Here is a 111,507-nt window from a genome sequence, read left to right as displayed (position 1 = left end):
TGGGTTCCGGCAAGCTTGTCCGTCCACCCTGTGCTTCGGCCTCGTGCTGAAAGAACTCCTGCGCCGGGCCAGAGCCCAGAATGCGCTGTGTCATGATCATCAGGTCTTCGCTTTGCGCAACCGACCCGGTCCAACCAGCAGGTGAGACCGAGTGGTCAAAAACATTGACGAACTGCGCGCCCTGAAGACGCTCCAACGGGCTGGGAAAGCTCAACAATGACGCGGCGCAGAACGCAGCCGTATTCAATGCCAACGACCACATGACCGAGTGGACCATGGGGTCCATTCCTTCGATCCCGAAAAGGGCCCTTGGGCGCAGCCAGCCCCACCCGAAGGGACCGTTCTGCAACACCGAGTCGGGCATTATTGCCCCGCCCATCCCCGGTAGTAACAAGGTGTAAATCCACAGCACAAAACCAACCGTCAGCCCCACCAACGCCCCGGTTCGCGTGGCCCCGCGCCAGAACAACCCTCCTACCAGCGCTGGCAGGATCTGGGAAATGCCCGCGAAGGCCACCAGCCCGATCGACGCCAGTGCAGCCCCACCGCCCGACAAGCGGTAGTAATAGTAACCCAGCGCCATGATGACCGCGATGGACACGCGCCGCGCCATCAGCACCACGTTGCGCACATCACCCGAGACCGAACCCGCCCCCCCTTGCGTGCTTAGCCAGATCGGCATGACCAGATGGTTCGACACCATGGTCGACAACGCCATTGCCGTCACGATGACCATAGACGTGGCCGAGGAAAACCCGCCGATAAACGACAGCATCGCCAGCCAGTCGTTCCCCTGCGACAAGGGCACCGTCAGCACGAACAGGTCAGGGTTCGAGCCTTCGGGCATCAAATCCAGCCCCACGACGGCGATGGGCACGACAAACAGGCTCATCAACAGCAGATATAACGGGAAAGCCCAAGCAGCGGTTCTCAGATGCCCCTCATCCGCATTTTCAACGACCATCACCTGAAACATCCGCGGTAAACAGATGAAAGCGGCAGCCGAGAGGAAGATGAAGGTCGTCCAACGTCCGGCATCCACATTCCATTGCCCGATTTCCGAGGCATCGATGCGATCCATCATCGGGCCGATCCCACCCGCAACCCCCCAAACCACGAAGACACCAACCGCAAGCAAGGCGAACAGTTTGACGACCGATTCCAACGCAATGGCGGTGACCACGCCGTGGTGACGCTCATTCGCGTCCAGATTTCGAGTGCCAAATAGGATAGCAAATACCGCCAGGCCCGCAGCTACCCAAAACACACTGGAACCTTCTCGGTAGAGGCCCGAGGGATCAGCCTCTGCAAAGATGGAAAAAGACAGTGTAATGGATTGCAGCTGCAACGCGATGTACGGCGTTCCACCCAAAACGGCCAGAATGGTCACGCAAATGGCCAGCGTGTTGGATTTTCCGTATCGCGAGGAAATCAAGTCTGCGATGGATGTTACCCGCTGGGTGCGTCCGACCCGAACGAGCTTGCGCAGACCCCACCACCAGCTGAGCATCACCAGCGTTGGCCCAAGGTAGATCGTAACAAATTCCAACCCGGACCGCGCAGCATTTCCGACCGCGCCGTAAAAGGTCCAAGCCGTGCAATAAATCGACAGCGACAAGGTATAAATCAGCGGAGACCGCAACCACGCCCCTCGGCCAGCGGCCGCCATCCGGTCAGCGGCAAAAGCCACCCCGAACAACAGAACGACATAGCCGAGGCAAACCAGGATCAGAACGTTTAGTGTGGCCATCAATCCGACTCTGCCTCGGCATCGTCACTTACAACCATTCGTCTGGCTGCAAATCCAAAGATCAGACTGATTATGATCAGCAAAGCCCAGCACGTGAAGATATACAGAACTGCTGAAGACAGCGGCACACCATCATCAGATGAGCCTTGGCTTGGCCAGAGCAGCGGAATGGCAACAAGAGCCGCCCCCAGAATGGGCAAAAGACGCGCGGCATCCATCAACCTGCGGCGGCGATAACTTTGACGCTCGAGAAATAGCGAAGGCCGGACCCCTTGGGGTTTGCGATCTTCGCCCGAGTTCATGACCGCGTTGCCTGCGCGTGCAGGTCTCGCACCGCTGTCAGCACTTCGGCGTTGGAAAACGGTTTGGTCATAAAGCGGCTGACCCCGGCATTTTCAGCCATTTCCCGGTCGCGCGATTGCCCGCGCGCTGTCAGCATCAAAACGGGCAAATGCTGCATGCCCTCAAGCTCGCGCAGGTTGCGCAAAATCTCCATCCCGCTTTTGCCGGGCAGCATAACGTCCAGAATGACCAGATCAGGGTTTGCGCCCTGAATGACTTCTATCGCATCCGACCCTTCTGCGTGCGTTTCAACGTGCCATCCCTCGCGGGTCAGCAAAAATCGAATGGCCTCAGCGATGTTGGGCTCATCCTCAATTAACAGAACCTTACGGCTCATATGTTCCATTCCTCCCCATGACAGGTTCTGTCCGTGAACCTGTCGGCGTCAGCTTAAGCCTTCTGTCAGGAAACTGTCAAAAACCTTCGCTCAAAATCGACGGCTCTCGGCGCGATGCACAGGCGTCATTCGGGCAAACCCGGCAGCTTGGGCCGACCCGGGTCACGGATTGCGCGCTCGGAGCCCCCTCTTCCACCGCTCGGACAAGCATGACTGAATGATAGGCGGGCGCATCGTCATATTCTGAAACCGCCTGCGGCCACGCGTAGGCATAGCAGTCGAACTCGGCCGCCGTTCGCCCCAATTGCACAACGCGTTTGCGGATCGGAACCAATGGTCTGTTCAGAGCCTGAAAGATGGGCCAGAACGGGCAGGCTTCGCCAAAGCGGGGCATGGCGAAGCCAGGCACGGATTTGCTGAACAGGATACTGCCCGACGCGTCACAGACCACCAACCCGGTCGGCCGCCCTAGATATCCTTCGGGCAATGTCGCCAGCCGCCGCAGGACTGTCGGGATATCTACTGAAAACCGTGCCGCCAGAGCCAGCGGATCAGGCTCGGCCTCGGTCAGAGCCTTCTGCACGTCGTCCAGAGGCATGGCTCTGACATCTGCGGCGTAGGTATCCAGATATCCCTTGGTCACAGTCCGCGCTGCTGCCGATTCAATCGCGCTCAGGTCAATGTCCGCACCGCTTCCGCCGGCTTCGATCTGCGGGAAATGGTGGCTGTTGGCCTGAAAAAAAGCCTCAGCATCCTCCGAGGGTACACCGCGACGGTCATCGGCCGCCTCAGAATCATCCAAATATGCCACCAGAGACTTGGAACTGTCAGCTAGCCTTTCAGCATCCTGGTGCAGGTTGCGGTGAAACCGATCGCGCCACTCGGGCTCGATTTCCTGCGTGTCGGCCAGAATCCCTGCCGTTGAACGAATGGCAGCGGCCGTTGACAGCACCTCGTGCATCGACGCGGCAAGATGTGGATCATGCGTCAGTCGGTCGGACAGGGTTTCAACCGTGCGCTCAAGCGAGACGACCCGGCGATGCATCTGCGCCAGAACTCCGGCCCACCCGGGAAACCGACCTGCGAACTCTTCCAGCGCGTCCACTTCGGCCTGTTGTCCAACCGCATCTGCAGCAGCCTCGCGCAGCGCCGAAATCAGCGTCGCCTCAATCCCTTGGGTCAGCAGCGAAGGCTCAACAGACAGCGCATTGGCGATATCCACCAGCAGCTTGCCCCCGATCCGACGGCGATTGTGTTCGATTAGATTCAAATAGGACGCCGAGATCCCAACCTGCCGCGCAAGCTCGGCCTGCCGCAGACCTGAGATTTGGCGTCGCTCGCGAATGCGGCTACCCGTCAGCGTGTCGCGCATGTTACATCACCCAATTCGACCCATTCTTTTCAAAACTCCCATTAAATTTCTAAAGCTTAAAGGCCGATTTTCATAGCCCATTTACAGCATTCACAACTGCGATTGCGGATGGCCCTTACCTTCCACCCCAGCTTTCGGTGCCCAATCTGCCAAATCTGCATCCACCCTCTTCTAATTTTCCCGAATTCCTTGCACGATAGCCAGATGAGCGACCCAGCCTTCGAATATGCCCCCATCGGATTGGTCGAGTTGGAAAACCGCATCATCCGACGCTGCAATCTGCAATTCGCCCGCACCTTTGGCGGCGAGGAGGCAGAGTATCGCAATATGCCCCTGCTGCACCTCTACCCCTCGGTCGCGGACTGGGAGAGGATCGGACAGCGCGGCCTGAAAGCGATGCAGGACACAGGATATTATACCGACGAACGAGTAATGCGCCGTCGCGACGGTGACCTGTTTTGGTGCCGTGCACGCGGACGATCCCTGACACCGGACGACCCGTTTCGCCATGGCATCTGGAGCTTTTCTGATATCTCCGAAGACCGCCCGCTGGTCGAACTGACAACCCGCGAACGCGAAGTTGCCATCATGTCCTGCCGTGGTCTGTCCGCCAAGGAAATCGGCGTCGAGTTGGGGCTGAGCTATCGCACAATCGAGGCTTACCGCGCCCGTCTGCTAGAGAAGTTCGGCGCGCGCAAACTACCTGAACTTGTGGCAAAACTCTCAGGCATGCCCCTTTAATCCGTTTCCCCCCGAAATATTGGGCAAAACCCCCATCTGACATGCCGAGACTGCGCTTTTCATGACCGTCCGCATAGCTTATAACGCTGCGTAATCAGACCAAAGCCCGCGAGAACAGACGGGCCAAAGGGGAACCGTCGAGGACACTCATGACAGATACCAAACACGAAGCGGACGTGGCATTCATCAAGGCACTGGCCGAACTGCTACGCGAAAATGACCTGACCGAACTGGAAGTCATGCGCGAATATGGTGATGACGACAGTTTGAATGTCCGCGTCAGCCGTATGTCGCCGGTCGCGCCCGCCCCTGTTCAGATGGCCGTACCGGCAGCGGCACCAGCACCCGTAGCAGCAGCCGCTGCACCTGTCGAAGCTCCGGCGGCACAGGAAGATCCGGCCAGCCACCCGGGCGCTGTCACCTCGCCCATGGTAGGAACCGTTTATATGCAGCCCGAACCGGGCGCACCTTCCTTCATCAGCGTCGGCGCATCGGTGTCCGAAGGCGACACACTGCTGATTGTCGAAGCGATGAAAACCATGAACCACATTCACGCGCCCAAATCCGGAACCATCAAACGCATTCTGGTCGGTGACGGTGATGCGGTGGAATTCGGCACCCCTCTGGTCATCGTTGAGTAAGGCGGTCCCATGTTCGACAAGATCCTGATTGCCAACCGAGGCGAGATCGCCCTGCGGGTCATCCGCGCTGCCCGCGAGATGGGGATTAAGACGGTCGCCGTCCATTCCACCGCCGATAGCGACGCGATGCATGTGCGCATGGCGGACGAATCGGTCTGCATCGGCCCTCCGCCCAGCCCGCAAAGCTACTTGTCGGTGCCCGCGATCATCTCGGCTTGTGAAATCACTGGGGCACAAGCGATCCACCCCGGCTATGGCTTCCTGTCCGAGAATGCCGAATTCGTGCAGATCGTCGAAGATCACGGCATCACCTTTATCGGCCCCACCGCCGAGCACATCCGTGTCATGGGCGACAAGATCACCGCCAAGGACACGATGAAAGCACTGGGTGTGCCTTGCGTTCCAGGTTCCGACGGCGGCGTGCCCGATCTGGAGGCGGCCAAGAAAATCGGCGAGGAATTTGGTTATCCCGTCATCATCAAAGCCACCGCTGGCGGCGGCGGTCGCGGCATGAAAGTTGCGATGAGCGCGGATGAGATGGAAAGCGCATTTATGACCGCGCGCGCCGAGGGCAAAGCCGCCTTTGGCAATGACGAGGTCTATATCGAGAAATACCTGACCACTCCCCGCCATATTGAGATTCAGGTCTTTGGCGACGGCAAGGGCAAGGCTGTACATCTGGGCGAACGCGACTGCTCACTACAGCGCCGCCACCAGAAGGTGTTTGAAGAGGCACCCGGCCCCAGCATCACCCCGGAAGAGCGCGCCAAGATCGGTAAAATCTGCGCGGACGCCGTGGCCAAGATCAACTATATCGGCGCCGGAACCATCGAGTTCTTGTATGAGAACGGCGAGTTCTACTTCATCGAGATGAACACCCGCCTGCAGGTGGAACACCCGGTGACCGAAGGCATCTTTGGCGTCGATCTGGTGCGCGAACAAATTCTCGTCGCAGCTGGAGAAGCGATGTCGTTTGGTCAGGATGATCTTGTGATCAACGGCCACGCCATCGAGGTCCGGATCAATGCAGAAAAGCTGCCGAACTTCTCACCCTGCCCGGGCAGAATCTCGGCCTTTCATGCCCCCGGCGGTCTGGGTGTGCGGATGGATTCGGCGCTGTATGATGGGTATTCGATTCCACCCTATTACGACTCGCTGATTGCCAAGCTGATCGTACATGGCCGCGACCGGGCCGAGGCGCTGGCACGACTAGATCGCGCATTGGGCGAACTGATCGTGGACGGTATCGATACAACCGTGCCGCTGTTCCATGCATTGCTGCAAGAGCCGGAAATCCACAACGGTGATTACAACATTCATTGGCTGGAACACTGGCTTGCGGCGAATATGGCCCAATAATGTCACGGGACCAGAGGGCGCTTGCGCTCTGGTCCCCAAGTATCGCGCATGAGCCTGACCCCGGAACTATTGCTACACGGCTATTCCATCGGAATTTTCCCGATGGCCGAGCACCGCGATGACCCGGAACTGTTTTGGGTCGATCCCAAGTTTCGTGGCGTTTTTCCGCTAGATGGCTTTCATATCTCGCGCAGCCTTGCACGCCGCATTCGAAAGTCCGGTTATGCTATCAGCATCAACCGAGATTTTGCCGGAGTGGTCGACGGCTGCGCCGATCGGGCAGACACCTGGATCAATGCCGAGTTGCGCCGCCTTTATCAACAACTCCACCTCTCGGGTCGGGCCCATTCACTAGAGGTTTGGGAAGAAGATGTACTGGTCGGCGGCGTCTACGGCGTTTCGCTAGGTGCGGCGTTTTTCGGCGAAAGCATGTTTTCCCGCCGAAAGGATGCCTCGAAAATCGCGCTGGCCTATCTTGTGGACCGCCTGCGCCAAACCGGATTTCGGCTGTTTGATACGCAATTTCTGACCGCTCATCTGGCGTCTCTGGGGGCGATCGAAATTCCGCGCACGCAATATCGGAATACGCTTGAAGAGGCGATCAATGCCAGTGCGGATTTCGAGGCAGCAGTGCCTCAGTCACCGGACGCAGTGATACAGCGCATCACCCAGACGTCATAACGCGCATGGTCCAGCGCGTTCAGCGCGGGCGACGTGGCAATCATCCAGCCGTCAAACAGTTGATCTGTCCCGCCTTTTTCCCAGATCGTCAGGTAGGCAAACGCATCACCGGTCGGGTTGTCCGCTGGATAGCGGCAATCGCCCAAGGCCACATCCAACCCAAAAACCGGCAGTGTCTGACCATTCCGCATTTCAACATCGACGGTCTGACCGCTGACCTTGTCCAGACCACGCAGCATTGCGCCAGGACCGGATTGGGCTTTTTGCTGGGCCGTGGCCCCCGTCGCGACCAGCAACGCTACAATCAGGGCAAATCGCTTCATTCGCTTCCGTCCCCGGCCACAAACTTGACCAGCAGGGAAATCAGACTGACGGCACCTTGCGTATCTTCGACTTGATCGCCCGCTTCAAAGTAGAAAGGCGAACCACCCGGCATAACCTCGACAAAGTTGCCGCCCAACAGCCCTTCGGATGAGATGACAATCGCGCTGTCGTCCGGCACCAGAATTCCGTCAGAGATCGAGAAGGTGGTATCGGCGCGATAGGTTTCGGGATTCAGGTCTACACCGGTTACAGTGCCGATCTTGACACCAGCAAGGCGTACGTCAGTGCCGACGCCTACCCCTTCTAAGGAACGGAAAGAGGCGCCCAGTTCATAGCCGCCACTGCTTTGCGACAGGCCGGTGGATTGGCTGGCGTAAACGCCAAATGCGACGGCACAGGCTAAGACGACCCCACCGACCAGAACTTCGGTTGCATTATAACTCGACATTGCTCGCCTCGTGTTATTCCGGGCTCCAGGCCTCGTAGTCCTTACGCTCGACCGGGTCCGGGCGGCGCAAAGAACCTGCTGGTGCATAAGCCAAAGCAGAGCCTGTCAGATTTTCCTGATGCGGTTTTTCCCAGGATTTGTGTTTCAGCGGTTTGTCCGTCGGCGGCTCATCCCAGGTGCGGTGCAGCCAGCCATGCCAATCGGGGTCAACTCGGCTTGCCTCGGCCTCACCATTGAAAATAACCCAGCGTCTGCTGTCGTCGGCATTGTGATAGAACACGTTGCCTTCGTCGTCTTCACCGACCTTGATACCCTTACGCGATGTGTAAATCTGCGTGTTCAATGTGGATCCGTTCCACCAGGTCACGGCCCGCAAAAGACTGTTTAGGATTCCCATCAGCTGCCTCCGGCATTTCTGTACCCGCAGATATGGACCAAAGGCGGGCTAAGGTCCAGTGTCACAAAAACCGCACCCTCTATTGCGGCAGAGCCGCGGTCACTTCGATTTCGATGCGGTCCTCGGGTGTTATGAGATTGCATTCGATCACCGTCGCTGCCGGTGGGTTGTCACCAAAAGCTTCTACCAACAACGGCCAGCAAAGTTCGAACTCATTCATGTCCGGCAAATAGTAATTGACCCGAACTACGTCCGCAAAACCGACTCCAGCCTCGGCCAGCGCTTTTCCAATCGCCTCCAAGGACGACTTGCACTGCCCTACAATGTCCTCCGGCACGTTGTCACCTTGGGCGCAAGTCCCGGCGACAAAGACGAAACCATTTGCAACCACAGCACGACAATAGCCGATTTTGGCCTCGAATTCTCCGCCAGATGAAATGCGCCTGATTTTCATGCTTCCCTCCAAAAGAAAACGGCGCGGTCAATCCCGCGCCGTCTTGGTAATTCTTGTTGTGCCTTACCCTGCCGAAGCTGATTCCGCGGCATCCGCATAGATGATCAGTGGTTGCTTGTCAGACGACACCGCTTCTTCGTTCACCACCACTTCGGTTACGTTCTTCATGCCCGGAAGTTCGAACATGGTGTCCAGAAGGATATCCTCGAGGATCGAGCGCAGCCCGCGCGCGCCGGTTTTGCGTTCGATGGCCTTCTTGGCGATCGACTTCAGCGCATCATCAGTAAAGGCCAGCTCGGCGTCTTCTAATTCGAACAGGCGCTGGTACTGCTTGACCAGAGCGTTCTTGGGTTTGGTCAGGATTGTGACCAGTGCATCTTCGTCCAGATCCTCCAGCGTTGCCAGAACCGGCAGACGACCAACGAATTCCGGAATCAGGCCGAACCGCAGCAAATCCTCGGGCTCGAGATCCTTGAAAATCTCACCCACGCCACGTTCATCATTGTCCCGCACGTCGGCACCAAAGCCCATGGCCGAGCCTTTGCCGCGTTGCGCGATGATCTTATCCAGACCTGCAAAAGCACCACCGCAGATGAAAAGGATGTTCGTGGTATCCACTTGCAGGAATTCCTGCTGCGGATGTTTGCGCCCGCCCTGCGGCGGTACACTGGCCACGGTGCCTTCCATCAGCTTCAGCAGCGCCTGCTGTACACCCTCGCCCGACACGTCACGCGTGATGGACGGGTTTTCGGATTTGCGGGTGATCTTGTCGACCTCGTCGATATAGACGATGCCGCGCTGCGCGCGTTCGACATTGTATTCGCTGGACTGCAGCAGCTTGAGGATGATGTTTTCAACATCCTCACCCACATACCCGGCTTCGGTCAGTGTGGTTGCGTCTGCCATGGTGAACGGCACATCCAGAATGCGCGCCAGCGTCTGCGCCAGCAGCGTCTTACCGCAGCCGGTCGGACCGATCAGCAGAATGTTGGACTTGGCCAGCTCAATATCGCTGCCTGCCTTTTGCGCGTGGTTCAGACGCTTGTAGTGGTTGTGCACCGCCACCGACAGAACCCGTTTAGCGGTGGCCTGACCGATTACGTAATCGTCCAGCACCTCACAAATGTCTTTGGGTGTTGGAACGCCATCGCTGGATTTCAGGCCGCTGGCCTTCGTCTCTTCGCGGATGATGTCCATACACAGCTCGACGCATTCATCACAGATGAAGACGGTGGGGCCGGCAATCAGCTTGCGCACCTCATGCTGGCTCTTGCCGCAGAAGCTGCAGTAGAGCGTGTTTTTGCCGTCACCGCCTGAATTCGTCGCCATGTTCTACCTTTCGGGCTTCGTCCCTGCGGTCTGTGTGGAACCGCGCATGCCACATGTTGGTGCAGCTTAGGCCACCACCGGGGCGGCTACAATCTCAAAAATGGTCCCCACGCCCAAGACGTGGGGAGATATTCTTAGGCCTCGTCACCATCCATTTTGGCGCGATTTTCGACGATTTCGTCGATGTGACCCCAGTCTTTCGCCTCTTCCGGGCTCATGAAGTTGTCACGATCCAGCGCTTTTTCAACCGCCTTTTTGGTCTGGCCGGTATGACGCACGTATATGTCATAAAGGCGATCCTTCAGTTTTTGCGTCTCGGCCGCGTGAATCATGATGTCGCTGGCCTGGCCCTGATAGCCGCCACTGGGCTGGTGCACCATGATCCGGCTGTTGGGCAGCGAGAAACGCATTCCCTTCTCGCCCCCGGCCAGCAAAACCGACCCCATCGAGGCCGCCTGACCGATCACCAATGTGGAACATTTCGGCTTGATATACTGCATTGTATCGTAAATCGACAAACCGCTGGTGACGACGCCACCGGGAGAGTTGATGTAGATCGAGATTTCTTTGTTCGGATTTTCCGCCTCAAGATGCAGCAATTGCGCGACGATCAGGTGGCTCATCCCGTCGTGGATCGGGCCGTTGATGAAAATGATCCGCTCTTTCAGAAGGCGCGAGAAAATATCATACGCGCGTTCACCCCGGCTGGTCTGCTCGACGACCATGGGAACGAGCGTATTCATATAGGTGTCAACGGGATCGAACATGAGAACCTGCCTGTTTTGCTATGGATCGGGACATTACCCGAAGAAACGTTACCCGAGTCTTAGTGTCGCCACGGGGGGGCTGCAAGGGGGGCACAACAGATCGCGCTCCAACCGCCCACAATAGGGGGATAGTCTGATGTCGAACGCACAGAAACAGCAGCGGTCAAGGCCTGGTTTGACGCGCTTGTTTGTAAGTTCCCCTTTTCGCATCACGTCATTTTGATCCATGCATATGGAAATTCATGCGCAGAACGTGTAGCAATGCGAACCGCTTTAGCGAAACACTCACAAAAGTTCCCCGACACCAGGGCTCAAAAGGAAAACACCAATGGCATTGCCTCAGATTTCACAGAATATGACGTCTGACGATTTCGATCGGATGGCGGGAAATGCGACCCGCGCATCGAATTTCCTCAAGGCGATCAGTCACGAAGGCCGATTGATGATCTTGTGCCATCTGGTCTCTGGCGAAAAATCCGTGACCGAGCTTGAGGATCTTCTTTCCGCGCGGCAGGCGGCTGTCTCGCAGCAGCTGTCCCGCCTTCGTCTGGAAGGCCTTGTGATTCCGCGACGCGAAGGCAAGGCTATTTACTACCGACTTGCTGACGACAGACCGCGCCGTATGCTTGAAGTGGTGTACGAGCTGTTCTGCGGCGACCAAAAGGACTGATTTCGTTTATCTTTCCACCGCACCAGACGCGTTGTTCCAGTCTTTCCGACCCGAACATTCTAACGTTGGTGCGGCCACACCCTGCCTTCGCAATCCATGCGGTCAATTTGGTCTGCAGCTTCGTGTTTCTATGCCCCGTGTCAGCGCGGTAAAATACTGGTTCCAGCAAATAAAAACTGCTAGGCCATGCTTAGAACATCAAATGGAGGTACTGATGATCCGAGCAATTCTGGTAGGGTTGGCACTGTTTTCTCTCGCCGCGTGCGAGACTGCCAAAGGTGCTGGCAAAGATATCGAAAAAGCAGGTGATGCCATTCAAGGCGCGGCAACTGACGTTCAGCAAAATATCTGACGCGGTTCAGGATATTGTGAAAGCACAACTTCTACATACAAGATATGGTTGAAGATTACAGCCAACCAAGTTACACTCCTTGGCACAGGTGCATAGACGCGGCATTGCATATCTGACACTTCGGGGTTCTTGTGCATCCACAAGAACCCCGTTCCCGTTTTGCAGGGGCAGAGTGGCAGCCTGGAAAAACCAGAGAAAAAGAAAAGGCGTCAGGTGCGCAGACGCGGTCCATGCATGTACCCTTGCGGATACTCCTGACGCCTTGCCGGGTCGATGCATCCGAGGGACGCCACGATCCAGTTGCCCAGACCCTGTTACAGGCCACGGCCGCTGCTCGGCATCCTAAGATGCTTTGCAGCACGCATCGACCTTCTGAGAGTCTGATCATCTGACCCGGGTCTGACACCCAATTCAACTGACCATCCACCGGTAAGCCTCTGCATATAAAAGCTAATCCTAAGACTTGCCCTTATTGCCTCGACCCCCTTTGGTCTTTGCGTCCCACCCTGGTTCCTAAGAACCGTTGCGGTAATAGAACTGTTACATCCGGGTCATGTTCCGACAAGAAAATAGCACTGCAGCATGAGAATTAGACGGGGATAAAGTGTTGATATCCGCCGGGAGAAAATTGTGGATAACTCCGGAAATCGAAACGCCGTGCGGTCTTGGCAATGGAAAACGCTGAATTCGACGAAATGACTCGATTTTCCTGACTTTCTGCACCCGCAAAGGCCATTTCGTTGCCGATTGCGGGTATTCACAGCCTCAGAGCATCGAATCAGACGGATCCGCGCTTACCATTGCCTGGCCAGAGATGTTCAGAGAAACTGGGGCCGGACGGCTCTCAGACCACAAGCTAAGCCGCGCTGAAGGTTCGCGAGACCCTAAACCACATATGCCGGGGAACGCCGCAATCCGGCACCGTGTGTTCAGGACCCTGTCGCTTGCAACCAAGATGCCGCCCGACCCGTCCCCCCTGAGGAGACGCTGTATCCGTATTTGAGAAACGTTCCGACCCGACCGAGATTACCTACTACGCGCTGCAACACGGTGCAGCCAGTACCCCCTACGGCCGGCCGGGCCGGAAACGCTTCAGTTCACCTGACGTTCGAGCACAACGCTGTACGTTGTCCCGCGACGCAGGCTACGGAAATCCGCGTAAATCTTGCCGTCCTCATAGCGCGCATCCACCAGCGCATTCACACCCACCTGCGGATCGGCCGAGCTTTCGACGATGCCGATGGTGCCCGACCCATCCAGACTGATGGTGCCGGTGGCGTCAAACACGCGCCAATCTGTGCCAGCATCCGGTCGCCACATGCTGGGCCCCCAGAACAGATTGTCCTGCTGCTGCTGGATATCCAGCACCCACTCTCCCTGATGAAAGCGCGGCGCATCTCCGGTGGCCACCCGAGACGGGGAGACCTTGGTATAAGTGCCCGTCCAGGCACCGCGCAGATCAGGTGTGGTTTCGGCCATCGAAGCCGTGGCAAGGCTGAGGCTTGTCGCCAGAGCGGCTGCTCCGGCAGTCATATATCTGGTCATGGGCTCTCCTCCAAAGTTCAGGGCCGTTGCTGGCCTGTTGTACAGATTGGAAGGGAGTGCGCAGGTTGCAACTTACCTAAGGGAAACTTCACAAACCGGTAATGTTTGCCTTATGCCCAGGCCAGCGCGGTACCGAGGATCACCAGACCGATGCCTGCCGCCTCGCGATACGAAAAGTTTTCGCCGAACAGAAAGAATGAGGCGATGGCGATCAGAACAACCTCGGCCCCCAGAATGCCGGTATAGATGATGCCCAGCCGTTCCTCGCGCAGCGCGGCGAGTTCCAGCGTCGCCCCGGCCAGCAGGGTCGCGACGATCAGCAGGCCAAGGCCCACGCCGGGGAGTTTCCACCAGAACTTCATCGCGATCATGGCCACAGAATAGAGACCCGCCGACCCGAGGGCGATAAGAGGGATCATGGATGTGGACATCTGCGCCTCCTGCTGAGGTTGCCGTGGGGTCAATCTTAGCAGGTGGGAGGGGTTGGGGCTGTGAGGTGGGTCACAACCCTCGGCTAGAACACAATCGCGATGAGTTCGGCCAGTCCGATCAGGCAGAGCAGTGCATTCGACGTCAGGACCAGCCCTTTCAAATTCCGCGCCTTTAGCCCGCGGGCGAAACTGGTCTGCGCAAACTCCTCGGTCATGTCATCCCGCAGGTTTTCAACGTCTTCCAACGCGGTCTTGCCCGCTAGAACGCCATAGGCCGTCACCGCAATCACCAACATAATCAACGGCAGAGCAAGCCCTTCGGGCCCAAACCCGATGATCGCAGCGATAGCGACATAGGCAAAGATCGAGGTGCGCATGATGTCGTAATAGTGGTCGAGACGGTTCATCGAAATCTGAGAACGCAGCTGCGGGTCCATAACTCTTCCCCCTATGAAAACTTGTTTGGAATGAAGGGAGTGTATCACTTTTTGCGGGATATCAGAAGTTTGGAGGTTGGGCTGGACCGAGGGCAGCGCTGGCCCGAGGGGGTGAGGCCCGTCTTGGAAACGGTCCAGTGGACCGTTTCAGGGCCGAACGGGCGGAGCCTCGGGGCGCAAACGCACTGCCCCATAGGTGCGGGTCGGCGCGGCCCGGCGATGCCGCCGGGCGGGTGGATTCGTCGGGGTACGGCTTCGCCTATTCGAGAAGATCATCGTCGCTTCTGTCTTCAAGTTGCCGGGAAGCATTTGTAACGTCGGGAATTTGGCCGACTTCTAAGTCATCGAAGTCCTTAGCAGCAGCGAAAACCTTAAGCCGTTTTTGTCTACCGTCCGGCGCATCCACAGATGTGAACGCGCAAACTGCTTCCATATTTTCGTCAAACTTACCCTTTTCGCGCAGTGCATACGCCCTTGCTGCATCGACAATTACAGTGAGCGAACGCCGATTTGCCTCTGCCAGCAAGTCAAAAGTAAATGCTTGTTCCTGCTCTAAATCGAACAGACGTCCAGTCCTGTTTCTTCCGTCAAAGCTGGTTACCAGAAAGCGTTGTGAACGAGTTTCATCGTTAAAAATGCTTTCGTACATGTATTCTTTACTCTCGGCATCCAACACAATCCGGTTTGCGTCTCCATTGATAAAGATATTGACGTTGGCTGATCCGTGATTGACCACTGAATGCGCCCTACGCACTGACGGTTCGGCGGCTTGAATCAAAGCGCCCAAATCACCTGCATTGATACGGCCATCGCTCTCAGCATCCTCAATTTCGGAAGAACCAATCAATCCGGTTGCTCGCTTAAAGACTGTTTCGATGAGCTTCCACGACGCGTTCGCCAAGCCTGATCCGTATGCCTCCACCAAGTACGGGGCAAACTGAGAAAACTCAAAAACGAACTCGTATGAACCAGGTCGCGTAGTCTTTAAATTAAGTACTAAGTCGAGATCCTTAAAATTCCGGCGTCTAATTTCGCCGTTTTGGGCAAAATAAAGCACCATCATCAAAGCTTGAGAGATTGCATGTGCGCTATCTAAAGCTGTAAAGGCTGGAACATTATGCTCGTCACTTTGGTCCCCGGTTAGAGAAATAACCAACCAACAGGGTTTTCTTCTGTCACAATTGCACCTTTAGGAAATATGGGGAATTGCGCGCCACCCTATAGGTTGCAATATGAGTGTAAAGATCAAAAACAAAAAGATAAAATATGATCTTGAAATGCAGATTATGTTGGTCGACTAGCCCCACAGCGTGGGCACGCTAGTTGGCTACGCCAACCGCTTTCGCCCACCCGCCTTAAAAATGGTCAGCCTTTAGCTGTCCATTTTTAAGGCGCTAATAAACGCCTCCTGCGGGATATCCACCTTCCCGAACTGGCGCATCTTTTTCTTACCCGCCTTCTGCTTGTCCAGCAGTTTGCGTTTCCGCGTGGCGTCGCCTCCGTAGCATTTGGCGGTCACGTCCTTGCGCAGCGCAGATAGGGTCTCGCGGGCGATGACCTTGCCTCCGATGGCGGCCTGGATCGGGATTTTGAACATGTGGCGCGGGATCAGGTCCTTGAGCTTTTCGCACATCGCCCGGCCCCGCATCTCGGCCCGGTCGCGGTGAACCATGGTTGACAACGCATCAACCGGCTCGTCATTCACCAGCACCGACATCTTGACCAGATTGTCCTCGGTATAGCCGGTCATCTGGTAGTCAAACGAGGCATAGCCCTTGGTCACCGATTTCAGGCGGTCGTAAAAGTCAAAGACGACCTCGTTCAGCGGCAGGTCATAGACGACCATGGCGCGGCTGCCCGCATAGGTCAGGTCCATCTGGATGCCGCGACGGTCCTGGCAGAGTTTCAGCACGTCGCCGAGGAATTCATCGGGAACCAAGATGGTCGCCTTGATGCGCGGCTCCTCGATATGGTCGACCTTGGACGGGTCGGGCATGTCGGCGGGGTTGTGCAGCTCGATCATCTCGCCGTCTTTCATGTAGACGTGATAGATCACCGACGGCGCGGTAGTGATGAGTTCGATATCATATTCGCGTTCGATGCGGTCGCGGATGACCTCAAGGTGTAGCAGGCCGAGGAAGCCACAGCGGAAGCCAAAGCCAAGTGCTGCCGAGGTTTCCATTTCAAAGCTGAAGCTGGCGTCGTTGAGGGCCAGCTTGTCGATCGCATCACGCAGGTCCTCGAATTCGGAACTGTCCACGGGGAAGAGGCCACAGAAGACCACCGGCTGCGCGGGTTTGAAGCCTGTCAGAGCCTCTCCGGTCCCGTTGCGGTCATTCGTGATGGTGTCGCCAACGCGAGTGTCGCGGACCTGTTTGATTGATGCGGTGAGAAAGCCGATCTCACCGGGGCCGAGGCTGTCGACCATCTCCATCTCAGGGCGGAACACGCCAACGCGGTCCACATGGTGCAGGGTGTTGTTCGACATGAACTTGACCCGCATGCCCTTTTTCAGCGTGCCGTCCATAATGCGGACCAGAACGATGACGCCGAGATAGGCGTCATACCAACTGTCGACCAGCATGGCCTTGAGCGGCGCGTCCAGATTGCCCTGCGGTGCAGGCAAGTGGTTGACGATAGATTCCAGCGTTTCGTGGATGCCCTGCCCGGTCTTGGCCGAAACCTGAATCGCCTCGGACGCGTCGATGCCGATCACATCCTCGATCTGTTCGGCCACGCGGTCACAGTCGGACGCAGGCAGGTCGATCTTGTTGAGTACCGGCACGATCTCATGATCTGCATCGATGGCTTGGTACACATTCGCCAACGTCTGCGCCTCGACCCCTTGGGTCGAGTCCACAACCAGCAGCGATCCTTCGACCGCGCGCATGGACCGCGAGACCTCATAGGCAAAGTCCACGTGGCCGGGTGTGTCGATCAGGTTTAGCACGTATTGCTCGCCATTGTCGGCGGTATAGTCGATGCGGACGGTGTTGGCCTTGATGGTGATGCCGCGCTCGCGCTCGATATCCATGCTGTCGAGCAGCTGTTCCTTCATGTCACGATCCTTGACCGTTCCGGTCTCTTGGATGAGCCGGTCAGCAAGGGTGGATTTGCCATGGTCGATATGCGCGACGATGGAGAAATTGCGGATATGAGCGAGGTCTGTCATGGGTTGGGGATATGCGTCGGAATTGGGCTGTGGTCAAGGTGGGACGACATGCGGGGAAACCCTTTGTTCCCAAGCTCTCGGCCCAGTCAGACCAAACCGTTTTTGACCAGCGCTGCATTCATCCAATGCGTCTCGCTTTGCACATGGCCCTCACGTACGTATTTAGCAAGGTGTATGGGCATGTCTTCTTCCTTGAAGGCCCCAGTGGTGCGAACGACAAACCCCTCTTGTTTTTCGAGATCGAGACCCGCAATTACATCCTTTGCGATCTGTGCCGAAAACCGCCCGCGATAAAGTTCAGGAACCGCTGTGACCCCAAGTTCGACAAAGCGCGAAAGCGTCGCGTCTCAAGGTTGAACTTCCTCAGCCTTGATCCAAGCAAATCCCAGAAAATATGTCGGCAGCTCTGAATAAGTGATGGAATGACGCGCGAACAAATACTCGCCCACAATTCGTTCACCCTCGGCAAGTAGAGGCGCTATACCGGCTGCAAATGCCTTCATCCAATCTCGCGACGGATGATATCTCGCGTCGAGGCTGCGGGGGTGACAGCCTAGGCTATGGATCGTGGTATTCTCACCGTCCATCTTTTCAGTGAACACCACTTCGTCAGCCATCTCTAACACGGCAACGCTAGACATGATTTTGTCATCACTCGTGGCGCCAGGAGATTGCGGCAAGTGAAATGTGCGTCCGTATTTCTTAAGCATAGTGGTCTCATGAGGGGTTTCTAAGCAAAGTCGGGTTAGACAACGCGACATTCGCAAACCGTGCAATCACTTTTTCTCAACGTTTGATTGATCCCCTTCCCCGTTTGATTCATACTCCTGCGAAGACCGAGAGGGGCATAAGACCCCTCCGGGCAGGCAAACATGAGGCATGAGCATGAAAAAGTTCCTCTTAATCGCATTCTGTGCCACGTCGCTGACAGCGGTGGCTCCGGTAGTGGACGCAGCACAGATCAAACGCGCCTGTTTGGCGTCGGATCGCTCAGCTGCGACGCGGGATCGGTGCAGTTGCATTCAACGGGTGGCCAACCAGGCGTTGACCCGCAGCGATCAGAAGACCGTTGCCAAGTGGTTCCGCGACCCGCATCAGGCGCAAGAGCTCAAGATGTCGAAGACCCAGCGCGACGATGCGCTGTGGGACCGGTATCGGAACTTCGGTCAGATGGCGCAGGCGATCTGCAACTAGGCTGATCAATCCTTGACCTGACCTGAACTGCGCCCCAGAAAGGCGCAGCGAAAGGGATATCTGATGGTTATGAAAGGGCTGACCCTGCGCGGCCTCGAAGTATTCGAGGCGCTGGCGCGGACGGGATCGGTGGCGCAGGCTGCCGAAATCACGGGGCTCAGCCAGCCGTCGGTGTCCCAGCAATTGCGCAATCTGGAAAAGGCAGTGGGCACCGATCTGGTGGATCACACACGGCGCCCGATGCGCCTGACCCAGGCAGGGCGCAGCTTTCTGGCCCGCGCGCAGGCGGTTCTGGCCGAGTTGCAAATCGCCCAAAGCGAGCTGACCGTGATGGATTTGGGTCACCTTGCAACCCTGTCCATCGGCCTGATTGACGATTTCGACAATGACCTGACCCCGCGACTGGCCACTCTGTTGGCCGAAAGTCTGACGCGGTCAAAGTTCAAACTGATCACACTGCCTAGCCTCGACCTGTTCGAAGAACTTGAGGCGCAGCGCCTGCAGCTTGTGGTGTCAGCCCATAGCGGCGAGGTGCTGGAAGGCGTGGTCGAATACCCATTGGTTCGCGATCCCTTCATTCTGGTGACGCCCAAAGGGGCCGAAAACGCCATGCAGGATCTGCCCTTCCTGCGCTATGCCCGCGAGCAGTTGATCAGCCGCCAGATTGAGGCCCATCTGGCGCGCCAGCAGCTGGAATTTGAAGAACGGTTCGAAATCGGTTCTCATCTGGCGCTGATGGCGATGGTCGCGCGCGGCCTCGGCTGGGCGATTACGACGCCGCTGGGCTATATGCGGGCGGCGAGATTCCATGACGGTCTTGAGGCGCACCCTGCCCCGATCGGAGACGTTTCGCGGACGATTTCCTTGTTCACCCGCACCGACTGGTCAGGTCAGGTTCCGCAAGAGGTCGCAGGCATGATGCGCCGCCTAATGGGCAGCCAGATTGTTGACCCGGCCCTTGCGCAATTGCCATGGCTGAACACTCGCCTAAAGTTGATGAGCTAGCCGCGTAGATGCGCGTCGAGACCTTCGACCGCTGCCTCGATTAGATCCAATGCTCCATCGAAGTCACGTGTATAGTATGGGTCCGGGACGTGGTCTGTGCCGATATGTGGCACAAAATCCGTCAGCAGACGCACCGGGGTTTCGTTCCCGGCTGGTCGCAGTGCCTCGATATTCGCGATGTTGTCGGCATCCATCCCGATGATCAGATCGAACCTGTCGAAATCCCTGGCCGTGAATTGCCGCGCCCGTAAATCATCCAGTTTAATGCCGCGCGACTGAGCTGCCTTTTGCATCGGCCCATAAGGTGGGTCACCGATGTGCCAGCCCGACGTCCCCGCACTATCGGTAGTATGATGCGGCGCGCGGGTGCGAAAGACACCTTCGGCGGCGGGAGAACGGCAGATATTGCCCAGACAGACGAACAAGATACGGTGGGTCATGAACCACTGTGTAACGCGAAGGGCCAAGATGGAAAAGATCGTCATTCTGACAGGGGCCGGGATTTCCGCCGAAAGCGGTTTGGGCACGTTCCGCGACGAGGGCGGTTTGTGGGCGCAGCATCGAATTGAGGACGTCGCCACGCCCGAGGGGTTCGCGCGTGATCCCGCGCTGGTGCACGAGTTTTATAATGCCCGCCGCGCACAGGCCGCCGAGGCGCAACCTAACGCGGCCCACGATGCACTTGCCCGACTACAGCGGGACTGGCCCGGCGAGGTTGTGATCGTCACACAAAACGTCGACAGCCTGCACGAGGCCGGTGGCGCGCAAGGCGTGATCCACATGCACGGAACGCTGGCCGGGGCGCTTTGCGCGGCCTGTGGCCACCGCTGGGCGGCACCGCCCGAGATGGCCGTGGGCGAGCCCTGCCCTGCCTGCGCAGCCCCCACCGCGCGCCCGGATGTGGTGTGGTTTGGTGAGATGCCTTATCACATGGACGCCATCTATGATCATCTGGCAGACGCAAGTATCTTCGCCGCCATTGGCACTTCGGGTCAGGTCTATCCCGCCGCGGCCTTCGTGCACGAGGCCATGATGTCCGGGGCAAGAACTGTCGAACTGAATCTCGAGCCGTCGACCGGCGCATCCAGTTTCGACGATGTCATACTGGGCCCCGCAACAGAAACCATTCCGCGCTGGGTCGATCAGATCCTGAACGCGCAATAGGGCGAAACCCGCAGACAAGTGGCGAATTTCCTTGCTATACTAGTGCCCTAACAACCCGAGAGGTCCCCATGACAGACCCCAAAAACCAACAAGGTGAAATCCTTGACGATGACAGGCTCGATACGCGTGGCGCCCTTGGTGATCAGCTAACGAACCTGTGGTGGACATTCTTGCTGCGCGGAATTCTGGCCGGGGCGCTTGGGATCGCAGCGCTATTCTGGCCGACGGGCAGCATCTCATTGCTGATCCGTCTGGTGGGCGTTCTGCTGGTCCTTGATGGCGGCCTGACACTGCTGGGGTTTGGCCGGCGTGGCCTGATTGGCGGTTTCGGCATCGGGGCACTTCTGATCGGACTGATCCTGCTGATCTGGCCGGAAGGCGTCGCGCGCCTCGCGTTCTTTTTGCTCGGCGCCTGGGCTTTGATTGTCGGGATAGGCTCGCTGATGGCGTGGCGGCAATTGCCCGATGCACATCCTGATGCATCCACCATGCGCAACTCCGGCATTGTCGCGCTGTTGATCGGCCTTGTTTTGTTGTTCTGGCCGGGCAGTGGCATGGTGGCGCTGGGCTGGGCGATTGCTTTCTCGGCGCTGGCCTTTGCCGCAGTAATGCTCTGGCTGGCCATGCGCTTCAAGCGCGCCCATGACCGCCTGGCGATGCGGGTGGTCAACCGCTGAACCTTTTCCACAACGACAAAAGGCCGGGAATATCCCGGCCTGACGCATGGATGACGGCCGCAGCGCGGCCCGAATTCAGGCGCAGCTCTAGTTCGAATGCGAACCGTGACCGCCGGTGTCCTTACGCTCCAAATCCACCGGAATTTCGATCTCGACTTCGCCTGCTGTCTCGAAGATCAGCGTAACGGGAACCATTGCATCCTGCTCAAACGGGGCTGTCAGGCCCATGAACATCACGTGGTCGGCACCGCGCTTCAGCATGTGCGTTTCACCCGCCGGGATGGCAATGCCCTCTTCGACATGGGTCATTTTGGCAACGCCATTTTCGTCGACAATATGGGTGTGCAGCTCGACCCGAGCCGCAGCGTCGGATTCCACGCCGATCAAACGGTCATCGGTCGCGCCGGTGTTCTGGATCATCATGAAGGCCGCGCCAGCTTTGGCCGTTTTACCCGATGATCGGGCATAAGCGTCATCGACGGTGATCGTGTCCTGCGCAAAAGCAGCCGTAGCAATAGTTGCGGCGGCAAGGGTGGTCAGCAGTCTGGATGTGAGGGACATAGCGCCTCTCCTGTAGTTTGGTGTTTGATAAGAATTGATAATGAATCAAACACTTGCAGGAGGTGCCCGGGCTGGTTGAAACGGTATAGGCAGAGCGATCAGATTCTCCGCGATACGCGATGGCATGGGTCGATCGGTGTCCGGGGCAACTGGCAGGGACGGTTCCGCAATGCTCACCGCGCCCAACAGGTTCAACGCATAATCCGGACAGAAGTGCGGGGCCTTTGTCGGCTGCCCTTCGGCATCCATATAGACCACGACCGGACCAGATCCGGTACACAGCACCATATGCCCCACCGCCCGGTCCACACCGCGCGATGCAGCAACGCCCTGCCCGGTCAAAACGACCAGCAGCGACAGCACAAACGGCAGAACTTTGTTCAGAACGGGTTTCATCCTGTCCCCGATATAGGCCAGAGACAAAACGGGCTTCAAGCGCAATCAGACACGCTTGAAGCCCAGGGCCGGGAGGACAATGTCAGCGATCCGGTTCCGGGCGCTTGACGGACCCTTTTGTCAGGCTCGTATGCAGCCGATTCACCCGACGCTGCATCCGCAGACATGCCCCAAACGTTTTGCCGAAAAAGTCGGCCAGTAGGGAGAAAGAAGGTAATGATTTGAACGACATGAGGTTGAACTCCGCCAGATGAATATGCCTAAACATAATACGGGTAGAGCAAACGGTATGTGAACAATTTCACCCAACGCGGAAATTTAATTCCAAATTGAGAACAGCACTCTGCACAAAACGAAAAAACCCTGCACCAAAAGGTACAGGGCCTGAATTCTCGCAGGAAAAAGGTCTTAGGCCGAAGCTTGCGCCTTGGCGATTTCCTTTTTCACTTTCAATGCGTTGTTGGACAGCTCATCGTCCTTGGCTTTCGCCAGGAACGCGTCCAGACCACCACGGTGGTCCACCGAACGCAGGGCAGCCGCCGAGATGCGCAGCTTGACGCCACGGCCCAGCGTTTCCGACTGCAGCGTAACGTCGTTCAGGTTGGGCAGAAAACGACGACGAGTTCTGTTTTTGGCATGGCTGACATTGTTGCCAGTCATCGGGCCTTTTCCGGTCAGTTCGCAACGGCGCGACATGGTTTCTTCCTTTGTTTCTGGAGGCCAGGCATTACACCCTCGGCCAAATCACAAGGGGCACAACCCGAAGTCGCGCCCGAAAACTGGTTGGATGCATGTAGTGGGAATCACAGACGGGGTCAAGCCATATGCCAAGGATTCACAGCACCAAGTTTTCATTTAATTCTCCCAGCCGTTTCAGGGCGTGATTTTCCAATTCAGGACGACCTGTTTTTGCCGCTGCGGCCGCCAGACGCGCCCAGTACCGGGGGCTTTTTAGTCGCGCAGCACGATGCACACGGACCATTCTTTCCGGTGACAACCGCTGACGAAGCAGCATTTTCTGTAGCCTGCCATATCCACCGGTTTGCCTTATAACTTTTGTCGCAGGATGACCAGTGAAGCAAAGCCTTACGATATTCATTGTGGGAAAGGCGTCTTGGACCATGCGGGCATTCAATAAATCGGCACGGTTGAACGGATCAATCAGAATGAGGCCGCGCACAGGATAAGAGCGACTCGGCAGCGCCCCAAGATCAGGATCGAAGTCTGTCGCCCACTTTTTGAAACGCGGGTCAAATGGCACGTGATGTTCAGAAATTGAGAACTGCGGTGAAACAGCAAGAAGATATTTCAAGTTTAGCTCTCGCGCCAAGCGGAGACCGGCGTAACCACGCATTAAAAAGCCCATCGCCGCGACGTGTTCCATTCCCTGGGTCAGCCGCGACAGGCAGGCCTCAAGTTCAGGTGTTTCAGAGTTTACATACCAATCATTCAGCCGAGCCTGCACATGCAAATGCGCATATCCCGCCTGTATGAAGGTTGCCGCTGGCCGCGGTTCCGGAAACCGCCCCGGATCAGACACCCGGTGGCGAAAGGTGACATACAAGCGAGGCTGACCTAGATTGAAAAGCGTGGCACGCAGTCGATTTCCATCAAAAATCCGACATTGCTACATTCTTCAACTGCGCTTTTTTTGACCAGTATCGCCTGCCTGATCGGGCTATTTCATTCAATCACGTATTCAGGGCGGGTTCTACATAACTGCTTTTTTGGGGATTTAAACATCCGAGGGGCGTTCCCCTATACGTTATAGCCCTGCAGCAGTGGTTTTTCATTCTTTAGGTGCCGAGCCACGAGGCGCGCTTGTTGGGGGCCTTTAGGGATGTACCGGGCCGGGTTGGGATTGTGGTTCACATCCGCCAATTCCGGAAAGATATCGAATATTTCACGTCGGGCTTCCAGGCTAAGGGTCATGAGCGCCTCAGGCCCGGTAAACAGGCTTTCGCTTGGGGCGTTTTCGGCAAAGATAACCTCGTGACGGTCAAAAAGCAGGTGGTAATATTCGACGCTGTCCACCGTAGCATCAACGAATATCCCTGGCAGCGCGGTCAGTTTTATCGCCGGAATCAGAACTTCGGGCTCGCCAAACATTCGTTCTGCGATTTTCGACTGCACCAGCATTCTGTGCTGCCGTGATACCAACAGATCCCGTTTGGGCAACCCATTGCCCAAGGCGCCTGCCAATATGCGGACGGGGCGACGTTTCGGGTCGCCCGCCAATGCCACCGAGTCAAATTTACGGCGCCCGATCCAGCGGATCGGTTGCATCCCGTTGCCCCGCGTTGGGATCATATCCCCCTGTCGGAGATCCTGAATAAGGACCGGACCACGTTGTGCCTGAATTACTGTATCGCGGGTAAAGCACAAAAACCCTGTGCCGGATTCAAACCCGCTATAGTTGACCACGATCCCTGAGGGCAATTCGAAGCTGCCGCTGGAAAGCGAATAGGATTGCCCGACAACAACGGTGAACGTTCCGAAATTTGCGTCGGTTACAACTGTGCCCACCGGAAGGTTCAGCGCGTCCTGCCCGCCGCCGCCCTGAACATCCCCGGTGACTTGGGTTCGGATAAAGTTCAGGGTGTCATTGCCCTGCCCCAAACGGATATTGCCGACGCCTACGTCAAAAACCGTGACGGTATCCGCATCGCGACCCGCATTGATCTGCCCATCGATCTGGGCGTTGAACACGGTGATTTCATCGTTTCCGGCGTTGCCGCGTACACTCCCGGAAATAGTACTGCTTACAATCGTGATCTCATCGTCACCGCCACGGGCGCGAATATCATCAATGGGCGTGCCCTGGGGCGTACCGTTCAGCGTACCTTCGTCGCCGGTGACTTCGATATCGTCGTCACCATTTGTCCCACGGATATTGGGCATGCACGGCTATCTCCGACGCGTTCATTTGTTGACTTGCGCACCATCGAGACTATCGACTTCCCCTCGAAGCAGCACAATCAAAAATTGTATCTTTGCCCATAATACATGATTTTGGCGCACCCTCCACCTCTGACGCTAAAAGGCGTCTAGTGTGTTGCTAGGATACTAAGCATTCGTTCCGCAGCCGCCGTCGGGCTAAGATTGCCTGCGCCAACATCGGATCCAAGGCGATCCATTTCTGCGCGGGCGGTCGGCGTATCCAACCGAGATAGCAGCGCGTATCGCACTTCTTGATCGAACCAGAACCGCGCCTGCGCCGCGCGGTTGCCATCCCAATGGCCGTTTTCACGCCGCCAGCCTGACAGAGTGGTCATTTCGTCCCAGGCTTGGTCAAGCCCATGTTCCTCGACCGCGGAAACAGTCATCGCCTTGGGAAAACCCTCGGGGTCCTGCGGGCGTTTTCGCAGCAGGCGCAAAGCCCCCGCGTAGTCAGCACAGGTGCGGGTGGCCGTGGCTTTCAGATCTCCATCCGCCTTGTTCACAAGGATCATGTCGGCCATTTCCATGATTCCGCGTTTAACCCCCTGCAACTCATCCCCGCCCGCAGGCGCAAGCAACAGAAGGAACAGATCCGACATTTCGGAAACGACGGTCTCGGACTGCCCGACTCCTACAGTTTCAATCAGCACCACGTCGAACCCTGCCGCCTCGCACAGGGCAATCGCCTCGCGGGTGCGGCGGGCCACGCCGCCCAAATGGGATTGGCTGGGGGACGGACGGATAAAGGCGTTCTTCTCACGACTCAACCGCTCCATCCGGGTTTTGTCACCCAGAATAGAACCACCTGAACGGGTCGAACTGGGGTCGACAGCCAGGACCGCAACGCGGAGGCCCTGCTCGATCAGCATCATGCCAAAGCTTTCGATAAAGGTGGATTTGCCCACCCCCGGAGTACCGGACAACCCAACGCGCAGGGATTGCCGCCCGGCTTTGGCCACATGCGCCAGCAATTCAGACGCCTGTGCCCGATGATCCGCGCGACCACTTTCGACCAGAGTGATTGCCCGGGCCAGCGCACGCCGGTCTCCGTTCAAAATCTTATCACCTAGGCTGTCCATATCCATTCCGACCCCGATCTTTTGCGGCACGACTACTTGCCGCCCCAACGGGTGGTTTGTCCAGACCGGACCGCGCAGGAAACCTGCCTAAAACCCGCATTTTGCACCTATGTGTTGCTGTTGATCCTCTTTGACCGGACCGCCGCTGGCTCTATGCCGCAGCGGCGCGATCATCGTCATTGGGAAACAGCGGAACTGGACGTTGCGCCGTGGTTGGCTGATAAAGCGCCAATGACAACACGCCTGCCCATCGATGACGCCATCCCCGAATTGCTTAACGCCCTGAAGGCCAATGGCCGGGCCGTTTTGCAAGCCCCTCCGGGCGCGGGCAAGACAACGCGGGTACCTCTGGCGATGCTTGAGGCCGGGTTGTGCAATGGCAAGATCATTATGCTCGAACCCCGCAGGCTTGCTGCGCGGGCCGCGGCAGAGCGGATGGCGGAAACTTTGGGGCAACGTGCGGGTGAAACCGTCGGTTACCGCGTGCGCGGCGATGCGAAAACCTCAAAGACAACCCGCATCGAAGTGGTGACCGAAGGCATTCTGACCCGAATGCTGCAATCTGAACCGGATCTGCCAGGCGTCGGCGCGGTGATTTTTGACGAGTTCCACGAACGATCTTTGAACGCGGACCTGGGACTTGCCCTGTGCCTTGAGGTTACGGGCGCACTACGCGACGACCTGATCCTGCTGGCGATGTCCGCAACCCTGGACGCCGAACCCGTCGGCCAACTGATGGACGCGCCGGTGGTGACATCCGAAGGACGCAGTTACTCGGTTGAATCCCGTTGGCTGGACCGGCCATTGGGCGCGCAGGCAAGACGGTTGGATGCTCTGATTGATCTGGTCGTCCAGGCCGAGCATGAAACCGAGGGCGGCATGCTCGTGTTTCTGCCCGGCGAGGGCGAAATTCGCAGAGCCGAAGCCGCATTACCCAAACGATTGCCTGGCGATTGCGCAATTAAACCTCTGTTCGGCGCAATGCCCTTTGCCGCCCAACGTGCGGCGATTGCCCCGGCAGAAACTGGGCGAAAGGTGGTTCTTGCGACCTCAATCGCCGAGACCTCGCTGACCATTCCCGACATTCGTGTGGTCGTGGACATGGGCCAGGCGCGCCGGGCGCGGTTCGATCCGGGTTCTGGCATGTCGCGTCTGGTCACGGAACGGGTGACGCGGGCCGAAGCAACCCAACGCGCAGGTCGTGCAGGGCGCGTGGCCGAGGGCGTGTGTTACCGGCTGTGGTCCAAGGGGGAAGAAGGCGCGCTGGCCGCCTACCCCCCTGCCGAAATCGAAGCCGCCGACCTGACGGGCCTTGCGCTGGAACTGGCACTTTGGGGGGCCGAACCGGATGACCTGGCCTTTTTGACACCACCACCCGAAGGAACGATGGCCGAGGCCCGCACATTGCTGAACATGCTGGGTGCGTTGGATGTCAAAGGGCGGATCACCGACCACGGACGGGCCTTGGCTGCCCTGCCCCTGCATCCTCGGCTGGGGCATATGCTGGTGACGGCCGGGACAAGCGCCGCTCCGCTGGCGGCGCTGATGGCAGAACGCGATCCACTGAAAGGTGCCCCGGTAGATCTGCTGCTGCGACTCGAGGCATTGCGCGATACCCGCGCCTTTCAACGCAACCGGGTGTGGCAGATCAACATGGGCGCGCTGGAACGGATCAGAGCCGAGAGCAAGCGGCTGAAAACACGAAGCAACGAGACAGACCTGAGCCCTGCCGCGATGGCCGCCTTGGCCTATCCCGACCGAATTGGACAACGTCGCAAAGGCGATGTGCCACGTTACGTTCTGTCCGGCGGCAAGGGCGTCGTGCTGGACAACGGTGACACATTGGCGGCCGCGCCCTATCTTGTGGTGACAGATACGGACGGAAACCCGCGCGAGGCCAAGGTGCGCATGGCCGCACAAATCTCAGAGCGTGAAATCCGGGACCTGTTCGCGGATCAGATCGAATGGGTAGACAGCTGCGCGTGGTCGAAACGCGAACGCCGGGTCATTGCGCGCACGCAGGAACGCCTTGGCGCGATCACTCTGGATGACCGTATCTGGAAGGACGCGCCGGACGAGGCCATCGCCCGCGCCATGCTGGACGGAGTGCGTGATCTGGGGTTACGACTGGAAGGCGCCTCTGCGCGATTGGCCGCGCGGGTGGAATTGGTGCGCGCCGAAGGGATCGACCTGCCGGACTTTTCAATGGATGGGTTAATGGAAACGCTGGACGACTGGCTGCTGCCCATATTGTCAGGTCAGCGCAGTGCAGACGACTGGAAAAAGTTTGACCTGCTGCCTGCCCTGCGTGCCCGGCTGGATTGGGCCCAAACGCAGGAATTGGACCGTCGCGCGCCGGGATCGTTTGAAACACCGCTGGGCCGCAAGGTGCCGATTGATTATGGCGGAGCGGTGCCCGAGATTTCGGTCCGCCTGCAGGAATTGTTCGGTGTCACCCGGCATCCGGTTATCGGGGGCGAGTCGCTCAAGATCACTCTGCTGTCCCCTGCGCGGCGACCAATCCAGATCACGCGCGATCTGCCCGGATTTTGGGCCGGATCTTACGCGGATGTGCGCAAGGACATGCGGGCGCAATATCCAAAACACCCCTGGCCCGAGGATCCGACCCAGGCCGATCCAACCTTGCGGGCCAAGCGGCGGACCTGACGTTCGTTTGCTTCAGAAAATGCGTTCGTTCAATAGATGCATTGAAGCCTCGGTTTATAGTTGTTATGTCACTTTTCCTTGAACCTAAGAAAAGTACTGGCACTTAATCGATGGCATCTTGGCTGAACAATATCTGGGAAGAAGTTGGCAAACCCTTCTTCCAGCGCCCTCACAGGGTCCAGTTTGCAGCCTTGTGCGTACGCGGGACCGGCGACGACAAGCAAGTCCTGTTGATCACCAGCCGTGGCACAGGCCGTTGGGTCATCCCAAAGGGATGGCCGATTGACGGCATGGACGGGGCCGAGACTGCCAAAGAAGAAGCATGGGAAGAAGCCGGGGTGAAAGTGAAACACCTTGGCCGCAAGGCCGTCGGACATTTCACCTATGACAAGATCCTGGATGACGGCACAGCCCAGCCCGTACGCACCAATGTGTATCGCATAGATGTCAAAGATCTGGCCGAGGAATTCCCCGAAGTCAGCGAGCGTGAACGGTGCTGGTTTTCGCCGCATGAGGCCGCAGAGCTGGTGCAAGAGCCAGAACTGCGCGAAATGCTGCGTCAAATGTAACGCTTTCGCAACAAACTTCTGTGAGGCCGGTTGCAACGTGACCGGGCAACCGTTAACCGCGCCGGTTAAACCGTATCACCCACAGAAAACCGATGTCGAACACGAACGAAAAAAACCGCTGGCAGGCTCTGGACAGCGATCTGCACCGAATTTCGCGCCTTGAGCATGCAAACGTGCACGTGGCACGACCGCTTCTTGCACCAGGTATAGCGCTGGCATTCATTGTCATGGCGGGGCTTATCGCGGCAATTCTGTTCGGTCGGGCCGATGGCGGGCTGATCGTCATCGCGGCCGCCGGTTTTGGGGCCTATATGGCAATCAACATCGGTGCCAACGACGTTGCGAACAACATGGGCCCTGCGGTTGGCGCGAACGCACTGACCATGGGCGGGGCAATCGCCATCGCGGCCGTCGCGGAAAGCGCGGGGGCTCTGCTGGCGGGCGGCGACGTCGTCTCGACCATCTCCAAGGGCATTATCGACCCAGCTTCGGTCCAGAACAGTAATGTCTTTATCTGGGCGATGATGGCGGCGCTGATCTCATCAGCGCTGTGGGTCAATCTGGCCACATGGGTCGGCGCGCCTGTTTCCACCACACACTCGGTCGTGGGCGGTGTGATGGGCGCTGGCATTGCTGCAGCGGGTCTCAGCGCGGTTAGCTGGGGCACAATGAGCGCGATTGCAGCTAGCTGGGTGATCTCTCCGGTTTTGGGCGGCGCGATTGCTGCGGGATTTCTGGCGCTGATCAAGGCCAAAATTCAATATCAGGACGACAAGATCGCCGCGGCCCGCCGCTGGGTACCCATTCTTGTGGCCGTGATGGCTGGTGCATTTGCCACCTATTTGTCGGTGAAAGGCTTGAAGCGGATCGTGAAAATCGATCTGGAAATTGCGCTTTTGATTGGTCTGACCTCAGGCTTTCTTGCCTGGGCCGTGACTGTGCCATGGGTTCGGCGCAAATCCGAAGGACTTGAGAACCGAACCAAATCGCTGAAAACACTGTTTGGATTGCCTCTGGTGATCTCGGCCGGGTTCCTGAGCTTCGCCCATGGCGCCAATGACGTTGCCAATGCAGTTGGCCCACTGGCGGCAATCGTGCATGCCGCCGAGTTCGGTGATTTCGCCTCAAAAGTCACGATCCCGACATGGGTGATGGTGATCGGAGCCTTTGGCATTTCGTTTGGCCTGTTCCTGTTTGGCCCCAAACTGATCCGGATGGTGGGCAGCCAGATCACTAAGCTAAATCCGATGCGCGCATTCTGCGTCGCCTTGTCGGCAGCCATCACGGTGATTGTCGCAAGTTGGCTTGGGCTACCGGTCAGTTCGACCCACATTGCAGTCGGCGCAGTGTTCGGCGTTGGGTTTTACCGGGAATGGAATCAGGATCGCCGGCGCAAGAAAAGCAATGATCGCCGTCCGCCCGAGCAGCGCATTGCTCGCGAAGAGCAGCGGCGGCGCAAACTGGTTCGGCGGTCGCATTTCATGACCATTGTGGCCGCATGGGTAATCACGGTCCCGGCGGCGGCGACAATGTCGGCGGTGATCTTCTGGATCCTGACTGCGTTCACCTGAACGCGGTCGGATCACTGGATAATCTGATCGGGTGACAAGCTCTCGTCCAGCTTCTGTTCAATCAATTCCTGAACCCTTGCGCAGATCGGCGTACGCCGCCCATGTTGCGCACCCAGTCGGACAATCTCGCCTTGCAGGCTGCCGATTTCCGTAACGCGCCCCGCCATGAGATCATAGGCCATCGACGTTCGCGCGCTGGGGTCGATGGTCAGCATCCGCGCGGCGATCCGGGAAAACAATGGCGTTGGAAGACGTAGGATATGTGGTGTAACCCAAGCAGGCAACGGGGTCGTCGACGTGACAGGATGACCAGCGGCCTTTAGCACGCCCAAAGCCTCGGACATCTGATCGGCCATCAAACAGCGCCATTTGCGGTCCAGCAGTTGATCCTTCAATGTCAGCCCCGACAACGCATTCAGCGCATTGTTCAGATTGATGACCAGCTTGCCCCATTGCACGGCTTCGATCTCGTCACTTTCGATCACTGGCAGATTGGTTGAACTGAGTGCCTGCCCCAAGTCACCCGGGCCGGATTGGATCACGATTTCGCCGGACGTCGCGCGGTGGAAAGTAGCAGGTTCGGGCGGCACAACATTGAAGGGCACCATTCCTGCGCGAACATCATGATCCGGCAATACTGCCTGCAGAACGCGGGCGTTTTCCATTCCGTTCTGCCACGACAGAACCGGCGCAGACGTTGGCGCGAATTGCGCAATCTGACCTGCCATACCCGCCGTGGCCGCCGTTTTGACAGTAACGATCACCAACTCAGCATCTATCAGGCAATCAGGGTTTTCCGACGTCGTTAGATTTTCGGCCGCCACATAAAGATGCAGGCCGGAAAAATCGGTAACGGTCAGGCCATTCTCGCGGATCGGGTTCAGAATGCGAGGACGGCCCAACAGGGTTACCGAGTGTCCGGCATCAGTCAGGAAAGCCCCGCAATAGCATCCAATGCTGCCGGCACCTGCGATAACGATCTTCATTGCGCCCCTCCCATTGAGACGAGGATTGCCGGTATCGCGGGTTCGGACAAGGCCCCCTGACGCTTGGTCAACGCGCCCGTCTTGGCTTAGTGCGCTCCAAGTCTTCTGAGATCGGAATAAACTCCTGATCGTCGCCGGGCGGTAGATGGAAGGCACCATTGGCCCAATCGGCGGCTTTCCATTCGCGCGTCGCGTTTTCAATCTTTTCCCTCGACGACGACACGAAGTTCCACCAAATGTACCGTTCTTCGTTTAACGTCGCACCGCCCAACAACATCAATCGCGCGCCAAGTGGACCGGCCTTAACCGACAGGTGGTCGCCCGGGCGGAACACCATCATGCGACCTTCCTCGAACATGTCACCAGCAATCTCGACCGAACCCTGAGTGACGTAGACGCCACGATCTTCATGATCGTCGGGCAGTGGAAAGGCGGCGCCGGGTTCAAGCTGCACGTCCAGATAGAAGGTATCCGACAGCATCGTCACCGGGCTGGTTTCGCCATATGCCGAACCAAGGATCAACCGGGCACTGACACCGTTGTCTTGGATATGCGGTAATGCGCCCTGTTTGTGGTGTTCGAAATCGGGAGGCATATCTTCATGCGCCTCGGGCAGCGCGATCCAGGTCTGGATGCCAAACAGGCTGTGCCGCTTGCCGCGCGTTTCTTCGCTGGTGCGTTCCGAATGGGTCACGCCGCGCCCAGCCACCATCCAATTGACCTCACCGGGATAGATCATCTGATGGGTGCCCAAACTGTCGCGATGTTCGAACTCACCCTGATACAGATAGGTCACCGTACCCAAGCCAATATGAGGGTGCGGCCGCACGTCGATGCCACCATCTGTGATGAACTCGGCGGGTCCCATCTGATCGAAAAAGATGAACGGGCCGACCAGTTGCCGTTTGACCGAAGGCAGCGCACGCCGCACTTCGAACCCGCCCAAATCGCGGGCACGGGGAATAATCAGCGTTTCCAGAGGCGAATCCTCAGGGTGTTGGGTGGGGTTCCAACTCATGACTGCTCTCCTGTGATCGGTCCGTTCAGTTCACTGATACAGAGTAGGATTGATAAACCAGCCATTCAATTTGCAGGAATGCACAGAACTGGTGCGAGCCCGGTCCTTAATTCAGACAAGACCCAGCCCGCGCGGCCAAAGCTGCGGGAAAAACGCCCCATCAATTCGATCACCTTCGCGATATCCTTCGGCTTCGAACTGCGCCCGTTCATCCTTGGCCCAATCCCCCCGATACCGAATCCTGCCATCCGGAGCGGTCATCCGCAGCGTAAACCGGCGCACCGTTTCCGTTGGGGTGACTGATGACAGCCCACCGTGCAAGGTGCGCATGTCGAAGAAGATGCAGTCGCCCAGATTCATATCCCATTGCAAAAGATCGAATGCTCCCGGATCGGCATTGACGTCAGGCGGCGGGTGATAGGTCAACCCTGCTACCTCGGTGGGTTCGTAGCTGGGATGCCCGTCGGCGAACCTGACCCGCATGAACAGCTTGTCCCACAGATGCGAGCCTTTGACGAAGGCGATACCGTTTTCTTTGGTAACCGGCTCAAGCGGCAACCACAGGACGCACATCGTGCCTTCGAAGTCGAAATAGGACAGGTCCTGATGAAACGGTGGACGCGAAGTTGATCCAGCCTCGCGCAGGAACCAGTTGTCCATGACAAGATTGATCGATGGTGCACCCAGCAACTGTGCGGCAAGCGGAGCACAAGGTGAGTTGTGAACGAATTGCGTGAATTGCGGGATTTTATTCCAAGCCCAGTAGTCCTCGAAATAGGCAGGTGCGCGAGGGTCCTTGGTATGGCGGGTGAAATTATCGGTTGGGCGGGCCAAATCCGCGTCGATGCCGTCTCGCAAAAGTGCCAGCCAATCCTCTGAGAACCTGGAGCGCAGCACAACCGCACCGTCGCGCTTGAACGCCTTGATTTCTTCGTCTGAGACAACGTCTTCGACAATCATAGTGCAGGACTCCCCGAACTGACGGATTTCAGGATGGCACCTGTGCGGGGGCACGGTCAAAGGAATTCACAATTTGTCACCCCCGCCGCGCGACCCCTCGGAAACTGAAACAATCGTGCTATCTTTCCGCTGAAAGGATGCCCGGCATTGTCGAGGCGTGGTGAAACACTTGAAAAGAGAGGTTTGCATGCCTGGTCTTACGTTCTCTCGTCGTTCTTTGGTTTTGGCGTCTGGGGCTGTTCTGGCAACGGGTGCGGCAGGCTTTTTGGTGCCCGCGCGCGCAAGTGGCGTGGCCCCCACCGCATCCATGCGCGGAGGGTCCAACAATTACCGTCCCGGCGCGCCCATCGTTGACCGGATTGGCGGCGGCGGGTTCTGGATGACCGGAACAGTGCGACGCGCCGGGGACGGTGCCCCCCTGCCCGGTCAACGCATCCAGATCTGGGCGCATACGACAGAAGGCCACGAGCGCGACCCGCAGAGCCACGGCGCAACTCTGACCGATGCCAATGGTGAGTTCCGACTGGAGATGCCGCAGATCGTACCCGCCTTCGGCCAACCACACGGCCATCTAGCTTATGACAGTGGTGAATTCGAAACGGTTTTCCTGCGCCCAATCATGGGTAGCTCCAAGGACAAAACCTTGGCCGCGCATTTCGTTCTGCAGCCTGCCTAACCACAGTGCGTCGAAGCCTAGTAATCTGGACCTTTGTGATCCTTGCCATGGCCGTACCGATTATCGCGGCCGCAGCCAGCCCTCTGCTGGCATGGCGTGAACCGATCTACATCACGGCCGGATTTGCCGGTGTTATTTCAATGTGTCTGCTGTTGTTGCAGCCGCTACTTGCGGGCCGTTTGTTGCCGGGACTGACCCCGGTTGCCAGCCGCCATTGGCATAGGTGGTGTGGGCTGGCATTAGTTGCAGCCATTCTGATCCATGTCGGTGGTTTGTGGGTCACCAGCCCGCCCGACGTTATTGACGCTCTGTTATTTGTTTCACCGACACCGTTTTCGGCTTGGGGTGTGATTGCGATGTGGGCCGCGTTCGGAGCCGCGTTTCTGGGTCTTTTTCGCAAGCGCCTTGGCTTAAGGTTTCGTGTCTGGAGGTTGGGTCATGCGAGCCTTGCGATTATCACCATTATTGGCAGCGTCGTACATGCCCTGATGATTGAAGGTACCATGGAGGTCATGACCAAGTGGGTATTGTGCAGTCTGGTCGTGTTGGCGAGCGTCGCGACGCTCGCCAAATTGCGGATTTGGCATATCAGGCGACCCACCTGAACAACACAGGGCCTGTGCCAACCCGACACTGGCTATGGTCCGGCGAGCCGTTTCGCGTAGGAAGCGCGGTTCATCTGAACGTCTTGCACTGTGATACTGCCAACCTCGGGCAAGGCCGCCGACAAAACCTTGAGAATGTCGGCGTTAAGCTCAGAGCGCGTCGCCTCGTCACGACCCTGCATCAGCAGAAGCGTGGCATGGACAAAGCTTTGGGGATCAGTGCCGATACGGTAGTATTCTACCGGAATGGCGCGGATTTTTATCGTTTCAGCGTCGAATTCACGATGTTCAGCCAGCAAGGCAAATAGCTGATCGCAAATTGCCTGAACATCATGGACCTGCTCTATGCCTTTCGAAAACTCCAGCGTGACATGAGGCATGGTGGGCTCCGTTCAGACGCCCAGACACCAGCGCATCACGGCCTTTTGCGCGTGCAGGCGGTTTTCGGCCTCATCGAAGATGACCGAGTTGGGGCCGTCCATCACTTCGGATGTCGCTTCTTCTTCGCGGTGGGCAGGCAAGCAGTGCATGAACAGCGCGTCCGATTTTGCATGTGACATCAGCTCGGCGTTGACCTGATAGGGGCGCAGCATGTTGTGGCGACGTTCCTTGGCGGACTGGGAATCGTGCATTGAAACCCAGGTATCGGCGACCACCAGATCGGCACCCTCAACCGCTTTATACGGGTCTCGTTCGACCACGATTTTCGAGCCCTTTTGACGGGCAAGCCCCATAAACTCTTCTTCCGGATCAAGCTGGGCCGGGCCGGTGAAAGTGAAATCAAACCCGAACTGACCCGCAGCATGTAGGAACGAGGCGCAAACATTGTTGCCGTCGCCGGTCCAGACTACTTTCTTGCCCGCAATCGGACCGCGGTGTTCCTCAAACGTCAGCACATCCGCCATGATCTGGCAGGGATGGGTGCGGTCAGTCAGGCCGTTAATGACTGGCACGTCCGAGTATTCAGACATCTCGGTCAGAATGGTCTCATCGAAGGTCCGGATCATGATCATGTCGACATAGCGCGACAGGACGCGGGCGGTGTCAGCGATGGTTTCACCGTGGCCCAACTGCATGTCTTTGCCCGACAGCACCATGGTCTGCCCCCCCATCTGACGCACGCCTACGTCAAATGACACGCGCGTTCTGGTAGACGGTTTTTCGAAGATCAGCGCGACCATACGGTCTTTCAGAGGCTGTTCGTCATCAAGTGCTGCCTTTGCGCGACCCAGGCGCGCCTGTTTCATAGCGCCCGCCTGATCAATCATGGTCCGCAGATCGCCCGCGTCGGTTTTATGGATATCGAGGAAATGGTTCATTTCAGTTCACTTTTCATTCGGGTGTGTCTTAGGCCGAGGCCATTGACTCTTCGACCTGCGCAGCGGCTTTGTCGAGGCGGATCAGGGCTTGTGCGATATCGTCTTCTGTCAATGTCAGGGGCGGAAGCAGGCGGATCACGTTATCGGCAGCGGGGACGGTAATGACCTCATTGTCATAACCGGCGTTGACCATGTCGATATTGGGCGCTTTGCACTTCAGGCCCAGCATCAGTCCTGTTCCGCGCACTTCTTCGAAAACCTCCGGGTGCTCGGCGATTAGCCCTTCGAGCTTCTGGCGCAGCATCCCGGCCTTGCGGTTGACGCCCTCTAGGAATGCAGGCGTTGCCACCTGATCAATGACGGCGCAACCCACGGCACAGCCCAGCGGGTTGCCACCATAGGTAGAGCCATGCGTGCCTGCCGTCATACCGCTGGCGGCGTCTTCCGTGGCCAGAACAGCACCCAGAGGGAAGCCGCCGCCGATGCCTTTGGCGACCATCATGATGTCCGGGGTAATTCCAGCCCATTCATGGGCGAACAGCTTGCCGGTACGACCTACGCCACATTGCACCTCATCGAGGATCAAAAGCAGGCCGTTGTCATCGCAAATCTGGCGCAAGGCTTTGAGCTCCGCGTCAGGGACGGGACGGATGCCGCCCTCGCCCTGCACGGGTTCGATCATGATCGCGGCGGTTTTATCGGTGATCGCATTGGTGACGCCATCGAGGTCGCCAAACGTGACATGAACAAAGCCCGGCAGCAGTGGACCGAAGCCCTTGGTCATCTTCTCAGACCCGGCAGCGGCAATACCAGCCGACGACCGGCCGTGGAACGAGCCATCAAAGGTGATGATCTCGACCCGTTCAGGCTGATCCTTGTCATAGAAGTACTTACGGGCCATTTTCACGGCCAGTTCGCAAGACTCAGTGCCCGAGTTTGTGAAGAACACGGTATCGGCAAAGGTGTGCTCGACCAGTTTGTCGGCCAGCGCCTGCTGCTGCGGGATGTGGTAGAGGTTTGAAACATGCCACAGCGCGTGCGCCTGTTCGGTCAGGGCATTGACCAGTGCGGGGTGGGCATGGCCCAGCGCATTCACCGCGATCCCCGCGCCCAGGTCCAGAAAACGTCGGCCATCCGCCTCGGTCAGCCAGGCGCCTTCACCCTTCACGAAAGTCAGGGGCGCGCGGTTATAGGTCGGCAGAACGGACGGGATCATGGGATCATCCTTTTCAGGTAGTTTGAGCCTTGTGAGTGATACACTCGGCCTGTGTTCGTCAACTGATTTGGTGGAAATTGCGCCGATTTGAACAGCGCAAATAGATCAAAGAGGCCGGTTACGCGGCGAAGCGTCGGCGTCGGAGTCGCAGGATATGTGCGTTTTTGATCATGAAAAGCCGTATAGCTGTGCGACCGTCCCCTGAAAACCCTGAAATTGACAACCAGTGAAAATACTTGGCGCGACGCATTTGCCGCTTGCCATTTGACATGCGCTGACGCACCGCTGACATATGTTTGTCGCCAAAGCCCACAATCCGCCTCTTGCGGCCGTGCTGATCACCGCCGCCAGTGCGTTGCTGGCCGGGACCACCCTGCTGGCCAAAGCCTTGGGAACGGACACGTTGGGTCCCGCGCTGCATCCAATGCAGATCAGCCATGGGCGGTTTCTGTTTGCCTTTATCGTGATCGTCACCGCCGTCGGCGTGATGCGGCCGCGCCTGCAGCGTCCGCATTGGGGCCTGCATATTGGGCGTACAAGTTTCGGCTGGGTCGGCATTACGCTGATGTTCGCCTCGGTCGCATTCATCCCGATCGCGGATGCGACGGCGATTTCATTTCTGAACCCGGTCTTTGCAATGGTGTTGGCAATCCCGCTGCTGAAAGAAGGCGTCGGCCCTTGGCGGTGGCTGGCGGCAGCGGTGGCGCTGGCTGGGGCGTTGATACTGTTGCGCCCGACACCCGATAGCTTTCAACCTGCCGCTCTTCTGGCACTGACCGCAGCCGCAGTCATCGGGATGGAGTTGATATTCATTAAGAAACTCTCGGGTCGTGAAATCCCAATCCAGATCCTGCTAATCAACAACGCAATGGGCCTGACGATTGCCTCTGTCGCGGTGAGCTTTGTTTTTCAGATGCCCACCTCAGAACAATGGGCGGCGCTGGCGGGTATTGGCGCGCTGATGGCCTGCGCACAGGCGTGTTTTGTGAACGGTATGGCGCGGGCGGACGCCTCATTTGTTGCCCCGATCAGCTATGCGACGCTAATTTTCGCCGCTTTCTACGATTTCGCGATATTCGGCGTGATTCCGGACGGGATCAGCATGATCGGCTCAGCCATAATTCTGACCGGCGGACTTATTCTTGTCTGGCGTGAAGCGCGGGCGCGGCAAGCCTGAAACTCCAAAAACTTTTCCTGACATGGCCCGGGGGCGACCTGTATGTCGCAAACCCGGAAGAACGCGGATTGATCCGGCGCAATGTGGTCTCAGTTGATTTGAGAGTTTACCCATGCACGAACGCCGTATCCCCGAATGGGTGCGCCATGCCCCAGCACCGTCAGTCCGCGACTTTGGTATCCTTGCCGGGTTCGAGGCGATTGTCCGCGGCATTCTGATATCGGTCTTTCCACTAGCCATGTATCGGGCGCTGGGTGATGCGTCTTCGGTATCGTTCCTGTATTTTCTGGTCGGCGTTATCTCGTTGATTGCGGGGCTGATGGTGCCGTTCCTGATCCGCTTCATACCGCGCAGATGGGCGTACACCGCCGGTTGCCTCATGTTCATCGGCGGTGCCCTTCTGGCGATTGAGGGCAGCCCGGCGGCGGTGGTCGGTGCGCTTGCCCTGAACACGGTCGCGACAGTGGTCACGTTCATTTGCTTCAATGCTTATGTCCTAGATTACATCAGCAAAATCGAGCTGGGCAAATGCGAGACCAGCCGCATGTTTTACAGCGCCCTCGGCTGGGCAGGCGGCCCGATGGCCGGCGTCTTATTGCTGGAGGTATGGCCCCCTGCCCCGTTTGTCATCAGCGCGGTGGCAGGTGCAGTCATGCTGATCCAGTTCTGGCGCATGCGGTTGGGCAATGGCAAGTTGATCACCAAGGCGCGGGGCACCGCGAAAAACCCGCTGGCCTTTCTGCCGCGCTTCTTTGCGCAACCCCGTCTGGTCGCGGGATATCTTTTCGCCATGATCCGATCCTGCGGCTGGTGGATCTACGTGGTGTATCTACCCATTTTCGCCATTCAAAACGGGCTGGGTGAGCAACTAGGCGGCATCCTTCTGTCCACCACCAACGCGATGCTGTTCGCGGCTCCGCTGATTCTGCGCTGGGTGCAGGGGCGTTCGATTCGCACAGCAGTCCGCGTGGGTTTTGCTGCCTGCGGAACCTGCTTTGTCACCGCTGGAGCCATCGCGGGTTGGCCGGTTGCGGCGGTTGTGGCGTTGGTTCTTGGGTCCATCTGGCTAATCGTTCTGGACATTTGCGCCGGTCTGCCTTTCCTCATGGCAGTGAAACCATCCGAACGCACCGAGATGTCAGCTATCTACTCCAGTTACCGCGACGTTTCCGGCATTCTGACACCCGGAGTTGCATCACTGGTCCTTCTGATCTCACCGGTCGCCGGGGTATTCGCAGTCGGAGGCTTGGCCTTGTTCGGGGCCTGGGCCGTGGCCGCAAACCTGCACCCCCGATTGGGAAAGCCCAGATTGACTTTTCAACCCGGTTCACTGGCCGAGACAAGTTAAGCCTTAAGGCGATACCCCGTTCGCAGCATCTGCCAGGTCAGCGCACCGACCAACAGCGTGGCACCGGTGCATACTGCTATTCCCAACCAAGGTGAGCTGTCGGACACACCGATCATCCCGTACCGCAGGCCGTCAATAAGATAGAAAACCGGATTCACATGACTTAGGCGGTTCAAAACCGGAGGCAGCGCCTGGACCGAGTAAAACGTACCCGACAGGAAAGCCAATGGTGTCACGATGAAGTTCGTGATGGCCGCCATCTGATCAAACTTGTTGGCAAAAATACCGGCAAACAGGCCCAAGGCCCCCATGAATGCGCCACCCAGAACTACGAAAATCAGGGCAAACAACGGGTTTTGCGGGTTAATTCCCAAAACCAGCGCAAGTGCGACTGCAACCACACATGCGATCAGAACACCACGCGCGACCCCACCTGCCAGATAGCCCAGCAGTATCTCAAGCGGGGACAAAGGTGGCATCAACGTATCGACGATGTTTCCCTGCACTTTGGCGATCACCATCGAGGATGAGGTGTTGGCGAACGCATTCTGGATCACGGTCATCATCATGATGCCCGGCGCCAGAAAGGTCAGGAACGGCACCCCCATCACATCCGGACGCCCTGGACCGATAGCGATATTGAAGATCAGCAGGAACAGCCCAGCCGTCACAAGCGGCGCCAACAGGGTTTGAGTCCAGACCGCTAGAAACCGCAGAGTTTCACGCTGGGCCAACGTGTAAAGCCCCATCCAGTTAACTGTTCCGAAACGCCGTTCGCTCTGATCTGCGGAAATCTGCATCACCTGCCCTCATCCTGATTCGAGAACCGCTTGTAACTCGGCCCGCAGTGATTAAAATAGGGGGCTGAGACGAATTCCCAAGGCGGCCCGAATCCGGGGCCGCTTTCCGCTTTTGAAAGGCAAATGATGTCCTGGACTGACGAGCGCGTAGAACTGCTGAAGAAAATGTGGGGCGAGGGCCAGTCGGCCAGCCAGATCGCCAAAGAACTGGGTGGCGTAACCCGCAACGCGGTGATCGGCAAGGTACACCGTCTGGGTCTGTCAAATCGCGCAACCGGTGCCTCGCCGGCTAAATCCGAACCCAAGGAAAAACCGGCACCCGCGCCCAAGGCCGAGGCCAAGCCGAGGCCCGCGCCCAAGACCGAACCGGCGCGCCCGGCCCCGGCACCTACTGCTGAGGCAAAGCCTGCTGTTCCGGCCCGCCGCCAGATCATTCCGGCCGGTCAACCGCTGCCGCCACAACCATCTGCCAATGAAATCAGCCCCGAGGCATTGGCCAAGGTCAACGAGGTCGAGAAAAAGGCCAAGAAGCTGACGCTGATGGAACTGACCGAAAAGACCTGCAAATGGCCCGTAGGCGACCCCGCGACCGAGGATTTCTGGTTCTGCGGCCTGCCGGTTGAAGCGGGTAAACCTTATTGCGAAGCGCATGTTGGCGTGGCGTTCCAGCCAATGAGCTCGCGTCGAGATCGTCGGCGGTAGGTGCTTTGTGGTGAACGCTGGTATTTGCGGCGTGGCACTGACAACTTGATTTCTTAACTGACCACCCATCGCAAGGCGCGTGGTTAGTTTTTTTTAACCCGAGAGATTCTGCTATTCAACCAAGGTTGAGATACAAGGCCCTATTCTTCGCCTATGCTGTGCTGATCTTTACTGCCTATATGCAGCCGTTAGATCCGCAATTGTTCGAACCACACACGGACAGAAATTCCCTGCTATTGTTCATTCAAGGCTTGTTTCTGCTCGTTTGGTTCATCCCTGCCACACCCATATGCATTGGCGGACTTGCCTTGCTGGGACTGTGCCCAATCCCGCGTCCTCTAGCGGTATTTCTGGCGATCTCGTCAGTTGTGATTGGATTGCTGCTGACACTGGCATCCGGCGTGCTCGCCCTATCTTCGGACACTCAGCTATTACATGGGATCAGCTTAACGATCGCAATTGCATCGAGTTTTCTCATTTGGTCGGGTCGTGATGGGAAGCCAAATCCATCATGGATTGCAAAAATCGGGATATCGATCTCGACTCTGATCGCGTTCTGGTCCCTGCTGACGATTCCGATGCTCTTGTTGCAAGCACGGTTGATCGCGGACGGTTCACCCTATTGCATCGCCGAACATTCAGAGAATTCTCCGATAGAAGCCCTGCACGGGCTACGTGGATTCTCATTCTACACAACAAAAACCGGGTACAAATCGACGTCTGAATGGTACTTTCACGGTTTGATGATCGTAGATCATCCCGACGATCAAAGGGTTTACAATTGGTCTCCAAGACATTGGCGTTTCGATCTTGTAGAACGCCCGGATGCACCGATCGAACCGGTCAGAAACGTCTGCGTTCCAAAGTAAGTTCTACTGCGCAGGGTGCGACGGCAAATCCGGCATCGGCACCCAGCGTGGTAATTCATCCGGCGAGACCGAGACATGGAGCTTCTCTGACCGGTCGCGGCCCACCTTCCGATGCTTCCGCAGCAGAAAAATCTTGCCCCAACCACGCCAAGTTCCAACAGAACGGGCAGAGGTATCCGTCGGGAACTGATCACGCCAGCCTTCGGGTAGCGGCAGACCATGCAGTTCTGCCTTATCCAGCATCCAGACCAAAGAGATGTTACTCAGCGGACGCGCCTCTTCGAACCCGTTCAACTGGCCACCGACATCGCCATGTGTGCCGCGAAACCAGACCTGTTCGACATGACCTTTGAATTCCGGGGTACATTTCCACAACACCGGCTCGAACACCTCACGGGTCTCGTCCAGTGCCATGGCGTGATAGCCGTGGCGCGTCGCCGGGCCAAGCTGGTGAGTGTGAAAGGCGTGACGCTCCTCGGCCCAGCGCCACAGCAGCGGCAGACGCATGCCCAGCGCTTTGACCGTGTCCCAAACCCCGACCATCTCGATCGCCACATCCTCGTGGCAGAACTGCCGCCGGAATTCGGCCGCGGCCGAGCCGCTGGCATTGCATTCATAGTGCCGATAGGCCTGCTTGATGTTGCGAACGGTCGCATGTTCAGCCTTGAGCAGACCGATCATATCGATCACGCCAGCAAGGCTGCGCACACCGTAAGCGCCGCGTGAATAGCCGATGAAATAGATACGGTCGCCGGGTTTGTAGCGTGAGGCGAGATAGCCATATGCGCGGCGGATCTGGCGGTTGATCCCGCGCCCCATCATCACGTCCAGCGAGGATTTCCAGCTTTCCCACTGTACACCGGATTCGTAGAAGACGGACACTTTGCTGCCCATTTCGCGGCACAGTCGCAGGGTCTGGCCCGCATGGGTTTCGTAGCCCGGCTCAAGCGTCGACATGGTGCCGTCCAAGATAATCACATGGCTGACGGGTTCGCGGTGAAGCGCCTCGGCAGAGTGCTCGGACCGTAAAGGCCGCCCGAGCCATCCCAGAACCTTTTTACTCAGCCGCGTTAGAACCATCGTTCAGCAATTCCCATACTTTATGAGGTGTGAAAGGCATATCCGCCTGCCGCACCCCGTAATCCCAGAGCGCATCCTGAACCGCGTTTGCCACAGCGGCCAGCGCGCCGACGGTGCCGGCCTCTCCGCATCCTTTCATCCCCATCGGGTTGGAAGTTGACGGAACCGGCGCCGAGGTAAACTTAATCATGGGTATCTCGGCCGCGCGGGGCAAGGCGTAATCCATCAACGAAGCCGTGAGCAGTTGCCCCTGCGCATCATGCACAACGTGTTCCGTCAGCGCCTGACCAATGCCCTGCACCACCCCGCCATGCACTTGCCCCTCGGCCAGCATCGGATTGATAAGGTTACCAAAATCATCAACGATAGTATAACGATCCACCCATGTTTCGCCTGTGAAAGAATCGATCACGATTTCGGCAACATGTGCGCCATTGGGATAACTCCGCGCATCCAGATTGGCGCTGGCCTCATGGCTCAGCAGGTCGGCGCGCCCATCGGCGCGGGCCATCTCCGCAGCCTCGGTGAGCGTCGGCGTCAGGTTTGATCCCGGTGCGCGGAAGGTTTCATGGTCGAAACGCACATCACTTTCCTCCTCTCCCATTTTATCCGCCAGATACGGCGTGAATGCGGCGATCATGACGTCAATTGTCGCCAGCGTGGCCGTACTTTGCACCGTGACTGAACGTGACCCGCCAGTCCCGCCACCATGTGGCAACTGATCGCTGTCACCCTGGACCACATTGATCTGGTCCATCGGAACTCCGGTCTGGTCTGACAGGAAATGCGCATAGACCGTCTCATGCCCCTGCCCGTTCGATTGGGTGCCGACATAAAGGTTCACCGTGCCATCCTCGCAGAACTCGACTTTCGCGTTTTCCGAAGGGTCACCCAAAATGCTTTCGATATAGTAACACAAGCCGCGCCCCCGGATCAGACCACGTTCCGCATCTGCAGTTTTTCGCGTCGTGAACCCTTGGGTCTGGGCATATGCACGGGACAGGACCATATCGAAATCACCCACGTCATAGATTTCGCCGGTCGCGGTTTTGTAGGGGAAGTTTTCCGGCCGGATGAAATTCCTGCGGCGCAAATCCCAAGGATCGACGTCCAGTTGGCGCGCGGCGCGATCCATGACACGTTCCAGAACATAGATTGCCTCGGGCCGCCCTGCCCCCCGATAGGCGTCGACTTGCGTGGTGTTGGTATAGAACCCCTCAACCCGCAGATACGTCGTTTGAACGTCGTAAACCCCCATTAACACCTTGCTGAAAAGACTGGTCTGGATCGCTTGCCCGAAATGACTGCTATACGCACCCAGATTTACCTTGCTGTGCACCCGGTAAGCCGTGATTTTCAGGTCCTCGTCAAAGGCGAGTTCAGCCAATGAGGTCAGGTCGCGACCGTGATGATCCGACAGCATCGCCTCGGATCGGTCAGACATCCAATGAACAGGCTGCCCGAGTTTCATCGCAGCAACTGAGACGCAAAAATACTCAGGATATGGCATGACTTTCATGCCGAACCCGCCGCCCACATCGGGGGTGGTAACACGGATCGCCTCGGGTTCCAGTTTTAGCTTTTGCGCCAACTGCCCCCGCATCGCCCAGACGCCTTGCCCACCATAGGCAAAGTGCAAACGTCCATCGACCCAATTGGCCTGACATCCCCGTGGCTCGATTGAGGTGATGATCACGCGGTTGTCGGCCACATCCAGCGAAACGGTATGCGCGGCAGCCTGAAAGGCGGCATCGGTTGCTGCTTCATCGCCCAACCCCCAATCAAAAGCACGATTGTCGGCGACCTGATCATGCAGTGGTTCGCCACCGGCTACGACATCCAGTTTTGCCGGCAGATCATCCGTGTCCATCCAGATCATCTCAACCGCATCTCGCGCCTGCAATAGCGTGTCTGCGATCACGACAGCCACAGGTTCGCCGACAAATCGGACGCGGTCTTGGGCCAGCATATGCCTGTCAGGCGCAAGGGTCTGAGAGCCATCGCGGTTCTGCACAGTTGCTGCGTTCATCACAGTGTCGATCCCCGCAGTCGAGAGATCATCCAGCGTCATGACAAGGCGCACCCCTTCCGCCTCACGCGCGGCATCCAGATCCAGCGCCGTGATCCGACCATGGGCAACCGGGCTGCGAAAAAAGGCCGCGAACAGAGCGCCTTCGGGTACATCATCGTCTATGTATCGTCCGTGCCCGGTCAGAAACCGCTGATCTTCTGTCCGTTTGACGGGCTGGCTTTTGCCGAACTTTTCCATGCGATGATCCTCCTGCGATGGCGACCGTAGCCCAGCCCAAGGCGATGTCCAGTCGAACAGACAGCTTCCCCGTATCTTGCCAGTCATTTTTTGGTTAACCTACAGGTCATGACAAGGGCACATGACAGCGTATTTCCGTTCACCGCCCTGCTGACTAGAGGCAGCGAAGCCACCCACGACGTGAATGTCGGTGGCGACGTCCGCGCGGGCATGGCACGGAAAGGCCACGGCCTAGTCATGCGCTACGCCGATGACAAACTTGCCTCAGAAAGGCATATAGGCGCCCTGAAGGATGCTTTCGATGATCATCTTGAGACGGTGGAATTTGACGGCAACGACCACTCATTGCTGACGCTGGATTTCCATGAACCGGCCTACCAGCGTGTTCAGGTCTACTTTCGCGCGCGCTTTGCCCGGGCTGAATAACATACAACCCTTCCCCTTCCCTTACGCATTCGCTATTGCAGGCGCTGACCCGAATTTGTTGACGCAGGACGCATCCTATGGCGATGGAAAAGACATTCAACGCGGCCGAGGCCGAGGCCCGCATTTATGAGGCCTGGGAACAGGCCGGGGCCTTCAAGGCAGGCGCGAACAGATCGCGCGACGAAAGCTTTACCATCATGATCCCGCCGCCCAACGTAACGGGCGCATTGCATGTGGGCCACGCGTTCAACAACACCTTGCAGGATATCCTGACCCGCTGGCACCGGATGCGCGGCTTCGACACGCTTTGGCAGCCCGGTCAGGACCATGCCGGTATCGCCACCCAGATGCAGGTGGAAAAGATGCTGGCCGCCACCCAACAGCCCAGCCGAAACGAGCTGGGACGTGAGGCGTTTCTTGACAAGGTTTGGGAATGGAAGGGCGAATACGGCGGCACGATCATCGAGCAGCTGAAACGTCTCGGCTCATCCTGCGACTGGTCGCGAAACGCCTTTACCATGGCGGGCGCACCGCGTGATCCGCGGACCGGGCACGAGAACTCGGCCAACTTCCACGATGCCGTCATCAAGGTCTTCGTCGATATGTACGAAAAGGGCCTGATCTATCGCGGCAAGCGGCTGGTCAACTGGGATCCGCATTTTGAGACCGCGATCTCGGACCTTGAGGTCGAGAATATTGAGACGCCCGGTCATATGTGGCACTTCAAGTACCCTCTGGCTGGTGGTGAGACCTATACCTACGTCGAAAAGGACGAGGATGGGAACGTCATCCTCGAAGAGGAGCGCGATTACATCTCGATCGCCACGACCCGCCCTGAAACCATGCTGGGCGACGGCGCGGTGGCCGTTCATCCGTCGGATGAACGGTATGCGCCAATCGTTGGGAAACTCTGCGAAATCCCGGTTGGTCCGAAAGAGCATCGCCGCCAGATTCCGATCATCACCGATGACTACCCCGATCCCGATTTCGGCTCGGGCGCGGTGAAGATCACTGGCGCGCATGACTTTAACGACAACATGGTCGCCAAGCGCGGCGGCATTCCGATGTACCGCCTGATGGACACCAAAGGTGCGATGCGGGCAGATGGCGCGCCTTACGCCGAAGAGGCGGACAAGGCGCAGGAATACGCACGTGGTCGCGCGTTCACCGAGAACGAGATCGACGCGATTAACCTCGCTCCCGACCATCTGCGGGGTCTCGACCGGTTCGAGGCGCGCGCGAAAGTGGTCGAAGAGATCAACGCCGACGGTCTGGCTGTGATGACCCGTGCGGATGACCCGGTTCTGGGCACCAAGCTGGGCGAAGATGACGACCCGTCTGCACTGGTGCCGCTGGTCGAGAGCAAGCCGATTATGCAGCCCTTCGGCGACCGCTCGAAAGTTGTGATCGAGCCAATGTTCACCGATCAGTGGTTCGTGGATGCCGAAAAGATCGTCGGCCCCGCGCTGGATGCGGTTAAGGACGGCACGGTCAAGATCATCCCTGAGTCGGGCGAGAAGACCTATTACCACTGGCTGGAAAACATCGAGCCCTGGTGCATCTCGCGCCAGTTGTGGTGGGGGCACCAGATACCGGTTTGGTATGGTCTCGACCTGTCCGCAGAAGACTTCATCGATGACGAAGATGATGGTGACCTGGATCTGGTTGAACTGGGCCGGTTGCTGAATGAAGGTGGCATGCTGCACCGTGGCAATGTCATGGAATGCGCAACCAGCTTGGATGCAGTCACCGAGAAATTCCTGGACGACAACGCCAACATTCCCAGCCCGCTGAGCCACGCATCTGTTGTTGAAGTTTCAGACAAACACGAGGCGATCCATCGGTTTGCTGAAAGTCTCGCTCAGTATGCGGTCGAACAAGACCCAACCAATCTGATCTATCCGGTCTGGCGCGACCCCGACGTCCTCGACACCTGGTTCTCCTCCGGCCTCTGGCCGATCGGCACGCTGGGATGGCCCGAACAGACCGAAGAGATGGAGCGCTATTTCCCGACTGATGTGCTCATCACCGGCGCAGATATCCTGTTCTTCTGGGTCGCCCGGATGATGATGATGCAACTGGCCGTGGTAAACGAGATACCGTTCCATACCGTCTACCTGCACCAGCTCGTTCGCGACGAGAAGGGCAAGAAGATGTCCAAGACCACCGGCAACGTCATCGACCCGCTTGAGATCGTGGACGAATTCGGCGCCGACGCGCTACGGTTCACCAACGCCTCGATGGCAGCAATTGGCGGTGTGCTGAAGCTGTCCCGTGAACGCATCACCGGCTATCGCAATTTTGGCACCAAGCTGTGGAATGCTGTCCGCTTTGCCGAGATGAACGAGGTCTTCACCGACGCCGTTCCTCAACTGAACGTGGCTGACCTGAAGCCCAAAGCTGCGGTGAACCGCTGGATCATCGGCGAAACCGCACGTGTGCGGGAAGAGGTCGACGCGGCGCTGGAAAGCTATCGCTTCAACGACGCGGCCAACGGGCTTTATGCCTTTGTCTGGGGTAAGGTTTGCGACTGGTACGTGGAGCTGTCCAAGCCACTGCTGCAAGGGGACGATGCCGAGGCTCAGGCCGAAACCCGCGCCACGATGCGTTGGGTTCTGGACCAATGCATGGTCCTGCTGCACCCGATCATGCCGTTCATCACCGAAGAGCTGTGGGGCTTGACCGGCGACCGCGCCAAAATGGCCGTCCACGCCGATTGGCCAACCTATTCTGCGGTCGACCTGATCGACGCGGATGCGGATCGCGAGATGAACTGGGTGATCTCGGTGATCGAAAACACCCGCTCGGCCCGTGCACAGATGCGGGTTCCAGCCGGCCTCTATGTGCCGATGCTGGTGACCGAGATCGACGCCAATGGCCAAGCCGCGTGGGACCGCAACGAGGCGCTGATTAAACGTCTGGCGCGGATCGACAGCCTGACCAAAGCGGATGAGCTGCCTAAAGGTACGATCTCGATTGCCGCCCCCGGCGCATCTTTCGGCCTACCATTGGCGGATATCATCGACATTGGCGCGGAAAAGGAACGGCTGGAGAAAGCCAAGGGCAAACTGGCCAAGGAACTGGGCGGTCTGCGCGGGCGTCTGAACAACCCGAAATTCGTGGCCTCGGCCCCGGAAGAGGTTGTCGCGGAAGCCAAAGCCAACCTTGCCGCCCGCGAAGAGGAAGAGGCGAAACTGGACGAGGCGCTGGCCCGTCTGGCCGAGATCGCCTGATTTTCCTCTTTTTGTAGGTTCTCGAATTCCCCAAACCCGCCGTTTGCTCGGCGGGTTTTTGTTATGCGGTGACGCATTTCAACTTGTTTTCATCCGCTTCCAATTGTTAGCAAGTTCTGCAGACAGCTCCGAGGACTTCATGGCGCGCCCTTTCCCTCCTGTGCAGACAATTTCGACCGGGCTTGTGGTGGCGGTCGTAGGGTTTTTCAGCTCTTTCCCGATTGTGCTGCAGGGCCTTGTTTCAATGGGTGCTTCAGAAGCTGAGGCTGCATCCGGTTTGATGATGGCAGCAGTTGCAATGGGTGTGACGGCGATCGTGGTCAGCCTTTGGTACCGGCAGCCGATCAGCGTGGCATGGTCAACACCCGGTGCCGCCCTTCTGGCGGTTTCGGCGACCCCATTGGTCGGATTTTCTGATTCGGTTGGTGCATTTCTTTGCGCCGGAGCCCTGACGGTTGTTGCCGGAATGTGGCGTCCACTTGGACGGCTTGCGGCCGCTATCCCGACAACACTCGCGCAGGCCATGCTGGGCGGGGTTTTGCTGCCCTTGTGCATCATTCCCTTCAAGGCGGCAGTTGAGCTGCCCTGGCAAGCGCTGCCGGTCATTCTGACGTGGTTTATCGCCGGGCGGATCAATCGGTTGATCGCAGTTCCTGCCGCAGTGGTTACCGCGGCAATCGTCGTTGTATTGAACGCCGTTGACGGTTCGGTCCAGCCCGAACATCTGGTCGCCGCCCCTGTCTGGACCATTCCAACATTCTCGGTCGCATCGGCGATCGGGATCAGCATCCCGCTGTTCATCGTCACCATGGCTACGCAAAACATACCCGGCATCGCCGTCATGCGCAGCTTTGGGTATGCGCCAATTGCTGGCAAGTTGTTCTCAGCCGTCGGAGGAGCCAGTATTCTGTCTGCCCCCTTTGGCGCTCCGGCCACGTGCCTTGCCGCGATTACCGCTGCGATGTGTTCAAACGAAGACAGCTACCCGGACCCGAACCAGCGTTACTGGTCAGCGGTTATGGCAGGCCTATTTTACTGCGTCTTTGGCGTCTTTGCCGTGGCGATCACCGGGTTCGCGGCCCACGCCGACCCATTGCTCATGGGCACTCTGACCGGCATTGCCCTGATCGGTGTGATGGCAAATGCGACCTTTGCTGCATTAGAAGTTCCCGCCGAACGCGAAGCGGCGATTCTGACATTCGCCATAACCGCATCAGGAATCACCGTCTTCGGCCTGGGCGCTGCAGTCTGGGGTTTGGCCGCAGGTGGTATCGCCTATCTGGTTACCAACCGATCCAGATGACAGCTTTCCCCCGCTGTGCTGGTCGAGTAGTATGAACCTATGTTTGGATCGCTCGGAAAACTGGTCGAACGCCAGATCAAAAAGGCGCGAGCCGAAGGTCAGTTAGAGGGGCTGGAGGGCGAAGGCCAGCCGCTGCCTGACCGTTCGTCCGAGGCACAGACCGATCCGGCCGTCGCCGCCGGTCATCGGATCATGGCGCAAGCAGGCGTTCTTCCCGAAGAGTTCAGCATCAAGAAAGAGTTGGATGCCGCGCGCAAAACCTATGCGTCGCAGTCCGACGCTGACGAGCGTAAGGTGACTATGGCTAAGATCGCCGAGCTTGAGATGAGATACAATATGGCCCGCGATGCACGACGGGCTTTTATGCGTTAATTGCCGGGCGTAAATGCCTTGCTTGACACGGAAATCGAGTTTCCCGACGGATCCTTGGCATTCGCGAAACTGTAGCCGTCCGCCGTGTGGATCGAACCAAATTTCAGCCCGTGCTGCGCGGCTTGTCTGCAAAACCCAGCAACGTCCACGACATCAAAAACAATTTTGACCGCTGCTTACCCCTGCCGGGCGGCCTTGCTGGCCGGATGCAACAACAAGCGCAAGCCGTTTTCGTCCGGCACAAGCTCTACAATCCGGTCCCCTTCGAGTTGGCGGGCAGCATAACCAAAATGCGTCTCATAGAAATGCACCATCTTGTCGATATCCTTGGTGTACAGGATCAATCGTGTGACAGGCGCCGAGATCATTTGAACTCTGGCTTGCGACCTTGCAAATTCGCCGCAATGACCTCCATCTGATCCGGTTTGCCGATCAGCTCCGCCTGCTCTGATGACTCCTCCAGCAGCACCTCTGTGCGAGGCTTGGCTTCCGCAACCTCTATCAGGCGCTTGGCCGCGCGGATGGCCGAAGGGCTTTGACCAGCGATGTCTTCGGCCAAGGCCAATGCCTCGGTCAGTGGGTCATCCGACAGTTTGGTAACCAGCCCCCAGTCCGCCGCCTGCGCGGCACCGATGGGGCGGGCCGAATAGGTCAACAGGCGTAAAACATCCGACCGGACCAGCTTGGGCAGCAGAACCATCCCGCCCATGTCGGGGATCAGACCCCACTTCATCTCCATCACGGCGAATTTAGCCTCGGGATGTGCTATCCGGATGTCAGCGCCCAGCGCAAGTTGCAAACCGCCGCCATAAGCAACACCCTGAATGGCACAAATGACGGGAACGGGCACGCGTTGCCAAACCAAGGCAACTTCCTGCACTTCATTGGCGTCCTTGTGGCTGCGGGTCATCAACCATTCGGTCGGGTCCGTTTGCGCCATGCTCGCAAAGCTGGCCATGTCCAGACCCGCGCAAAAGCTTTTGCCTTCACCCGATAGCACCACCGCACGGGCATCCGAGGCAGCGACCTCCTGCCCCGCAGAAATGATGGCCTTTATCATCGCATCATCCAGCGCATTCATCTTGTCGCCGCGCGTCAGAGTTACGTGCGCGATGTGATTTTTGTATTCGACGGATACTCGTGACATCTCAGGCCTCTCAATTCCGGTTAGGGGTACAATGCCCCGATGGATCAGGCAGTTCCACCTCAACGTTAGGGCAGATTTGACGCAGGCATGCGCCCGAACCAGGGCGAATCCAATGTCATGACGTAGAAATGTCCCCCGGCCAACTTGCCACCCGTGGTGATGCCCAGCCGACCCCCGGGGTCTTGCAAGGTCTGCAGGATGTTCCCGTCGCCGTCAAACTGCACCATCATCCCGCGATGGATCGGCGCAGGCCGCACCGTCGGCCCCAGTCGCCAGATCACCTTGCGCAAGAACGGGTATGGCATCAGTGCCTCGCTCGGCACGCGCGGGCTGGCAAATGCCATCCAATACGTACCATCGCCCTGTGCCTCGATGTTGTCGGGATAGCCTGGGAGATTGTCCATCAGGACCTCTTGCTGCCCGACCTTCGGGCCTGTCAGCCAAAGCTTGTGCACTCTGGCGCGCCCGGTTTCGGCGATCAGCAGAAAATCCTCACTCGGCGACAATGCGACGCCGTTCGTATAGACAAAGCCTTCGGCCAGTTTCTCGGTCGTGCCATCGGGCGCGTGGCGGGCAACGTAACCTGTGTCCGATTGCTCCCAGATGGTCAGAACCGAGGTCGGTTTGGTTCCACCCATCGTTTCTGGATCGAACCGATCAGACGAGTTTGAGAAATAGATCGCCCCGTCCTGCGCCACGTCCAATTGATTGGCATAGATCACTGGCGCGCCGTCTATCTCGGACACGACTGGCTGCAGCGTTCCGGGGCCGGTCCATCGCATGATGCCGCGGAAGCTGTCGGCGATGTAAAGCACCCCATCCGGACCGACCGTCAGGCCCAAGGGCCGACCACCGAGGTCGTCAACTTTCACCGGGACCTCGCCGTCTATCTGGTATAGAGCCCCGGACAGGCTGGTCGTGTAGACGGACCCGTCGGGCATGATGGCAATGTCTTCGGGGCCTTTCTCACCGTCAGGCAACGAGATCAGCTCCAGCTGGTCCAACGCATTGTTCTCCGCAAAGTCACCAGTGAAACCCGGTGCTTCGGGTGGGGTCCATGCCACCGGTTGAACCGGGACCGGCCAGAAAACCAGATAGGCGAGGCCGACAATCAACAAGCCCAAAACAATGCGCATGCGCGCTCCTCCCTTTAATCGTTACGCGAACAATGCGGAGCAGCATCCTGCAACGCAAGCTTGCCTGTCGTATGACCTTACGTTTATCTGCCCCCATGACAGAGCCACGCTATACCCCGCTTGCCCAATCCCTGCCTGCAACTGTGCCGTTTGTTGGCCCCGAAACGCAGGAACGCCAGCGTGGCGCGCCATTTGTGGCGCGGCTGGGCGCAAATGAAAGCGTGTTTGGGCCCTCTCCGCGCGCCATAGCGGCAATGACAGAAACGGGGATCTGGATGTATGGCGATCCGGAAAACCACGATCTGCGTGCCGCATTGGCGGATCACCATGGGGTCGGGTCGGAAAACATCGTGGTTGGCGAAGGCATTGACGGGCTGTTGGGCTACCTAGTGCGGCTACTGGTCGGATCCGGGGACGCGGTTGTCACCTCAGATGGGGCATACCCGACCTTCAACTACCATGTGGCAGGGTTCGGGGGGACACTCCACAAGGTGCCATATCGCGACGACCACGAGGACCCGGCGGCGCTGTTTGCCAAGGCACGTGAAGTGGATGCCAAGCTGGTGTATCTGGCCAATCCTGACAACCCGATGGGTAGCTGGCATTCCGGAGCGGATATCGTGGCGGCGCTAGACGATCTGCCCAACGGGTGTTTGCTTGTATTGGACGAGGCCTATGTGGAATGTGCGCCTGAAGGCACCGCCGCCCCTGTGGCAGCAGACGATCCGCGGGTGATCCGGATGCGAACTTTTTCCAAGGTGTACGGCATGGCGGGCGCGCGGGTTGGCTATGCCATCGGCGCACCCGGCCTGATTTTAGCCTTCAACAAGGTGCGCAACCATTTCGGAATGAACCGAGCCGCGCAGGCCGGTGCGCTGGCCGCACTGAAGGATGCAGAGTGGCTCAATCATGTTCAGACCAAGATTACCGAAGCGCGTGACCGGATTGGCCATATTGCACGAGAGAATGGTTTAGCGCCCTTGCCCTCGGCCACCAACTTCGTTGCCATTGATTGCGGGAAGGATGGAGCCTTTGCCAAGGCGGTTCTGGACTCGCTGGTTGCGCAGGGCATTTTCGTGCGTATGCCCTTTGCCGCCCCGCAAAATCGCTGCATCCGCGTCAGCTGTGGCGAGGCAGCCGATCTGGATGCTTTTGCCACAGCATTGCCAAAAGCGCTTGCCGAGGCGCGGCGTTAGGTCTTCGACGCAAGCACCGCAGCTGCAGCTTCTAATGCGCCTTTGCCGCGAGGGATATCTAGTGCGGCCATGGCTGTTTCCACACCGCCCAACGTAGCCATAACCATCTGGCCGTTGACGTGACCCATATGGCCAAGACGGAAGCATCCGTCCCAGTCGTCCATCCCCAGACCAATACCAAGGGTCAACCCCAGTTGGTTTTCAGTGAACTTGCGCAATGGCGTGCCGCGCTCCTCGGTCAGTCGCAAGGCGGTGACAGCGTGGCTGCGATGTAGACGATCAGCGGAATTCAGATGCAGCGCGCCACCTAGCGCCCAAATTTCACACGCTTCCCAGATCGCCGTGGCAAGGCGTTCGTGACGCGCCCAAACCTGTTCCATCCCCTCGGCATGGATCATGTTTAAGGCCGCGCGCAAACCGTAGAGGTGATGGGTTGGCGCGGTGCCATTAAAATACTGATAGAACAGCTCGGGGTTGGATCGTGGCTGCCAGTCCCAGTATTGCGATACACGCGGCATAGCGGCACGCTTGGCCTGTGCTTTGTCATTGAAGAAGACAAAGCCGGTGCCAGCGGGTGTCATCAGCCCCTTCTGACAGGCCGTAACTGTGACGTCGACGCCCCAGGTATCCATTTCGAACCGGTCACACCCCATCGAGGCAATGCAATCCGCCATCAAAAGCGCCGGGTGGCCCAGATCGTCCAGCAAAGCGCGCAGGGCTGGAATGTCGTTCCGGATTGAACTTGAGGTGTCCACATGAACGGCCAACACCGCCTTGATCTTGTGGGCCTTGTCGCCACGCAACGCCTCGGCAATACGGTCGAAGTCCCATGCTGTGGACGAGCCGAAGTCGATCAATTGAACCTTGGCGCCGATACCCTCGGCCATCTCGGCCCAGCCATGGGTAAATCGGCCAGATGCGGGGGCTAGAACCGTTTCACCGGGTGCGATGACGTTGGACAGCGCGGCTTCCCACGTTCCGTGGCCGTTAGAGATATAGATTGCAACGCTATGCTCGGTCCGCGCCACGCGGCACAGATCGCGGGTCAGCGACGGCATCATCTCGATCAGCTCGCCCTCGTAGATATTCGGTGACGGGCGGTGCATGGCTTGCAACACCGCATCCGGGATGACCGAAGGTCCTGGAATCGCCAGATACTCGCGCCCTTGCGCCAGGGAAATGGGGTCTATCATGGGATCAACCTGTATGAATTGACGCCCACCCTAGCGCAGCTTTAAGCGGCGTCAATCCATCAGCTCGGAGGCCGCGCGCGCAAGGTTTTCGATACCGGCCCAATCCCCATCAATGACCATCTTTTTCGGCGCAACCCAGCTTCCGCCCGCGCAGACCACATTGGACAAGGACAGGTAATCCTTTGCATTTTCGGGGGACACACCACCGGTCGGGCAAAACTTGATTTGCGGCAACGGTGCGCCGATCGCCTTCAACGCCGGTGCACCACCCGATGCTTCGGCCGGGAAGAACTTGAGCATGTCATAGCCCTTTTCCAACAGACACATCGCCTCACTGGCTGTGGCGGCGCCGGGCAACAAGGGCAGGCCTTCGGCCTCGCAAGCCGCGATCAGAATGTCGGTGGCACCGGGCGAGACCCCGAATTGCGCGCCTGCCTCTTTCGCGGCGCGCACATCTTCGGGCGTCACCAAAGTTCCTGCGCCGACGACGCCGCCCGGCACATCCGCCATCGCGCGGATCGCGTCCAGCGCGGCGGGTGTACGCAGAGTAACCTCAAGCGCGGGGAGGCCACCTGCGACAAGCGCCTCTGCCAATGGTCGCGCCTGAGCCGCATCATCGACGACAAGGACAGGAACAATGGGCGCAAGTGCGCAGATTTCACGCGTGCGTTGGGTTTTGGACATGGGTCAAACTCCGAAAATACTGGCGCCGGTGTCTGCTGATCCGACATTTTGGCGGAAGGTAGCGAACAGGTCACGCCCCACGCCGTGTTGGTTGGCCGACAGATCAGCAGTGGCAGGCGCACGGTCCAGAACCCCGGGGGTGACAATCTCCAACTCACCCTTCACCGCATCGACGCGCAAGATGTCGCCATCCTGCAGGTAAGCGATCGGCCCACCATCGAGCGCCTCGGGGCAGACATGGATCGCCGCAGGGACTTTTCCGGACGCGCCGGACATACGACCATCGGTTACAAGCGCCACCTTTTGCCCACGGCCCTGCAAGATCGACAGGATCGGCGTCAGCGAGTGTAGCTCGGGCATGCCATTTGCTTTGGGTCCCTGGAACCGGACAACAACGATGACGTCGCCTGTGAACTCTCCAGCCTTGAACGCGGCTTTCGCCTCATCCTGATCATGGAACATGCGTACAGGTGCTTCGACAACCTGATGTTCCGGGGCGACGGCCGAAACCTTCATCACGCCGGTGCCCAAATTGCCAGTCAGGCGCGACAACCCACCAGTGGGTTGGAACGGGTCTTTCGCCGGGCGGACGATTTTTTCGTTCAGGCTGTGGCCAGCTCCGTCTTCCCAAACCAGCTCACCGTTCTTCAGCTTCGGTTCTTTGGTATAATTCTGCAGCCCCTGCCCCGCGACGGTTAGAGTGTCGGGGTGCAGCAGCCCGTCTTCCAGTAGCGTTCCAATGCAGTACCCAAGACCACCCGCTGCGTGGAAGTGGTTCACATCTGCCAGACCGTTCGGATAAACCCGCGCAACCAAAGGCACCACGGCGGAAATGTCAGAAAAATCCTGCCAATCCAACACGATACCACCTGCGCGCGCCATTGCGATCAGATGGATCAGCAGGTTGGTCGACCCACCCGTGGCCATCAGACCCACGATGCCGTTCACAAACGCCCGCTCATCCAAAACCTGATAGACTGGTGTATAGTGGTTGCCCAGCGCACTCAGCGACAGGGCGCGGCGCGCGCCTTCTTCGGTCAGTGCGTCCCGCAGAGGCGTGTTGGGATTCACAAAGCTGGAGCCCGGCAGGTGCAGGCCCATGAATTCCATCAGCATCTGATTGGTGTTCGCGGTGCCATAAAAAGTACAAGTGCCCGGTCCGTGATACGCGGCCATTTCAGCGGCCATGAGTTCGTCGCGGCCGATCTCTCCTGCGGCAAATTTCTGGCGAATCTTGGCTTTTTCATCGTTGGGCAGACCGCTGGTCATCGGTCCTGCTGGCAGGAAAACAGCGGGCAGATGTCCGAACGCCTGTGCACCAATGACCAGACCGGGCACGATTTTATCACAGACGCCCAGGAAAACGGCCGCGTCGTAGGTGTTGTGGCTCAGCGCCACTCCGGTCGCCAGGGCAATCACGTCGCGGGAAAACAGAGACAACTCCATCCCCGCCTCGCCTTGGGTGACCCCGTCACACATGGCTGGCACGCCACCCGCAACTTGTGCGGTGCCACCTGCGGCTCGGATCGCATCGCGGATCAGGCCGGGATAACGCTCGAACGGCTGGTGGGCGGAAAGCATGTCGTTATAGGCGGTGACGATGCCCAGATTACCGGCCGTATCAGTGGCCATAGCTTGCTGATCCTTACCCGCACCGGCATAGGCGTGGGCTTGGCCGCTGCAAGACAAATGCGCGCGCGCCGGTCCCTTAGACCGGGCATGTTCCATACGTTCAATATGCGGGCCGCGCAGTTCGGCGCTGCGGTCGATGATGCGTTGAGTGACGTCGGTGATGACTGAATGTACCATGATTACCCTCCGATCTGACGCCAGCGGCGCCCATCGCGATGCATCAGCATCAGCGCTTCTTCTGGGCCGGAACTGCCCTGATCATATTTCGCAGGGCGATCTCCACGCTCTTCCCAACTGTGAATAATGGGATCAACCCAGGCCCAGGCGGCCTCTGCCTCGTCCCCGCGCATGAACAGTGTTTGGTCGCCACGAATGACATCCATGATCAGTCGTTCATAAGCGTCCGGCGACTGGGCCTCATCACCCAGTGCATCGGCAAAGCTCATGTCCAGCGCCACGTCGGACAAGCGGAAGCCGCCTTGCCCCGGTTCTTTGATCGTGGTGCGCAGTGTGATGCCCTCGTCCGGTTGCAGGCGGATCACCAGCACATTGCCGTGCAGCGGGCCGACATTGGGAAAGATCGTATGCGGCGGATCCCGGAAAAACACCGCGATTTCGGATTCGCGGGCACGCAGGCGTTTTCCGGTTCGCAGATAGAATGGTACGCCCGCCCAGCGCCAGTTGCCGATATGGGCCTTAAGAGCGATGTAGCTTTCGGTGCGGCTTGCGGGGTTACCAACATGATCCAAGTAACCGTCGCCGCCCTTGCTCGAACGATATTGACCGCGTGCGATGTCAGACGGCGCAACAGGCTCCAGCGCCTCGATCACCTTGACCTTCTCGTCCCGCACGGCGTTGGGCGAAAATTTGGACGGAGGTTCCATCGCAGTCAGACACAGAAGCTGAACAAGGTGGTTCTGCACCATATCCCGCATCGCACCGGACTGATCGTAATAGGCCCCGCGCCCTTCGACGCCAACAGTCTCGGCCACGGTAATTTGAACGTGATCGACATGTGTCGCGTTCCAGAGAGGTTCGAACAGGGAATTTGCAAAGCGCAGCGCCATCAGGTTCTGCACCGTTTCCTTTCCCAAATAGTGGTCGATCCGATATATCTGGTGCTCTTCAAAGCAGGCTCGCAGCCCGGAGTTCAGCGCCCGGGCTGACGCGAGGTCGTGGCCAAAGGGTTTTTCGACCACGATACGGCTGTCAGGGGTCGCCAAACCATGATCGCTCAGCCGTTTTGCGATGCCCGAGAAAAGGCTGGGACCAACTGACAGGTAGAAGGCGCGTACCACGTCAGGACGCAAGGTGTTGGCAAGATCTTTCCAGCCAGAATCTCCCATTGCGTCAACGGGAACATATTCAACATGGCTTAGAAACTGATCCAGAACGTCCTTTTTGAATGCAGGCGCAAATTCTTTCATCGAGGCGCGTATTTGGTCCCGGAACCCGTCGCTGTCCATGTCGGACCGCGCTGTGCCGATAATCTTTGCGTCTTCGGGCATCTGACCGACTTCGAACCGATGATAGAGCCCGGGTAAGATCTTGCGCTGCGCCAGATCACCGGTCGCGCCGAATAGCACCAGATCGAACGGGTCTACCGGGATTACGCGTGAAACCATCTATGGGCTCCTTCAAATCTGCTGGCATCACTTAGGCGCAGTTATCACTGGTCCTTGTGATGCAAGCATTGTTACCGCTAACATTCAGGCACTGAATAGGGAAGCACAACTGGAAAATCAACCCTGATTCCGCAACCACTCCATTACCGAGGATCGAACCGATTGGTCTCCGCGATGACGGGCGTCGGCAATGATCTTACGCAGTGACTGCAGGTCGGCACGCAACAACACGCTTTTGACCGGGCCAATCGACGCCGGGCGCATTGACAAGGTCCGAATACCCATGGCTGCCAGACACAGTGCCTCAACCGGTCGCCCGGCATCCTCGCCACAGAAAGACAACGGCGTGTTCGAGATATTGCAGCGCTCGACAATCCGTTCGATGAAGGTCAGGAAGCTGACGTTCAGCGTGTCATAACGTCGGCGCACCAGCTCGTTTTCGCGGTCAGCGGCAAAAAAGAACTGTTTCAGGTCGTTGCCCCCGATCGAGACGAAATCCACCTCGTCAAAGAACTTCTGCGGGGCAAAGGCGAGAGATGGCGTTTCCAGCATTGCGCCAACTTCGATCGATTCTGGCAGCACATGACCAAGACGCTTTTCGCGTTCGATGGTCTTGTTCACTTCCCAACGTGCTTCGCGGTATTCTTCGGCCTGCGCCACAAACGGGAACATGATTGTTAAAGGCCGCCCATTGGCTGCGCGCATCAGGGCCTGCAGCTGCATCCGCATCACGCCGCGTTTGTCCAGACCAACGCGAATAGCGCGCCAGCCCAAAGCCGGGTTCGGCTCTTCGACGTGCTTCATATAGGGAAGCACTTTATCCGACCCGATATCCAGTGTGCGGAACACAACGCGCATGTCGCCAGCAGCATCCATTACGCGTTGATACTGTGTCACAAGCTCGGACCGCTTGGGCATCTGATTGCGGATCAGGAACTGAAGCTCGGTGCGGAACAGGCCCACACCCTCGGCCCCGGAATTTCCCAGCGACGGCAGATCGGCCATCAGGCCCGCGTTCATAACCAGATTGATCCGCTCACCATCGCGCGTCACTGTCGGAGTATCGCGGATCGAGGCATAGCGTTCCTGCGCTTTGGCCTGCATGGCGATTTTATCGCGAAACGCGGAGACAACCGTATCTTCCGGGCGCAGTTGGACCATGCCCTGATCGCCATCGACCAGAATATGATCTCCGTTCAATGCCTCGGTTGTGATGTGCCCAACGTGAACCACCAGTGGAATTGCCAGGGCACGGGCCACAATCGTTGCGTGGCTACCGACTGAGCCTTCTTCAAGAACGATCCCTTTCAACGAGCGGCCATATTCCAACAGATCCCCAGGTCCGATGTTTCGGGCAACCAGGATCGGATCGGGTGGCAGGTCGGCCCCGTTGGTACCCCCCTGCCCGGTCAAGATGCGCAGCAGCCGGTTGCTGAGATCATCCAGATCTGCCAGCCGTTCACGCAGATAGGGGTCGGTGACCTGCCCCATCCGGGCGCGGGCTTGCGATTGTTCTTTCTCAACCGCCGCTTCGGCGCTAAGGCCCAGGGCAATGTCCTCTTCCATGCGGCGCATCCAGCCCTTGGAATTGGCAAACATCCGGTATGCTTCCAGTACCTGCAATTGCTCCTTGTCACCGCCCTGCGAAATCTCAAGCATCTTGTCGACGCCCACGCGCAGTTCATCCACGGCCTCGTTCAGACGTTCGCGTTCGCGGTGGGGATCGTCGGCAATCGGGTTGGTGACGACAACACGGGGTTCATGCAACCAGACATGCCCTTCGGCAGCTCCTTCCTGTGCCGGGCCTCCTTCAAATTGCACTGATTGCTGGTGCCGAGGTGAAAGGGCAGCGCCCTCGCCTACAAAGGCGCCAAGCTCGGTCATTTCGGCCAAGACCATGGCGACCACTTCCAGCGCGTAGACCTCGTCAGCGGAATACAAACGCGCGTCACGAGATTGAACGACCAATACGCCCAGCTTTTCACCCAAACGCTGGATCGGCACCCCAATAAAAGACGAGAATCTTTCCTCACCAGTTTCCGGCATATACCGAAACCCTTTGGTCGAAGGCGCGTCGGCGGTGTTCACGACCTTGCCGGATTGCGCGACATGACCCACGAGGCCTTCACCCAACCGCATACGCGTTTTGTGAACCGCCTCTGGCGACAACCCTTCGGTCGCGCAAAGCTCAAGTGTATCGGCATCCCGGAACAGATAGATCGAGCACACCTCGGCCCGGATACTATCCGCGATCAGATGCGTGATCCGGTCAAGACGTTCCTGACCGGCGGCTTCGCTCGCCATCTCTTCGCGCAGCCGCCCCAGCAGCTTGCGGGATTCTGTTTCGGTGCCTTCCGCCATATCCCACCCAAATTACGGAATCAGGCGAGACCTTTGGCTGAAATGCTTAGGCCGCCTTGTCCAATTCAAAGGCATCATGCAGTGCCTGAACAGCAAGTTCCATGTATTTCCTGTCGACAAGGACGGAAATTTTAATCTCAGAGGTTGTAATGACCTTGATGTTGATCCCCTCATCCGAGAGTATCTTGAACATCTTGGCCGCCACGCCCGACTGCGAGCGCATACCGATACCCACGACCGAGACCTTGCAGACATCCTGGTCCGCGACCAGTTCGGCATAGTTCAGCTCACCCGCATCCTTGATTGCCAGCAATGCCTGTTCGGCGCGCGCCACCTGATCGGTGGGGCAGGAAAAGGTCATGTCCGTGCGCCCCTCGTCCGAAATGTTCTGCACGATCATATCGACATTCACGCCCGCATCGCTGAGCGCGGTAAAGATAATCGACGCGATGCCCGGGCGGTCAGCCACCGAGACAACGGTCATCTTGGCTTCGTCGCGGGAATAGGCCACACCGGCCACAACATTGGATTCCATGATATCCTCCTCATCGCAGACCAGGGTACCGGCCTCGTCGGATTGTTCCTCAAAGCTTGAAAGAACGCGCAGTTTTACCTTGTAACGCATCGCCAGTTCGACAGAGCGGGTTTGCAGAACCTTTGCCCCCAACGAGGCCAATTCCAGCATTTCCTCGAACGAAATTCGGTCCAGCTTGCGTGCTTTTTCGCAGATGCGCGGGTCGGTGGTATAAACACCGTCAACATCCGTGTAGATGTCGCACCGCTCGGCACCGAAGGCGGCGGCAAATGCCACGGCGGTGGTGTCCGACCCACCTCGGCCCAGGGTCGTGATACGGCCTTCCGGGCTGATGCCCTGGAACCCGGCGACCACGGCAACCTTCATGCCCTCGCCAAACTTCTGGTTCAGGTTATCGGTCGGAATTTCTTCGATCCGGGCCTGGCTGTGGGCGCTGGTGGTCATCAGCGGAACCTGCCAGCCCTGCCAGCTGCGGGCCGGGACATCCATTTCCTGCAACGTCAACGCCATCAGGCCAGCGGTGATATTCTCACCCGAGGACACGACGGCATCATATTCCCGCGCATCGTACAACGGTGATGTTTCATCGACCCAGCCCACAAGCTCGTTTGTCTTGCCGGACATGGCCGAGACGATGACGATCACGTCATAGCCCTTCGCCACTTCGACGCCGATGCGCTTGGCTGCGCGGCGGATACGGTCAAGGTTGGCAACCGAAGTGCCGCCAAATTTCATCACGAGTAAGGGCATGGGGGCAAGTGTCTCCGCGCCTTGGATTTCTGGTCTCGTGCGTCTTATGCGAGGGGGGCCGCAAGGGCAAGAGTTCAAAACCGGTCGGATGGCCGCATCTGACCGCTTTACAACGGCCACAGAGGCTGTCAGCCTGCACCCCGCAATTATTCCCAGAGGTTTTCCATGTTCCGCGTTGCCGCAGCCCTCGCCCTTTTGTCTTCATCCGCCTTTGCGCAGGTCTCTACGCTGGCAGCAACCGACGGCAAGAATGCTTTGGGCACGGTGCCCTGTGCCAAAGCCGGTGCAGCGCTAAGCAGCTGCCACGCCGAGCTGCGCCACCATGACGACGGTACTACGACCTTGGCAGTGGGGCTGGGCGGAGCCGAAGTACGCAGCATCTATTTCACGGATGGTGTACCGACCTCTAGCAGCTCACCTGCCCGGATCAGTCACGAAACACGGGGTGATTTAACGGTGGTCTTCATCGATCCGGATGAAGTTTACGAAATCCCAACGGCGGCTTTGAAACGTCAATAAGCGTGCGGCTGACCGTCCCAGGTTTCAAAACACCCGGTTGTGGCAAGTGACAATGCCCCAAAGCGGTCAAGCAGCCCGTCGGCAGCCTGATCAACAGTGATCGCAGCCTGAGTGCCCCCCATATCCGTCTGCACCCAACCCGGATGGTAGATGCCAACGGCGACACCATCCGCGCGCAAATCCGTCGCCAGATTGCGCCCCAGATTCAGGGCCGCCGCTTTGGACGCACGATAGATATAGCTGCCACCGGGCGCGCGCGTATGCGACGCCATCTGGGACGACAGGATCGCAACCTTGCCTTTCGCGACCTGAAGATTGGGCAAAAGCGCCTGCACGGTCAGAAACACGCCCGTCACGTTGGTCGCAAAACTCTGCGCCCACATGTCGGCAGGATAGCCGTCTATGCCGTGGCCTTTGTCCAGATAGACCCCGGCGTTGCAGATCAACAGATCAACCGGACGACCCGCAAGCCCTTGTGCCATCGCGGCCTGCTGTTTCGGATCAGTCACATCCAGTACAAGCTGCGCACTGGAATCCCGGGCGGTTCCGGTAACGTCATGCCCCTGCGCGCGGTAACGATCTGCCAGAGCTTGGCCAATTCCGCGATTAGCGCCGGTGATAACGATATGCATGGGTCAGTTCGTTTTACGGGTGGGTAGGAAAGGAAGCGGCGAAACCGGCACGCCATCTTCAATCAGCGCTTTCGCCTCATCGGGCTTGGCTTCGCCATAAATCGCGCGTTCGGGCGCATCGCCCAAATGGATCTTACGCGCCTCTTTGGCAAAGTCCTTACCGACATAGTCCGAGTTTTCCTCGACCTTGCGGCGCAGATCGGCCAGCACCTTCTCGATGTCTGGCGACGGGGTCGCGACATCCACCTGTTTGCCTTGTGGTTCAGTTGTCTGAGCATTGCGGGCCGGACGAACGCGAGGGGTCATGATAGCCTTATCTACTTGCGCGTCACCACACACAACGCAGGTCACCATACCTGCGGAGGCGAGTTTGTCGTAAGCGGCGGCCGATTGAAACCAACTGTCAAATGTATGGTCGCGGCTGCATTTCAGCGAATATTGAATCATGGTCCGTCCATTTTCCGGTAGGCAAATAGATACCGACAGACATGGCAAGATCAAGCCCTTCGCAAGGCGAGTCAGTGTAGAATCGGGCCAAGACGGCGTAACAAAAGGGACAGTTCCCGCGATTTCACCAGAGAGGCCGCTTTTTTAGGCGAAACCCACTTTCGCTTTCGTTGGGCCCGTTCAGGAAATTCAGGCGCTATCGACGTAACACAGAGGGGAAAGACATCCACCAGACACAATACGGGGTTCGTACTGGAGTGGGGTTTCAAATATGAGAAACGGCCCATGGGATTGTTTGCGCAGTTGCCTTTAACCCCAGCCTCTTCCCAAGCTTCTCGTCCGGCGGTTTGCGACGGTGTCATATCCTCGATTAGCCAGCCCTTCGGTATGATCCAGCGCTTGGATTTGCGCGTTGTGATCAGCAAAACCCTGAGCTTTCCGTGTTTGATGCGATAGCAGAGCGCTGCCGATTGATGCTTAAGCCGCAGGTGCTGTTCGCTTCCCCGCAGACACGTCGGTTGCCTCGCACCGATCACGCCGCACCACCTTTCAAACTGCTTTCACCCTCAATCGCCGACCTTTGAGGTTTTTATACATTTAGCGGCCGGCTGGGGTCAGAATACCATATGGTGCGGTTTCTTCCAAGCATTTAGGTCGGTTTCAAACGCGGGCAGCCAGCTTCCGAACCAGATCTTCATGCGGGATATCGGCATCGATTGCCAGTCGCCGCAACCCGAAGTGAACGCGCGCCACCTGTTGATAATATCGGGTGTAGACATAGTTCGTACCACCACCTGCGATCGCACCCAGAACCGGTATCGATTGCGCTGCCAGCTTCTGGCCCAATACAATGGACAGTCGCGGCGCTACCGCTGAAATTAGCTTTTGCATCGCTGGGCCAGTCAACGTCAGGCGGACCGAAAAGAAACCCAGATCGGCGCCATCGTCAAAAGACAGTGGTCCGGCTGCGGACAGGACCCGAACGCAATCAAATTTGACGCCTTCCTCGGACGGATCGAACCCTTCGCGGAACGCCGCACCCTGAATGGCACGCAATAGCATGGCCGTTGTTGCAGGCAATTCCATCAGGGCAGTCGACACGCCACCCATGCCACCGGCCGCCCCCATCGCCGTTGCGACAGCCGTGTTCACCCATGGCTTTTGATCCGGAACGGCACGACGCGAACCCTCGGCTGCGTGCATCGCTAGCCAAAGCGCCTGTTCGGAGGCCCCTGTCAGCCCCTCCCGCACAGATACAGGAAGTTGTTCCAGTAGCGATTCCGCCGACCCCCCCAAACTGTTCAACAGTTTAACGCCGGGACCTCCGGCGGTTCTGTAATACTTGGCCAACCGATCCAATTCGGCATCGGTATCCAGCTTTTCGACTAGAAGCACGTCCTGCATATAAGCCCTCCTGACGTTAAACATCGGGGCTGAACGGCAGGGTTTCAATAGCTCAGCGCGTCCAGCGGGTCACCTCGCCACGCACATTCAACCATTCACCGGGGCTCAATTCCACGCCTAAGACCCGGTCAGGGTTTGTTGGGGGCGGCATTTCCACACCGGAAAGCCGGGTGAACCCGAAACGCGCATAATAAGGCGCATCGCCCACCAGCATTGCCCTTTGCCAGCCAATTTCGCGACCAGCCTCAAGCCCCTGATGGATCAGGAATCCCCCCAGACCTTCGCCCTGGTGGGTCGGGTGCACCGCCACGGGACCCAGCAACAAAGCGTCGTGATCGCCCACATGCACGGGCCAGAAACGGATCGCCCCGGCCAGAATGCCCTGCCCGTCGCGCGCAACAAGCGAAAGGCCCGACACGGGTGGAACATCATCGCGCAGACGATACGAGGACAGCGCTTCACGCCCCGGCGCAAAGCACAGGTCGTAAAGTGCCTCGACCTCCCACCAATCATCCGGCTCCTCCGGCCTGATCACGAACTGCTGCACCCTGCCCTCTTTTCCTAGCTGGCAATCGCCCTAGCACTTCGGTACGCCTTGGGCAAACGCTTGGAGATCTTATGTTCTATCGCCCCGAAGACGGCCACGGCCTGCCACACAATCCGTTCAACGCCATTATCACGCCGCGGCCGATTGGCTGGATCTCGACGCGTGACACAGATGGGATCAACAATCTGGCTCCGTATTCGTTTTTCAACGGCGTTGCTTACACCCCGCCGCAGGTGATGTTTGCTTCAACCGGAACCAAACACGATCAAGACGGCACGAAAGACAGTCTTGCCAATATCAAGGCAACGGGGGTGTTTTGTGTAAACGTCGTCGCCCACGCACATCGCGACGCGATGAATGCCAGCTCAGCAGGCTTGCCGAAACATGTCGACGAATTTGGCCATGCAGGCCTGACACCCTTGGAATGCGAAACCATCCCATGCGCCCGGATCGATGGGGCTCCGGCAGCGCTGGAATGCAAGCTAACCCAGATCGTGTCCCTTCCGGGCGAGGCCAATCGGGTGGTGTTCGGAGAAGTAACCGGCGTACATCTGCGCGACGATTGCTTGAAAGATGGAATGTTCGACGTCACAACATTCCAACCGCTGGCAAGGCTTGGGTACCGGGACTATTCGGTGGTCACCGAGCTGTTCAGCCTTTCACGACCGGATGACTGATGCCAATTCCTGACCACTTACGCAGATACCCGATAACGCTTCCTGACGGCTCTGATCACAAGGGCACGGTTTTCCTGTCTGAAGCGATTGACCATCCCAAGTTTCAGGCCGGAGAATACAGCTACGCATCGGATTTTGATGCGCCCGAGGATTGGGCGCAACGACTTGCCCCCTACCTGTTTCCGTTTTCGCAAGAAAAGCTAGGGCTGGGGAAGTTCTGTCAGATCGCCCATGGCGTACGTTTCATCACGTCATCGGCCAATCATTCAATGGATGGATTGACGTGCTTTCCGTTTCCAGTGTTCGACCCGGACGGAATGACCGGGTTTCAGCCGGACACGCGCGACACTCTCATCGGCCACGATGTCTGGATTGGCTATGGCGCGATGATCCTGCCCGGTGCGCAGATCGGTTCGGGGGCAATTATTGGTGCCGGGTCTGTTGTTCGCGGAAACGTACCGCCCTATGCGATCATTACCGGGAACCCTGCCGAAGTGCGGCGGTTCCGGTTCGAAAAGGACACCATCGACCGGCTTTTAGCATTGAACTGGTGGGATTGGCCCGCCGAGAAGATCGCCGAAGCCGAAGAGGCGCTTCTGTCTGGTAATATTGAAGAATTGGAACGGATTGCTCCAAAGTAAAAGGCGGCCGAAGTGGCCGCCTTTTGCAATCAATGCCCGCCCAGCACACCCGTGCGGACCGAGTAATCGACGGCCAATTCGTAGTCCGGGTCATCGTCGCTATCGACCATAAGGTGGCCGGCCTTGTTCAGCAGTTTATGGCAATCCCGGCTGAGGTGGCGCAGCATGACGCGTTTGCCCGCAGCCTCGTATTTTCCAGCGATGTTCTCGATGGCTTGCAGCGCGGATTGATCCACGACGCGGCTTTCGGCAAAGTCCACGATTACAGTGTCAGGGTCGTTCTGAATATCAAACAGTTCAATGAATCCGTCGGACGAACCAAAGAACAAAGGCCCCTGAATCTCATAGACCTTTGCGCCTTCTTCCGTCTCCGAGTCCCGTGTGACCGCATGGATGCGTTTCGCATTGTTCCAAGCATAGGCAAGAGCTGAGACGATCACACCTACAACTACGGCAACCGCAAGGTCTTCCATCACGGTCACAACAGTCACCAGAACGATGACGAACGCATCCATCAGGGGCACCTTGCGCATGATCTTGAACGAGTTCCAGGCAAAGGTCCCGATCACCACCATGAACATTACACCAACCAACGCAGCCAGCGGAATCTGCTCAATCAGCGGTGAGGCGAACAAGATGAACACCAGCAGGAACAGGGCCGCAGCAATCCCGGCGATGCGGGTACGGCCGCCGGATTTTACGTTGATCATCGACTGACCGATCATCGCACAACCGCCCATGCCGCCGAAGAATCCAGTCGCTACATTGGACACACCCTGCGCAATGCATTCTTGCGAGGCCCCTCCGCGCTTGCCGGTGATTTCACCAACGAGGTTCAGGGTCAGCAGGGATTCAATCAAGCCGATGGCGGCCAGAATGACAGCGTAGGGCAAGATGATCTCAAAGGTTTCCCAGTTCAGCGGCACCATCGGGATGTGAAACGCCGGCAGGCCGCCCTCAATTGAGGCCAGATCACCAACGCGCGGCACATCAAGACCAAAGCCAATTACCAGCGCGGCCACGACAACGATCCCAGCCAAAGGCGCAGGGATAATGCGTGTGATGCGCGGCATGACCCAGATCACCGCCATGGTCAGCGCGACCAGTCCCAGCATCGTATAAAGCTGTAGGCCCGAAAGCCATTCGCCACCGCCCACACCGTGGCCGGTGTTTTCCATGGTGCCTGGAACCTTGAACTGCCCCATCTGGGCCAGAAAAATCACGATGGCCAGACCATTTACAAACCCCAGCATCACCGGATGCGGCACCAGCCGGATAAAGCGTCCCCAATGCATCGCGCCTGCAATGACCTGCAAGACACCCATCAGAACCACCGTGGCGAACAGGTATTCCACCCCGTGTTCAGCCACCAACGCCACCATCACAACAGCCAGAGCGCCGGTTGCGCCGGAGATCATGCCCGGCCGACCACCGATCAGCGCTGTAATCAAGCCCACCATGAACGCGGCATACAGTCCGACCAACGGGTGCACACCGGCGACAAAGGCAAACGCCACCGCCTCGGGGACCAGCGCCAGCGCAACGGTCAGGCCCGACAACAGCTCAATCCGCAGGCGCGAGACGGTCAGCCCCTCATCCGGCATCCAGCGGAGATCGGGTTTGGCTATACGATTGGCAAAGCTTGCCAGCATGGCTCGGGGCATGAGACGTCCTGTGGGGTTGTTTGTTCGCGCGAAAGGGGCCTTTTACCTGTCATACCTGACATTAGATACTGCACCCAGCGGGACCCTGATATGCGTAAACCGCATAGCTAACAAGCAAGTTACACAAACCCTTGAAGCCACTTGCCAAACCCGCGGTTGCCACGCAGAACTCTTTCAACAGTTTTTCACGGAGAGCAGCCATGACCCAGACCAAAATCGCGATCATCGGCGGATCAGGCATTTACGACATCGACGGTTTGGAAAAAGCGGAATGGGTTACCGTCGAAACCCCATGGGGTGATCCATCAGATCAGATCCTGACCGGATCGCTGAATGGCGTTGAGATGGCCTTTCTGCCTCGTCACGGGCGCGGCCACGTGCATTCCCCTACTGAAGTGCCTTATCGTGCGAATATCGACGCGCTGAAGCGACTGGGCGTGACGGACGTGATCTCGGTTTCGGCCTGCGGATCGTTTCGCGAGCACATGGCGCCGGGCGATTTCGTGATCGTCGATCAGTTCATCGACCGGACGTTTGCGCGCGAGAAGAGCTTTTTTGGCACCGGCTGCGTCGCCCACGTCAGTGTTGCGCACCCCACCTGCCCGCGCCTGTCGGACGCGTGTGAGACTGCCGGTCGAGCAGCAGGCATCACCATTCATCGCGGCGGCACCTATCTGGCGATGGAAGGGCCGCAGTTCTCGACACTGGCGGAATCCAAGATGTACCGGGAACACTGGGGCTGCGACGTGATAGGCATGACCAACATGCCCGAGGCCAAACTCGCCCGCGAGGCCGAGCTTTGTTATGCCTCGATCGCCATGGTTACCGATTACGACAGCTGGCACCCGGATCACGGCGAGGTGGACGTCACCTCCATCATCGCCACGCTGACCGGCAATGCCGAGAAAGGCCGTGCGCTTGTCAAAGGTCTGCCCGATCTGCTGGGCGCTGACCGCGCGCCCTGCCCTCATGGCTGCGACCGGGCACTGGAATTTGCCATCCTGACCGCACCTGAGAAACGTGATCCCATTTTGCTGGCGAAACTGGATGCTGTTGCTGGTCGGGTTCTCTGACCGGCAGCTTTAATTGGCTTGCAAGGACTGTTGAACCTTATCCCACAACCCGTGCGACCAGAGGTCGTTGTGGGTGCCGTCCGGGATGACATAGATCTGCGCCGTCCCCCCGGCCATCGCGGCCAAAGCTTCGCCGTGATGCAGGGGAACCGTTTCATCTTCGGCCCCGTGGAAGATCAAAGTCGGAACGGTGACGTTCTCGATCAGATCACGGGTGGCGAACTGATCTCGCATCAGGGCATGCACCGGTAGCCAGGGGTATCTTTCCGCCGCGACGTCCACCGTAGCCGTAAAGGGTGCCTCAAGCACCAGCAGCTTTGCATTTGGGCGCTGTTCAGCTACGGCCGTCGCAACGGCTGTTCCAAGACTTTGGCCGTGCAACACAACGTCCGCACCTTGGCGATCCAACTGGTCATACATCTGGATGCCGTCGGAAATCAGCGCCATCTCGGACGGTTCGCCCTCGCTGCCCGGATAGCCACGGTAGCTGGGGGCCAGCAGGCCGAAGCCGCTGTTGAGGATCTCTCTCATCCGGTCGGCCCGGTCGCCCAGATTGCCAGATTGGCCATGAAAAAACAAAACCGTCGGCGCGCCTTCTATTGCGGGTGGGGCAGTCCACGCGGTCAGCGTGACACCATCGGACATAGTGAGGGAAACGGTCTCAACATCGGCCAGGCCGATCGAATTGGGCGCAGACAACTCGCCATCTGGTTTGAACAACAGCGATTGCTGGTTCACATACATATACCCCACGATGCCCGCGTAGATCACCGCAAGGACCGGAACCAAAAGGATCAGCGCGCCCTTTACGTGGGCAAGCCGCGAGGGATTGGGTTCAGGTGTCGCGTTCGCGCGTGTTTGATCTGTTTGAACCATCGGCCTCTCCGAAGCGTTGCGTCCGGTCCAAGGTTGGTGGCCCGAGGAACCGTTTCAAGCCGCACGAAGCACACTTAATCCAATCTTAAAACTTGTTGCCGCATTGCACGGCCCCGGCTCTTTTTTGCCCGTCATCTTGAAAAATCGCCTGTACTGCACCGATCTGTGGTTCGCACGGCACCGTCAAAACGCCGGCGAAACAGAGGGATAGCATGAAGCGACTTGAGGCATTGGACGCAGCGCGATTTCTGGCGTTTTGCGGAATGGTTCTGGTGAATTTCCGCATCGCTGCTGAGGTCGCCCCTGGTAGTGCCTGGGCCTCGATTCTGATCGACTCGCTGGAAGGTCGCGCCGCCGCATTATTCGTCATTCTGGCCGGTATCGGAATAGGATTGTCCTCTGTGTCAGCTTCGGTACTGCTGCGCCGGGCGGCGTTTCTGTTCGTGCTAGGCCTGGTCAACATGACTGTTTTTGACGCCGATATCCTGCATTTCTACGCCGCGTACTTCGTTGTTGGTGTAGCTTTCCTGACGGCCCCCGCAGGCGCGTTGTGGCTGGGTTCGGCTGGGGTGATGGCACTGTCCATCTTCGCCGTCATGATCTTTAACTATGACCTTGGCTGGGATTGGGACACACTGACATACACTGACCTTTGGACCCTGCCTGGTTCCTTGCGCAACCTGCTCTTCAACGGATGGCACCCGATCTTTCCCTGGGCGGCGTTCCTTTTGATTGGAATGGCCATTGGTCGGTCGGATCTTCACACAATCTGCATCCAACACCGGTTGATCATGTGGGGGTTTGGAGCCGCAGTATTTGCGCTTTTCCCGCAGATGCTGATCGCGGACCCTGATTTGGCGACCTATTTGGGAACAGAGTCCATTCCTCCTGGGCCATTCTACATCCTTGCCGGTACCGGGTCAGCTTGCGTGGTGATCGGATTACTTTTGAAGCTGTGGCCGAAGATCGAAAAGCTGCGCATCGGCCCTGCCCTGACTGCGCCCGGTCGGCAAAGCCTGACGCTCTATATGGCGCACATCCTGATCGGCATGGGCATATTAGAAGAGGCGGGTTTGCTGAACGGATCACTGAACGCCCCTCAAATCGTGGGCTGCGCGTTTGCGTTTTGCGCGGCATCCGCGGGCTTTGCGATTTTGTGGTCTCGAAAGTTCAAAAGCGGCCCGCTAGAGGCTTTGATGCGTTTGACCACACAACCACGCAGGGCTTGACCTTACGCGCTGGTCCGGGCTTGTTGCCAGAAACGTATTCACAGGATTTCCGATGTCCCTTGACCTTTGGCTCGCCTTTGTCGCTGCATCTACCGCCCTACTATTGATCCCAGGCCCGACGGTCTTGCTGGTGCTCAGCTATGCCCTATCCAAAGGGCGCAGCGTGGCTGTCGCCTCGGCGACAGGTGTAGCTGTTGGGGATCTGGTGGCTATGACGGCCTCTCTTTTGGGGCTTGGCGCGCTGGTCCTGGCCTCGGCTACCCTATTCACGGCCCTTAAATGGGTCGGTGCCGCCTATTTAGTCTGGCTGGGGATCAAACTGTTGCGCAGCGCGCCATCGGGCGGGCTTGAGACTGTGGACACCGGGCGCAATGTCACCGCCCACAGCGTTTTTGGCCATGCTGCCGCCGTCACCGCGCTGAACCCGAAATCCATCGCGTTTTTTATCGCCTTCGTTCCTCAGTTTCTGCGCCCGGCTGACCCACTCGGACCGCAATTTGCTATACTGATCGCAACTTTCGTGGGATTGGCATGGCTGAATTCGCTGGCATACGCCCTGTTGGCGGACCGTCTGCGCCAGATGATCGGCCGTTCTGGCGTCATCACCGCAATGACCCGGTTCGGAGGGCTGGCATTAATCGGGATGGGAGTGGCCACGGCTGTCCTGCGCCGCCCGGCCTGAGGGCTCAGCCCTCAGCGTGTTCCTTCATGAACCCGCGAATGAACCGCCGGATTTCTCGCGCGGCCGACGTGTCCAGCTCTTTGCATAGCTGAACAAACTCGTCCCGTTCATCCTTGTCCAGCCGCAGGACCAACTGACTGTTTTTCTTGGTTGAAACCTTGCCGTCTTTCGTTCCCACGCGTCCCATTTCCATCAAAACCCCAGACATACAAGATAGTCTTTGTATATACTTCGCATAGAATTTGTAATTCACAAGCACCTAACAACAAAAGAAGGTTGTGGCAATGAACCTTCATGTCGCTCAGGCGATTTTTGAAAGATCAGGGCAAGTGGCGCATTCCTTACCTGACGTGGATGCCCGATACACTGAACCGCGGCAACGGCCAGTCGAAACGTCCCAAGTGAGGGGCGGCAATCTTTCCTTGCATGACTCACACCAATGGGCCAAACAGCCCAGCGTGTTTTGACGCCAGAGAGGTGGGCCATGTCCAGAAACAAGTCGGTCAAAGATTACATACGGACCATCGTGGATTTCCCACATGAGGGGATCATGTTCCGGGACGTAACGACCCTGTTCGCGGATCCGCGCGGTTTCCGCATGGCGATTGATCAGATGCTACACCCCTATGCCGGCGAACGCATCGACAAGGTTGTTGGACTTGAGGCACGCGGCTTTATCCTTGGCGGCGCGATCGCGCACCAGCTTAGCGTCGGTTTCGTACCGATCCGCAAAAAGGGCAAGCTGCCGGGAACCACGATCAGCCAAGACTACAAGCTTGAATACGGTGAGGCGATTGTCGAAATCCATGACGACGCCATCCAGCCGGGTGAAAAAATCCTCGTCGTCGATGATCTGCTGGCAACAGGAGGCACCGCTGCCGCAGGCATCAAACTGATCGAACGGTTGGGGGGCGAGATCGTCTCATGCTCGTTCATTATCGACCTGCCAGAGTTAGGCGGGCGCAAGGCATTGGAAGACATGGGAATGGATGTCCAAGTCTTGTGCGAATTCGAAGGCCTTTGACAGCCCGCACATTCACAAAATCGTGAGTGGAAACCTGAAACCGCGCTGGCTTAGCGCGGTTTTTCATTGGATCAACCCGAACTTATCGACATATTCAGTGATCTCCCTTTGATGCCGCCCCGTATCCCGGATGATGCCACCAAGGGCATTCCAACAAGGGATATCATACCATGTTTCGCAAACTCGCAATTGCCGGTGTCGCAAGCTTTCTCGTAGGAACGGCCGCTTATGCTGATGGTCACTCCAAGGATATTGTCGACACCGCAGTCGGTGCAGGCAGCTTTGAAACTCTCGTCGCAGCCGTTCAGGCCGCAGAACTCGTAGATACGCTGAAAGGTGAAGGCCCTTTCACCGTCTTTGCCCCCACTGATGACGCCTTTGCCGCTCTGCCCGAAGGCACAGTTGAAACCCTTCTGAAGCCCGAGAACAAGGATCAACTGGTTGCCATCCTGACCTACCATGTGGTGCCCGGGAAAGTGATGTCAGGCGATCTGTCCGATGACATGACAGCCGCAACCGTACAAGGCGGAGAAGTCAAAATTGACCTTGATAACGGCGTCATGGTCAACGACGCGAACGTTGTTCAGGCAGACATCGAGACATCGAACGGCGTCATCCACGTGATTGACAAAGTTATTCTGCCCGCATCGTGAACTCAGCGCGCGGCCTGTGTTAAACGGGCCGCGCCTACGCCTTTAGAACGGCACCCGGATTCATGATCCCTTTTGGATCAAGCGCTGCCTTGATCGAGCGCATCGCCGACAGCTTTACCGGATCGCCATAGCGGCTTAGATCATCCGTTTTCAAACGCCCTATGCCGTGTTCAGCGCTAATCGAGCCACCGAACTCATGCACCAAATCATGCACCAAGCGTTTTACCGTTTGCCGCTGTGCGTCATACTCTGAACGGCTATGCCCCTGCGGCGGGAACACGTTGTAGTGAAGGTTGCCGTCACCAAGATGCCCAAAACAGTTAATCCGGAATTCCCCCAACCCGCGTACAATTTCGGACCCTCGCAGGATGAATTCGGGGATTTGCGAGATCGGGACCGAGATGTCATGGCTCGAGACCGAACCGATCAACCGGTTGGCTTCGGGAATCTGCTCACGTACGGCCCAAAGCTCCAATCTTTGCGCTTCGCTTTGGGCTATGACCGCGTCACCTACAAGCCCGCTCGCCTCCGCTGTTTCGAACAGCGACTCCAGCGCATTTGACGGTGACGCACCGCCAGAAAGACCCAATTCAATAAGCACCATCCATTCAGGCTGGACGTCAAAGGGCTGGCGGATATCGGGCAAAACCTCGGACAGGAACTGCAGGCCTTGCTTATGGATCAGCTCAAAGGTGCTGACCCCCTCGCCCACCTGATCGCGTGCCAGCGCCAGCAAATCAATGGCAGCTTCAGGCGAGGTTACCTGAAACATTGCAGTGCCGGTTTCCGCCGGACGTGGGGACAGTTTCAACGACGCGGCTGTGATGATCCCCAGCGTACCTTCCGCTCCGATCAGGAGGTTGCGCAGATCGTACCCGGTATTATCCTTACGCAAACGGCTCAGACCATGCCAGACCTCACCGTTCGGCAAGACGGCCTCAAGCCCCAAGCACAAATCTCGCGCATTGCCGTAGCGCAGGACATTGACCCCGCCCGCATTGGTCGCAAGATTGCCGCCGATCCGGCACGATCCCTGTGCAGCCAACGCAAGGGGGAACAGCCGGTCCGCCTCTTCCGCGGCGGCTTGAACATCGGCCAGAATGGCACCGGCCTCGGCGATCAGAATGTTCTCGGTCGGGTAAACCGCCCGGATGGCGGACATCCGCTCCAGTGAAATAAGCAACGGGGCCGGGCCGTCAGCCATCACCTGCCCGCCGACCAGCCCGGTCCCGCCGCCATAAGGCACAACGGGAACCGAGGCGTCCGAGGCCAGCTGAACGAGCGTCGAAACCTGTTCTACCGACCTCGGCAGGGTCAGAACGCCCACATGGCCCGCAAACCTGCGGCGCGGCTCCTCCAGATATCGTTCCTCAACGGGGTGCAGAACATCGTCACCCATCGCCGCGCGGATCGACTGGGCAAAAGTATCATCGGCAGGGTTCAGTTTCATACCCTTTCCTTGCCCAAGCAGCCGTGCGCCCACAAGCCCTATTCCAGTTCAATGAGGTATTGCGGCTCAAGCACCACAACTGTCGGGCGGTCGGGCAACGTGCGCAGGGACACTGTGATCTCAGACTCCCCTTTGCGTTGAAACGGAAAATCTTCGCGGATATCGACCAGAAACCGGTCCAGTGAAAAGCTGGAAAACCAATGCATCGGAATGATGATCGAACTTTTCAGTCGCTTCAAAACCGTGATCATTTCCGGCAACGGCATCGTCGTACCGCCATCCACAGCAGCCATCACAACATCCAAACGGCCCAATGCGGCAAATTGTTCATCTGACGGCACGTGGTGCAGGTGACCCAGATGACCAATGCACAACCCTTCAACCTCAAAAACAAAGATAGAGTTTCCGCGCTCTTCCACACCGCCATAAGAGGATCGAATATCGGTCGAGACATTGCGTATCAGCATCTCTCCCAGATCAAGATAGTGATCGATCCCCTGCCCGAATTCGCCCCACCCCGGCAACACATTCGGGATGGCAGGATCCGGATGGGCGGTCCAATGGGTGCCGTGGGCATGGTTCATCGTCACCACGTCCGGGATTAGATCCGCGCTACCGATGAAACCGGTGAAGTCCGTTACCGCGTTCAACCCGCCCTGCGTCTGGATCATAAACGACGCATGAGCGATATAGCTGATCCGAACCGAGAACTCTGGCACAGGATCCTGCCAGGCTGCTTTATGAATATACTCAATCCCCGGTGCGGCATCCGCGATGGCAATGCAATGGCTCGGCCGCCGTTCCTGTGCCGAAGCCCCACCCGAGATCACCATCAATACCGCAACAATCCAGCGCATGCTCGGAGTGTAGCGCAGAACACGGGTAAGTCACGCCTGCAGATATCGCGTGAGTGAAATCACGGAATTGGCATTTTCTAGGAGCAGTTCAGAGAACGATGCACTTCCGCAGCTTGAAGGGCCGTGAAACTTTCGCCACACGTAACGCTTGAGCCAACGGATCACTCACAAAAAATGCGCGGCGCATTTTTGTGTCAATCCAGATATCCGGGCCATCCAATGCTATCGCGCTCACGGCGATGTCTTTGTCTTTCATGACCAACGGTGGCTGATAAACTTCTTGATTTTCGTAGGGTCTATCAATGTTCGGAGATTGATCTGTCAGCACTGCAGCTTTTTGATTGCCGAAGTTCAGACAATAATATTCTCCTTCAACCGGCGTGGCACGGTCATGTTGAAACAGTTTGACTGGATAGAGATTCCCGTCGCCAAGATCAAACTGTCGCACACGCGGCGGACACGGTCCATGCACCCGCAGCCATAAAGAAGTCTGGTTGCTTCTTCTCTTTTTTGTCTTTGTAATCGGCAAATACCTCCGAAGGGAAGAAATCCGCTGTAAGCGGCTCTCCTCGGACCTTTCGGGTGTTTGCGTCCGCTGTGAACTTCAGATCATTATCCCAACGATCAGAATGAAATCCTTTCAACGCCGCAGTGCCCACCATTGCATCGCTGATCCAGATCACTGGCTGTTTTGCCCGCGCCATAGACCTACCCCGCGTCCGTCTTCCCGCGCCGGTCCGAGCGCAAGCTGGCATACAGCACATGCGTCCGCCAACGCCCGTTGATCTGTAGGTACGACTGCGCCACGCCCTCGTATTTGAACCCCGAACTTTCCAGCAACCCACGTGATGGTTTGTTCTCGGGCAGGCAGGCAGCCTCTATCCTACTCAGGTCCAGTCGGGTAAAGGCGTGATGAACGATCGCACCAATGGCCTCGCGCATGTAACCCTGACGGGCAAAAGACTGGCCCGTCCAATATCCCAAGGTTCCTGCCTGCGCCGGGCCGCGACGGACATTGTCCAGCGTGATGGCCCCCAAAAGCACATCATCCGTGCGACGGAACAAAAACAGTGGGATCGCCGTCCCACCGGCCACGGAGCGCTGCGCCCAATAAACCCTGTTGGTAAAGGACTTGCGGCTTAGGTGATCCTTGGCCCAGACCGGCTCCCACGGGGTTAGGTATTCCTGTGACGCGCGCCGTAGCGCCGCCCAGTCGTTAAAGTCGGAATGCGCGGGCGGGCGCAAGCTCAGGCGCTCGGTTTCAAGTTTCAGCTTGCGTCTGCCCAACAGCATCACGCCGCACGCCTCTCCTGCAATTGCGCCAGCGTGGGTGCGCCCGAGACAGGACCGTATAGCGCCAGCGCAGCAGGGGCCTGCACTGCCATCTGTTCGGCGAAGGCACGCACATCTTCTGTGCTGACGGCGTCGATCTTGGCCACTGCATCCTCAAGCGAGGGAACCCGGTCCCAGATCTGCACCAGACGCGCCAGACGTTCCGCCCGGTTCGACGGGCTTTCCAGCCCCATCAGCATACCGGCTTTCATCTGCGCGCGGGCGCGGGCAACCTCTTCGGCGCTCATGTCTTCGGCGGCGCGCTTCATCTCATCAATCGTTATGCTGGCCAGCTCTGCCACCTGATCTGCTGACGTTCCGGCGTAAATCGTCGTCGTGCCGGTATCGGCATAAGCTCCGGTCTGCGCAAAGATCGTGTAGCACAACCCGCGTGTTTCGCGCACTTCCTGGAACAGGCGAGAGGACATGCCTCCGCCCAGCGCAGTCGAATAAATCTGTGCGGTATAGATCGCATCGTCGCGATAGCCCGGGCTTTCCAGCGCCAGTGCGAAATGCGCCTGCTCCAGCTCTTTCTCCTGCCGCGCTTCGCCGCCAGTGAAACGGGCGGTTTCCGGGATCAGCCCCTTGCAGGGTTTAAGATGGCCAAACAACGCCTCAGCGGTTTTCATCAGCGCATCATGATCAACGGCACCTGCAGCAGACAGGATCATCTGCTCAGGCCCGTAGTGCTCGGCGACGAAACCGGAGAGATCCTCTCGGGAAAACGCGCTGACACGTTCGGTCGGACCCAGAATGGTTCGACCCAGCGGTTGATCGTGATAGCTCTGCTCTTGCAACCAGTCAAAGATCACATCGTCGGGCGTGTCATAGGCCTGACCTATTTCCTGTAGGATCACACCGCGTTCAACTTCAATCTCACGCGGGTCGAAGATCGGGTTCAGAACGATGTCACCGATGACATCCATCGCCAGCGCCACATCGTCTTTGAGAACACGCGCGTAATAAGCCGTCACCTCGCGCGACGTGTAGGCGTTGATATACCCGCCCACGTCCTCAATCGCCTCGGCGATTTGCAAAGCTGAACGGCGCTTGGTTCCCTTAAAAGCCATATGCTCCAAGAAATGCGCGATACCGTTCTGTTCAATCCGCTCGTGCCGCCCACCGGCGGTCACCCAAATGCCGATGGCCGCCGATTGCAACCCCGGCATATGTTCACTGACGATACGAAATCCGTTCTTCAGTTGGTCTTGTCTGACAGTCACTCAGCGATATGCCTTCTGATATGATCCTCGAGGGTGCCCAGATCGTTGGCGATGCGGGTCACCCGTTCCGGACGTTCATACAGATCAGACATGCGGGATGGAAGAGGCGGATGTTCGCCGCTTGCCTTCTCGACCGCTGCCGGGAATTTTGCGGGATGTGCGGTGGCCAGTGTGATCATCGGAACGTCGGTCGAGCGATGCTCTTCTGCAACCTTGATGCCCACGGCGGTATGCGGGCAAACCAGTTCTGCACTGTGGGTCAGAGTGGACTTGATTGTCGCCAGCGTCTCATCCTCAGATACACGGCCCGAGTCAAAGCTTTCGCGCAGCGCTTCCATTGCGCCCTGGCTGACGTTAAAGCCGCCGGTCTTCAATTCATCCATCAACTGCGCGACAGCGCCGCCATCTTCGCCATACGCATAGTACAGCGCGCGTTCAAAATTTGAGCTGACCTGAATATCCATCGACGGGCTGATCGAGGGGATGGTGTCGCCCTTGAAGTACCCCTCGCCCGACAGGCAACGATGCAGGATGTCGTTTTGGTTGGTGGCGACAACCAGACGGTCAATTGGCAGGCCCATACGCTTTGCAAGGTAGCCCGCGAAGATGTCACCGAAATTGCCGGTCGGCACCGTAAAACTGACTTTGCGATGTGGCGCGCCGAGGCTGACAGCAGCGGAGAAGTAGTAGACGATTTGCGCCAGAACACGGGCAAAGTTGATCGAATTCACGCCAGCCAGCTTCACGCCGTCGCGGAAGTCGAAATCGTTGAACATGTCCTTTAGCGCGGCCTGACAATCGTCAAAATCGCCGTCCACGGCCAACGCATGCACGTTGCGGTCCGCAGGTGTCGTCATCTGCCGACGCTGCACTTCCGAAACTCGGCCATGCGGGAACAGGATGAACACGTCCACGGCGTCGAGCCCCCGGAACGCTTCAATCGCAGCCGAACCGGTGTCGCCACTGGTCGCGCCAACGATGGTTACACGGTCACCACGGCGTTTCAGCGCCACCTGGAACAGCTGACCGATCAGCTGCATGGCGAAGTCTTTGAAGGCCAATGTCGGCCCGTGGAACAGCTCCAACAGGAAGTGGTTCTCGTTCAACTGCTTCAATGGCGCGCGGGCATCATGGCCAAAGCCTTCGTAGGCGCGGCCGATGATCTCTTTGAACTCACTCTCACCGAAAGATCCGCTGACATAGGGCCACATCACCCGGAACGCGATTTCCTCAAAGGGCAGTCCGGCCAGTGCTGCGATCTCATCCTGCGTCATCACCGGGATTTCAGCAGGCAGGTACAGGCCACCATCACGGGCCAGCCCGGTCAGCATCGCCTCTTCAAACGTCAGTTCGGGCGCCTGCCCGCGGGTCGAGATGTATTTCATGTCACGTCACTCTCAGAAGGGGCGCGGCTGCGCCACAGAAAATATCCGGTCATCGCGGCCCAGACCAAAGCCAGGCCAAACCATGTTATTGCATATTGCAAGTGATCGTTCGGGATGCCCGTCGTGCTGACGGGCAAAGGCGTTATTCCGGGATCGGTTTGCGAGCGGGCGATCAGCAGAACGGGTTCCGCACCCAGAGCCGCTGCCAGATGGGGCACATCACGGGCAAACCAGATGTTTGCATTGAGGTCAGGTTCAGGCGTGTAACTGTCGATCTCATCCGGCCAATGCAGGTTTCCGGTTATCTCCATCGGGCCGTTCAGACGTTCGGCTTCCTTGGCAGTCGTCGGAACAAAGCCACGATCCACCATAATCGTTCGACCTTCGGTGACAAAAGGCTGTATGATCCGGTACCCAGCCCCGACTTGCTTGACCGAGACTAGAACGTGAACTTCGTCCAGGAGCATTTCACCAGTCACAGCGACCGTCAGATACAGGTCTTCTCCTCGCGTTGGGTTTGCAGGGAGCGATGTGATGTCGCCATCAATCATGGCTCCGATCTCCGCCAGAAGAGTTTCTTTCCAAACCAAACGCTGAACCTGCCACACACCCAGCGACAGCAGCACGCCCAGACCGGCGAGGCCGAAGATCAGAAGGAACAGAGTGCGGCGCATGGTGGAGCAAAACCTCATTGCAGGAACCGGCGTCTTGTTAAGGGGCGAGCCGTGCGATTTGCAACCGCCCAATTGTATGGGGCGCAATTTTTGCGCCCGGAACAGAGAAAAAGCCGCCCCGAAAGGGCGGCTTTTGCAATTTGTTCGCCCGTCTGGCGTTACATCAGCGGCGCTTGGCCCCAGATGTATACTGCGAAGAACAGGAACAGCCAGACAACGTCGACGAAGTGCCAGTACCAGGCAGCCGCCTCAAACCCGACGTGTTTCTCAGGCGTGAAGTCACCCTTGAGCGCCCGGATTAAGCACACTGACAGGAAGATGGTACCGATAAGAACGTGGAAACCGTGAAAGCCGGTTGCCATGAAGAAGTTCGAATAGAACTGATCACCGCCGAATTTCCAGCCTTCATGCGCCAGCAGCTCATAGTATTCAAAGGCCTGCAGACCTGTGAATGCGACGCCCAGAGCGATACCGATGGCCAACCCCTGCACCAGCGCCTTTCGATCATTGCCGTGCACCAGCGCGTGGTGCGCCCAGGTGATTGCGCAGCCCGACAGCAGCAGGACCAAAGTATTGATCAGCGGCAGGTGGAACGGGTCAACCGCGTGAATGTCCGGCTGGATGTACTCGGTGCCGGCATAGTCGTACATTGGGTACATGCGATGTTTGAAGAACGACCAGAACCAGGCAAAGAAGAACATCACCTCGGACATAACGAACAGGATGAAGCCATAGCGCAGGCCGATGCGGACAACCGGTGTGTGATCGCCCTGGCGGCTTTCGACCACAACCTCGGACCACCATGCGAACATGGTGTAAAGAACGGCCACCAGACCGGCCCAGAACATCCACGAGGTAACCCCGTGCATCCACAGGACGGCTCCGAACAGCATCACAAAGCCGCCGATCGCGCCGATCAGAGGCCAGATCGACGGGGCCAGAATGTGATAATCATGGTTTTTTGCGTGTGCCATCAGCGTCCCTCACCTACAGGCGTTAGTTCGTTGTTATATCAGCCTGCGTCTCAAGGGCGGCAACGCCCTCGGGCAGGTCAATTTCGTAGAATGTATACGACAGTGTGATCGTATGAACATACTTAGCTTCAAGATCCTCGACCATTTCAGGGTCGACGAAAAAGGTGACCGGCATCTCAACACGTTCACCGGGTTGCAACACCTGCTCTTCAAAGCAGAAACAGGCGATTTTCTGGAAATACCCGCCGGCTGAATACGGAGTCACGTTATAGGACGCCTGTCCCGCGATGGGGCGGTCGGTCGGGTTGTAAGCTTCATAGAAGGCCAGTCCGGTTTCGCCGATACGCACTTCCATCTCGCGCGCGACCGGCTTGAATTCCCATGCCATGCCTTTCGCCTTCGAGGCGTCAAAGCGGATGGTCACCTTGCGATCCAGAATGTCTTCGGGTGCAGTCGCGGCCACACCAGTGGTTCCACCAAATCCGGTTACACGGCAGAACCAGTCGTAAAACGGAACAGAGGCCCACGCCAAGCTGCCCATCAGGACAACCACGCCGACTGTCTGCGCAACAGTTTTCTGAGGACCTGTCAGCGCCATCAGTTCTGTACCTCTTGCGTCGCCAAGCTGAAGTCCGTGCCCGAAACCTTAACGATCGTCAGGCCAAAGATGATCACGATGAAGGCAGCCAGCGTCAGACCTACCCCTAGGTTACGACTGAACCGGCGTTGGTGTAGTTCGTGGCTCTTGCGCAGGCTCATGACCAACCTCCTAACCCATAGGGTTTCAGCAGTGCTTCGACCAGGATAGCACCAAAATGCAGGAACAGGTACAGCAGCGACAACTTGAAGAACGCGCGTTCAACCTTGAAATTGTCGGCCTCGGAATCATCTTCGTTGCGGCGCGAAATCTGCCACGCTCCGCGCAGGAACAGCGCGTTCAACACCACCGCGACAGTCAGGTAGATCGGACCTCCAATGCCCGAGAATGCGGTTCCAACAGCCAGCATGGCCAGCAGCCCGGTATATACCAGAATGTGCCAGCGCGTCGCGCGACGACCATGTGTGACGGTCAGCATCGGAACACCCGCATCGTCGTAATCCGAGCGCATGAACAGCGCCAGCGCCCAGAAATGCGGTGGGGTCCACATGAAGGTCAGGGCAAACATCAGCCACGGCTCGATGGACATAGACCCCGTTGCGGCAACCCAGCCGATGACCGGCGGAAATGCCCCTGCCGCGCCGCCGATCACGATGTTCTGCGGCGTCGAGCGTTTCAGCCACATCGTATAGACGACAACGTAGAAAAAGATCGTGAAAGCTAGGAAAGCGCCAGCAAACCAGTTGGTTGCCAGACCCAGCATAATAACGGACAGCCCCGACAGGGCCAGCCCGATTGCCATCGCCTCACCCTCCTGGACCTTGCCAGACGGGATCGGGCGGCCTTTGGTCCGCTTCATAACGCGGTCGATATCGGCGTCCCACCACATGTTCAAAGCACCGGATGCGCCGCCGCCAATGGCAATGAACAGGATGGCGCAGAAGCCCACGAATGGATGAACAGGGACCGGTGCCGCAAGAAGGCCGACCAAAGCGGTGAACACGACCAGCGACATCACGCGCGGCTTCAGCAAGGCAAAGAAATCGCCAAAGCTGGCCTCATCCGCGTGGGATTGGGCGCTTACTGTGCTGGCATTGATGCTTGCGTCGCTCATTTCAGGTCCTTCTGGGGCGAAAGCCGCGCGGATACCGCGCAGCCTGCATTACCTTTGGCGCGAGTTTTCAGCCCGCGCGGGTCATCACTTGAATGCAACCTGATAGGCTGCGGGCTGACCTGCATACTCTTCCAGTGCGCCTTGCAGCCACTGCTCATACGCCTCTTCGCTGACCACTTTGACGGTGATCGGCATGTAAGCGTGGTCCTTGCCGCACAGTTCGGAACACTGACCGAAATAGATGCCTTCCTTTTCGGCCTCAAACCACAATTCGGCCAGACGTCCAGGAACACCGTCCTGTTTTACGCCGAAGGACGGGATGGTCCACGAATGGATCACGTCTGATGCGGTAACCTGCATCACAATGATCTTGCCAACCGGGACCACAACGGCGGTATCGGTAGCCAGCAGCCATTCGTCATCGCTGTAGCCCGCATCCGCCAGCTTGGCACGCATCGCGTCGTTCAGAACAAACGGGGTCACGTCCGCATCGGCCGGGCGTGCGCCTTCGTCCAATGTGGCCGGGTGGCCCAGCAGATAGCTGTCAAAGGCGAAATCGTGATCAACGTATTCGTAAGTCCAGTACCACTGGTTCCCAACGACTTTGATGGTGATGTCGCCTTCGGGGATTTCCTGCTGATTGAACAGAACTGGCAGCGAGAAGGCACCGATGAAGACCAGAATCAGGATCGGGCCAAGGGTCCAGGCAATCTCAACCGGGGTGTAGTGCGAGAATCGCGCCGGTTCAGGGTTGTTGCGCGAATTGTAGCGAATGATGCAGTAGATCAGCAGACCCGCAACAAACAGGCAGATCGCGGTGATGATCACCAGAATCATATCATCCAGCCGCTGAATCCCCGAGGCCAGGCTGGTCGCCGCGGGCTGGAACCCAAGGCCGCCATCAACCGGCTTACCAATAATCTCAAGCTCCTGAGCCATTGCGGGAAGGCTGGAGAGGGCTGTCATCAACCCCGAAAGCATCAAAGCATTCTTCATTTTCTGTCCTGATCGTCTGATCTTTGCTTCTCTGGCGAAAAGGTGTGAATCAGTCGCACCTCTCCCGTTGTCTTTGGCCGCGTTAAAAACCATATTCCGTCGGGTAGATAAAGCAAAATGCTTGCGTCAAACAGACGCTATTTTTGATCTGGATCAAACTCGGAAGGTCCCAACAGATGTCCAACGACCCGTTTCGCCCATTTGACAGCGCTGTTCCGCAGGACGAGGCGCTTGCGGTTTTGCAATCTGCCACCGCTGGGGCGGAAGACGGAGAGCTGTTTGTCGAGCGGCGGAAATCCGAGGCTTTGGTCTTTGATGACGGGCGCTTGAAGACAGCATCTTATGACGCATCCGAGGGGTTTGGCCTGCGGGCCGTACAGGGCGAGGTTGCCGGGTATGCGCATTCCACCGACGTCTCAATTCCGGCGCTGAAGCGGGCAGCCGAGACCGCGCGCCTGGCGGTTGGCGACGGCGGCGGCACGCTCGCCGACGGTCCCCGTCCCACCAATACCCGCCTTTATACGGACGAAGACCCGATTGAATCCGCTGATTTCCCGGTCAAGATCGAAACGCTGCGCGAGATCGACGCCTATGCCCGTGACATGGATCCCCGCGTCGTGCAGGTCAGTGCGACAATCGCCGCAGCCGTGCAAGAGGTCGAGATTTTGCGCCCGGACGGCGTACTGATGCGAGACGTGCGGCCAATGACCCGCCTCAATATCTCTGTCATCGTCGAACAGAACGGCCGTCGCGAAAGCGGCTCGGCCGGGGGTGGCGGGCGCGTCGGGCTTGACGGTTTGATCGACCCGGCAGACTGGCAGGACAAAGCACGCGAGGCATTGAGGATCGCCTTGGTCAATCTCGACGCGATCCCGGCCCCTGCCGGCGTGATGGAGGTCGCGCTTGGCCCCGGTTGGCCGGGCATCCTCTTGCACGAGGCAATCGGACACGGTTTGGAGGGGGACTTTAACCGCAAGGGAAGCTCGGCCTTTGCCGGTTTGATGGGACAGCAGATCGCATCCAAAGGCGTGACCGTCGTCGATGATGGCACGATCCCGGATCGTCGCGGGTCGATCTCCTTGGATGACGAAGGCACACCCAGTTCGCGCACGGTTCTGATCGAAGATGGCGTCCTGACCGGCTATATGCAGGATCGCCAGAACGCGCGCCTGATGGGCGTGGCCCCCACCGGAAACGGGCGGCGGCAAAGCTATGCACACAAACCCATGCCGCGGATGACGAACACGGTGATGCTGGGTGGCGACGCTGATCCGGCCTCTTTGGTGGCAGATATCAAAGACGGAATCTGGGCGGTTGGTTTCGGCGGCGGTCAGGTGGATATCACCAACGGCAAATTCGTGTTCTCCTGCACCGAGGCGTACCGCGTTGAAAACGGCAGGATCGGGGCACCGGTCAAAGGCGCGACCCTGATCGGCGACGGCCCATCGGCCCTTAAACGCATTCGGGGACTGGGCAACGACATGGCGTTGGATCCGGGCATGGGGACCTGTGGCAAAGACGGCCAGTGGGTGCCGGTCGGCGTGGGCCAGCCAACCGTTCTGATGGATGGCCTGACGGTCGGCGGATCGGCTGCGTAACCGGGAATCGCTTGGCGGGCAATCGAGAGCGCAGAGTTAACACTGTGCTTTCTGTCCGTCTGCGCATTAACATCCTGTCAGGCGACCGTGTCGAGGAAAGTGATTTTTATTTATTATATTTCAACGCGCTAGAAAGCTCTCAATAATAAAAGCCGAAAATTATCCGGATAATTTGAAGAGATTCACAAGCTGTTAACCCCGGCAATCGTAAACCAGTTCTGCAATCAGGCGGAGCATCGGATGACCGAAGAGCAGCATTCTTCCTATCACCCCACACTCCCACCCACCACGGAAGAGGATCAGTTTTCCTGGCTTCGCCTGTTGCGCTCTCGCAAGGTTGGTCCGGCGACGTTTCGTCGGCTGTTGCGGGAACATGGCTCGGCGCAGAACGCGCTGGCCGCGCTGCCGGAAATGGCACGCGCTGCCGGAATTGAAGGGTATGAAACCTGCCCGCCCGGCGTGATTGAGGCGGAACTCAAGGCCGCAAAAGCTGCGAACGCGCGCCTTTTGTGCCTTGGCTCCGCCGATTTTCCTGATGCGTTGAATGATTTATCCGACGCCCCGCCATTGCTTTGGGCGATTGGAGATACCTCCCTGCTTCAGCGTTGGTCGATTGGGATGGTCGGCGCGCGGAATTGTTCGTCCTTAGGTGCGCGGATGGCGCGGGCGCTTGCCACGGATCTCGGCAAGCAAGGCTATGTCGTTGTGTCCGGCCTGGCACGCGGTATTGATACAGCGGCCCATATGGCCGCGCTTGAAACGGGCACTGTCGCTGTGATGGCAGGCGGCGTGGATGTCGTCTATCCCACCGAAAACACTGTTTTGGCGGAAAAGATTGGCCAAACCGGATTGCGTGTCTCCGAACAGCCCATGGGCGTCACACCGCAGGCCCGACACTTCCCGCGCAGAAACAGAATTATCTCAGGTCTGGCACAAGCGGTTGTCGTCGTTGAAGCGGCAGCAAAGTCCGGCAGCCTGATTACGGCGCGGGATGCCTTGGACCAAGGGCGCGAGGTTCTGGCCGTGCCCGGCCACCCCTTCGATGCGCGGGCCGCGGGGTGCAACATGTTGATCCGGGACGGCGCGATATTGGTGCGAACCGCGGAAGACATCATTGAAGCGCTTCCGAAACAGGTAACAGCGCCTCAGGTTGAGGCCCCCGCCCCACCCATCGCAGTTGATGAACCAGCAATCACAGGTGCCGCGTTGCATAGTGCGATCTTGTCACTGTTAGGCCCCTCCCCGATTGCCGAAGATCAGTTGATCCGCGACATTGCTGCAACAGCCGGAGAAATAGGACCGGCTCTGATTGATCTGGAACTCGAAGGACAGATCCAGCGGCAGCCCGGCGGACTTCTGTCATTGTCTGCATAAATACCAACTCTGACGAGCGGTTCCTGCCCAAGCCCTTTTTGTGCACAGGCTACGTGATTGAAATAACAACATAACTTCTGTGTTCAAAGGAACGCATTGACAATTCGCCCTTGCCCTCCACATCTTGCACGATCATAGAAGGCGCCAATTCCGTCGAGCGAGGTTTTCCCTTAAATGCCTGTAGTTGTTGTAGAATCCCCTGCCAAGGCCAAAACAATCAACAAATATCTTGGCCCTGACTACACGGTGCTGGCCTCATATGGCCATGTCCGGGACTTGCCGCCCAAGGACGGATCCGTCGATACCGAGCATGAATTTGAGATGAAATGGGAGGTCGGCAACGACAGCCGCAAACATGTCAAAGCCATCGCCGATGCGCTGAAAGAAGACAACGCTTTGATTCTCGCGACTGACCCTGATCGTGAGGGTGAGGCTATCAGCTGGCACCTGCAAGAAGCCCTGACCAAGCGCCGCTCGATCAAGAAAGACACGCCCGTCAGCCGCGTGACCTTCAACGCGATCACCAAGGATGCGGTGACCGAGGCGATGCAGAACCCGCGCCAGGTCGACATGCCGCTGGTCGAGGCCTATCTGGCCCGCCGCGCGCTGGACTATCTGGTGGGTTTCAACCTGTCGCCGGTCCTGTGGCGCAAGCTGCCCGGCGCGAAGTCCGCCGGTCGCGTTCAGTCAGTCTGTCTGCGCCTAATCGTCGAGCGCGAGATGGAGATCGAGGCGTTCAAGCCAGTCGAATATTGGTCTGTGAAGGCAGTGTTCGAAACACCGCGCGGCCAGACTTATGAGGCACGCCTGGTCACACTGGCCGGTAAGAAACTGGACAAACATGATTTGGCCAACGCCACCCAGGCTGAATTAGCGGTGCAGGCCATTACCAGCCGCGCGCTGAGTGTTTCTTCGGTCGAAGCCAAGCCTGCCGCGCGCAACCCCAGCGCGCCCTTCATGACCTCTACCTTGCAGCAGGAAGCAAGCCGCAAGTTCGGAATGGGCGCGCGTCACGCGATGCAGGTTGCTCAACGCCTCTACGAGGCGGGCTACATCACATATATGCGGACCGATGGCATCGACATGGCGCCCGAGGCCGTGGCGGCCACCCGCGATACCATCACAGACCGTTACGGTGCAGAATACGTGCCGGACAGCCCGCGTATCTATAAAAACAAGGCCAAAAACGCCCAGGAGGCGCACGAATGTATCCGCCCGACGGATATGTCCCGCGATACCAAGGCCCTGAAGGTCACAGATGAAGATCAGCGCAAGCTGTATGACCTGATCTGGAAGCGTACCATTGCCTGCCAGATGGCTGCTGCGCGACTGGAGCGCACTACGGTCGAGATTGGCAGCGATGACGGCCAGATCGGCCTGCGCGCCACCGGTCAGGTTGTTCTGTTCGACGGGTTCATGCGCGTTTATGAAGAAGGCCGCGACGACGTGGCCGATGATGATGAAAAGCGCCTGCCGCAAATCATGCAGGGCGATCCAGCTCGGTTTGCCAAAACATCCCTGCGCGATCAGTTCACCAAAGCAACCAGCGAGGGCACTGAAAAGGCCGCGAAAGAGGCCATTCTATCCGAGAACGAATCTGTACTGGCCCTGCAGCACCACACTCAACCGCCGCCGCGCTACACCGAAGCTACGCTGGTCAAGCGGATGGAAGAGCTGGGGATCGGGCGACCGTCGACCTATGCCTCGATCGTGACCACGATTCAGGACCGGGAATATGTGCGCAAAGACAAGAACCGGCTGATCCCCGAGGAGAAGGGCCGGATCGTTACGATCTTCCTGCTGAACTTCTTCCGGCAGTACGTGGGGTATGAGTTCACCGCCAATCTGGAAGAACAATTGGACGACGTCAGCGCCGGTGGGCGTGACTACAAGGAGTTGCTGAGCAAGTTCTGGCGCGATTTCTCGGCTGCTATCGGCGAGACGTCCGAATTGCGGATCTCCGAGGTTCTGGACAAACTCGACGAAGCCCTGGCGCCGCAGCTTTATCCGCCGCGTGAAGACGGCTCGGACCCTCGTGTCTGTCCGAAATGTGGAATGGGTCAGTTGCACCTGAAGACGTCGCGCACCGGCGGGTTCGTTGGGTGTGGAAACTATCCTGAATGCACCTATACCCGCCCCATCGCCGGCGAAGGCGCTGAAGGCGAGGAACGTCTTCTGGGCGAAGATGCAGGGGATGATATCTGGCTGAAATCCGGCCGCTTTGGCCCCTATGTTCAGCGCGGCGAACCGACGCCCGAGAACAAAAAACCACCGCGCGCCTCACTACCGCGTGGCTGGAGCAAGGATGACATGGATCTGGACAAGGCGCTGACGCTGTTGTCCCTGCCCCGCCAGATTGGCGAACACCCAGAGGGTGGCATGATCAGCTCGAACTTTGGGCGGTTTGGTCCCTATCTGATGCATCAGTTGGCGGATGAGGCCAAGCCGGTCTACGCAAACCTCAAAGACCCCAACGACGTGTTTGAAATCGGCATGAACCGCGCTGTCGAGTTGCTGGCTGAAAAGCGCGCCAACCCCGGGCGGGGCCGTCGCGCAGCGGCAAAAGCGTTGAAGGAATTAGGCGAGCACCCAGATGGCGGCGCGATGCAGGTTCTGGATGGGCGCTATGGGCCATACGTGAAATGGGAAAAGGTCAACGCGACCATTCCAAAAGATATCAAGCCCGAGGACGTAACGCAGGAAATGGCCATCGAACTGGTCAACGAACGCGCAGCCAAAAAGGGCACCAAGAAAAAAGCGGCTCCGAAAAAGAAAGCTGCTGCCAAGAAGACGACCAAAAAGGCGGCCACCTAACGACTGGCTAGGTAGAAATACCACCTACCCCTTGGTTTCATTGACTTCCCCGTGACGTGGCGGCACAACCTGCGCCATCACCATGTCATTGGGGGAGTTTTCCATGAAGAAAGTCTATGCCAATGCCACCGAAGCACTCGATGGAGTGATTTCGGACGGCATGATGATCGCGGCGGGCGGTTTCGGCCTGTGCGGTATTCCCGAATTGCTGCTTGAGGCGATCAAGAACTCGGGCGCTCAAGATCTGACGTTTGCTTCGAACAACGCCGGCGTTGACGATTTCGGAATCGGCATCCTGTTGCAGACCAAGCAGGTCAAAAAGATGATCAGCTCTTACGTGGGTGAAAACGCCGAGTTCATGCGCCAATACCTGGCCGGAGAGCTGGAGCTGGAATTCAACCCGCAAGGAACCCTGGCCGAGCGCATGCGCGCCGGTGGCGCAGGCATCCCGGGGTTCTATACCAAGACCGGTGTGGGCACCGTGATTGCCGATGGTAAAGAGCACAAAGACTTCAATGGCGAGACTTACATCTTGGAAGAAGGCATCTTTGCCGATCTGGCCATTGTCAAAGCCTGGAAGGCCGATGACACCGGCAACCTGATCTTCCGCAAGACCGCGCGCAACTTTAACGTACCTGCTGCGACCTGTGGTAAGATCTGCATCGCCGAGGTCGAGGAAGTCGTGCCGCGTGGTTCGCTGGACCCCGATATGATCCACCTGCCCGGCATCTACGTGCATCGCATCATTCAGGGTCAGCACGAAAAGCGCATCGAACAACGCACCACCCGTAAGAAGGAGGAAGCATAATGCCCTGGGATCGCAATCAGATGGCCGCACGTGCGGCGCAAGAGCTGGAAGACGGCATGTATGTAAACCTTGGCATCGGTATTCCGACGCTGGTGGCAAACTATGTTGGTGACAAGGACATCACCCTCCAATCCGAGAACGGAATGCTGGGTATGGGCCCCTTCCCCTTTGAAGGCGAAGAAGACCCGGATCTGATCAACGCTGGCAAGCAGACGATCACGGAACTGTCCCGCACCGCCTATTTCGACAGTGCCACATCGTTTGCTATGATCCGCGGCGGTAAGATTGCGGCCGCCGTTCTGGGCGCGATGGAGGTCGATGAAGAAGGCGATCTGGCCAACTGGATGATTCCGGGCGTGCTGGTTAAAGGCATGGGCGGCGCGATGGACCTGGTTGCAGGTGTTCGTCGCGTGATCGTCGTGATGGATCACACCAACAAGCACGGCAAGTCCAAGCTGCTGAAGAAGTGCACCCTGCCATTGACCGGCAAGAAGGTGGTAAACCGCATTATCACCAACCTTGGCGTTCTGGACGTGGTTGATGGCGGCTTGAAGATCATCGAGATCGCCGAAGGCGTGACCGAAGATGAAATCCGCGCCGCGACCGAGGCCAACATCGTCAACTGATTCACACCAATGAAAAGGCCCACCAAATTCAGGTGGGCCGTTTTCAGTTCAGCGATTGGAATACACACCCATCTGTAATCAGCTGGGGCGGTGTCGAACACAACGCCCGCGCCACCTGAAACGCTGCAAGAACCTTGGGTACGTAATCACGGGTCTCTGCGTAAGGCGGGACGCCCTCGTGCTTACGTACGGCCCCTTCCCCTGCGTTATACCCCGCAAGGACGAGGATCGGGTCGTTACCGAATTCTTCCATCAGCCAGTTCAGGTACTTCACACCGCCCGCAATGTTTTGCGATGGCTGGGTACTGTCCTGAACCCCAAACCGTTTGGCGGTTGCGGGCATCAGCTGCATCAATCCTTGTGCCCCGGCCGAGCTTACAGCGTCGGTGCGCCCAGCGGACTCAACGGAAATGACCGCCAGAACCAATGCCGGTGAGACATTTGTTCCAACGGTCGAGCGCAGAATATCCACGCGGCGCTGTTGGGCGATGTTTTGCAGGGTCTGTAAACGGGGTGCCGCGACATTGATCGCAGCCAGCGCATTCATGGCATCGTGCAATCGTCCGGACCCGGCCTCGGCCAAGGACGGCGACACCCTTTCCCAGAAAGCCTTGTACGAACCAACCGGTTTTTTGCCCGCACCGGGAAGAGTTGGCGGTACGACACGCGTGCGCGCGATGATTTCAGGTTCGACCAATTCTACGCCCGTACTAGGGGCAGACGGGGTCTTCGCATGCTCATCGGGCGTGATCTGGACCGTGACGCGCGGTCGTGTGCCGGGCTTTGGGGCCTTGACCCGTTTGTAAACGCCTCTTGGCTCAACCTCGTTCGCCACGACTGGCACTGGGCCAGACAGCATCAACGCCGCCAAACCGGCGCAAGTCATTGCGAGCCGGAGATTCATTTGCCTGCCTCATGTTTTTCTTTTGGTTGATTTGAACCTCGAATCTGCCCGTAAAGCCAGAAAAACAACGTGAAATGGGGCAAATTCGCCTCATTTGCCGCAAATTTGCATCTGGCCGTCTAGACAACCTTTGCGTAGTGAAGTTTTTTATTGTTTTTTTTCAATTACTTACCAAAAAAACTACCAAAAAGTTAAACTTCATCAAAAAAAAATGGTGTTTGGCCCAATTCCTGCCACGCATAGCGGTCAATCATAGTGCCATACCGAGACGATCGGGAGCGGACTGAGAGAGGAAGCTCTGATAGACGCCGAGGTTTAATAGACTTTTTTAGATCCTTTAGGAGGGACGTAACATGATCAAGTTCATCAAGAACTTCCGCAAAGACGAAGACGGCGCCGTAACAGTAGACTGGGTCGTTCTGACCGCAGCAATCGTTGGCCTGGCATCGGTCGCCTATACCCAAATCGGTACCGGCACTCAGGCTGTTTCGAACAAAGTAGGTGCGACTCTGTCCGACGCGGCGACCAAAACCGCTTCATCGATCCCTGTCACTCCGCCGACCACGCCTTAATCTAAGCGCTTAGTCTTTGTGACTATTTTTCTCGGGGCTGGGTTGTTTGACTCGGCCCCGTAATTTTTCATGGCCCAGCATTGGAAACGATATGTTCAAAAGAACGATCCTATTCTGCAAACGTGAAGACGGGGCCGTGACGGTTGACTGGGTGGTTTTGACAGCCGCAATCGTGGGAATTGCCGCCGGTGTTTTCGTTGTTTTTCATCAACCAGTCCGAGACCTGGATGCCAGATCAGGTGCAGCCCTGAGTGGGATCGATGTCGCTGACGAAATTTCCGTGCGTTTCGACGCACCGGATTCGTGAACTCGCAATTGCTTAAATGTCCAAAAAAATTATTGGACGCGAAAATTTTCAAATATTGTCCCCCTTTTCGACACAATCTCCCTTTAGATCAGTGTTGATCTTCGTCGTAAATCTTTGACGAACTAACCAAATCGAATAACTAAGAGGGGACGCGAATGCGGCTAGTATTTGGACTTGTCCTGATTGTTGGGGTCGCTTTGGCCGGTGGGGCCGTCTACTTGGCAAGGGACTACATCAGTCAAACCCAAGCGGAACTTGAACGGGAAAGATTGGCGACTCAAAACGCGCTCGCAAATGTTAAGACCATTCCAACAGTCCCTGTCACGGTCGTTAACCGGGCCATGAAGTATGGGGAGCGTCTTGCGCCGGAAGATGTACGCATCGTGCAGTGGCCTGAGGACGCGATTCCCGAAGGGACTTTTTCGGATATGGCCGTTTTGTTTCCCACGGATGGGAGGGGCGAGCGGTTTATCCTTCGTACAATCGAAAAAGACGAAGCCCTTTTGGAAGTCAAAATTACCCAACCCGGTGAGTCGGCCGGCCTTACGTCTCGTCTTGAGAAAGGCATGCGCGCCTTCGCAATCAGTGTAGATGTTGCATCTGGTGTATCTGGCTTTTTGCGCCCAGGCGATAACGTCGACGTTTACTGGACCGGATCCCTAAGAGGTACTGGCGGCGAGGGAGAGATCACACGTCTAATCCAGACCAACATCGAACTTATCGCAATTGATCAGACCGCAGGATCGGACGTGACCGGCACAACTATTGCCAGGACGGTTACTGTCGCTATTACCCCGGAACAGGTCGCCGCTCTCGCCCAGGCACAGAACACCGGGCGGTTGTCACTGGCGCTGGTCGGTGCACAAGATGAGACTATTGCGACTGCGATTGAAGTGGACCAAAGAAAACTCCTGGGAATCGAAGAAGCAGCGCCCGCACCCGTCAAAGTCGAGAAACAGATTTGCACGGTTAAGGCGCGTCGTGGCGGCGAAATCGTCGATACCGGAATAATAACGCCCTGCACAAACTAGCGCGAAATCAAAACGTTAAAGCCACAAGCCGCGCCATCAGCGCGGCTTGTTTCGTTTCGAATGTTGCGCATTACCCACATAAGGAAAATTCCAGAAACCATTGATTATTGCAATAAAATCGTAATTCGCGCAGTGTTACCGCACATAAGGCATTAGACCTAAAACGAGGCGTGATCGGAGAGGCAGGTCACATGAAAATAAAATCTTGGTTCAACGCAACCCTTCTGGGGTTGGCGTTAGTTATCAGTTCGGCCAGCACTGCTGTCCAGGCTGAAACACTTCGCGTGGTTAAGAACGGTACGGCGGAAACGCTGGACGTTCCGATGAACCGCGCAATCGTCGTTGAAAGCGAAACACCTTTTGCGGAACTCAGCATTGCCAACGCAGGCATCGCTGACATTTCGTCGCTTTCTGATCGTACCATCTATGTTTTGGGTAAGGCACCTGGCCTGACCACGCTGACTTTGTTCGATGGGGCTGGCAACCTGCTGGCCAATGTTCGGGTCCGTGTTTCGCCGGATGTGTCTGAATTCAAAGAGAGATTGCGGCAGATTCTACCGGGTGAGCCAATCGAAGTGCGCACTGCCAACGACGGCATCGTTCTTTCTGGCACGATTTCCAGCTCGGCCAAATTGGCCCGTGCTCTGGAGCTTGCAGAACGTTACGCGCCCGAGCGGGTTTCGAACCTGATGTCCGTTGGCGGCGTTCAACAGGTTATGCTGAAAGTTCGCTTTGCCGAAATGAATCGGTCGGTTGCGAAAAGTCTGACTGCATCGTTGGGCTTTGGCGGCGGTGACGCTACGGGCGGCTTCAACACCCTGAACAGTGCAGGCGCTTTGGCGAACGCCCTCGCCGACAGAATTCCCTTCCAGCAGACAAATACAGGTGCCATCCTGTTTGGCTTTGGTGCCGGTTCAACGCAGGTACGCTTGTTGTTGGAGGCGCTCGAAACCAAAGGGCTCGCCCGTACTCTTGCAGAGCCCAACCTGTCAGCCCTGTCAGGTCAGGAAGCTGAATTCCTGGCGGGTGGCCAAGTCCCGATTCCTGTTCCTGCGGATGACGGCAACATTGCAATCGAATATCGGAACTTCGGTGTGCAGGTTCTCTTTACCCCTCGCGTGGTGGATGGTGATCTGATTAACCTTGAGTTAGGAACATCGGTCTCAACTATTGACCCGAACTCCAACTTCTCAATTGCAGGCAACAACGTGCCTACCTTTATCTCACGTCAAACAAAGACGACAGTTGAATTGCGAGACGGAGAGAGCTTTGCGATTGCAGGGTTGATTCAGGACAACTTCGCAGACCTGAACAGCCAAATCCCATGGGTCGGCGACATTCCTGTACTGGGTTCTTTGTTCCGCAGCGCGGAATACCAGCGTCAGCAATCTGAACTGGTTATCATCGTCACAGCCCATCTGGTATCACCCACCCGTGGTGAAGCCCTGGCCCTGCCGACAGACCGCGTCAAACCGCCTAGCGAGTTTGACCTGTTCTTGAACGGAAGAACGGCGCGAACCACACGCGTTGGTTCGGGTGCTGCGTCTGAAGTCGCCAAACAGGACTTTGGCAGCTCATACGGCTACATCCTGGAATGATTGAGAGGATAGGACCAATGCAAAAGTGGATCATAACACTGGGTCTGTCGGTCGCCGTTGCCGCGTGTACACGTGAAGCGGGGTACGAAGCTGACCAAGGCGCCTTTGGCAACGCAACTCTAAACAACGTTCAGGTCATGAACGGTGAGCTGACATACGCACAAATCCTGGGCCAGCGGTTTGCCGCAGAAGTGCCAACGCAGATCAATTTTGCGTTTAACAGTTCTCAGCTGGACGCTCAGGCGCAGCGGGTCTTGTTGCGGCAAGCGGCATGGATCAAGCAGTTCCCCGAAGCACGGTTCCGCGTTTACGGCCATACCGATGCCGTTGGCTCAACCGGGTATAACCAGTCGCTTGGGCAACGTCGTGCAAACGCAGCCGTTGCATTCCTGACGCAGCAAGGGATCTCGCGGTCGCGTTTGGAAGCTGTAGTTTCCTTCGGGAAAACGCGGCCTCTGATCGACACTCCGAACCGAGATCGCCGCAACAGGCGCACGGTCACCGAAGTGTCGGGCTTTTTGGATCGCAATCCGCTGGTTCTGGATGGCAAATACGCCGAAATCGTGTACCGCGAATACGTCGAAAGCGCCACGAGGGAAAGCTACATCCAGCGCGACGATGCTGGCGGCAGTGATGAATAATCCATAAGAAATGGGCGGCATCGTCGCCCATTTCCCTACAATTGGTTCTTTTGCGCCAAAATCTTGCCTAAGTTCCAAGCCATCTTTTCAACAATTAGGTGAAGTGCGGCCCGAATTGGCCGCGACCGGGCAACAGCGAACTGAACCGAACCAGACATGTTCGGGCAGTGAGCAGGCCCAGACGACGAGGATTGTGTGAATGACAAGCGCCAAAACGCATGATGACGGAACTGCCATTCTGGCCTGCACGATCAGCCGTGACGTCCAAAATTTTGATCTTCTGATCGAGGACATGGAAACCATTTTGGGCGAACGCTGGGGCGACCTTGGCTTCGCCGAAGCCCTGGCTTTTTTCAGCCAACCTGAGGCGGAAAGCCTTGAATTCGTTGCGCTTGCCATTGACGGAGAAGATGAGGACAACCTTTCTCTGATGGGCGAGATCATCTCGCAGGCCAAAGAGAAAAAGATCAAGATCGTACTGATCGCCGAAGACGTCACACCTGCATCTCTGCACCAACTACTTCGCAAGGGCGCGGACGAGTTTGTCCCCTACCCTCTTCCCGAGGGAGAGCTGCAGGAAGCCATCGAGCGCATGAACAAACCTGAGCCGGTAGCAGCGACTGCGGTTGCGACAGCTCCTGCCGCTCACGGTGATTCGAAGGAAGGCGCGCTGTTTGTGGTCCATGGGCTGGCAGGCGGTGTGGGATCAACGACTATGGCGGTCAATCTCGCCTGGGAGCTGGCAACTGCGTCAGACAAAGAGGCACCTTCTGTGTGCGTCATCGATCTGGATCTGCAATACGGCAGCGTGTCGACCTATCTGGACCTTCCCCGACGCGAAACCATATTTGAGATGCTGTCGGACACAAACTCGATGGACGACGATGTCTTCTCGCAGGCCCTACAAACCTATGAGGAAAAGCTTGAGGTCCTGACTGCACCGTCCGATATGGTTCCGTTGGACCTGATCACACCCGAAGACATCGAGCGCGTCATCGAAATAGCCCGCAGGAAATTCGACTACGTGGTTGTCGATATGCCGACAACCCTTGTTCATTGGTCGGAAACGGTTCTTCAGGCTGCACATGTGTACTTTGCCATGATCGAGCTGGATATGCGATCCGCTCAGAACGCGCTGCGGTTGAAACGCGCCCTTCAGGCCGAGGAACTGCCGTTCAACAAGCTCCGGTTCGCTCTGAACCGAGCCCCGAAATTCACTGACTTGAATGGCAAAGGCCGGGTCAAGCGAATGGGCGAAAGCCTGGGCATTTCAATTGACCTGCAATTGCCAGATGGTGGCAAACCCGTCATGCAAAGCGGTGATCACGGATTGCCGCTGGCCAAATCCGCCGCCAAAAACCCGCTGCGTCGGGAAATCGCAAAACTTGCAAAATCGCTTCACAGTTTGGGCAGCAGCAGCGCCGAGGCCGCGTAACCGTATTTCAGAGGGGTAGTCGCCGTGTTTTCAAGATACAAGAAGCAGCCAGCAGCGCAGCCGGTCGAGGCTGCTCCTACGCCTGAGGCTGCGGCACAAACGCCTGCTCCGAAAAAAGCATCCACTGAAAACGCCGTCGCCCGTCGCCCAATCCAAAAAAAGGCCGCTGAACCGGTCGCTTCGGACCGGGATCGCAAGCGCAAAGAGCGCCTGGGTGAAATCAAGATCGAGATGCACCGGGAACTGCTGGAAAACCTGAATCTTGCGGCACTTGAAAAGGCCGGAGAATCTGAACTTCGTGCAGAAATCAGCGCAATCTCGAGCGAAATCCTTGAATCTCGTGATATCGTTCTGAACCGCGAAGACCGGTCGCAGTTAAACAAGGAACTGTATGACGAAGTCACTGGTCTGGGGCCCCTTGAGACGCTGCTTCAAGACGACAGCGTCAACGACATCTTGGTAAACGGCCCTCAGCAGATTTTTGTCGAGCGGCACGGCAAGCTAGAAATCAGCGACGTCACGTTCAAGGACGAAAAGCACCTGATGCGGATCATCGACAAGATCGTATCCGCCGTGGGTCGTCGGGTCGATGAATCCAACCCTTATGTCGACGCCCGCCTAGCTGACGGGTCGCGTTTCAACGCAATGGTGCCACCTATCGCCGTTGACGGGTCGCTTGTTTCCATTCGTAAGTTCAAAAAAGACAAGCTGGCCATCGACGATCTGGTCAATTTCGGCGCATTTACCGAAGAAATGGCCGCCTATTTGCAGGCAGCTGTTTCAACGCGTCTGAATATCATCGTCTCGGGCGGTACAGGCTCGGGCAAAACGACGACGCTGAATGCCTTGTCCAGCTTTATTGATGACGCCGAACGCATCCTGACCATCGAGGATACGGCGGAACTTCAGCTGCAACAGACCCATGTGGGACGGATGGAAAGCCGCCCCCCTAACGTCGAAGGCAAAGGCGAAGTCAGCCCGCGCGACTGTCTTAAAAACGCTCTTCGTATGCGTCCTGACCGCATCATCGTTGGCGAGACGCGTGGCGCCGAGGTGATCGACATGCTGCAGGCTATGAACACCGGCCACGACGGTTCGATGACCACGATCCACGCCAACTCGGCCCGTGACGGGATTTCGCGTCTCGAAAACATGATCGCAATGGCCGGAATCGAGATGCCTCTCAAAGCGGTCCGCAGCCAAATCTCATCAGCTGTGAACCTGATCGTTCAGGCCAGCCGCTTGCAGGACGGCTCGCGTCGGATGACCTCGATCACCGAGATTACAGGGATGGAAGGTGACGTGATTTCGATGCAGGAAATTTTCAAGTTTCAACGCGTTGGTCTAACGCCGGACAACAAAATCATTGGCCATTTCACCGCGACCGGTGTGCGCAGCCACTATTCCGAACGCTTCCGCTTGTGGGGCTTTGATCTGCCTCCATCCATCTACGAACCTACGACCGTCTAAGGAGATCCGGATATGCAACTGCCCGTAGAGGCTCTTATCTATGTTGTGATCTTCGTCGGAGTTCTTCTCCTGGTCGAGGGCATCTATCTTGTGGCATTTGGCAAGTCCATCAGCCTGAACAGCCGCGTGAACCGGCGTCTGGATATGCTTGAGAAAGGCGTCGGACGCGAGCAGGTCCTGGAACAGCTGCGCAAGGAAATGCAGCAGCATATGAAAACCCAGAGCATCCCGCTCTATTCGCTGTTGGCCGACAAGGCGCAAAAGGCCGCAATCGCCTTTTCGCCACGCCAGTTGGTTATGATCATGGTGCTGGTTTCAGGCTTTGCTTATGTTGGGTTAAGTATCGGGACGGCCACGGATACCGTATTGCGGATTGCGCTTTCGATTGGGATCGGTGTCGGGGGTGTCTATGCTTGGGTGAACCACAAAGCCTCGAAACGTATGGGCCTGATGGAGGAACAACTACCCGACGCCGTTGAACTGATGGTTCGTTCTCTTCGCGTTGGTAACCCATTTGTCTCAACAATTCAGATTGTTGCGAGCGAAGTACAGGATCCGCTTGGAACGGAATTTGGTATCATCGCTGACGAATGCGCCTATGGCCGTGACGTGGGTGAAGCCCTAAAGGACATGGCAGAACGTCTGGGGATGCAAGATTTGCGCTTTTTGTCTGTTGCTGTCGGAATCCAACAACAGGCAGGCGGTAACCTGGCGGAAATTTTGGCGGGCTTGGCCCAAGTTATCCGTGCTCGATTTCGCCTGTTCCGGCGCGTTAAGGCGATCACTGCCGAAGCTAAATGGTCCGGCAAGTTTCTGTCTGGCTTCCCCCTTTTCTGCCTGTTGTTCATTCTGGTGAAAGATCCGGGCTACTATGACGAGGTTGTTGACCACGAGTGGTTCATTCCGATGTGCTTCTTTGTAGGCATCATGCTGACACTGAACCTGATCGTAATGCGCATTCTTACGAACATCAAAGTCTGAGGGCTTGAGTATGGAATTTCTGACCCAAATCAATGAAGTCCTGACCGAGCATTTGGGGCCGTTCGGACCACTTATTGTGGTTGGTGTTCTGGGGTTGTTTATGATTCTGGTGGCCGTGCCACTGATGTTGAACCAACCAGAGGACCCTCTCAAGAAACTGCAACGTTCAAATGCAGCGCCCAAGGAAGGCAAGAAAGGCAACAAGGACAAACTGCGACAAGCCAGTCGCAACGAGCAGCTTCAGAAATTTGCGAACTTCCTGGAACCACAGAATCAGGAAGAGCTGTCCGCGATGGAACTCAAGCTGCGCCAGGCGGGGTATCAATCCAAGGACGCGGTGCGCTTTTTCCACTTTGCCCAATTTGCCCTTGGTTTGGTCGGGGTCGCGATTGGTGTTCTGTTGGTCACGGTTTTCTCCGGTGGCCAAGAATTCACACCGACTCAAACGGCCACCCGCGTCTTGATCCCGGCATGTGCGTTCTACTTCCTCCCCCGCTATTGGATCACGCGACGCGTTGCCGAGCGAGAAGAAGCCATCGTCGCAGGGTTTCCCGATACTCTGGACCTGATGCTGGTCTGCGTGGAAGCCGGTCAGTCGCTGGATCAGGCAATCGTTCGGGTCGCGGCTGAGATGAAAGTCTCTTACCCGGATATCGCCCTAGAGTTCGAAGTCGTCGCGCACGAACTGAAGGCAGGTAAGGACAGGGACAGCGTTCTCAGAGACTTTGGCACACGTTGCGGTGTTCAGGACGTCAGCTCGTTCGTGACTGTTATGATCCAGTCGGCCACATTTGGTACATCAATAGCCGAAGCCCTGCGGGTTTATGCCGGTGAAATGCGTGACAAACGAGTGATGCGCGCCGAAGAGGCAGCGAATAAGTTGCCAACCAAAATGACACTTGCCACAATGATACTGACGGTGCCGCCGTTGCTGGTCATTCTGGTCGGCCCCTCGGCAAAAGGCATCGCGGACTTTGCAAACAGTGGATCCGGTGGATAACGTCCCGATGAATTCAAATTTCAGGTGTATCCGGTTTAGGCTACGCCGCACGTTTCAGGCCACCTTGGTTCTTGCCATGGTGGCCTCTTGTACAGAAACAGGCCTTTCGAACGATCTGGATGCTCCTGGCATCGACCCTAAGGCCGAAGCTGTTGATCCGGTTACAGTCGGAAACCGGCTGATGGCATCGGGCGAATATGAGCTGGCGCTGACATCCTTTTCTCGTGCCGCGCTGGATCAGGGGATGACAACGGAACTCCTGACCTCAATGGGGACTGCGAACCTGGGTCTCAGGCGTTTAGGGCAGGCAGAGGAACTGCTGCGCCGCGCAATTGAGGATGAGCCTGACTGGCCTATCGCGTGGAACAATCTTGGTGTTGTGCTGATGGAAAAGGCCGAATACCCCGAGGCAGAACAGATGTTCCGGCGCGCCTTTGCTTTGGACAATGGCGAAAGTGACGCAATCTTGGACAATCTACGCTTAGCACTCGCAAAAATGGAAAATCCTGTTAATACTACCCCGGAAAAACAAGAATATACACTGGAGCAGCAAGGCGACGGGCAATTCAAGCTGCGCAAGCTCCCGTAACATTGGCAAGAGCAGTAAGGGACGCAAAAAATGCGCCAGCAATTCTTGATTCCAACGATGGTAATCTGCGGGATGGTCCTGTCCGCCTGCGAAAAAGAAACCGAGGAAGAAAAGGTCGAACGCACCTATCAGGAGGTGGACGTCATTGACGAAACCAACCTGAGCGAGGTTCTTCTGACCGCGGCTGACCCGAACGAGGCTGTGACCTATTTCAAAGGTGCTGCTGCAAAAAACCCCGGCCGGATCGACCTGCAACGGGGCCTCGCGATTTCTCTTACGCGCGCCAAACGCACGACCGAGGCCGCTTCGGCGTGGAAAAAAGTGACAACCATGAAGGGCGCGAGCAACGTCGACCGGGTCGAATACGCCGCGGCATCGGTCCGCGCAGGTGACTGGTCGACCGCCAAGTCGACGCTGGATTCTGTTCCTCCAACCTATGAGACATTCCAACGTTACCGCCTTGAGGCGGTCGTTGCAGACTCTCGCAAAGACTGGAAACGCGCAGATCACTTTTACGAAACAGCCGTCGGTCTGACCACGCGCCCTGGCAGCGTTATGAACAACTGGGGCTACTCCAAGCTGTCACGCGGTGACTACGCGGATGCGGAAAGGCTGTTTTCTGAAGCTATCCGTCAGGACAAATCGCTGTTCACAGCCAAGAACAACCTTGTGCTGGCCCGGGCCGCGCAGGGCAACTATAACATGCCGGTTGTTCCTCTGACACAGGTTGAGCGGGCCATGTTACTGAATACAATGGGCATTTCTGCAATCAAGCAAGGCGACATCACAACGGCCAAGAACCTGTTCCGCGAAGCCATTGCAACCCACCCGCAGCACTATGAGGAAGCCGTTCGATCGCTTCGCGCGCTTGAAGAGGCCTGATTCATGAATATCCCTGCGACGGCAGCCGCATGGTTTTTGCCATTTGTGTTGCCGATCTGCTTGTACGTAGCCTTCACTGATCTGCGTAGCATGTTGATCAAAAATCACGCCGTGATCGCTTTGGTCGCGATTTTTGCTGTTGTCGGATTGATTGTGCTGCCACCTTGGTCCACCGAGTGGACGACCGGCGGCGTTGGTCCGATTGCCCTGACGCTGCCGCCCTATCTATGGCAATTGCTGCACATCTTTGTCGTTCTGTTTTTTGGCATCCTCCTCAACGCGGCTGGGGTTATGGGCGCAGGTGATGCCAAGTTTCTAGCGGCCGCCTCGGCCTTTGTCTGGGCCGGTGACTATCTGCTTATGACGCTGATCGCCACTTGTGCCATGCTTGGTGCATATGTGACACATCGGCTGGCCAAACACACGCGCCTTAGGGCAATTGCCCCGGACTGGGAAAGCTGGGATCGGGGCAAGAAATTCCCGATGGGTTTTCCGTTGGGGGCCAGCCTGGCGATCTATCTGATTCTCGGTACTGTTTCCGGCTCATAAACTATCATCAGTCCGCCTTTTCAGTGCCTTGGTGCTGACACAAACCAGGTTAAGATTTTAGGCAAGTGGCCCGTGTGGGGCTTTTGGCGTGATTAGTGGATAGACGGGCAACGCTCATGAATATGCAGACGACCTCGGTTATGGCCCCCCCTGCCCCTAAGGGTATGGCCGAAATGAAACTGCCCATCGTGATGATGCGGGACATTCTGCTTAAGACGATATTCCGAAAGAACGTGGATACGGTCACGGAAATCGCGGAAGCGGTCTGTTTGCCAGGTGCGGTCACGCAAGAACTTGTGGACATTGCCCGCGAACAAAAGCTGCTCGAAGCGACCGGCACACTGAACGCCAACAGTGGCAACGAGATGGGCTATCAGCTTACCGATGCCGGCAAAGCCCGCGCTCTGGACGCGCTGAGCCAATCTGAGTACTTCGGCGCCATGCCGGTTCCGCTGGACGTCTACCGGGAACAGGTCAAGCGTCAGTCTATCCGAAATATTCAAGTGACCCGCGATCAGCTAACGGGCGCCATGGGGCATCTGGTTCTGCCCAACAGCCTGCTGGACCATCTGGGCCCCGCGGTCAGCGCTGGCAGATCCATTCTGATGTATGGCCCTCCGGGAAACGGTAAGTCCTCAATCTCGAACGGTATTCGCGACGCGTTAGGGGACAACGTCTATGTACCTCGTGCCATCGAGTATGCCGGTCAGGTCATCACCGTTTATGACCCGATCGTCCACACTGCGATCGAGCAGGAAGCAGATGACCCCAACAGTCTCCGCCGCCGCAAACGGTTCGACACACGCTATGTTCAATGCGAACGCCCGACCGTTGTAACGGGCGGTGAACTGTCGCTTTCCATGCTGGATTTGGTCTACAACCCGACTGCACGCACCTATCAGGCGCCGCTTCAACTGAAATCAACCGGCGGCATCTTTATCGTGGACGACCTTGGTCGTCAGCAGGAACCGCCACAAGCGCTGGTCAACCGTTGGATTGTTCCTCTGGAAGAGAACAAGGATATTCTTGGCCTCCAATCAGGCGAAAAATTCGAGGTTCCCTTTGACACATTGGTCATCTTCTCGACCAACTTCCACCCGAACGAGATCTTCGACCAAGCGGCCCTGCGCCGGATCTTCTTCAAGATCAAGATCGGTGGTCCGGTTCAAGAAGACTTCCTGAAAATTTTCGCAATGGTGGCGCGAAAACGCGGCATGCCGCTGGATGAATCCGCTCTGGTGCATTTGCTGAAGGTCAAATACCCGACCATCAACAACGTCTACGCCAACTATCAGCCGATCTTCCTGATCGACCAGATGATCTCGATCTGCGAGTTCGAGGGCATCCCCTATCAGATGAGCCCCGACCTGATTGACAGGGCCTGGGCCAACATGTTCGTTAAAGACGAGACTATCGTAAAATAACGCCGTGCCATTTCCGGGACAGGCCGGGTAGTCTGCGTTCATGACGCAGATTCCCGCCCGGATCACGGCTTGGTTTGACACCAAAGGCTGGTCCATCCACCCACATCAGCAAGAGATGTTTGACCGGGCTGCGGACCCGGCCACTTTGCTCATTGCGCCAACCGGCGGTGGCAAGACGATGGCCGGTTTCCTGCCGACGCTGGCCGAACTGGCGGAAAATGATCACCCCGGCCTGCATACGCTCTATGTTTCGCCGCTCAAAGCGTTGGCCGCCGACATTCGCCGCAACCTGCGCGGCCCGGCGGATGAAATCGGTCTGCCCATTCGCATTGAAGACCGAACAGGCGATACCACGGCCACGCAAAAGAAACGGCAGCGCGTGGACCCTCCACATATCCTGCTGACCACGCCTGAAAGCCTGGCTTTGCTGACCTCTTACGAGGATGCGCCAAGGATGTTTGCAGGGGTACAGCGCGTGATCGTGGACGAGATTCACGCCCTGGCAGAAAGCAAACGTGGCGATCAGTTGATGTTGGCGCTGGCCCGTTTGCAAAGCTTGTGCCCTGACCTGCGACGCGTCGGCCTGTCGGCCACAGTCGAAGACCCAAAAGCCATCGCACAGTTTCTGGCCCGTAACCCTGATCCATGTCAGATCATTCAGGCAGACCCCGGCCCCGATCCCGACATCCGAATGCTTGAGACGCAAGAGATGCCGCCCTGGTCCGGTGGAGGGGCGGCCTATTCGATCCCTGCGGTGCTGGATCAGATCAAACAACACAAAACCACGCTTATCTTTCACAACACCCGCGCGCAGGCCGAAATATTCTTTCACAACATTTGGCTTGCCAATGATGACGGGCTGCCCATTGGCATTCACCACGGCAGCCTAGATCGGCAACAGCGCGAACGGGTCGAGGCTGCGATGGTCCGCGGTGACCTACGCGCCATTGTTTGCACCGGCAGTCTGGATCTGGGCATCGACTGGGGCGATGTGGATCTGGTGATCCAGATTGGCGCGCCCAAGAACGTCAAGCGTCTGGTGCAGCGGATTGGTCGTGCCAACCACCGCTACAACGCCCCGTCCAAAGCCCTTTTGGTGCCAGCGAACCGGTTCGAAGTGGTCGAGTGCGTCGCCGCATTGGAGGCTGCAAAGGCGCATGATCTGGATGGCGAACCGCGCGGACGGGGCCCAAGGGACGTGTTGTGCCAGCATATGCTCATCGCCGCTGCGGCGGGCCCGTTCGATGCAGACGCCCTGTTCACCGAAATGACAACAGCAGGGCCATTTTCTGACCTCAGCCGCGCTGAGTTCGACGCCTGTTTGGATTTCTGTGCAACCGGTGGCTATGCGCTGCGCGCCTATGATCGCTGGCAGCGGCTGTTGCAGCGCCCCGACGGCCAATGGCAGCTAAGAGACCCGCGGGCTGCACAGCGTATTCGCATGAATCTGGGCACGATACAGGACACTGACACGCTGAAAGTCCGCCTAAAGCGCAATCGTGGGGGCAAACCGCTGGGTGAGGTCGAGGAGGCATTTGCAGCCTCTCTGACGCCCGGAGATACCTTCCTGATAGGCGGGCAGATCGTCCGCTATGAGGGGCTGCGAGAAATGGTGGTCGAGGTCAGCCGTCGGGCCGACAAGAAACCCAAGATCGCCACGTTCTCGGGTACAAAGTTCGCGACCTCGACCCAACTCAGCGATCGTATCCTGCGCATGTTCGCTCAAACCGACTGGCCGCAATTGCCTGCACACACAGCCGAGTGGCTTGCCCTGCAGCGAGATATGTCCCGATTGCCGCAGCGTGATCGCTTGCTGATCGAGAGTTTCCCCAATGATGGCCGTGAACATCTTTGTGTTTACGGCTTTGCCGGTCGCAATGCCCAGCAAACCCTTGGCCTTTTGTTGACCAAACGGATGGAGGAAACCGGGCTTGCCCCGCTTGGTTTCGTTTCCACCGACTATGCGACGCTGATTTGGGGCTTGGACGCAGTGACCGACCCGCGCCCTCTGTTCCAACTGGACGAATTGCGTGACGGGCTTGAGACATGGCTGGCGGGCAACGCTGTCATGAAACGCACTTTTCGCGCCTCTGCCACAATCGCAGGCCTGATCGAACGCAATACAGGCGGGCAACGCAAGAGCGGGCGTCAGGCTACGTTTTCGTCGGACATCCTTTACGACACGTTGCTTAAATATGACCCCGACCACCTGCTGATGCAGATCACCCGCGAGGAAGCAATGCGCGGCCTGGTCGATTTTGGGCGTATCGAGGCGATGATCGAACGCATTGGCGACCGGATCGATCTGGTTCGGCTTGATCGGGTCTCTCCGCTTGCTGCTCCGTTGTTTCTGGAGGTTGGCAAGGTACCAGTCAAAGGTGCCGCCGAAGAACGCCTGTTGGCCGAGGAAAGCGCCCGGTTGCTACAGGCTGCGGGACTGGACACGAAGTAAATCAGGTTGCGCCAGAGGTCAAAACAGGCAAAGAACGTACCATGAACGATTTGGCGTTTTCCTTTGTTGATCAAGACCTGCGCGCTCTGGGAACTGGTGCGTTGTGGTGGCCAAGCCGGAACCTGCTATGCGTCAGCGATCTGCATCTTGGCAAATCCGAACGTATGGCGCGACGCGGTGGTCCCTCACTTCCGCCTTATGACAGTCAGGACACCCTGACCAGGCTGGCCGTAGACATCGACAGAACCGGCGCGCAAACTGTCATCTGTCTGGGCGATAGCTTTGACGATCTGGATGCGTTGACTGCATTGGGCACCACCGAGAAGCTTTCGTTGACGGCCCTTCAGGCAGGCCGACAATGGATTTGGATCGAAGGAAACCACGACCCGGGCCCAATAGATCTGGGCGGAACACATCTGGCTGAATACACGGTGGGTCCGCTGGTTTTCCGACATATCGCCCTACTTGGTGCGCAAGGTGAAGTCTCGGGTCACTACCATCCCAAAACCCGCATCAGGGCACGCGGTCGGACGATCACACGCCCGGCGTTTTTGCTGGACAATGCACGGCTTATCCTACCGGCCTATGGCACCTATACAGGCGGGCTGCGAAGTTCCGAGAAGGTTCTAAGTGACTTGATGAGCGACCGGGCAATGGCCATCCTGACCGGCCCTCATCCGCAAATCATCCCAATGCCACGCTAAGATCATATCAGCCCATCATCCTCGAGCTTCGGCTTGTACTTCCGGCTGACTGGTATCAGGTCACCATTCACCAGCTTCAAGTAAATTCTGTCGGCTACTTTCTCAGTGGCTGCAACTGCTTCATCCACGACCCAGTGAGAGCGGTGCGCACAGTGCCCGCGCAAGGGCTCCATTTCCCCAACCGCATCAGAGAGCCGTAACCGGATCGCAAAGGTGCCCTCAGATGTGACCACATCCACATAGTGATTGCGCGAGCTCAGGCGATAAATCTGCCCCTGAAAAGACGCAGGCAACCGTCGCGCAAGCCGCGGTGCCGGGGATGATAGTGGTGCGCTTTTGCGTTCCGCTCGGCTGGTCAGTATTAGGCCAGCAGTAAACAAGGCGCTGTATCCTATAACCTGCGGGATGCCGGGTGCAGAGTGGCCCCCAATGGAAAACAGAACCACGCCCAGCAACCAAAGGGACGGGATAAACAACAGCAGAACAAACAGGGCGATTGCCAGGTCACGCACCGGCAGGTTCAGAACAGTCCCGGTTTCGCGGATCAGTTTTCGGGCCATCCAGGTCGACGTCACAGCGATGCCCATCACCCCGAACCAAAATAAGAAGCATATGACAAATGGCAAATCAGACATCTGGAATGGCGGAAAAGCGTAAGCCAGCATAGGAAGGAAGAACGCTCCGGCCACCACACGTTGTGGGCTGCACAGGCTTAAGATGGGTCTTAGCTTTGAAGTCATACCATATCAAAAACCGCTTTCAGGGGCCCAGCCAAAAGCCCCGGAAAGCTAACATTCACACACTGTAAACGGCTGGGATATCCCGGCTACCACGCGCCATTCAGACATTCAAACCTTAAAGTGGGGAAATTTAGCCCGTTGACATCATGGTCAAATTTGGCGCTTGGACAATTTACCGGTGCGTTAGGGCGCATTTTGCGCCCCAACAAAATAGCTCAGGCTGTGAGGCCTTCTGGTTCTGGCAGTTTGTTTGCGCGGCAGGCGGCGGTGAGTGTGTTGGCCAGCAGGCAGGCGATGGTCATGGGGCCGACACCTCCGGGGACCGGGGTGATGGCGCCGGCGCGTGC

116 protein-coding genes and 1 pseudogene (1 of these 117 only partly in view) are annotated in these 111,507 nt (G+C 57.6%); 52 read left to right on the top strand and 65 right to left on the bottom strand.

Translation table 11 applies throughout. The features are described from left to right. The 4 genes from AC2FFP_RS16625 to AC2FFP_RS16610 form a co-directional block, all read right to left on the bottom strand. A protein-coding gene (locus AC2FFP_RS16625; protein WP_496881252.1) for an ATP-binding protein crosses the window boundary here: on the bottom strand, window positions 1–1,750 show its 5' portion. 929 nt of this gene lie to the left of the window's left edge; the window shows 1,750 of its 2,679 coding nt (coding positions 1–1,750); its start codon is at window positions 1,748–1,750; the stop codon falls past the left edge of the window. After that, entirely contained in the window at window positions 1,750–2,052 is a 303-nt protein-coding gene (locus tag AC2FFP_RS16620; protein WP_282169166.1) for a hypothetical protein, read from the bottom strand. The genes AC2FFP_RS16625 and AC2FFP_RS16620 overlap by 1 nt, the downstream gene beginning before the upstream one ends. Further along, complete coding sequence (locus tag AC2FFP_RS16615; RefSeq protein WP_113788253.1) at window positions 2,049–2,429, bottom strand: response regulator transcription factor; 381 nt, start codon at window positions 2,427–2,429, stop codon at window positions 2,049–2,051. Before AC2FFP_RS16615 ends, AC2FFP_RS16620 begins: the two co-directional genes overlap by 4 nt. Window positions 2,430–2,505: 76 nt before the next feature. Further along, window positions 2,506–3,801, bottom strand: coding sequence for a helix-turn-helix domain-containing protein (locus AC2FFP_RS16610; RefSeq protein ID WP_496881251.1), 1,296 nt, complete (start codon window positions 3,799–3,801; stop codon window positions 2,506–2,508). Window positions 3,802–4,005: 204 nt separating this feature from the next. Between AC2FFP_RS16610 and AC2FFP_RS16605 the strand changes: the two genes are divergently transcribed. The 4 genes from AC2FFP_RS16605 to aat all read left to right on the top strand — a co-directional run bounded on the left by AC2FFP_RS16605 (window position 4,006) and on the right by aat (window position 7,223). Beyond that, window positions 4,006–4,542: a LuxR C-terminal-related transcriptional regulator gene (locus tag AC2FFP_RS16605; RefSeq protein WP_058272193.1), complete on the top strand. Its 537-nt coding sequence runs from the start codon at window positions 4,006–4,008 to the stop codon at window positions 4,540–4,542. 149 nt (window positions 4,543–4,691) lie between these two features. After that, complete coding sequence (gene accB, locus AC2FFP_RS16600) at window positions 4,692–5,183, top strand: acetyl-CoA carboxylase biotin carboxyl carrier protein (RefSeq protein ID WP_496881250.1); 492 nt, start codon at window positions 4,692–4,694, stop codon at window positions 5,181–5,183. Window positions 5,184–5,192: 9 nt separating this feature from the next. After that, window positions 5,193–6,542: an acetyl-CoA carboxylase biotin carboxylase subunit gene (gene accC / locus AC2FFP_RS16595; RefSeq protein WP_496780235.1), complete on the top strand. Its 1,350-nt coding sequence runs from the start codon at window positions 5,193–5,195 to the stop codon at window positions 6,540–6,542. Between the two features lie 48 nt (window positions 6,543–6,590). Next, entirely contained in the window at window positions 6,591–7,223 is a 633-nt protein-coding gene (gene aat / locus AC2FFP_RS16590) for a leucyl/phenylalanyl-tRNA--protein transferase (protein ID WP_496736835.1), read from the top strand. On the opposite strand, the gene AC2FFP_RS16585 is transcribed toward aat, so the two are convergent. The 6 genes from AC2FFP_RS16585 to AC2FFP_RS16560 form a co-directional block, all read right to left on the bottom strand. Further along, window positions 7,178–7,546, bottom strand: coding sequence for a DUF2155 domain-containing protein (locus AC2FFP_RS16585; RefSeq protein ID WP_496736833.1), 369 nt, complete (start codon window positions 7,544–7,546; stop codon window positions 7,178–7,180). The genes aat and AC2FFP_RS16585 overlap by 46 nt on opposite strands. Beyond that, complete coding sequence (gene mlaD / locus AC2FFP_RS16580) at window positions 7,543–7,995, bottom strand: outer membrane lipid asymmetry maintenance protein MlaD (protein WP_058272198.1); 453 nt, start codon at window positions 7,993–7,995, stop codon at window positions 7,543–7,545. The genes AC2FFP_RS16585 and mlaD overlap by 4 nt, the downstream gene beginning before the upstream one ends. Window positions 7,996–8,008: 13 nt before the next feature. Then, window positions 8,009–8,392: an NADH:ubiquinone oxidoreductase subunit NDUFA12 gene (locus AC2FFP_RS16575; RefSeq protein ID WP_058272199.1), complete on the bottom strand. Its 384-nt coding sequence runs from the start codon at window positions 8,390–8,392 to the stop codon at window positions 8,009–8,011. Window positions 8,393–8,471: 79 nt separating this feature from the next. Next, on the bottom strand, window positions 8,472–8,846 hold the full coding sequence (locus tag AC2FFP_RS16570; RefSeq protein ID WP_496736832.1) for a RidA family protein: 375 nt from the start codon (window positions 8,844–8,846) through the stop codon (window positions 8,472–8,474). Window positions 8,847–8,909: 63 nt separating this feature from the next. Beyond that, window positions 8,910–10,175, bottom strand: a complete 1,266-nt coding sequence (gene clpX / locus AC2FFP_RS16565) for an ATP-dependent Clp protease ATP-binding subunit ClpX (protein ID WP_058272201.1) — start codon at window positions 10,173–10,175, stop codon at window positions 8,910–8,912. Between the two features lie 134 nt (window positions 10,176–10,309). Next, window positions 10,310–10,942, bottom strand: coding sequence for an ATP-dependent Clp protease proteolytic subunit (locus tag AC2FFP_RS16560; protein WP_108861785.1), 633 nt, complete (start codon window positions 10,940–10,942; stop codon window positions 10,310–10,312). Window positions 10,943–11,270: 328 nt separating this feature from the next. Between AC2FFP_RS16560 and AC2FFP_RS16555 the strand changes: the two genes are divergently transcribed. Together AC2FFP_RS16555 and AC2FFP_RS16550 are read left to right on the top strand one after the other, a co-directional pair. Next, a complete protein-coding gene (locus AC2FFP_RS16555; RefSeq protein WP_108861784.1) occupies window positions 11,271–11,612 on the top strand; it encodes an ArsR/SmtB family transcription factor in 342 nt (113 codons plus the stop codon). Window positions 11,613–11,826: 214 nt separating this feature from the next. Continuing rightward, window positions 11,827–11,964, top strand: coding sequence for an entericidin A/B family lipoprotein (locus AC2FFP_RS16550; RefSeq protein ID WP_199913560.1), 138 nt, complete (start codon window positions 11,827–11,829; stop codon window positions 11,962–11,964). Between the two features lie 1,092 nt (window positions 11,965–13,056). Here the strand turns inward: AC2FFP_RS16550 and AC2FFP_RS16545 are convergent. The 6 genes from AC2FFP_RS16545 to AC2FFP_RS16520 form a co-directional block, all read right to left on the bottom strand. Beyond that, window positions 13,057–13,509 carry a hypothetical protein gene (locus AC2FFP_RS16545; RefSeq protein WP_496881249.1) on the bottom strand — a complete coding sequence of 151 codons (453 nt, stop codon included), beginning with the start codon at window positions 13,507–13,509 and terminating at the stop codon, window positions 13,057–13,059. Window positions 13,510–13,619: 110 nt separating this feature from the next. After that, the gene (locus AC2FFP_RS16540; protein ID WP_058272206.1) at window positions 13,620–13,940 is read right to left on the bottom strand and encodes a hypothetical protein; all 321 of its coding nucleotides are present in this window, start codon (window positions 13,938–13,940) and stop codon (window positions 13,620–13,622) included. A gap of 83 nt (window positions 13,941–14,023) precedes the next feature. Further along, window positions 14,024–14,377, bottom strand: a complete 354-nt coding sequence (locus tag AC2FFP_RS16535; protein WP_496881248.1) for a hypothetical protein — start codon at window positions 14,375–14,377, stop codon at window positions 14,024–14,026. 259 nt (window positions 14,378–14,636) lie between these two features. After that, window positions 14,637–15,533 carry a DUF7946 domain-containing protein gene (locus AC2FFP_RS16530; RefSeq protein ID WP_496881247.1) on the bottom strand — a complete coding sequence of 299 codons (897 nt, stop codon included), beginning with the start codon at window positions 15,531–15,533 and terminating at the stop codon, window positions 14,637–14,639. A 216-nt stretch (window positions 15,534–15,749) separates the two neighbouring features. Further along, window positions 15,750–17,549 (bottom strand): translation elongation factor 4, encoded by a 1,800-nt coding sequence (gene lepA, locus AC2FFP_RS16525; protein ID WP_496881246.1) that lies wholly within the window; start codon window positions 17,547–17,549, stop codon window positions 15,750–15,752. A gap of 347 nt (window positions 17,550–17,896) precedes the next feature. Continuing rightward, the gene (locus AC2FFP_RS16520; protein WP_496768223.1) at window positions 17,897–18,259 is read right to left on the bottom strand and encodes an RNA ligase family protein; all 363 of its coding nucleotides are present in this window, start codon (window positions 18,257–18,259) and stop codon (window positions 17,897–17,899) included. Between the two features lie 175 nt (window positions 18,260–18,434). Between AC2FFP_RS16520 and AC2FFP_RS16515 the strand changes: the two genes are divergently transcribed. Both AC2FFP_RS16515 and AC2FFP_RS16510 read left to right on the top strand, forming a co-directional pair. Next, the gene (locus tag AC2FFP_RS16515) at window positions 18,435–18,743 is read left to right on the top strand and encodes a hypothetical protein (protein ID WP_496780242.1); all 309 of its coding nucleotides are present in this window, start codon (window positions 18,435–18,437) and stop codon (window positions 18,741–18,743) included. Window positions 18,744–18,806: 63 nt separating this feature from the next. Further along, window positions 18,807–19,748, top strand: a complete 942-nt coding sequence (locus AC2FFP_RS16510) for a LysR family transcriptional regulator (RefSeq protein WP_496780244.1) — start codon at window positions 18,807–18,809, stop codon at window positions 19,746–19,748. On the opposite strand, the gene AC2FFP_RS16505 is transcribed toward AC2FFP_RS16510, so the two are convergent. Continuing rightward, entirely contained in the window at window positions 19,745–20,188 is a 444-nt protein-coding gene (locus AC2FFP_RS16505; protein ID WP_496844751.1) for a low molecular weight protein-tyrosine-phosphatase, read from the bottom strand. The genes AC2FFP_RS16510 and AC2FFP_RS16505 overlap by 4 nt on opposite strands. A gap of 28 nt (window positions 20,189–20,216) precedes the next feature. On the opposite strand from AC2FFP_RS16505, the gene AC2FFP_RS16500 reads away from it, so the two are divergent. Further along, on the top strand, window positions 20,217–20,912 hold the full coding sequence (locus AC2FFP_RS16500; RefSeq protein WP_496844750.1) for an NAD-dependent deacylase: 696 nt from the start codon (window positions 20,217–20,219) through the stop codon (window positions 20,910–20,912). A gap of 68 nt (window positions 20,913–20,980) precedes the next feature. Further along, a complete protein-coding gene (locus AC2FFP_RS16495; RefSeq protein WP_496844749.1) occupies window positions 20,981–21,589 on the top strand; it encodes an HdeD family acid-resistance protein in 609 nt (202 codons plus the stop codon). Window positions 21,590–21,676: 87 nt separating this feature from the next. Here the strand turns inward: AC2FFP_RS16495 and AC2FFP_RS16490 are convergent, their stop codons facing one another. The 6 genes from AC2FFP_RS16490 to meaB all read right to left on the bottom strand — a co-directional run bounded on the left by AC2FFP_RS16490 (window position 21,677) and on the right by meaB (window position 26,571). Further along, window positions 21,677–22,150, bottom strand: coding sequence for a copper chaperone PCu(A)C (locus AC2FFP_RS16490; protein WP_496844747.1), 474 nt, complete (start codon window positions 22,148–22,150; stop codon window positions 21,677–21,679). A 45-nt stretch (window positions 22,151–22,195) separates the two neighbouring features. After that, window positions 22,196–22,546, bottom strand: coding sequence for a hypothetical protein (locus AC2FFP_RS16485; RefSeq protein ID WP_496881245.1), 351 nt, complete (start codon window positions 22,544–22,546; stop codon window positions 22,196–22,198). A 408-nt stretch (window positions 22,547–22,954) separates the two neighbouring features. Beyond that, window positions 22,955–23,242, bottom strand: coding sequence for a 50S ribosomal protein L28 (rpmB, locus tag AC2FFP_RS16480; RefSeq protein ID WP_058272217.1), 288 nt, complete (start codon window positions 23,240–23,242; stop codon window positions 22,955–22,957). 139 nt (window positions 23,243–23,381) lie between these two features. Next, window positions 23,382–24,110 carry an alpha/beta hydrolase gene (locus AC2FFP_RS16475; protein ID WP_496881244.1) on the bottom strand — a complete coding sequence of 243 codons (729 nt, stop codon included), beginning with the start codon at window positions 24,108–24,110 and terminating at the stop codon, window positions 23,382–23,384. Between the two features lie 194 nt (window positions 24,111–24,304). Next, window positions 24,305–25,447 carry a Hint domain-containing protein gene (locus tag AC2FFP_RS16470; protein ID WP_496768212.1) on the bottom strand — a complete coding sequence of 381 codons (1,143 nt, stop codon included), beginning with the start codon at window positions 25,445–25,447 and terminating at the stop codon, window positions 24,305–24,307. A 146-nt stretch (window positions 25,448–25,593) separates the two neighbouring features. After that, on the bottom strand, window positions 25,594–26,571 hold the full coding sequence (meaB, locus tag AC2FFP_RS16465; protein WP_496768414.1) for a methylmalonyl Co-A mutase-associated GTPase MeaB: 978 nt from the start codon (window positions 26,569–26,571) through the stop codon (window positions 25,594–25,596). Window positions 26,572–26,796: 225 nt separating this feature from the next. Here meaB and hrpB point away from each other — a divergent pair, with 225 nt between their 5' ends. From hrpB to AC2FFP_RS16450, 3 genes are all read left to right on the top strand, one after another. Beyond that, window positions 26,797–29,232 (top strand): ATP-dependent helicase HrpB, encoded by a 2,436-nt coding sequence (gene hrpB / locus AC2FFP_RS16460; protein WP_496881278.1) that lies wholly within the window; start codon window positions 26,797–26,799, stop codon window positions 29,230–29,232. 110 nt (window positions 29,233–29,342) lie between these two features. After that, window positions 29,343–29,801 carry an NUDIX hydrolase gene (locus tag AC2FFP_RS16455; protein WP_496740516.1) on the top strand — a complete coding sequence of 153 codons (459 nt, stop codon included), beginning with the start codon at window positions 29,343–29,345 and terminating at the stop codon, window positions 29,799–29,801. Between the two features lie 92 nt (window positions 29,802–29,893). Further along, on the top strand, window positions 29,894–31,372 hold the full coding sequence (locus AC2FFP_RS16450; RefSeq protein WP_496768210.1) for an inorganic phosphate transporter: 1,479 nt from the start codon (window positions 29,894–29,896) through the stop codon (window positions 31,370–31,372). Window positions 31,373–31,383: 11 nt separating this feature from the next. Here the strand turns inward: AC2FFP_RS16450 and AC2FFP_RS16445 are convergent, their stop codons facing one another. The 3 genes from AC2FFP_RS16445 to AC2FFP_RS16435 all read right to left on the bottom strand — a co-directional run bounded on the left by AC2FFP_RS16445 (window position 31,384) and on the right by AC2FFP_RS16435 (window position 34,336). Beyond that, window positions 31,384–32,358, bottom strand: coding sequence for a 2-dehydropantoate 2-reductase (locus AC2FFP_RS16445; protein WP_496768209.1), 975 nt, complete (start codon window positions 32,356–32,358; stop codon window positions 31,384–31,386). Window positions 32,359–32,425: 67 nt separating this feature from the next. Next, on the bottom strand, window positions 32,426–33,376 hold the full coding sequence (locus tag AC2FFP_RS16440) for a pirin family protein (protein ID WP_496768207.1): 951 nt from the start codon (window positions 33,374–33,376) through the stop codon (window positions 32,426–32,428). A 111-nt stretch (window positions 33,377–33,487) separates the two neighbouring features. Next, window positions 33,488–34,336 (bottom strand): phytanoyl-CoA dioxygenase family protein, encoded by an 849-nt coding sequence (locus AC2FFP_RS16435; RefSeq protein ID WP_496844740.1) that lies wholly within the window; start codon window positions 34,334–34,336, stop codon window positions 33,488–33,490. A 187-nt stretch (window positions 34,337–34,523) separates the two neighbouring features. Here AC2FFP_RS16435 and AC2FFP_RS16430 point away from each other — a divergent pair, with 187 nt between their 5' ends. Together AC2FFP_RS16430 and AC2FFP_RS16425 are read left to right on the top strand one after the other, a co-directional pair. Further along, window positions 34,524–35,012: a twin-arginine translocation pathway signal gene (locus AC2FFP_RS16430; protein ID WP_496844739.1), complete on the top strand. Its 489-nt coding sequence runs from the start codon at window positions 34,524–34,526 to the stop codon at window positions 35,010–35,012. Between the two features lie 47 nt (window positions 35,013–35,059). Further along, entirely contained in the window at window positions 35,060–35,617 is a 558-nt protein-coding gene (locus AC2FFP_RS16425; RefSeq protein ID WP_496768204.1) for a ferric reductase-like transmembrane domain-containing protein, read from the top strand. Window positions 35,618–35,649: 32 nt separating this feature from the next. Here AC2FFP_RS16425 and AC2FFP_RS16420 read toward each other — a convergent pair whose 3' ends face one another. From AC2FFP_RS16420 to AC2FFP_RS16410, 3 genes are read right to left on the bottom strand one after another with little or no spacing between them, the layout of a single operon-like run. Next, window positions 35,650–35,997 carry a 5-carboxymethyl-2-hydroxymuconate Delta-isomerase gene (locus AC2FFP_RS16420; RefSeq protein ID WP_496844738.1) on the bottom strand — a complete coding sequence of 116 codons (348 nt, stop codon included), beginning with the start codon at window positions 35,995–35,997 and terminating at the stop codon, window positions 35,650–35,652. Between the two features lie 12 nt (window positions 35,998–36,009). Then, window positions 36,010–36,936, bottom strand: a complete 927-nt coding sequence (gene argF / locus AC2FFP_RS16415; protein WP_496844737.1) for an ornithine carbamoyltransferase — start codon at window positions 36,934–36,936, stop codon at window positions 36,010–36,012. Between the two features lie 28 nt (window positions 36,937–36,964). Further along, window positions 36,965–38,152, bottom strand: a complete 1,188-nt coding sequence (locus tag AC2FFP_RS16410; RefSeq protein WP_496768199.1) for an aspartate aminotransferase family protein — start codon at window positions 38,150–38,152, stop codon at window positions 36,965–36,967. A 292-nt stretch (window positions 38,153–38,444) separates the two neighbouring features. Between AC2FFP_RS16410 and AC2FFP_RS16405 the strand changes: the two genes are divergently transcribed. Both AC2FFP_RS16405 and AC2FFP_RS16400 read left to right on the top strand, forming a co-directional pair. After that, window positions 38,445–39,329, top strand: coding sequence for a DMT family transporter (locus tag AC2FFP_RS16405; RefSeq protein ID WP_496768198.1), 885 nt, complete (start codon window positions 38,445–38,447; stop codon window positions 39,327–39,329). A gap of 112 nt (window positions 39,330–39,441) precedes the next feature. After that, window positions 39,442–40,677, top strand: coding sequence for an MFS transporter (locus AC2FFP_RS16400; RefSeq protein WP_496844736.1), 1,236 nt, complete (start codon window positions 39,442–39,444; stop codon window positions 40,675–40,677). Here AC2FFP_RS16400 and AC2FFP_RS16395 read toward each other — a convergent pair. Continuing rightward, a complete protein-coding gene (locus tag AC2FFP_RS16395; RefSeq protein ID WP_496844735.1) occupies window positions 40,674–41,477 on the bottom strand; it encodes an ABC transporter permease in 804 nt (267 codons plus the stop codon). The genes AC2FFP_RS16400 and AC2FFP_RS16395 overlap by 4 nt on opposite strands. Before the next feature lie 126 nt (window positions 41,478–41,603). Here AC2FFP_RS16395 and AC2FFP_RS16390 point away from each other — a divergent pair, with 126 nt between their 5' ends. Both AC2FFP_RS16390 and AC2FFP_RS16385 read left to right on the top strand, forming a co-directional pair. Beyond that, a complete protein-coding gene (locus tag AC2FFP_RS16390; RefSeq protein ID WP_496844734.1) occupies window positions 41,604–42,179 on the top strand; it encodes a GcrA family cell cycle regulator in 576 nt (191 codons plus the stop codon). Between the two features lie 125 nt (window positions 42,180–42,304). Further along, window positions 42,305–43,048 (top strand): hypothetical protein, encoded by a 744-nt coding sequence (locus AC2FFP_RS16385; protein WP_496881243.1) that lies wholly within the window; start codon window positions 42,305–42,307, stop codon window positions 43,046–43,048. Between the two features lie 3 nt (window positions 43,049–43,051). On the opposite strand, the gene AC2FFP_RS16380 is transcribed toward AC2FFP_RS16385, so the two are convergent. Together AC2FFP_RS16380 and AC2FFP_RS16375 are read right to left on the bottom strand one after the other, a co-directional pair. Next, a complete protein-coding gene (locus AC2FFP_RS16380) occupies window positions 43,052–44,128 on the bottom strand; it encodes a T6SS phospholipase effector Tle1-like catalytic domain-containing protein (RefSeq protein WP_496768192.1) in 1,077 nt (358 codons plus the stop codon). Then, window positions 44,106–46,397, bottom strand: coding sequence for a xanthine dehydrogenase family protein molybdopterin-binding subunit (locus tag AC2FFP_RS16375; protein ID WP_496768190.1), 2,292 nt, complete (start codon window positions 46,395–46,397; stop codon window positions 44,106–44,108). The genes AC2FFP_RS16380 and AC2FFP_RS16375 overlap by 23 nt, the downstream gene beginning before the upstream one ends. Window positions 46,398–46,505: 108 nt before the next feature. Here AC2FFP_RS16375 and AC2FFP_RS16370 point away from each other — a divergent pair, with 108 nt between their 5' ends. The 4 genes from AC2FFP_RS16370 to AC2FFP_RS16355 all read left to right on the top strand — a co-directional run bounded on the left by AC2FFP_RS16370 (window position 46,506) and on the right by AC2FFP_RS16355 (window position 51,731). After that, window positions 46,506–46,823 carry a hypothetical protein gene (locus AC2FFP_RS16370; RefSeq protein ID WP_496881242.1) on the top strand — a complete coding sequence of 106 codons (318 nt, stop codon included), beginning with the start codon at window positions 46,506–46,508 and terminating at the stop codon, window positions 46,821–46,823. Window positions 46,824–46,900: 77 nt separating this feature from the next. Then, window positions 46,901–50,056 (top strand): valine--tRNA ligase, encoded by a 3,156-nt coding sequence (locus AC2FFP_RS16365; RefSeq protein ID WP_496881241.1) that lies wholly within the window; start codon window positions 46,901–46,903, stop codon window positions 50,054–50,056. Window positions 50,057–50,195: 139 nt separating this feature from the next. Next, entirely contained in the window at window positions 50,196–51,359 is a 1,164-nt protein-coding gene (locus AC2FFP_RS16360) for a benzoate/H(+) symporter BenE family transporter (RefSeq protein ID WP_496768183.1), read from the top strand. A 39-nt stretch (window positions 51,360–51,398) separates the two neighbouring features. After that, on the top strand, window positions 51,399–51,731 hold the full coding sequence (locus AC2FFP_RS16355; protein ID WP_496726024.1) for a DnaJ family domain-containing protein: 333 nt from the start codon (window positions 51,399–51,401) through the stop codon (window positions 51,729–51,731). 176 nt (window positions 51,732–51,907) lie between these two features. Here the strand turns inward: AC2FFP_RS16355 and AC2FFP_RS16350 are convergent, their stop codons facing one another. From AC2FFP_RS16350 to AC2FFP_RS16340, 3 genes are all read right to left on the bottom strand, one after another. Then, window positions 51,908–52,099 carry a VOC family protein gene (locus AC2FFP_RS16350; RefSeq protein ID WP_496881240.1) on the bottom strand — a complete coding sequence of 64 codons (192 nt, stop codon included), beginning with the start codon at window positions 52,097–52,099 and terminating at the stop codon, window positions 51,908–51,910. Then, complete coding sequence (locus tag AC2FFP_RS16345) at window positions 52,096–52,878, bottom strand: crotonase/enoyl-CoA hydratase family protein (protein ID WP_496726022.1); 783 nt, start codon at window positions 52,876–52,878, stop codon at window positions 52,096–52,098. The genes AC2FFP_RS16350 and AC2FFP_RS16345 overlap by 4 nt, the downstream gene beginning before the upstream one ends. A gap of 65 nt (window positions 52,879–52,943) precedes the next feature. Continuing rightward, window positions 52,944–54,014, bottom strand: a complete 1,071-nt coding sequence (locus tag AC2FFP_RS16340) for an SMP-30/gluconolactonase/LRE family protein (protein ID WP_496768177.1) — start codon at window positions 54,012–54,014, stop codon at window positions 52,944–52,946. A 95-nt stretch (window positions 54,015–54,109) separates the two neighbouring features. On the opposite strand from AC2FFP_RS16340, the gene AC2FFP_RS16335 reads away from it, so the two are divergent. Next, on the top strand, window positions 54,110–55,210 hold the full coding sequence (locus AC2FFP_RS16335; protein WP_496736778.1) for a pyridoxal phosphate-dependent aminotransferase: 1,101 nt from the start codon (window positions 54,110–54,112) through the stop codon (window positions 55,208–55,210). Here the strand turns inward: AC2FFP_RS16335 and AC2FFP_RS16330 are convergent. From AC2FFP_RS16330 to AC2FFP_RS16305, 6 genes are all read right to left on the bottom strand, one after another. After that, window positions 55,207–56,403, bottom strand: coding sequence for a pyridoxal-phosphate-dependent aminotransferase family protein (locus AC2FFP_RS16330; RefSeq protein ID WP_496881239.1), 1,197 nt, complete (start codon window positions 56,401–56,403; stop codon window positions 55,207–55,209). The two genes, AC2FFP_RS16335 and AC2FFP_RS16330, sit on opposite strands and share 4 nt — an antisense overlap. Before the next feature lie 51 nt (window positions 56,404–56,454). Next, entirely contained in the window at window positions 56,455–57,087 is a 633-nt protein-coding gene (locus tag AC2FFP_RS16325; protein ID WP_496844725.1) for a bifunctional 4-hydroxy-2-oxoglutarate aldolase/2-dehydro-3-deoxy-phosphogluconate aldolase, read from the bottom strand. Between the two features lie 3 nt (window positions 57,088–57,090). After that, window positions 57,091–58,896 (bottom strand): phosphogluconate dehydratase, encoded by a 1,806-nt coding sequence (gene edd / locus AC2FFP_RS16320; protein ID WP_496844724.1) that lies wholly within the window; start codon window positions 58,894–58,896, stop codon window positions 57,091–57,093. Window positions 58,897–58,898: 2 nt separating this feature from the next. Next, the gene (zwf, locus tag AC2FFP_RS16315; protein ID WP_496726016.1) at window positions 58,899–60,344 is read right to left on the bottom strand and encodes a glucose-6-phosphate dehydrogenase; all 1,446 of its coding nucleotides are present in this window, start codon (window positions 60,342–60,344) and stop codon (window positions 58,899–58,901) included. A 117-nt stretch (window positions 60,345–60,461) separates the two neighbouring features. Further along, window positions 60,462–62,705: a phosphoenolpyruvate--protein phosphotransferase gene (gene ptsP / locus AC2FFP_RS16310; RefSeq protein WP_109313424.1), complete on the bottom strand. Its 2,244-nt coding sequence runs from the start codon at window positions 62,703–62,705 to the stop codon at window positions 60,462–60,464. 46 nt (window positions 62,706–62,751) lie between these two features. Beyond that, window positions 62,752–63,990 (bottom strand): aspartate kinase, encoded by a 1,239-nt coding sequence (locus AC2FFP_RS16305; RefSeq protein WP_058272246.1) that lies wholly within the window; start codon window positions 63,988–63,990, stop codon window positions 62,752–62,754. 165 nt (window positions 63,991–64,155) lie between these two features. On the opposite strand from AC2FFP_RS16305, the gene AC2FFP_RS16300 reads away from it, so the two are divergent. Continuing rightward, window positions 64,156–64,509: a hypothetical protein gene (locus tag AC2FFP_RS16300; RefSeq protein WP_496768171.1), complete on the top strand. Its 354-nt coding sequence runs from the start codon at window positions 64,156–64,158 to the stop codon at window positions 64,507–64,509. Here AC2FFP_RS16300 and AC2FFP_RS16295 read toward each other — a convergent pair. From AC2FFP_RS16295 to AC2FFP_RS16275, 5 genes are all read right to left on the bottom strand, one after another. Beyond that, entirely contained in the window at window positions 64,503–65,141 is a 639-nt protein-coding gene (locus AC2FFP_RS16295) for an SDR family NAD(P)-dependent oxidoreductase (protein WP_496768169.1), read from the bottom strand. The genes AC2FFP_RS16300 and AC2FFP_RS16295 overlap by 7 nt on opposite strands. Window positions 65,142–65,144: 3 nt before the next feature. Beyond that, window positions 65,145–65,588: a DUF1178 family protein gene (locus tag AC2FFP_RS16290; protein WP_496768167.1), complete on the bottom strand. Its 444-nt coding sequence runs from the start codon at window positions 65,586–65,588 to the stop codon at window positions 65,145–65,147. Window positions 65,589–65,659: 71 nt separating this feature from the next. After that, window positions 65,660–66,124, bottom strand: a complete 465-nt coding sequence (locus AC2FFP_RS16285; protein WP_496768165.1) for an NUDIX hydrolase — start codon at window positions 66,122–66,124, stop codon at window positions 65,660–65,662. A 124-nt stretch (window positions 66,125–66,248) separates the two neighbouring features. Further along, window positions 66,249–66,992, bottom strand: a complete 744-nt coding sequence (locus AC2FFP_RS16280) for an EcsC family protein (protein ID WP_496768163.1) — start codon at window positions 66,990–66,992, stop codon at window positions 66,249–66,251. A 52-nt stretch (window positions 66,993–67,044) separates the two neighbouring features. Beyond that, entirely contained in the window at window positions 67,045–67,539 is a 495-nt protein-coding gene (locus AC2FFP_RS16275) for a GNAT family N-acetyltransferase (protein ID WP_109313430.1), read from the bottom strand. Window positions 67,540–67,610: 71 nt separating this feature from the next. Between AC2FFP_RS16275 and AC2FFP_RS16270 the strand changes: the two genes are divergently transcribed. Further along, window positions 67,611–68,216 carry a flavin reductase family protein gene (locus tag AC2FFP_RS16270; protein WP_058272253.1) on the top strand — a complete coding sequence of 202 codons (606 nt, stop codon included), beginning with the start codon at window positions 67,611–67,613 and terminating at the stop codon, window positions 68,214–68,216. Beyond that, window positions 68,216–68,857, top strand: coding sequence for a CatB-related O-acetyltransferase (locus AC2FFP_RS16265; protein WP_496768160.1), 642 nt, complete (start codon window positions 68,216–68,218; stop codon window positions 68,855–68,857). The genes AC2FFP_RS16270 and AC2FFP_RS16265 overlap by 1 nt, the downstream gene beginning before the upstream one ends. A 29-nt stretch (window positions 68,858–68,886) precedes the next feature. Here the strand turns inward: AC2FFP_RS16265 and AC2FFP_RS16260 are convergent, their stop codons facing one another. Then, window positions 68,887–70,521 carry a SulP family inorganic anion transporter gene (locus tag AC2FFP_RS16260; protein WP_496768158.1) on the bottom strand — a complete coding sequence of 545 codons (1,635 nt, stop codon included), beginning with the start codon at window positions 70,519–70,521 and terminating at the stop codon, window positions 68,887–68,889. Between the two features lie 200 nt (window positions 70,522–70,721). Between AC2FFP_RS16260 and AC2FFP_RS16255 the strand changes: the two genes are divergently transcribed. Continuing rightward, the gene (locus tag AC2FFP_RS16255; RefSeq protein ID WP_496768155.1) at window positions 70,722–71,594 is read left to right on the top strand and encodes an S-methyl-5'-thioadenosine phosphorylase; all 873 of its coding nucleotides are present in this window, start codon (window positions 70,722–70,724) and stop codon (window positions 71,592–71,594) included. Window positions 71,595–71,603: 9 nt separating this feature from the next. Here AC2FFP_RS16255 and AC2FFP_RS16250 read toward each other — a convergent pair whose 3' ends face one another. Further along, window positions 71,604–72,470 carry an alpha/beta hydrolase gene (locus tag AC2FFP_RS16250; protein WP_496768153.1) on the bottom strand — a complete coding sequence of 289 codons (867 nt, stop codon included), beginning with the start codon at window positions 72,468–72,470 and terminating at the stop codon, window positions 71,604–71,606. Window positions 72,471–72,682: 212 nt separating this feature from the next. On the opposite strand from AC2FFP_RS16250, the gene AC2FFP_RS16245 reads away from it, so the two are divergent. Both AC2FFP_RS16245 and AC2FFP_RS16240 read left to right on the top strand, forming a co-directional pair. After that, window positions 72,683–73,699, top strand: a complete 1,017-nt coding sequence (locus tag AC2FFP_RS16245) for a DUF418 domain-containing protein (RefSeq protein WP_496768150.1) — start codon at window positions 72,683–72,685, stop codon at window positions 73,697–73,699. 52 nt (window positions 73,700–73,751) lie between these two features. Beyond that, entirely contained in the window at window positions 73,752–74,381 is a 630-nt protein-coding gene (locus AC2FFP_RS16240; protein ID WP_108861737.1) for a LysE family translocator, read from the top strand. Between the two features lie 4 nt (window positions 74,382–74,385). Here the strand turns inward: AC2FFP_RS16240 and AC2FFP_RS16235 are convergent, their stop codons facing one another. Then, entirely contained in the window at window positions 74,386–74,589 is a 204-nt protein-coding gene (locus tag AC2FFP_RS16235) for a hypothetical protein (RefSeq protein WP_496726000.1), read from the bottom strand. A gap of 276 nt (window positions 74,590–74,865) precedes the next feature. Here AC2FFP_RS16235 and AC2FFP_RS16230 point away from each other — a divergent pair, with 276 nt between their 5' ends. Beyond that, entirely contained in the window at window positions 74,866–75,405 is a 540-nt protein-coding gene (locus AC2FFP_RS16230; RefSeq protein WP_109313474.1) for an adenine phosphoribosyltransferase, read from the top strand. A gap of 170 nt (window positions 75,406–75,575) precedes the next feature. Continuing rightward, window positions 75,576–76,058, top strand: a complete 483-nt coding sequence (locus tag AC2FFP_RS16225) for a fasciclin domain-containing protein (protein ID WP_058272260.1) — start codon at window positions 75,576–75,578, stop codon at window positions 76,056–76,058. A 34-nt stretch (window positions 76,059–76,092) separates the two neighbouring features. Here the strand turns inward: AC2FFP_RS16225 and AC2FFP_RS16220 are convergent, their stop codons facing one another. The 13 genes from AC2FFP_RS16220 to coxB form a co-directional block, all read right to left on the bottom strand. Next, window positions 76,093–77,508 carry an FAD-binding oxidoreductase gene (locus tag AC2FFP_RS16220; protein ID WP_496844719.1) on the bottom strand — a complete coding sequence of 472 codons (1,416 nt, stop codon included), beginning with the start codon at window positions 77,506–77,508 and terminating at the stop codon, window positions 76,093–76,095. 38 nt (window positions 77,509–77,546) lie between these two features. Then, window positions 77,547–78,365 (bottom strand): MBL fold metallo-hydrolase, encoded by an 819-nt coding sequence (locus AC2FFP_RS16215; protein WP_496844718.1) that lies wholly within the window; start codon window positions 78,363–78,365, stop codon window positions 77,547–77,549. A gap of 88 nt (window positions 78,366–78,453) precedes the next feature. Further along, on the bottom strand, window positions 78,454–78,813 hold the full coding sequence (locus AC2FFP_RS16210; protein WP_496768138.1) for a hypothetical protein: 360 nt from the start codon (window positions 78,811–78,813) through the stop codon (window positions 78,454–78,456). Next, entirely contained in the window at window positions 78,800–79,069 is a 270-nt protein-coding gene (locus AC2FFP_RS16205) for a hypothetical protein (RefSeq protein ID WP_496768134.1), read from the bottom strand. Before AC2FFP_RS16205 ends, AC2FFP_RS16210 begins: the two co-directional genes overlap by 14 nt. A 4-nt stretch (window positions 79,070–79,073) precedes the next feature. Further along, complete coding sequence (locus AC2FFP_RS16200) at window positions 79,074–79,658, bottom strand: GNAT family N-acetyltransferase (RefSeq protein WP_496768133.1); 585 nt, start codon at window positions 79,656–79,658, stop codon at window positions 79,074–79,076. Next, on the bottom strand, window positions 79,658–80,920 hold the full coding sequence (locus tag AC2FFP_RS16195) for a M16 family metallopeptidase (protein WP_113790541.1): 1,263 nt from the start codon (window positions 80,918–80,920) through the stop codon (window positions 79,658–79,660). The genes AC2FFP_RS16200 and AC2FFP_RS16195 overlap by 1 nt, the downstream gene beginning before the upstream one ends. Further along, entirely contained in the window at window positions 80,917–82,305 is a 1,389-nt protein-coding gene (thrC, locus tag AC2FFP_RS16190; protein WP_496699808.1) for a threonine synthase, read from the bottom strand. The genes AC2FFP_RS16195 and thrC overlap by 4 nt, the downstream gene beginning before the upstream one ends. Beyond that, window positions 82,302–82,979 carry an SURF1 family protein gene (locus tag AC2FFP_RS16185; RefSeq protein ID WP_496725992.1) on the bottom strand — a complete coding sequence of 226 codons (678 nt, stop codon included), beginning with the start codon at window positions 82,977–82,979 and terminating at the stop codon, window positions 82,302–82,304. The genes thrC and AC2FFP_RS16185 overlap by 4 nt, the downstream gene beginning before the upstream one ends. Before the next feature lie 158 nt (window positions 82,980–83,137). Continuing rightward, window positions 83,138–83,953 carry a cytochrome c oxidase subunit 3 gene (locus AC2FFP_RS16180; protein WP_058272267.1) on the bottom strand — a complete coding sequence of 272 codons (816 nt, stop codon included), beginning with the start codon at window positions 83,951–83,953 and terminating at the stop codon, window positions 83,138–83,140. Window positions 83,954–83,975: 22 nt separating this feature from the next. Then, entirely contained in the window at window positions 83,976–84,551 is a 576-nt protein-coding gene (locus AC2FFP_RS16175) for a cytochrome c oxidase assembly protein (RefSeq protein ID WP_496707186.1), read from the bottom strand. Further along, window positions 84,551–84,712 carry a cytochrome c oxidase system small membrane protein gene (locus AC2FFP_RS16170; RefSeq protein WP_239336011.1) on the bottom strand — a complete coding sequence of 54 codons (162 nt, stop codon included), beginning with the start codon at window positions 84,710–84,712 and terminating at the stop codon, window positions 84,551–84,553. The genes AC2FFP_RS16175 and AC2FFP_RS16170 overlap by 1 nt, the downstream gene beginning before the upstream one ends. Further along, window positions 84,709–85,665, bottom strand: a complete 957-nt coding sequence (gene cyoE, locus AC2FFP_RS16165; RefSeq protein WP_058272269.1) for a heme o synthase — start codon at window positions 85,663–85,665, stop codon at window positions 84,709–84,711. The genes AC2FFP_RS16170 and cyoE overlap by 4 nt, the downstream gene beginning before the upstream one ends. Window positions 85,666–85,749: 84 nt before the next feature. Further along, window positions 85,750–86,661, bottom strand: coding sequence for a cytochrome c oxidase subunit II (gene coxB / locus AC2FFP_RS16160; RefSeq protein WP_496768129.1), 912 nt, complete (start codon window positions 86,659–86,661; stop codon window positions 85,750–85,752). A 176-nt stretch (window positions 86,662–86,837) separates the two neighbouring features. On the opposite strand from coxB, the gene tldD reads away from it, so the two are divergent. From tldD to AC2FFP_RS16135, 5 genes are all read left to right on the top strand, one after another. Then, complete coding sequence (gene tldD / locus AC2FFP_RS16155; protein WP_496768127.1) at window positions 86,838–88,259, top strand: metalloprotease TldD; 1,422 nt, start codon at window positions 86,838–86,840, stop codon at window positions 88,257–88,259. A gap of 240 nt (window positions 88,260–88,499) precedes the next feature. Next, window positions 88,500–89,633 carry a DNA-processing protein DprA gene (dprA, locus tag AC2FFP_RS16150; RefSeq protein WP_496768125.1) on the top strand — a complete coding sequence of 378 codons (1,134 nt, stop codon included), beginning with the start codon at window positions 88,500–88,502 and terminating at the stop codon, window positions 89,631–89,633. A gap of 174 nt (window positions 89,634–89,807) precedes the next feature. Beyond that, window positions 89,808–92,447, top strand: a complete 2,640-nt coding sequence (gene topA, locus AC2FFP_RS16145) for a type I DNA topoisomerase (RefSeq protein WP_496844716.1) — start codon at window positions 89,808–89,810, stop codon at window positions 92,445–92,447. A 103-nt stretch (window positions 92,448–92,550) separates the two neighbouring features. Further along, complete coding sequence (locus AC2FFP_RS16140; protein ID WP_496768122.1) at window positions 92,551–93,255, top strand: CoA transferase subunit A; 705 nt, start codon at window positions 92,551–92,553, stop codon at window positions 93,253–93,255. Continuing rightward, window positions 93,255–93,881: a CoA transferase subunit B gene (locus tag AC2FFP_RS16135; RefSeq protein ID WP_058276937.1), complete on the top strand. Its 627-nt coding sequence runs from the start codon at window positions 93,255–93,257 to the stop codon at window positions 93,879–93,881. Before AC2FFP_RS16140 ends, AC2FFP_RS16135 begins: the two co-directional genes overlap by 1 nt. 43 nt (window positions 93,882–93,924) lie before the next feature. Here the strand turns inward: AC2FFP_RS16135 and AC2FFP_RS16130 are convergent, their stop codons facing one another. Continuing rightward, window positions 93,925–94,785: a lytic transglycosylase domain-containing protein gene (locus AC2FFP_RS16130; protein ID WP_496736731.1), complete on the bottom strand. Its 861-nt coding sequence runs from the start codon at window positions 94,783–94,785 to the stop codon at window positions 93,925–93,927. A 353-nt stretch (window positions 94,786–95,138) separates the two neighbouring features. Between AC2FFP_RS16130 and AC2FFP_RS16125 the strand changes: the two genes are divergently transcribed. The 15 genes from AC2FFP_RS16125 (at window position 95,139) to pdeM (ending at window position 110,420) form a co-directional block, all read left to right on the top strand. Next, complete coding sequence (locus AC2FFP_RS16125) at window positions 95,139–95,357, top strand: Flp family type IVb pilin (RefSeq protein WP_496725986.1); 219 nt, start codon at window positions 95,139–95,141, stop codon at window positions 95,355–95,357. A 91-nt stretch (window positions 95,358–95,448) separates the two neighbouring features. Continuing rightward, window positions 95,449–95,664, top strand: a complete 216-nt coding sequence (locus tag AC2FFP_RS16120; RefSeq protein WP_496725985.1) for a hypothetical protein — start codon at window positions 95,449–95,451, stop codon at window positions 95,662–95,664. A gap of 155 nt (window positions 95,665–95,819) precedes the next feature. Continuing rightward, window positions 95,820–96,695, top strand: coding sequence for a Flp pilus assembly protein CpaB (gene cpaB / locus AC2FFP_RS16115; RefSeq protein WP_496881238.1), 876 nt, complete (start codon window positions 95,820–95,822; stop codon window positions 96,693–96,695). A gap of 191 nt (window positions 96,696–96,886) precedes the next feature. Then, window positions 96,887–98,293 carry a type II and III secretion system protein family protein gene (locus tag AC2FFP_RS16110; RefSeq protein WP_496725983.1) on the top strand — a complete coding sequence of 469 codons (1,407 nt, stop codon included), beginning with the start codon at window positions 96,887–96,889 and terminating at the stop codon, window positions 98,291–98,293. Window positions 98,294–98,310: 17 nt separating this feature from the next. Next, window positions 98,311–98,934 (top strand): OmpA family protein, encoded by a 624-nt coding sequence (locus AC2FFP_RS16105; protein WP_496725982.1) that lies wholly within the window; start codon window positions 98,311–98,313, stop codon window positions 98,932–98,934. A 199-nt stretch (window positions 98,935–99,133) separates the two neighbouring features. Next, window positions 99,134–100,369 carry a CpaE/TadZ family protein gene (locus AC2FFP_RS16100; protein ID WP_496725981.1) on the top strand — a complete coding sequence of 412 codons (1,236 nt, stop codon included), beginning with the start codon at window positions 99,134–99,136 and terminating at the stop codon, window positions 100,367–100,369. Between the two features lie 24 nt (window positions 100,370–100,393). Beyond that, a complete protein-coding gene (locus AC2FFP_RS16095) occupies window positions 100,394–101,839 on the top strand; it encodes a TadA family conjugal transfer-associated ATPase (protein ID WP_496725980.1) in 1,446 nt (481 codons plus the stop codon). 12 nt (window positions 101,840–101,851) lie between these two features. After that, on the top strand, window positions 101,852–102,820 hold the full coding sequence (locus AC2FFP_RS16090) for a type II secretion system F family protein (protein WP_496725979.1): 969 nt from the start codon (window positions 101,852–101,854) through the stop codon (window positions 102,818–102,820). A 10-nt stretch (window positions 102,821–102,830) separates the two neighbouring features. Then, a complete protein-coding gene (locus AC2FFP_RS16085) occupies window positions 102,831–103,820 on the top strand; it encodes a type II secretion system F family protein (protein ID WP_496725978.1) in 990 nt (329 codons plus the stop codon). A 7-nt stretch (window positions 103,821–103,827) separates the two neighbouring features. Beyond that, entirely contained in the window at window positions 103,828–104,409 is a 582-nt protein-coding gene (locus AC2FFP_RS16080; protein ID WP_496740612.1) for a tetratricopeptide repeat protein, read from the top strand. Between the two features lie 30 nt (window positions 104,410–104,439). Beyond that, complete coding sequence (locus tag AC2FFP_RS16075; protein WP_496725976.1) at window positions 104,440–105,291, top strand: tetratricopeptide repeat protein; 852 nt, start codon at window positions 104,440–104,442, stop codon at window positions 105,289–105,291. A 3-nt stretch (window positions 105,292–105,294) separates the two neighbouring features. Then, on the top strand, window positions 105,295–105,840 hold the full coding sequence (locus AC2FFP_RS16070; RefSeq protein ID WP_496740614.1) for a prepilin peptidase: 546 nt from the start codon (window positions 105,295–105,297) through the stop codon (window positions 105,838–105,840). Window positions 105,841–105,956: 116 nt separating this feature from the next. Next, window positions 105,957–107,264 carry a DUF8689 domain-containing protein gene (locus tag AC2FFP_RS16065; protein ID WP_496725974.1) on the top strand — a complete coding sequence of 436 codons (1,308 nt, stop codon included), beginning with the start codon at window positions 105,957–105,959 and terminating at the stop codon, window positions 107,262–107,264. Between the two features lie 40 nt (window positions 107,265–107,304). Continuing rightward, entirely contained in the window at window positions 107,305–109,716 is a 2,412-nt protein-coding gene (locus AC2FFP_RS16060) for a ligase-associated DNA damage response DEXH box helicase (protein WP_496844714.1), read from the top strand. A gap of 41 nt (window positions 109,717–109,757) precedes the next feature. After that, a complete protein-coding gene (gene pdeM, locus AC2FFP_RS16055; protein ID WP_496725972.1) occupies window positions 109,758–110,420 on the top strand; it encodes a ligase-associated DNA damage response endonuclease PdeM in 663 nt (220 codons plus the stop codon). Window positions 110,421–110,422: 2 nt separating this feature from the next. Here pdeM and AC2FFP_RS16050 read toward each other — a convergent pair whose 3' ends face one another. Both AC2FFP_RS16050 and AC2FFP_RS16045 read right to left on the bottom strand, forming a co-directional pair. Further along, window positions 110,423–111,007 carry a LytTR family DNA-binding domain-containing protein gene (locus AC2FFP_RS16050; RefSeq protein WP_496725971.1) on the bottom strand — a complete coding sequence of 195 codons (585 nt, stop codon included), beginning with the start codon at window positions 111,005–111,007 and terminating at the stop codon, window positions 110,423–110,425. Between the two features lie 368 nt (window positions 111,008–111,375). Beyond that, window positions 111,376–111,507: pseudogene (locus tag AC2FFP_RS16045) on the bottom strand (bifunctional methylenetetrahydrofolate dehydrogenase/methenyltetrahydrofolate cyclohydrolase); the annotation flags it as partial.

The sequence above is a fragment of the Ruegeria sp. YTSC004 genome, from assembly GCF_059609805.1.
Note: the sequence above shows the minus strand (reverse complement) of the source record. Positions and strands in the feature narration are given on the sequence as shown.

Bases quoted from the DNA above. Each gene is read 5' to 3' on its own strand.
- AC2FFP_RS16620 (WP_282169166.1), bottom strand. From the start codon at position 2,052: ATGAACTCGGGCGAAGATCGCAAACCCCAAGGGGTCCGGCCTTCGCTA.
- AC2FFP_RS16615 (WP_113788253.1), bottom strand. From the start codon at position 2,429: ATGAGCCGTAAGGTTCTGTTAATTGAGGATGAGCCCAACATCGCTGAG.
- AC2FFP_RS16610 (WP_496881251.1), bottom strand. From the start codon at position 3,801: ATGCGCGACACGCTGACGGGTAGCCGCATTCGCGAGCGACGCCAAATC.
- AC2FFP_RS16605 (WP_058272193.1), top strand. From the start codon at position 4,006: ATGAGCGACCCAGCCTTCGAATATGCCCCCATCGGATTGGTCGAGTTG.
- accB (WP_496881250.1), top strand. From the start codon at position 4,692: ATGACAGATACCAAACACGAAGCGGACGTGGCATTCATCAAGGCACTG.
- accC (WP_496780235.1), top strand. From the start codon at position 5,193: ATGTTCGACAAGATCCTGATTGCCAACCGAGGCGAGATCGCCCTGCGG.
- aat (WP_496736835.1), top strand. From the start codon at position 6,591: ATGAGCCTGACCCCGGAACTATTGCTACACGGCTATTCCATCGGAATT.
- AC2FFP_RS16585 (WP_496736833.1), bottom strand. From the start codon at position 7,546: ATGAAGCGATTTGCCCTGATTGTAGCGTTGCTGGTCGCGACGGGGGCC.
- mlaD (WP_058272198.1), bottom strand. From the start codon at position 7,995: ATGTCGAGTTATAATGCAACCGAAGTTCTGGTCGGTGGGGTCGTCTTA.
- AC2FFP_RS16575 (WP_058272199.1), bottom strand. From the start codon at position 8,392: ATGGGAATCCTAAACAGTCTTTTGCGGGCCGTGACCTGGTGGAACGGA.
- AC2FFP_RS16570 (WP_496736832.1), bottom strand. From the start codon at position 8,846: ATGAAAATCAGGCGCATTTCATCTGGCGGAGAATTCGAGGCCAAAATC.
- clpX (WP_058272201.1), bottom strand. From the start codon at position 10,175: ATGGCGACGAATTCAGGCGGTGACGGCAAAAACACGCTCTACTGCAGC.
- AC2FFP_RS16560 (WP_108861785.1), bottom strand. From the start codon at position 10,942: ATGTTCGATCCCGTTGACACCTATATGAATACGCTCGTTCCCATGGTC.
- AC2FFP_RS16555 (WP_108861784.1), top strand. From the start codon at position 11,271: ATGGCATTGCCTCAGATTTCACAGAATATGACGTCTGACGATTTCGAT.
- AC2FFP_RS16550 (WP_199913560.1), top strand. From the start codon at position 11,827: ATGATCCGAGCAATTCTGGTAGGGTTGGCACTGTTTTCTCTCGCCGCG.
- AC2FFP_RS16545 (WP_496881249.1), bottom strand. From the start codon at position 13,509: ATGACCAGATATATGACTGCCGGAGCAGCCGCTCTGGCGACAAGCCTC.
- AC2FFP_RS16540 (WP_058272206.1), bottom strand. From the start codon at position 13,940: ATGTCCACATCCATGATCCCTCTTATCGCCCTCGGGTCGGCGGGTCTC.
- AC2FFP_RS16535 (WP_496881248.1), bottom strand. From the start codon at position 14,377: ATGGACCCGCAGCTGCGTTCTCAGATTTCGATGAACCGTCTCGACCAC.
- lepA (WP_496881246.1), bottom strand. From the start codon at position 17,549: ATGACAGACCTCGCTCATATCCGCAATTTCTCCATCGTCGCGCATATC.
- AC2FFP_RS16520 (WP_496768223.1), bottom strand. From the start codon at position 18,259: ATGCTTAAGAAATACGGACGCACATTTCACTTGCCGCAATCTCCTGGC.
- AC2FFP_RS16515 (WP_496780242.1), top strand. From the start codon at position 18,435: ATGAAAAAGTTCCTCTTAATCGCATTCTGTGCCACGTCGCTGACAGCG.
- AC2FFP_RS16510 (WP_496780244.1), top strand. From the start codon at position 18,807: ATGGTTATGAAAGGGCTGACCCTGCGCGGCCTCGAAGTATTCGAGGCG.
- AC2FFP_RS16505 (WP_496844751.1), bottom strand. From the start codon at position 20,188: ATGACCCACCGTATCTTGTTCGTCTGTCTGGGCAATATCTGCCGTTCT.
- AC2FFP_RS16500 (WP_496844750.1), top strand. From the start codon at position 20,217: ATGGAAAAGATCGTCATTCTGACAGGGGCCGGGATTTCCGCCGAAAGC.
- AC2FFP_RS16495 (WP_496844749.1), top strand. From the start codon at position 20,981: ATGACAGACCCCAAAAACCAACAAGGTGAAATCCTTGACGATGACAGG.
- AC2FFP_RS16490 (WP_496844747.1), bottom strand. From the start codon at position 22,150: ATGTCCCTCACATCCAGACTGCTGACCACCCTTGCCGCCGCAACTATT.
- AC2FFP_RS16485 (WP_496881245.1), bottom strand. From the start codon at position 22,546: ATGAAACCCGTTCTGAACAAAGTTCTGCCGTTTGTGCTGTCGCTGCTG.
- rpmB (WP_058272217.1), bottom strand. From the start codon at position 23,242: ATGTCGCGCCGTTGCGAACTGACCGGAAAAGGCCCGATGACTGGCAAC.
- AC2FFP_RS16470 (WP_496768212.1), bottom strand. From the start codon at position 25,447: ATGCCCAATATCCGTGGGACAAATGGTGACGACGATATCGAAGTCACC.
- meaB (WP_496768414.1), bottom strand. From the start codon at position 26,571: ATGGATATGGACAGCCTAGGTGATAAGATTTTGAACGGAGACCGGCGT.
- hrpB (WP_496881278.1), top strand. From the start codon at position 26,797: ATGACAACACGCCTGCCCATCGATGACGCCATCCCCGAATTGCTTAAC.
- AC2FFP_RS16455 (WP_496740516.1), top strand. From the start codon at position 29,343: ATGGCATCTTGGCTGAACAATATCTGGGAAGAAGTTGGCAAACCCTTC.
- AC2FFP_RS16450 (WP_496768210.1), top strand. From the start codon at position 29,894: ATGTCGAACACGAACGAAAAAAACCGCTGGCAGGCTCTGGACAGCGAT.
- AC2FFP_RS16445 (WP_496768209.1), bottom strand. From the start codon at position 32,358: ATGAAGATCGTTATCGCAGGTGCCGGCAGCATTGGATGCTATTGCGGG.
- AC2FFP_RS16440 (WP_496768207.1), bottom strand. From the start codon at position 33,376: ATGAGTTGGAACCCCACCCAACACCCTGAGGATTCGCCTCTGGAAACG.
- AC2FFP_RS16435 (WP_496844740.1), bottom strand. From the start codon at position 34,336: ATGATTGTCGAAGACGTTGTCTCAGACGAAGAAATCAAGGCGTTCAAG.
- AC2FFP_RS16430 (WP_496844739.1), top strand. From the start codon at position 34,524: ATGCCTGGTCTTACGTTCTCTCGTCGTTCTTTGGTTTTGGCGTCTGGG.
- AC2FFP_RS16425 (WP_496768204.1), top strand. From the start codon at position 35,060: ATGGCCGTACCGATTATCGCGGCCGCAGCCAGCCCTCTGCTGGCATGG.
- AC2FFP_RS16420 (WP_496844738.1), bottom strand. From the start codon at position 35,997: ATGCCTCATGTCACGCTGGAGTTTTCGAAAGGCATAGAGCAGGTCCAT.
- argF (WP_496844737.1), bottom strand. From the start codon at position 36,936: ATGAACCATTTCCTCGATATCCATAAAACCGACGCGGGCGATCTGCGG.
- AC2FFP_RS16410 (WP_496768199.1), bottom strand. From the start codon at position 38,152: ATGATCCCGTCCGTTCTGCCGACCTATAACCGCGCGCCCCTGACTTTC.
- AC2FFP_RS16405 (WP_496768198.1), top strand. From the start codon at position 38,445: ATGTTTGTCGCCAAAGCCCACAATCCGCCTCTTGCGGCCGTGCTGATC.
- AC2FFP_RS16400 (WP_496844736.1), top strand. From the start codon at position 39,442: ATGCACGAACGCCGTATCCCCGAATGGGTGCGCCATGCCCCAGCACCG.
- AC2FFP_RS16395 (WP_496844735.1), bottom strand. From the start codon at position 41,477: ATGCAGATTTCCGCAGATCAGAGCGAACGGCGTTTCGGAACAGTTAAC.
- AC2FFP_RS16390 (WP_496844734.1), top strand. From the start codon at position 41,604: ATGTCCTGGACTGACGAGCGCGTAGAACTGCTGAAGAAAATGTGGGGC.
- AC2FFP_RS16380 (WP_496768192.1), bottom strand. From the start codon at position 44,128: ATGGTTCTAACGCGGCTGAGTAAAAAGGTTCTGGGATGGCTCGGGCGG.
- AC2FFP_RS16375 (WP_496768190.1), bottom strand. From the start codon at position 46,397: ATGGAAAAGTTCGGCAAAAGCCAGCCCGTCAAACGGACAGAAGATCAG.
- AC2FFP_RS16370 (WP_496881242.1), top strand. From the start codon at position 46,506: ATGACAAGGGCACATGACAGCGTATTTCCGTTCACCGCCCTGCTGACT.
- AC2FFP_RS16365 (WP_496881241.1), top strand. From the start codon at position 46,901: ATGGCGATGGAAAAGACATTCAACGCGGCCGAGGCCGAGGCCCGCATT.
- AC2FFP_RS16360 (WP_496768183.1), top strand. From the start codon at position 50,196: ATGGCGCGCCCTTTCCCTCCTGTGCAGACAATTTCGACCGGGCTTGTG.
- AC2FFP_RS16355 (WP_496726024.1), top strand. From the start codon at position 51,399: ATGTTTGGATCGCTCGGAAAACTGGTCGAACGCCAGATCAAAAAGGCG.
- AC2FFP_RS16350 (WP_496881240.1), bottom strand. From the start codon at position 52,099: ATGATCTCGGCGCCTGTCACACGATTGATCCTGTACACCAAGGATATC.
- AC2FFP_RS16345 (WP_496726022.1), bottom strand. From the start codon at position 52,878: ATGTCACGAGTATCCGTCGAATACAAAAATCACATCGCGCACGTAACT.
- AC2FFP_RS16340 (WP_496768177.1), bottom strand. From the start codon at position 54,014: ATGCGCATTGTTTTGGGCTTGTTGATTGTCGGCCTCGCCTATCTGGTT.
- AC2FFP_RS16335 (WP_496736778.1), top strand. From the start codon at position 54,110: ATGACAGAGCCACGCTATACCCCGCTTGCCCAATCCCTGCCTGCAACT.
- AC2FFP_RS16330 (WP_496881239.1), bottom strand. From the start codon at position 56,403: ATGATAGACCCCATTTCCCTGGCGCAAGGGCGCGAGTATCTGGCGATT.
- AC2FFP_RS16325 (WP_496844725.1), bottom strand. From the start codon at position 57,087: ATGTCCAAAACCCAACGCACGCGTGAAATCTGCGCACTTGCGCCCATT.
- edd (WP_496844724.1), bottom strand. From the start codon at position 58,896: ATGGTACATTCAGTCATCACCGACGTCACTCAACGCATCATCGACCGC.
- zwf (WP_496726016.1), bottom strand. From the start codon at position 60,344: ATGGTTTCACGCGTAATCCCGGTAGACCCGTTCGATCTGGTGCTATTC.
- ptsP (WP_109313424.1), bottom strand. From the start codon at position 62,705: ATGGCGGAAGGCACCGAAACAGAATCCCGCAAGCTGCTGGGGCGGCTG.
- AC2FFP_RS16305 (WP_058272246.1), bottom strand. From the start codon at position 63,990: ATGCCCTTACTCGTGATGAAATTTGGCGGCACTTCGGTTGCCAACCTT.
- AC2FFP_RS16300 (WP_496768171.1), top strand. From the start codon at position 64,156: ATGTTCCGCGTTGCCGCAGCCCTCGCCCTTTTGTCTTCATCCGCCTTT.
- AC2FFP_RS16295 (WP_496768169.1), bottom strand. From the start codon at position 65,141: ATGCATATCGTTATCACCGGCGCTAATCGCGGAATTGGCCAAGCTCTG.
- AC2FFP_RS16290 (WP_496768167.1), bottom strand. From the start codon at position 65,588: ATGATTCAATATTCGCTGAAATGCAGCCGCGACCATACATTTGACAGT.
- AC2FFP_RS16280 (WP_496768163.1), bottom strand. From the start codon at position 66,992: ATGCAGGACGTGCTTCTAGTCGAAAAGCTGGATACCGATGCCGAATTG.
- AC2FFP_RS16270 (WP_058272253.1), top strand. From the start codon at position 67,611: ATGTTCTATCGCCCCGAAGACGGCCACGGCCTGCCACACAATCCGTTC.
- AC2FFP_RS16265 (WP_496768160.1), top strand. From the start codon at position 68,216: ATGCCAATTCCTGACCACTTACGCAGATACCCGATAACGCTTCCTGAC.
- AC2FFP_RS16260 (WP_496768158.1), bottom strand. From the start codon at position 70,521: ATGCCCCGAGCCATGCTGGCAAGCTTTGCCAATCGTATAGCCAAACCC.
- AC2FFP_RS16255 (WP_496768155.1), top strand. From the start codon at position 70,722: ATGACCCAGACCAAAATCGCGATCATCGGCGGATCAGGCATTTACGAC.
- AC2FFP_RS16250 (WP_496768153.1), bottom strand. From the start codon at position 72,470: ATGGTTCAAACAGATCAAACACGCGCGAACGCGACACCTGAACCCAAT.
- AC2FFP_RS16245 (WP_496768150.1), top strand. From the start codon at position 72,683: ATGAAGCGACTTGAGGCATTGGACGCAGCGCGATTTCTGGCGTTTTGC.
- AC2FFP_RS16240 (WP_108861737.1), top strand. From the start codon at position 73,752: ATGTCCCTTGACCTTTGGCTCGCCTTTGTCGCTGCATCTACCGCCCTA.
- AC2FFP_RS16235 (WP_496726000.1), bottom strand. From the start codon at position 74,589: ATGTCTGGGGTTTTGATGGAAATGGGACGCGTGGGAACGAAAGACGGC.
- AC2FFP_RS16230 (WP_109313474.1), top strand. From the start codon at position 74,866: ATGTCCAGAAACAAGTCGGTCAAAGATTACATACGGACCATCGTGGAT.
- AC2FFP_RS16225 (WP_058272260.1), top strand. From the start codon at position 75,576: ATGTTTCGCAAACTCGCAATTGCCGGTGTCGCAAGCTTTCTCGTAGGA.
- AC2FFP_RS16220 (WP_496844719.1), bottom strand. From the start codon at position 77,508: ATGAAACTGAACCCTGCCGATGATACTTTTGCCCAGTCGATCCGCGCG.
- AC2FFP_RS16215 (WP_496844718.1), bottom strand. From the start codon at position 78,365: ATGCGCTGGATTGTTGCGGTATTGATGGTGATCTCGGGTGGGGCTTCG.
- AC2FFP_RS16205 (WP_496768134.1), bottom strand. From the start codon at position 79,069: ATGGCGCGGGCAAAACAGCCAGTGATCTGGATCAGCGATGCAATGGTG.
- AC2FFP_RS16200 (WP_496768133.1), bottom strand. From the start codon at position 79,658: ATGCTGTTGGGCAGACGCAAGCTGAAACTTGAAACCGAGCGCCTGAGC.
- thrC (WP_496699808.1), bottom strand. From the start codon at position 82,305: ATGAAATACATCTCGACCCGCGGGCAGGCGCCCGAACTGACGTTTGAA.
- AC2FFP_RS16185 (WP_496725992.1), bottom strand. From the start codon at position 82,979: ATGCGCCGCACTCTGTTCCTTCTGATCTTCGGCCTCGCCGGTCTGGGC.
- AC2FFP_RS16180 (WP_058272267.1), bottom strand. From the start codon at position 83,953: ATGGCACACGCAAAAAACCATGATTATCACATTCTGGCCCCGTCGATC.
- AC2FFP_RS16175 (WP_496707186.1), bottom strand. From the start codon at position 84,551: ATGGCGCTGACAGGTCCTCAGAAAACTGTTGCGCAGACAGTCGGCGTG.
- AC2FFP_RS16170 (WP_239336011.1), bottom strand. From the start codon at position 84,712: ATGAGCCTGCGCAAGAGCCACGAACTACACCAACGCCGGTTCAGTCGT.
- cyoE (WP_058272269.1), bottom strand. From the start codon at position 85,665: ATGAGCGACGCAAGCATCAATGCCAGCACAGTAAGCGCCCAATCCCAC.
- coxB (WP_496768129.1), bottom strand. From the start codon at position 86,661: ATGAAGAATGCTTTGATGCTTTCGGGGTTGATGACAGCCCTCTCCAGC.
- tldD (WP_496768127.1), top strand. From the start codon at position 86,838: ATGTCCAACGACCCGTTTCGCCCATTTGACAGCGCTGTTCCGCAGGAC.
- dprA (WP_496768125.1), top strand. From the start codon at position 88,500: ATGACCGAAGAGCAGCATTCTTCCTATCACCCCACACTCCCACCCACC.
- topA (WP_496844716.1), top strand. From the start codon at position 89,808: ATGCCTGTAGTTGTTGTAGAATCCCCTGCCAAGGCCAAAACAATCAAC.
- AC2FFP_RS16140 (WP_496768122.1), top strand. From the start codon at position 92,551: ATGAAGAAAGTCTATGCCAATGCCACCGAAGCACTCGATGGAGTGATT.
- AC2FFP_RS16135 (WP_058276937.1), top strand. From the start codon at position 93,255: ATGCCCTGGGATCGCAATCAGATGGCCGCACGTGCGGCGCAAGAGCTG.
- AC2FFP_RS16130 (WP_496736731.1), bottom strand. From the start codon at position 94,785: ATGAATCTCCGGCTCGCAATGACTTGCGCCGGTTTGGCGGCGTTGATG.
- AC2FFP_RS16125 (WP_496725986.1), top strand. From the start codon at position 95,139: ATGATCAAGTTCATCAAGAACTTCCGCAAAGACGAAGACGGCGCCGTA.
- AC2FFP_RS16120 (WP_496725985.1), top strand. From the start codon at position 95,449: ATGTTCAAAAGAACGATCCTATTCTGCAAACGTGAAGACGGGGCCGTG.
- cpaB (WP_496881238.1), top strand. From the start codon at position 95,820: ATGCGGCTAGTATTTGGACTTGTCCTGATTGTTGGGGTCGCTTTGGCC.
- AC2FFP_RS16110 (WP_496725983.1), top strand. From the start codon at position 96,887: ATGAAAATAAAATCTTGGTTCAACGCAACCCTTCTGGGGTTGGCGTTA.
- AC2FFP_RS16105 (WP_496725982.1), top strand. From the start codon at position 98,311: ATGCAAAAGTGGATCATAACACTGGGTCTGTCGGTCGCCGTTGCCGCG.
- AC2FFP_RS16100 (WP_496725981.1), top strand. From the start codon at position 99,134: ATGACAAGCGCCAAAACGCATGATGACGGAACTGCCATTCTGGCCTGC.
- AC2FFP_RS16090 (WP_496725979.1), top strand. From the start codon at position 101,852: ATGCAACTGCCCGTAGAGGCTCTTATCTATGTTGTGATCTTCGTCGGA.
- AC2FFP_RS16085 (WP_496725978.1), top strand. From the start codon at position 102,831: ATGGAATTTCTGACCCAAATCAATGAAGTCCTGACCGAGCATTTGGGG.
- AC2FFP_RS16080 (WP_496740612.1), top strand. From the start codon at position 103,828: ATGAATTCAAATTTCAGGTGTATCCGGTTTAGGCTACGCCGCACGTTT.
- AC2FFP_RS16075 (WP_496725976.1), top strand. From the start codon at position 104,440: ATGCGCCAGCAATTCTTGATTCCAACGATGGTAATCTGCGGGATGGTC.
- AC2FFP_RS16070 (WP_496740614.1), top strand. From the start codon at position 105,295: ATGAATATCCCTGCGACGGCAGCCGCATGGTTTTTGCCATTTGTGTTG.
- AC2FFP_RS16065 (WP_496725974.1), top strand. From the start codon at position 105,957: ATGAATATGCAGACGACCTCGGTTATGGCCCCCCCTGCCCCTAAGGGT.
- AC2FFP_RS16060 (WP_496844714.1), top strand. From the start codon at position 107,305: ATGACGCAGATTCCCGCCCGGATCACGGCTTGGTTTGACACCAAAGGC.
- pdeM (WP_496725972.1), top strand. From the start codon at position 109,758: ATGAACGATTTGGCGTTTTCCTTTGTTGATCAAGACCTGCGCGCTCTG.
- AC2FFP_RS16050 (WP_496725971.1), bottom strand. From the start codon at position 111,007: ATGGGCATCGCTGTGACGTCGACCTGGATGGCCCGAAAACTGATCCGC.